This is a genomic window from Duganella sp. Root1480D1 (assembly GCF_001427305.1).
Lineage (GTDB): Bacteria > Pseudomonadota > Gammaproteobacteria > Burkholderiales > Burkholderiaceae_D > Rugamonas.
The window spans coordinates 574,585-684,420 of sequence record NZ_LMFZ01000012.1; the positions used below are offsets into that span (position 1 = coordinate 574,585).

Genomic DNA, 109,836 nt, shown 5'->3' on the forward strand with positions numbered 1-109,836 from the left:
GCCAGCGACAGCTTCATCCACCGCCCCTTCTATTACACCGGCGCCCTGCTCGGCCTGTGTGCCGGTGGCGTGGCCCTGGGCGGCGTGGCGCTGGCCCTGCAGCCGCTCAATCGCGCCATTGCCGACTTTGCAAGACTGTATGCTTCGGAATTCCAGCTGGTTCCGCTCGATCCCGTGGGCACCGCCGGTTTGCTGGCCCTGTCTGCCAGCCTTGGCCTGGTGGGCGCCCTGCTCTGCGTCCAGCGCCATCTCTCGCGCCTGAATTAAGCCCTCCGGCTCCGTGCGTACCCGCACGGAGCCCGCCCCTTCCCCCGCCGTATCCTGACTTTGATCCAACGCAAGAAATCGCGCTGGCCTGATAGTATTTTTACTATCAAAGCCATAAAATCCCAGCGATTGGCACTCACCAAGGGAGAGTGCTAATATATGTTCAGAACGCATGATAGAGGTTAAGAATCATTTAAGTTCTGTCGTGCATGCTGGTAACTCTGTAAAGCATTCCCTTCAAGCGAGGATAGATAAGATGACCGCAACTAACGCACTGGTACCTGCCGGCAGCAACGCGCTGACCCTTGGCTTCAGCGGGAGCTTGGGCAACCTGGACGCTTATATTTCGGCTGTCAATCGCCTGCCTATGCTGACCCACGAGGAAGAAGTGGCGCTTGGCAAGAGCCTGAAGGAAAAGAACGATATCAAGGCTGCGGAAACGCTGGTGACCTCCCACCTGCGCCTGGTGGTATCGATCGCGCGCGGCTACCTGGGCTATGGTCTGCCACATGGCGACCTGATCCAGGAAGGCAATATCGGCCTGATGAAGGCAGTCAAGCGCTTCGACCCCGACCAGGGCGTGCGCCTGGTGTCTTACGCCATGCACTGGATCAAGGCTGAAATCCACGAGTACATCCTGAAGAACTGGCGCCTGGTCAAAGTGGCCACCACCAAGGCCCAGCGCAAGCTGTTCTTCAACCTGCGCAGCCACAAGCAGGGCCTGGACGCCATGTCGCCGGCACAGATCGACGAACTGGCCAAGACCCTGGACGTGAAGCGTGAAGATGTGATCGAAATGGAAACCCGCCTGAGCGGCCGCGACATCGCCCTGGAAGCGCCTTCCGACGATGAAGACGACAAGTTCTCGCCGATCGCCTACCTGTCTTCCGACAATATGGAACCGACCAAGGTGCTGGAAGCGGAACAGGTGGTGCGCCTGCAGTCCGAGGGCCTGGAAACCGCCCTGTCCAAGCTGGACGCCCGTTCGCGCCGCATCGTGGAAGCGCGCTGGCTTGCCAACGACGATGGTTCGGGCGCTACGCTGCACACGCTGGCCGAGGAATTCGGCGTGTCGGCTGAGCGCATCCGCCAGATCGAAGCGGCGGCCCTGAAGAAAATGAAGGTTGCGCTGGCCGCATACATGTAAGCCCTCGCTGCTTCGAAGAAAGCACCGATTCCGAAAGGATCGGTGCTTTTTTATCTTTTGGGCAAGCAATTTAATGTCGGGAATTTTTACATTCCCCTGTGCAACAGTGGCTAAGTCTTTGATATCGATGATTTTTGGTTTCTGGCATAGCGATTGCTAAGTAACTCTTAAGCACATTAACTGAGGAGTTACCCATGTTTAAGAAGCTTGCACTGACCGCAATGTTGGCCCTGGCCGCAGGTTCCGCCCTCGCTGGCCCCACCAAAGACGGCCAGACTTACGCCAAACCGCTGACGTTGACGGTTGATTCGGCGATCAGTGCAGGCTGGAACCCGGATGGGGAGTCGGTCTGGACCTTTGCCGACTGGATCCACATCAAGGACCAGGAAGTCCTGTACGTCAAAGTAAATGTCGACACCACCTTCGACTTTGGCATCACGCCGCCGAACGGCGGCAGCGTGCAGGAATTCGACTTCGACTTCTTCCTCGACAATGCCAGCGTGAGCAAGGTCGTCCCCAAGCCCAGCGGTTACTCGGCGTACTGGGATGACGTCACGCTGACTGCCGGCGTGGTCCATACCTTCAAGCTGAACTCGCTGAACGTCCACGACAACAATACCAACGTCGATTTCAAGGTGATGGCCAGCACCAACAATGCGCCGACCACGCCAACTGATCCAATCGACCCAATCGATCCGCCTGGCTCCCCGCAGGCGGTTCCCGAACCTGCTTCGCTGGCACTGCTTGGCCTCGGGCTGATGGGCTTGGGGGTAGCCCGCCGTCGCCGCTCAGAATAAGTTGTGAAAACCAACTATAAAAACTAGCGCCCCACGGGGCGCTTTTTTTCTGTCGGAAATATTTACACCTTACTGTTGAGTGGACTCAACAGTGCAACACGATAGTTTTCGATTTGCTAAGCTGTTCTCAGGCCAGAGGAGAACATCATGCAAGCTAGACTGATCTGTCTGGGCATGGCGAGCCTGGTCCTCGCCATTGCCGCCGCCTGCGGCTCAACCCGCAGCACTGCCGAGGACAATGCCAGCCGCCCGGCACCACGCACCAGCGCCAGCTACGTCCTGGCACCAGGGGAAGTAGTTACGCTGGCCCCTGCCGTCACGCTCAAGCTTGAGCGCGTCAACGACAGCCGTTGTAAAAAAGGCGCAGTGTGCGTCTGGGCTGGCTACATCAGCTACAGCTTTGTGCTGACCGACCGACAGGGCAACACCAGCTTTGTGCTGGCGGAAGACATGCCGGGCGCCACCAGGTCAGTGACGCGCAATGGACTGACCTTCACGCTGACGGGAATGGAGCCGGCCGAACCGCCTTCGCTGAAGGCACCGGCGCCGGATTATCGGGTAAGCTTGCGGGTAAATATTTCCCAGCCAACATAGCTGCCCATGACGCCAAACACCCTGCCCCAACGACTGACTTCCACCATCATCATTGCGCTGGCGTTCAGTGCGCCGGCCTGGGGCAAGACCCCGGTTGCCAGCGGCACCGGCGGCGCCGTCGCCACCATCAGCGAACCGGCCTCGCAGGCCGCGCTGGCGATCCTGAACAAAGGCGGCAACGCAGTCGATGCCGCGGTGGCGGCGGCCGCCACGCTGGGCGTGACCGACCCGTTCAGTTGCGGCGTCGGCGGCGGCGGCTTCATGGTGATTTACCTGGCCAGGGAAAACCGCGTGATTACGCTCGACCATCGCGAGGTGGCGCCGGCATCCTTCCAGTCCGACGCCTTCGCCTCCGGCGGCAAGGCAATGGATTTCGACAGCGCGGTCGCCAGCGGCATGGCGGTCGGCGTGCCGGGCACGGTGCGCGGCTGGCACGATGCGCTGGACCGCTACGGCACCATGTCCTTCAAGCAGGTGCTGGCGCCGGCCATCAAGGTGGCGCAGGACGGCTTCAAGATCAATGACAACTTCGTCGCGCTGGTCAAAGAGAACGAGAAAAAGTTCGCGCTGTTCCCGGAGACTGCCGCGCGCTATATGCGCGACGGCAAGGCGCTGCCGGCCGGCACGGTGCTGCGCAATGCCGACCTGGCAAAGACTTACCGTCTGCTGTCCAGCGGCGGCGTGAAGGCCTTCTATTCCGGCAAGCTGGCGCAGGCGATCGTCGACTCCGTCAACCGGCCGCCCGTCGCAGCAGGCGTTTCGGTCCGGTCCGGCCAGATGTCGCTGGCCGACCTGGCCAACTACGAAGCGCGCTGGCGGCAGCCGGTGCGCAGCAGCTACCGCGGCTATGAGCTGGTCGGCATGCCGCTGCCGAGCAGCGGCGGCGTGACGATTGCGGAAGCGCTCAATATCCTGGAAGGCTTCGACCTGAAATCCATGCCGCGCGAGAAGGCCGAGCACCTGTACATGGAAGCGGCGCGATTGGCCTTCGCCGACCGCAATGCCTACCTGGCCGATCCCGAATACGTCGATGCACCCGTGGCTGGTCTGGTCAGCAAGGAATACGCGGCGCGGCGCCGTGAGCTGATCGATCCGACACAGGCGCATCACCATGCGCAGCCGGGCGACCCTTACCTGTTCCAGCAAGACCCAAGCGTGCCGCTGCGCCCAGCCAGCGCTGCCAAAGCCAGGCTGCTGTCCGAAAGCGCGCACACCACCCACCTGGCGGTGTCGGACAAGGACGGCAATATCGTGGCCTACACCTTCACCATCGAATCGTGGGGCGGCAGCGGCATCACGGTGCCGGGCTATGGCTTCATCCTGAACAACGAAATGACGGACTTCGATTTCACCGGCCCGCATCCGAACGTGCCGGAAGCTGGCAAGCGTCCGCGCAGCAGCATGTCGCCGACCATCGCTTTCCGCAACGGCAAGCCGGCCTTCACCATCGGCAGCCCGGGCGGCGCCACCATCGTGACCACGGTGCTGCAGACCATTTTCAACCATATCGACCTGGGCATGGAGATGCCGGCGGCACTGAATGCGCCGCGCATTTCGGAGCGCAACGGCCAGGCTACTTCCATCGAGCCTGGATTTGCCGACAGCATGCAAGCCAGGGCACTGGAACGCTTTGGCCAGCGCTGGGACGCCTCTGCCGAGGAAATCGGCGCCGCCAACGCGATCGTCTTCAATCCCGACGGCACTGTGACCGCTGTCAGCGAAGGCAAGCGTCACGGCGTGGGCAGCGCGCTGGTGCAAAAGCGCGGGCACTGATCATCCATGCCGTTCGCGGCTATCGGCTGGCGCCTCCGCGCGTTCATTGAGGCCATAGTCGCGCACCACGCTGGCGATGCGCAGGCGGTAATCCGCAAACAGGCGTTCGCGCCCGGCTTGCTGGGCGGCGCGATGGGCTTCCACGCGGCGCCATTCCTGCACCGCTTCTTCGTCGCGGAAGAACGATAGCGACAGCATTTTTTCCGGATTAGCCAGGCTCTGGAAGCGCTCGACGCTGATGAAGCCATCGATCTGCTCCAGGGTTGGCTTGAGCCGGGCGGCGATGTCCAGGTAAGCCTCCTTGCGGCCTTCGGCCGGCGTCACTTCGAAAATCACTGCAATCATTGATGGAACTCCGGTATGCGCGCATTGACCGATGCGCGGTAAGTCCAGCTTAGCTGCGGCAGCGGCCTGCTGCGCAGCGCCTCGATACAGCCGGCAGCGATTTGCTGCGCAAGCTGCTGGCCGGGGCAGGCATGGCGGCCATGGCCAAAGCCGCGCCTTGCTTCTCCCAGCATGACAAGTATTACCTGCCCTGCTTCGACTGTCACCCCGCCGACCATACAGCGCCCGGCGGCGAAGCGGCGGGTGTTGACGATGGGCGGGTCGCTTTCCATCACCTGCGCCACCAGCGCGTTGACGTCACTGCATTCTGCGCCTTGCTGGATCGCGACCAGGCTGTTGCCTAGCAGGCCGGCGGTGGCCTCATAGGTTTGCGACAGCAGGCCAACCAGGTTGGCGAGGATGGCATGATCGTTCTGCCAGCCGGCTGCAACAGCTTCCTGCGCGACGCTTGCGGCCAGCGATCCTTGCGGCGCCGCTTGCAGCAGCTCGCGCATGGCGGCCAGCAGGCGCAGGCTCGCAGCGTGAGCCTGGTCGATCTGTTCCGCATTGCTCAAAGGCGACAGGCAGGCTACGAATTCCCCCATCCAGCGCGCCACTGCCGGCAACTGCGCGCCGGCAAAGCCAAGCAGGCTCGCCACCGTGCTGACCGGCGCTTCGAATACCCAGGCGCCAACCGGCCGTCCTTCGGCCAGCAGCTGTGCCGCCACCGACTGCCCTCGCTGCTGCGCCAGGCCGCCGTCAGCGGCAGCAGCCAGCGCGCGCTGCAAGGCCAGCTTCGGCGCAGCGTGGCGTTCGCCATCGTTCATGCGCACCAGCGCGCCGAACACCTCGCCCGCACTGCCTCCGGCGATGGCGGCGGGCACCGGTTCGGCCAGCGGACGCACGCGTAGCACGGGGTTGCTGAGTACCTCCTCCACCAACGCGGCACCGGCCGCGACCCACAAACCGCGCCCGGCATCCCATTCCAGGTTCTGCATTTGATTCCTCCGGCAACGTTCAAGAAATTGCAGTATGCTGAAAAAAGCACAACGACAATTCGTCCGACACCGAAATATGGATTCCAAGCTTGCCAACATTGCCGGCGCCATCGCCGAACCTGCCCGCGCGCGCATGCTGTGCTCACTGCTGGACGGCCACGCCCGCACTGCCACGGAGCTGTCGGTGGTGGCCGAAGTCAGCCCGTCGACCGCCAGTGCCCACCTCGCGCGCCTGAAGGATGAGCACTTGCTGGTGCAGCTTGCGCAGGGCAAGCACCGCTACTACCAGCTCGCCAGCCAGGAAGTCGCCAGCGCACTGGAAGCCTTGCTGGTCGTTGCGGGGCTGCCACGCAATGAGTTCAAGCCCAACACGCCTGACCGCCTGCGCAACGCGCGTACCTGCTACGATCACATGGCAGGCACGGTGGCAGTCAGGCTGCACGATCATTTCACCGCGCAAGGCTGGCTGGCCGACGCCAGCGATGGATACGAATTGAGTGCCGCAGGCGAGCAGCAGTTCGCCCAGCTTGGACTGGACTTGCCGGCCCTGCGCAAGCTGCGCCGGCGCTTCGCCTGTCCATGCCTGGACTGGAGCGAACGCAAGCCGCACCTTGGCGGGGCGCTCGGCGCGGCATTGCTGCAATTGGCCCTGAAACGCGGCTGGGTCGAGCAGGATCTGGACAGCCGCGCGCTGCAGGTGCCGCCCAAGGGGCAGCGCCAGATGCTGGCCGCCTTCGGTCTAAGCGGCGCTTAAGGTTTTGATAAGATGATGCAGTTTCCTGAACCAAGACGGAGACTCCGGTCGTGAAAAAACTCATTCGTGAAAACAAGGGCTTTATCGCCTTCCTGCTGATGCTGGGCGTATTCCGCACCGCCATCGCCGACTGGAACCCGATTCCGTCCGCCTCCATGCACCCCAACCTGCTGGAAGGCGACGTGGTCTTCGTCAATCGCATCGCCTACGACCTGAAGGTGCCGCTGACCGACATCTCGGTCAGCCACCTCGGCGAGCCGCAGCGCGGCGACGTCGTCACCTTCTTCTCGCCCGAGGACCGCACCCGCCTGATCAAGCGTATTGCCGCACTGCCGGGCGACCGCGTTGAAATCCGCGGCGAGCACCTGATCATCAACGGCAAGACCTCCGACTATGCGGTCCTGGGCAACGCCACCGAACATATCGACAAGGTCGGCGACCTGCAGGCCCTGCAACTGCAGGAGCACAATGCCAGCGCCAGCTACAGCATCCAGGTGCTGCCGCAAGTGGATGCGAAGCGCGACTTCGGCCCGGTTACCGTGCCGGCCGACAGCTACCTGATGCTGGGCGATAATCGCAACAACAGCCGCGATTCGCGCTTCATCGGCTTCGTGCCGCGCAAGCTGCTGATCGGCCGCGCCGAGCGCGTGCTGGTTTCGGCCGACATCCTGGGCAACTGGGCGCCGCGCACGGAACGCATCGGCATGAGCTTGCGGCCATGATCGAATTCCAGGGACTGGCCAAGCATTACGGCGACTTCCCCGCCCTGCAGCCGCTGACGTTGGCGGTGCGGCGCGGCGAAGTGTTTGGCTTCCTTGGACCGAATGGCGCGGGCAAGACCACCACGATCCGCATGATGATGGGCATCCTGGTGCCCAGCGCTGGCCGCGTGCTGGTCGATGGCCTCGATTGTCAGTCGGATGCGGCGGAAGTGAAGCGCCACGTTGGCTACCTGCCGGACAACCCGATCTTCTACGACTACCTGCGCGGGCGGGAAATCCTGCAATTCGTGGCGGAGATGCACGGCATGCCGCGCAAGGCTGCCATCGAACGCGCGGCGCAGATGCTGCAGGAGTTCGGCCTGCAGGACGTGAGCGAGGAGTTCGCAGTCAACTACTCGATGGGCATGAAGAAGAAGCTGGGCCTGGCCTGCGCGCTGGTGCATGATCCCGCCGTCCTGATCCTGGACGAACCGATCAACGGCCTCGATCCGCGCGCCGCACGCGAAGTGCAGGACCGCCTGATCGCCAGCGCTGCCGCCGGCAAGACCATCTTCGTTTCCACCCACCTGCTCGACATGGCGCAGCGCATGTGCAACCGCGTCGGCATCATCAACCGCGGCGCGCTGGTAGCGACTGGCTCGCTGGAAGAACTGCGCGGCGCCAGCAGCGACAACAGCACGCTGGAAGAGCTGTTCCTCAAATTCACCGACGAAGACAGCCTGGCCGCATGATGGACCTGCCCAGCGCCCCGCGTGCATTCTGGTTGCTTGCACGCCTGCGGCTGTTGCGGCTCCTGAACATCGGCAATGCCCTGCGCTTTCGCAAGGGTTGGCTGGGTCCGAGCCGCGCACCGACGCGCGGCAAGAAGAATGCGCGCTGGGTCGTGACCTTCGTGCTGTCGGCCTTCATGCTGTTCGCCTTCCTGAACACCGCCAGCACCTCGCTGCTGAACATGCAGTGCCGCCTGCCGACCGGCAGCCAATGCATTGCCGCCGAATCGGATTCCGCCCCGCGCGTCGCCATGCGCAAGGCACGCAAGGAATTGCAGGCAGCGCCCTTCCATCCTGTGCTGATGCAGGCAGCAGTGATGCAGGCCAGCCTGTTGTTCGGCATCGCCTTCCTGCTGCCGCTGGGGAGCAAGGAGCTGGCACAACCGGACTGGGACCTGGAATGGCTGGTCACACTGCCGCTGCAGCGCCGCACCTTGCTGTTGGCACGCATCGCGGAACGCACACTGGCAAATCCGTCCGGCATCCTCGCCCTGTGGCCGATGTGCATGGCGGTGGCCTGGTATTCCGGCTATCGCTGGAGCACACCGCTGCTGGCCGCCGCCTGCACCCTGCCCTTGCTTGCCTGTGCCGCCACCCTGCGCACGGTAGCCGATACCGGCCTGCGTTTGCGCCTGGCGCCGTCGCAGCTACGCAACCTGCAGGCCATCGCCTCCGTCGCCAGCATGCCGCTGATGTACCTGGCCATGTCGCTCGCCATGCCGACCGCCACGCTGACGCTGGGCTGGGCCGCGCAATTCCCGGCCTGGACTCTGTGGACGCCACCCGGCCTGGCGCTGCAGGCCCTGAATGCGCGCGACACGCTGCACGGCCTGGGCTACGGCGCCCTGCTGGCAGCGCAAACCGCCTTCCTGCTGTGGCTTGGCCTGCGCCTGCTGCAAGCCTTGCTGGCCGACGGCGTGGTTGCAAGCGGTTCGCGCGAAACAGGTCGCAGCGCCAGTTCGCGTTCCGCCTTCGCAGGCATGGCGCCTGGCACGCCGCTGCAACGGCGCGAACTGCGGCTGCTTAGCCGCGACCGCAACTTCCTGGTACAGAGCCTGTTGATCCCACTGATCATCTTCGGCAGCCAGCTGGTGCTGAATGGCCAGGTGAAGAACATGAACCAGTTCATCAGCGACCCGGCGCTGCTGTCTTCCGTTGCCTTCGGCCTGGGTGCCTATGTGCTGATGCTGTCGGCCTTCCAGACCATCAATACCGAGGGCCATGCCTTATGGCTGCTGTACACCTACCCGAAAAGTATCGGCAGCATGCTGGCCGAGAAGGCGCAGCTATGGTCGGTGCTGGCCTTGATCTATCCGCTGGCCGTATTCGCAATGGGGCTGTGGTTCGGCGTGCCGGCCAATGGGCGCCTGCTCTCGCAGCTGGTGCTGGTCATGGCCGGCATTCCGATTTTCGCGACAATTGCCGTGGCACTGGGCGTATGGGCTTGCGATCCGCTGGCGCAGGACATGCACGCCCGCGTGCGGCCCACTTTCGCCTATGCCTACCTGATCCTGTCGTCGCTCTACACCTACGCGCTGAACACCCGCGAATGGCATGTGCGGCTGGCTGCCATCGTACTGCTGGCGTCCCTTGCGCTGTCGCTGTGGCAGCGCGCCCGCGACGCGCTGCCCTACCTGCTCGACCCTACGGCCTCGCCGCCGCCGCGCGTCTCGGCCTCCGACGGCATCATGGCCGCCATCCTGTTCTTCCTGCTGCAGTTGCTGGTCGCAGGCGCGCTGTACATGGCCGGCAAGTCGGTAACGCTGCCTACGGTGACGCTGTCTTTCGCCGTTTCCGGCGCCCTGGTCTACGGGCTGGCACGCCTGCTGTATTGGCGCAGCGGAACAAGCGGCGTGCCGCGACTGTGGCATGGTCCATGGAGCACCGCCTGGCGCAGCAGCGTGGGATGGGGGTTGCTGATGGCGCTGCCCGCGCTGGCGGGCGGCTTCCTGTGGCTGGTGATCCTGCGCCACCTCGGGCTCATGCCAAACACGCCGCCGCCGGTCGCGCTGGTCTGGCTGGGGCCACTCGCCGTGCTGGCGGCGCCAATCTTTGAAGAATTCATCTTCCGCGGCCAGGTGTTCGGCGGCCTGCGCCGCTTGCTGCCGGCCTGGCAGGCGATGGCCGCCAGCGCTGCGTTATTTGCGGTCATCCATCCGCCGCTGGCGATGGCGCCGGTATTCGTATTGGGCCTTTGCACCGCGGTCGCAGCGGAGCGCAGCAAATCGCTGCTGGCTCCTATGCTGGCGCATGCCTTGTATAACGCAGGCATGCTCGCCATGCAGCGTTGAAGCTGTAGCGCGTAAGCACAGATCTGCGTTGCACACCGTAGCAATCGAATGTTAATTGGCAATGACAGGCGAAAAAAAGCGGTGGCCTGTTTCCAGGACCACCGCAAGGAAGAACGCCATGGGGGGCGTTAACGGAGGTAAATCGTATTAGCGGGACTGGTGCGACATCATCCAGGCCACGAAGGCTTCGCGGTTGCGTGAGCAGATCAGCACCTTGCCGCGGCCGGAGAAGCGCAACACCATGCCTTCTCCGCTGGTCACCGAGTTGACCAGATTGCCAAACAAGCCGCCGCCGGCGCGGGTTGCCACTGCCAGCTCGTAACGCAGGGCGCTGTCCCAGGCCACCACGTGGGCGTTGTCGATCACGACTTCCTTGCCCGGTTCGACGTCGACTTCATGCAGCGCTCCGAAACCCGACACCACCAGTTGGCCCGAACCGGTCGATTCGGTGATGAAAAAGCCGCCGCTCTGGCCGAACAGCGCATTGCCGACGTTCTGGGTGCGCACCCGCAGGTCGATGCCGCTGCTGGCCGCAACAAAGGCGCCGTCGCTGATCAGGTACTGGCGCTCGCCCACTTCCAGCACGCGCATCGCACCGGGCAGGTTCGGCGACAACAGGCAGTTGCCGTCGCCGCCAGTCGCTTCGATGTTCTGCTGGAAGAAGGACTCGCCGTTCGCCAGGGAGCGCATCAGGGCGCCTCCCAGGCCACCGCGCATTTTGCCTTTCAATTCGAGCGTGGCATCCATCATCACCATCGCGTTCGATTCGCAGAAGATACGCTCGCCCTGCTTCATCGACACCTGCAGGAAGGGATCGATATCCCCGGTTACTTTAAATGTCGTCATAGTTTCATGCTCCCTTCAATTCAAGTTTCTTGTGACGGATCGAAGACCACAGCGATGCCACGATAAATGCCACCCCAATCAGGCCGGTAATCACTTCCGGAATATGGAACTTCATGCTCGCCAACATGATCACCGCCAGGATGCCGATCGCGTAGTGCGCGCCGTGCTCCAGGTAGACGTATTCCTCGAGCGTGCCCTTGTGCACCAGGTAGACCGTCATCGAACGCACGAACATCGCGCCAATGGCCAGGCCCAGCATGATGATCACAACATCGCTGGTAATGGCGAAGGCGCCGATCACGCCATCAAAGGAGAACGAAGCATCCAGCACTTCCAGGTAGAGGAAGCCGCCGACACCGCCGCGCTTGACCAGCTCACCGGCATTCACGCCGCCTTCTTCGCCCTTTTCCATCCAGGTCGACAGCGCATCCACGCCAACATAGGTCAGCAAGCCCCACATGCCGGCTACCAGCACGATGAACTTCTGCGATTCATCGACGATGCCAAGGCTACCCAACAGCACGCCCATCGAGATCATGATGGCGATCGAAGACACCTTGCCCAGCGCACCCAGCTTGCGTTCCACATTGCCCAGCCAGTGCATCTGCTTTTCATGGTCGAGGATGAAGTTCAGGAACACCATCAGCAGGAACATGCCGCCAAATGCCGCCACTTCAGCGTGGTGGTTGGTCAGGTGAGTCGAGAAGGCTTTCGGATCGTTCAGCGCCAGCGTCCACACATCGGGGATGCTGAGGTCTGCCGCCACCGCCACGATCACCAGCGGGAATACCAGGCGCATGCCGAATACCGCGATGATGATGCCGACACCCAGGAACAGCTTTTGCCAGAATTCGTCCCAGTTTTTCAGGACGGAGGCATTGACAACCGCGTTGTCGAAGGAGAGCGAGACTTCCATCACGCTCAGGATAAAGGCGATCCACAGGGCCGCCAGGGCGCCACTGACGCCAGTTTGTTGGTACCCCCACCAGCCTGCCACAGCAAGACAGATGAAGGAGACCAGGAATGAGATCCTGAAGTGCTTCATCGGTTGACCCTTTCTCGTTGATAAGTCCGGCCAGTCTAAGGGCGGCACGGCTTTTTAAAAATAGAAGATAATCGAAGTATTACTTCGTAAAAACAGAACCATGAAAACTACCGGCCTGAACTTTCGCCACCTCTACTTCTTCCGCATGGTTGCCGCCGAAGGCAGCGTGACCCGGGCTGCCGACCGGCTGGGATTGGCCATCCAGACGGTCAGCACGCAAATCGCGGCGCTGGAACAATCAATCGGCAAGTCGCTGCTGACCCAGCAGGGACGCCGCCTGGTCCCGACCGAGGCGGGCCGGGTGGCGCTCACTTACGCCGAGCAGATTTTCCAGCTTGGCGACCGGATGCAGGAGGCACTGGAGGAAGTTGATGCCGGCAAAATCCGGCTGACGGTCGGCATTTCGGACTCCATGCCCAAGCTGATCGCGGCGCACTACCTGCAGGCGGCGCTGCCGCCGGATACGCCGGTGCGCCTGGTCTGCACCGAAGGCGAGTTTGACGCCTTGCTGGCGGAACTGGCCTTGCATAAGCTGGACGTGGTGCTCACCGACCGCCCGGTGCGGGCCAGCGCATCGTTAAGGGTGTTCAGCCACCTGCTGGGCGAAAGTGAAATGCAGCTGTTTGGCGTGCGGGCCCTGGCCCGCAAATATGGCAGGGATTTCCCGGCAAGCCTGAACGGCGCCCCGCTCCTGCTGCCAACCCGGAATACCGCGCTGCGCGGCCGCATCGACGCCTGGCTGCTGGAGCAGGGCGTGCGGCCTGACGTGGTGGGGGAATTCGAGGATAGCGCGATGCTGAATACTTTCGGCCGCAGCGGCATGGGCCTGTTCTTCGCGCCGGCGGCGCTGGCAGGCGATATGCTGGAGCAGTTTGGCGCCGTGCCGGTGGGGCCGGCTCCCGAGCTGCAGGAACAGTTCTACGCCATCTCCAGCGAGCGGCGCATCAGCCACCCCGTGGTCGAGGCGATGCTGAATATTTCGCAGCGATAGCGTCCAGGCCGGCGCTGGCGTAAGTCATCATATCGTCGACCAGGCCTTCGGCATCATCGCCCAGCGCGGGAAACAGCTTGCTGCGCATTTCGCGCGGAGCGACCAGCAGCGCCAGGCAGGGCGACATCAGGAAAAACAGGGCGCGTTGCAGGCCCGGCGTGGTCGGCGGCAGGCCGATGATTTCGCACACCAATCCCAGCATGACCGTGGCTTTGGGCGCGATGGCCTTGTGTACCAGCGCCGGCGCATGTTCGGTCGGCGCCATCAGCTCACGGATCACGACGCGCGCCCCCCAGTGGGCATCCGGCCCTGTGGCCCGCAGCACGATGCCGCGCAAGATCATGCGCAACTTGTCGTGCGGCGCCAAGTCGCGCGCCGCGATTTCCTGCATATCCTCAAGCTTGAGCAAATGATGGTGTGCTTCCACCAGCACCGCTTCGTATAGCGCGCCGCGGCTGCCGAAGTGATAATTGACGGCAGCGATATTGGTGCCGGCGCGGGCGCAGATGTCCTTGCTGGTGGCGTCGGCAAAGCCGCGCTCTGCGAACACCTGCCCTGCCACGTCCAACAGGGCTTGGCGGGTGGCGTCGCCGTCCTGGCGGCTGGCACGGGTTGCAGTCTTTTTTTGCATGGCTCGCATTTTACGTCGAAAACAATTTCAAATCCAAATTTGAATTTGATGTAGAATTTCCGCAGGAGGTTCTGCCATGAACAAGAAACTTGTTGGAATTGCCATTGCGGCTGCAGCAGCCATTGCCGCTGGCACCTGGTACTGGAGCCGGCCGGCGCCCAACGACAAGGAGCTGGTTCTGTACGGGAACGTCGACCTGCGGCAGGTGGCCCTCGCCTTCCCTGCCAGCGAACGGCTGGCGCGCGTGCTGGTGGAAGAAGGCCAGAAAGTACATGCCGGCCAGGTGCTGGCGGAACTCGATACCCGGGCCCTGCATTTGCGTCTGGCCGAAGCCGAAGCGCAGGCCGCCGCCCAGCAGCAAGCGCTGGCCCGCCTCAAGGCTGGTACGCGGCCCGAAGAAGTGGCGCAGTCGCGCGCCCACACCAACGCCGCACAGGCGGAAGCGGAACTCGCGCGCCAGCAACTGGATCGGGTGCTGGCCGTGCAGCAGGACAGCAGCGGCCGCGCCGTCAGCCTGCAGGATGTCGATGCGGCCCGCGCCCGGGCCAAGTCCGCGCAAGCGGCGCTGGAACAGGCGCGCCAGGGACAGCAATTGGCCCAGCACGGTCCGCGCCGCGAGGATATAGCGCAGGCCCAGGCACAACTCGATGCGGCCAATGCGGCCATCGCGCTACTGCAATACCAGCTTGGCGAAGCTTCATTGAAGGCGCCTGTCGACGCCGTGGTACGCGCGCGGCTGATGGAAGCTGGCGACATGGCGTCGCCTCAGAGGCCGGTTTATACGCTGGCGATTGCCGATCCAAAATGGGTGCGTACTTACGTGCGCGAGGCCGACCTGGGGCGTATCAAGCCGGGCACCGCCGCCAGCATCGCCATCGACAGCCTGCCGGGCAAGACGCTGGCGGGCAAGATCGGCTACATATCCTCGGTGGCCGAGTTCACGCCAAAAACCGTGCAGACCGAGGAATTGCGCACGGCGCTGGTTTACGAGGTGCGCGTGCTGGCTGACGACAAGGCCGATGTGCTGCGCATGGGGATGCCGGCGACTGTGCGGATCGCGCTCGGGAAATAGCATGGACGCGGCCGTCCTCAGCGGGCGTGGCCTGTCCCGCCATTTCAACGTCAAGGGCGCAGCCGCGCCTGTGGAGGCCGTGCGCGACGTATCGTTGGAGGTCGCTTCCGGTGCGCTGACGGCGCTGGTCGGGCCGGATGGCGCGGGCAAGACTACTTTGCTGCGCATGGCGGCGGGCTTGCTGGCGCCCAGTGGCGGAAACCTGTCGGTACTGGGCATCGATGTTGCGGCCCGCCCCCAGGAGGTGCAGGACCGCATCAGCTATATGCCGCAGCGCTTTGGCTTGTACGAGGATTTGAGCGTGCAGGAGAACATGGACCTGTACGCAGACCTGCATGGCGTGCCGGCGCACGTGCGGCGTAAGCGTTTCGCACGGCTGCTGCATATGACTGACCTGGCGCAATTCACTTCGCGGCCGGCCGGCAAATTGTCCGGCGGGATGAAGCAGAAGCTGGGACTGGCTTGTACGCTGGTGCGATTGCCCGAGTTGTTGCTGCTCGATGAGCCGACAGTTGGCGTCGACCCTTTGTCGCGGCGCGAGCTGTGGGAGATCGTGCAGCAGCTGGTGGATGAGGAACGGCTGTCGGTGATTGTCAGCACCTCCTACATGGACGAAGCGGAGCGCTGCCAGCAGGTGTTTGTGATGCATGAGGGGCGGCTGCTGGCGTCGGGGGCGCCTGGCGAATTACGTTCCCGCGCTGAAGGCTTGTGTTTTACAGCCATGCCGCGCGCCGGCGAGTCTGCGCGCGGCTTGCAGGCGCGTTTGATCGATGCGCGGGAGCTGGTGGTGGATGCGGTGCCGGAAGGCGGGCATGTGCGGTTTATCCGCCGCCCGGATGCTTCGGATGGCGCGGTGGCACGCTTGCTTGACGGCTTGCCGGCCAAGCCCGCGCCGGCGCGGCTGGAAGATGGGTTCATGATGCTGCTGCGTGCCGCCCCGCCATCGCCGGCCGCTGCGGTGGAGCACAGGGCGTTCCAGGAGACCGGCAAGGTTGCGGCAAATGGGGAGCCGATGATCGAGGTGCGCGACCTGGTGCGCAAGTTTGGTGACTTCACGGCCGTGGCGAGCACCAGTTTCAGCGTCGCGCGCGGCGAGATATTCGGCTTGCTGGGCCCTAATGGCGCCGGCAAGACCACCACTTTCCGCATGCTGTGCGGGCTTCTTCCCGCCAGCTCCGGCTTCCTGCAAGTAGCGGGTGTCAACCTGCGCCACGCCCGCGCGCAAGCCCGCGCGAAAGTTGGCTATGTGTCGCAGAAATTCGCCCTGTACGGCAACCTGACGGTGCGGGAAAACCTCGACTTCTTCGGCGGCGCCTATGGCTTGTATGGCAAGCGACTGGAACAACGCACCAGCCAGGTGCTGGACGAATTCCAGCTGCGCGGACAAGAACATATGCCCAGCGGCCAACTGCCCGGCGGCTTCAAGCAGCGCCTCGCCATGGCAACCGGGCTGCTGCACGAACCGGAAGTACTCTTCCTCGACGAACCAACCAGTGGCGCCGATCCGCTGGCAAGGCGCGAGTTCTGGCGCCGCATCACCACGCTCTCGGAGCAAGGCGTCACCATCGTGGTGACCACCCACTTCATGGAAGAAGCCGAGTACTGCGACCGCATCGTGATCCAGGACGCCGGCAAGCTGCTCGCCATCGGCACGCCGCGTGAAGTCCGCGCTCAGGCGGGGAATGCCGGCAACATGGAGAAAGCCTTCATCGCCATCGTCGAAAAAAACCGCAATGGAGGCGCGCCATGAGCAGCGGCTTCCGCTCCCGCCTGACAGCGCTGGTGCGCAAGGAATTCCGCCAGCTCCTGCGCGACGCATCGAATATGGCAATCGGTATCGCCCTGCCCATCGTGCTGATCCTGATTTTCGGCTATGGCCTCTCGCTGGACGTGAAGAACGCGCCCATTGCCATCGTGATGGAAGACAGTTCACCCACCGCCCAGGAAGCCGTGGCAGGATTCAGCCTGTCGCCCGCCTTCGCCCCGCTCCCGGTAGCCTCGATGCACGACGCAGGGGCCCTGATGCGCGAGCGCCGCGTGGACGCCATCGTCCGCATTCCGGCCACGTTCACGCGCGACGTTGCCGCAGGCTCGGCAGCCGTGCAAATCATCGTGCATGGCGCAGAAGCCAACCGCGCCGCCATCATCCTGAACTACGCCAGTGGCGCGCTGCAGCAATGGAGTGCCCGCCGCGCCGAACGCCTTGGCAGCGCAGCCCACGCCGATGCCATGCCTGCCAACGGCGCCGTGCGCATCGAACAACGCATGTGGTACAACAGCGCCAACACCAGTACCTGGTATCTGGTACCTGGACTGATCGTGCTGATCATGACGCTGGTGGGCGCCTTCCTCACTGCCCTGGTGATGGCGCGCGAGTGGGAGCGCGGCACGCTGGAAGCGCTGTTCGTCACGCCGGTGCGGCCGGTCGAGATCCTGCTGGCAAAGGTCATCCCCTACTTCTGCGTCGGCATGATGGGCCTCTTCCTTTGCCTGGCCGCCGCCCGCTTCCTGTTCAAGGTGCCGATGCAGGGATCGCTGCTGGTCATTATCGTCGCCTCCATGCTGTACCTGGTCGTGGCAGTCGGCATGGGGTTGCTGATTTCTTCCGCGACCAGGAACCAGTTCCTGGCCAGCCAGCTCGCCCTGGTCAGCAGCTTCATGCCGTCGCTGATGCTGTCCGGCTTCCTGTTCGACTTGCGAAATGTGCCGTTGGCGGTGCAGGTGGTGGGGCGCATCCTGCCCGCCACCTATTTCATGGAGCTGGTCAAGACCCTGTTCCTGGCCGGGAATGTCTGGCCGCTCATCTTGCGTAATTGCGCCATCCTCGCCGCCTATGCCGTGCTGTTGCTCGGCATCGCCCGCGCGGTCACCCGGAAACGACTGGACTGAGGCCGACATGATCAATTTCTTCCGCCGCATCGCCGTCATCGTCCGCAAGGAATTCCTGGCGGTGCTGAAGGACCCTAAGAGCCGCTTCATCCTGGTGGTGCCGGCTATCGTGCAAAGCCTGCTATTCGGCTACGCTGCCACCTACGACCTGACGTATGTGCCGTATGCGTTGAATGACGCCAGCCGCAGCGCCGCTTCCGCCGAACTGCTGGCCAAGCTGGATGCCAGCGGCACCTTCCGCCGCATGCTCACTTTTGAAACGCAGGAAGCCATGCGTGACGCAATCGACAGCGAAAAAGCGCTGCTCGCCATCAGCATTCCCGCCGACTTCGAACGCCGCCTGTATGCGGGCGATGCGTCACCCCTGCAAATCGTGCTGGATGGACGCAACTCCAATACGGCCGGTTCTGCCGCAGGCTACGTTGGCGCCGTCGTGGCCGACTTCAACCGCCAGTGGCGCGAGCAGCACGGCGGCACGCAGGCGCCGCTACGCATTGAATCGCGAGCCTGGTTCAATCCGAACCTGGAAACACGCTGGTACCTGATGCCCGGCATGATCGCTGCCCTGAGCATGCTGCAAACCCTGCTGCTGACCGCCCTGTCCGTGGCGCGCGAGCGCGAGCAAGGCACCTTCGACCAATTGCTCGTCACGCCGCTGACGCCAATCGACATCATGATCGGCAAGGCCGTGCCTCCCATCATGATCGGCCTGCTGCAATCGACGCTGATCCTGCTCGTCACGCGGCTCTGGTTCGGGGTGCCGATGGCCGGCTCGCTGCTGTCCATTTACGCCGGGCTGACGCTGTTCACGGTTGCCAGCGTTGGCATCGGCCTGTCGATTTCGGCCGTTTCGCTGAATATGCAGCAGGCCATGCTGTACACCTTCGTGCTGGTGATGCCGATGATGCTGCTGTCCGGGCTCACTACGCCGGTGCGGAACATGCCGGAAGTGCTGCAAGTCGTGACCATGGCGAATCCCCTGCGCTTTGCCATCGACATGGTGCAGCGGGTTTATCTGGAAGGCGTCGGCCTCGGCTTGTTGTGGCCGAATATGGTGCCGCTGCTGTTGATTGCGTTGATAACGCTGCCGCTGGCGGCATGGCTGTTCCGCCACCGCCTGGCCTGAACTGGAACCATCATGAAAACGTTCACCATTTTCCCGCTTTGCCTGTCGCTGGCTGCTTGCGCGCTCGGACCAGACTACCACGAGCCGGATGTGCAAGCGCCAGCATCCTACGGCGATTGGCACGGCGGAGCAGCGGCACTGCGCGAGACCGGCTTGGCTACCGGCTCGGCCGAATCGTTTGCCCGCTTCGCCGACCCGGTACTGCGCGATTTGCAGCAACAGGCCGTGGCAGCGAGCTTCGACGTGCGATCGGCAACGCTACGCTTCGCACAAAGCAGGATGGCACGCAATGTGGCGGCCGGCGCCGAGGGGCCGCAGCTTACGGCCCGTGCCGGCGCCACGCGGCAGCGCCAGTCGGAATCCGGCGCCGGCACGCGCATGGTTGATGCAATCGCGCCGGCCAACCGCGATGTGCTGATCGAAAAGCTCAGCGATCCATTCGCGCTGTACCAGGCTGGCTTCGATGCCGTCTGGGAGCTGGACTTGTGGGGACGCGTGCGGCGCAGCGTGGAGGCGGCCGATGCCGGCATGGCCGAAGCCAGCTCGGTCCTGCGTGACGTGCAACTGGCAGTGCAGCTCGAGGTGGCACGCAACTACTATGAAATGCGCGCCGCCCAGCGCCAGCAGGAATTGCTGCTGGCGGATCTGGCCGCAGCGCGCGACATGGCGGCGCTGGTGACGGCACGCCAGCGCGGCGGGCTTGCCAGCGACCTTGAAGCCGAACAGCAGCGCGCAGCCCTGGCCGAACTGGAAGGCCGCATGCCGGCATTGCTGGAGCAGGAAGCCGCCGCCAGCAACAGGCTGACCATGTTGCTCGCCAAGCCGCCCGGCGCGCTGCGGGAGCAACTGACGGCGGCGGGTGGCGCCGCCGCGCCCAGCGGGCCCGACCTGGCACTGGGCGTACCGGGCGAAGTCATGCGGCACAGGCCCGACATCCAGGCAGCGGAAGCGCGCCTGCAAGCTGCCACCGCCAGGATCGGCGTGGCGGTGGCAGACCTCTATCCGCGCATCACGCTTGGCTTGTCGCTCGGCTTCGAATCGCTCGACATTGGGAAGTTTGGCGACTGGGGCAGCCGCCAATGGTCGCTTGGACCCAGCCTGCAATTGCCCGTGTTCGACAATGGCCGCCGCCGCGCGACGGTCGAACTGCGCCGGCTCGAAGAACAGGAAGCCGCCATCAACTTCCAGAAAACCGTCCTGAAAGCCTGGCACGAAATGGATGACGCGCTGTCCGCCTACGCCGCCGCGCGCCAGCGCCAGCAAGCGCTCAGCGCAAGGGAAGCCAGCACCCGCGCCATGCTGGAACTGGCCACCGCACGTGCACGCCGCGGCATGAGCGACCAACTGCCGGTACTGCAAGCGCAGCGCGCCATGCTCGCCGTGCAGCGCGAGCGCGCCGCCAGCGACAGCGAGCTCGCACTGCGCCTGCTGGCCATTTGCAAAGCCAGCGGGCTGGCCCCGCAACCGTAGCTTTCTACCAAGAAATTATCAGAATTGCGCGAGCTTGGCTCCGGGTCGGATAAGATAGAGGTTTTCGACTCCCCGCCTTAGGGCGCTTATGGACAACCTTTTACTCGTAATTTTCGCACTCTTCCTCGTAGCACTGAACGGCTTCTACGTCGCCGCTGAATTCAGCATCGTCACCCTGCGCCGCACCCGCGTGCGTGCCATCGAAAAGACCCAGGGCCTGCGCGGCCGCATCCTGGCCAAGGTCCACGGCCAGCTCGATGCCTACCTGTCCGCCTGCCAATTGGGTATTACCCTTGCCTCGCTCGGCCTGGGCTGGATCGGTGAACCGGCCTTCGCCCGCCTGCTGGAACCCTTGCTCACTCTCCTTGGCATCACTTCGCCGGAGATCGTGCACGGCATTTCCTTCATATTCGCCTTCGTCACCATCTCCTTCCTGCACATCGTGGTGGGCGAGCTGGCGCCGAAATCGCTGGCCATCCGCATTCCTGAAGCGGTCGCGCTGTGGAGCGCCATCCCGCTGTACGCTTTCTACTGGACCATGTACCCGGCCATCTGGTTGCTGAACCAGAGCGCCAACGCAGTGCTGCGCCTGGCCGGCCTGGGCAACGCTGGCGGCCACGAGTCGCACTACTCGACCGACGAACTGAAGCTGATCCTGCGCACCAGCCAGCCCGGCGAATCCTTCAACAAGGATGAACGCAATATCCTGGCCAACTCGCTGGACTTCTCGCAATTGCGCGTGGCCGACCTGATGCGTCCGATCAATGAAGTGATCGCGCTGCACGCCGACCGCTCGATGGACGAAAACCTCGACACCGTGGTGCGCAACCGCTTCAGCCGCTACCCCTACTTCGATGAGGAAGGCGACAGCGTGCTGGGCGTGGTGCACCTGAAGGACCTGTTCTTCGCACTGCAATCGCGCAAGGAGCTGAAAAACCTGTCGGGCTTCCTGCGCCCGGTCGAGACCATTTCCGCCCGCACCCCTGCACTGGAGCTGTTCCGCCGCTTCAAGGACGGCGCGCCGCACTTCGCCCTGATCGGCGAAAAAGGCAAGCGCCCGGTCGGCTTCCTCACGCTGGACAACCTGCTGGGCGCCATGGTGGGCGAAATCCACGACGAGTTCCGGCTCAACGAAAACGACTGGCTCAAGCAGCCGGACGGCTCGCTGATCGGTAAGGCCAGCCTGCCGATCTTCTCGCTGGAGCGCATTCTCGGCGCCGACATCGAGAACGAGGAAATGGGCCTGGGCGAAGTGGAATCGGTCGGTGGCCTGATCATGCTGAAGCTCGGCGACATCCCGAAACAGGGCCAGCGCGTCGAATTCGACGCCTTCGACCTGGTGGTGAAAAAGATGAATGGCCCGCGTATACTGTTGGTAAAGGTAATCCCGCGCAACCTGCCGCCGGATTCCGACGAACAGGATTGATATGCTACTGCGCGGTACCCTGATTGCCATTGCGGCCTGCCTTGCCGGCAGCGCAATGGCAGCAACCTGCGGCCCCTACACCGTCGCCATGTACGAACACGGCGCCCTGTACTACCACAGCGGCGCGCAATGGTCCGGCATCGACAAGGACATCGTCGACGAACTGGCGCGCCGCACCGGCTGCGAGCTGCGCATGACACGCGATTCGCGTATCCGCATCTGGACCATGCTGAAGGAAGGCACGCTGGACATGACCATGTCCGGCATTGCCACGCCCGAGCGCGAAAGCTTTGCACGCTTCACGCCTTACCTGCAGTCGCGCAATATGCTCCTGCTGCGCAACGAGGCGGCAGCGCATGCCGCCACGCTGGAACAATTCGCGGCACGGCCGGAGCTCAAAGTGGCCGTCATCAAGGGTTTCAGGCACGGCACGACTTACGACGCCTGGCTTGACCGCCTGCGCAAGCAGGGCCGCGTGTACGACACACCCGACTACAGCACGCTGCTGCGGCTGTTCCAGTACGGCCGCGTGCACGCCATCCTTCAGTTAAGCAGCAATATCGACGCCCTGCACCGCGATGCCCATCTGCGCGGCCAGTTCCGCGTGTTGGACCTGGTGCCGCGCGAGAACGTCCAGGGATCGCTGGTCATTTCCCGCCTGGTCGCCGATGCGCCGGCCACGAAAATGGAGCAGGCATTGCGTGCCATGCGCGAGGACGGCACCGTCAAAACCATCATGGAACGGCATACCAGTCCCGAACGGGCGCTGGCGATGCTGGTGCGCTAAGCGCTTCGCCGGACGAGTTCAAAGCGCGCGCGATGCAGCGCGCCTTCCTTCGGCAAGTCGGTTCGGGTAACGGCGATGTTTTCGCCGAAGTGCTTGATGCAGCCGGCAATCAAGCCTTCCGCCAGGTCGCCCAAACCGCGTGGGGAGCTGTAGTGCATCAGCAGCCTGTCCGGGGATGGACGTTCGCAAGGCAGCGACGGCAATTCGGCGTCCGGGTACAGCTTGCGCACTTCGACATGGATCACGTCGTCGATGTGGGACAGGAAATCAAAGGCGCTATGGCTATCGGCAAATAGCGGCTGGTAGCTCACGCTGAAGCGCTGGAACAGGTGTTCGCCAAACATATGGATCAACTGCGGCATACTGACGCCGCTGGCGTCGGAAAGCGCTTGCACCAGGCGTACCAGTTCGGCGTGATCGTAGGTACCAACCGAGGTGTAGGCGCCGTCGTTTGGCAACTTGGCTTCGGTGATGATCCGGTCCAGCATTTCCAGGCCCATGCGGCCCTCGACCAACTCCATGAACTCCGTGAACACGATGCCTTTCATGGCGCCCTCCTACACGACAGGTTTGACCTTGGTCCAGTTTCTCAGCAGGCCAAGCGCCACCGCGAGCAGCGTCGGTCCGATGAACAGCCCGACAAAACCGAAGGCCAGCACGCCCCCCATTACCCCAAGCAGTACCAGCGCGAACGGCAGGCTGGAACCGCGCGAGATCAGGATCGGCTTGACCACGTTATCTACGCCGCTGATGACGACTGTGCCGTAGATGAGCATGAAGATGCCCCAGCCAGTCATGCCTTGCGAGAACAGCCAGATCGCCGCGCCGCCCCAGATCAAAGGCGGCCCCACCGGCACCAGGGAGAAGATGAACGTAGCCACCGACAGCAAGGCCACGGCGGGCACGCCCGCGATCAGGAAGCCTACCGCCGCCACGGCAGCTTGCGCCAGCGCAGTGCCCAGCATGCCGTACATCACGCCGGTGACGGTGCGGCTAACGGTTTCCGCCACTTCGACCGCGTGCTCGCCCATGATCTTGTTCATGCCCACTTCCAGCGCAGTCACGATGTTATGGCCGTCGCGATACAGGAAGAAGGAGACAAAGGCGGCCAGGCTGACCTGCGCCACGCCGGCGCCAAGCACGATGCCGCTATTCAGCAGGATATTGCGGGCCGGTTCCACGTATTTCTTGGCCACGGCCAGCAGTTCCTCTTTGCTGCTCAGGATCTGGCGCAGGTAGGATTCGACCGCTTCGCCCACCAGGGGCAACTGGCGCAGCCAGGCCGGCGGCTCAAAGCCGCCTGCATCAAGCGCGTCGCGCGCCCCGCGGTAAAAGTGTGTCACGCTGTCGGCGATATTCCAGGTCACCAGCGTCAAAGGCAAGACGATGATCAGCACCAGCGACACCGTCATCACCGCCGCGGCCAGGTTGCGCCGCCCTTTCAGGCGAGCCAGCAGGCGTTGGTACAGGGGCCAGGAGGAAATTGCGATGGCGGCGGCAAACAGGATGCCGGCCAGGAAGGGGCGCAGGACGTACAGGCAGCCAATGACGAGAAATACAATGGCTGCCAGGCGGCTATAGGGCTGAAATCGTTGTTCCATGCCCTTAGCTTATCAGGAATCAGTTGGCGACGAGAAGCTTCAGGTCGTGCACGATAGGCGCCGCTCCACCGTTGTGGCGCAGGAACAGGCGCAGCTTGCCGCTTTTGTCGAACACATAGCTGCCAGCCGTGTGGTCGATGGTGTAGCTGTCGGGAGTCTTGCCCGGCACCTTCTGGTAAAACACCTTGAACTCCTTGGCGGTAGCGGCAACCTGCTCCGGCGTGCCGTACAGGCCAACAAAACGCGAGTCGAAGCCCGGCACGTACTGCGACAGCAGCTCCTTGGTATCGCGCTCAGGGTCGAGGGTGGCGAACAGCACCTGCACCTTGTCGGCGTCCGGGCCTAGTTCCTTCATCACGGCCGACATTTCAGCCATGGTGGTCGGGCAAACGTCAGGGCAGTGGGTGAAGCCGAAGAACAGCACCACCACCTTGCCCTTGTAGGAATCCAGCGTTACCGGCTTGCCGGTATGGTCGTTCAGCGAAAAACCCTTGCCGTAACCGAGGCCGGTCAGGTCGGTGTTTTCAAACTTGAGCTGCTTCTCGCCGCAAGCGGCCAGCGCGAGCAGCATGAACAGCGCCGCAAACAGTTTTTTCATTGTGTTCAGAACTTGAAGTAGTGGTCGACCAGCAGCGCCGCGAACAGCAGCGACAGGTAGATGATGGACCAGGTGAAAGCCTTGCGCGCAACGATATCGCTGTAATGCTTGTAGATGCGCCAGCCGTAGTACAAGAATACCGCGTTCAGCACAATCGCGCTGGCGAGGTAAATCAGGCCGCTCATCTTCACGGCGAACGGCAGCAGCGTGGTGGCTGCCAGGATGATCGAATACAGCCAGACGTGGAAGGCGGTGAAGCCCATACCGTGCGTGACCGGCAGCATCGGCAGGCCGGAACGCTCATAGTCGGCCTTGCGGTACATGGCCAGCGCCCAGAAGTGCGGCGGAGTCCAGACGAAGATGATCAGCACCAGCAGCCAGGCTTGCATCGGCACATCGTTGGCAATGGCGGCCCAGCCCAGGGCCGGCGGCATGGCGCCGGACAGGCCGCCGATCACGATGTTCTGCGGCGTGGCCGGCTTCAGGATCATGGTGTAGATCACGGCGTAGCCGACGAAGGTGACAAAGGTCAGCCACATGGTCAGCGGATTGACCAGCTGGTGCAGGATCCACATGCCGGCGCCGCCGATCACGGCCGCAAACACCACGGTCTGGGGAACGGTGATGTCGCCCATTGCCATCGGGCGGCGCGCGGTACGCGCCATGCGGGCATCGATTTCGCGCTCGGCCAGGCAGTTGACCGCAAACGCGGCGCCCGACAGCAGCCAGATGCCGGCAGTCGCCGCGATCACCACGCGCCAGTCAGGCATGCCATCGCTCGCCAGGAACATGCCGATCACGGCGCAAAACACGGCGAGCTGCGTCACGCGCGGCTTGGTCAGGGCCCAGTATTGGGCCATGCGGGAGGTGGAGGATTTCATTGTTATTGGTAGGCGGGGGCAGCCAGGTACTTAGCCCTGTAGTTTATCATGGTCAGCAACAGCACCAGGGCTGCCGCGCCTGCGTTATGGACCACGGCAATGGCCAGCGGGAAGTTGAAATAAATGGTCGCCACGCCGGTCAATGCCTGCAGTGCCAGCACGGCCGCCATCCAGCGCGCATGCTTGCCCAGGCCGTCGACGCGCCAGGCCTGCCAGGCGGTCGCGCCCAGCACCACCACCACCACGGCAGCGAAGTTGCGATGCACCCAGTGGATCGCCGTCAGCGCCGCGAATGGCAGGTAGTGGCCGGCGGCAGTCTTGCCCAATTCGCGCCACAGGTGGAAACCATGTTCGAAGTCCATCTGGGGCATCCAGGCGCCGCCGCATTTCGGGAATTCGCTGCAAGCCAGGGTCGCGTAGTTGGAACTGACCCAGGCCCCCAGCGCCAGTTGCGCCAGCAGCACCACGCCGGACAGCGCCGCCAGCAGGCGGATGCGGCGCAGGCGTGCCAGCTGCGAGCCGGCGGCGCGCGGCAGCGGCGCATGCAATTGATCCTCGCTCCCGCCGAACCAGGCCAGCAGCGCCAGCAGCGACATGCCCAGCACCAGGTGGCCGGTGACGAAGATTGGCTGCAGCTTCTGCGTCACGGTCCAGGCGCCAAAGGCGCCTTGCAGCAGGATGAAGAAGAACAGGAAAGTCGGATAGCCCGGCGGAATGCGGCGCGCCATGCCGGCACCGGCCCCGGCACGGCCCCTGCCGGTCGAACGCCACCACGCCACGCCCATCATGGCGACGATCAGCACGCCGATGCCCATGGCCAGGTAGCGGTGGATCATCTCGATCCAGGCCTTCATCATGGTGACCGGGCCGGTCGGCATCAGCGATTCGGCGGCGCGGATCTGTTCATGCGCAATGAAAGGATTGGCCTCGCCATAACACCCCGGCCAGTCCGGGCAACCCAGGCCCGAATCGGTCAGGCGCGTGAAGGCGCCGAATACGATCAGGTCGAAAGTCAGGAAGACCGCGATCCAGACCAGCTTGCGGTATTTATTCGTGTCCCTGGAGATCCAGACGGCCGACAGCGGCAGCGACGCCACCAGCAGGGCCGTAATCGCCATATGGGCAAAGGAGTTATGGTCCATGGCACCCGCCTTAGCCGATGGCCGATGCCTTGAGCACCTTGGCCAGGTCTTTCTTGATCTTGGCAGGATCGGCGTTTTTCGGGAAACGCATCATCAGGTGCCCCATCGGGTCGATCAGGTAGATATGCTCCTCCACCTTGCCGCCCTGCTCCAGCGGCAGCCACTTGGCCACCGCGTCGGCCGGCGCGCGCAGGAAGCGGGTGCCGTCGTTCACGCGCAGCATGAAGGTTTCCAGCGGCTCCTGATCGGTGATCAGCCACACGCGCTCGATGCGGTCGGCTTCCTTGCCTTGCATGGTGCGCAGTTGGCGCATCATGAACAGCATGTCCTGGCATTTCTGGTCGCAGGCGGAACCGCCCACCTTGACCATCAGCCATTTGCCCTTGAAGTCCTGCAGCGTCTGCGGCTTGCCATCGACCGTGGTGCTGGCCATGGCCGGGATCGGGTGCATGCGCGGATCGAGCAGGTCGCCGTAATTGGTGCGGCCTTCCGGCTTGATGAAGAAATACGTGATGTAGGAAGCAAGGATCGGCGCCGCGCAAACCAGCAGCACGGCGAACATGTTCCAGCGGCCACGGCGGCGCTGGTTTTCGTCTTGTTTAGCGTTTTCCACTTTTTCTGAACCCGGTGAATACAAAGAAAAGTACTGCCATTGCCGCCAGTGCATACCACTGGAAGGCGTAAGCTTTATGCTTGTCCGCGCCCATGGCCGGTGCCGGCCAGTCGCGCTGCAGCGCTTCGCCGCCGGCCTGCGCGCCCGCCGCATCCGGCGAAGATTGCTCGACCACCAGCGGCTGGAACTTCCAGCCCGTCGCCGCAGCCATTGCCGCCGCATCCGCATTCTGCACGATGGCGCCTGGCGCCAGCCTGGGCGCCTCGCCCAACTGCATCACATGGCCCGGCGCCAGGCGCGCGATGCCTTCGACCACTACCGGGCCGGCCGCAGTGGCGTAGGACGGCAGCTTGTTGCGGTCTGCCATATCGCGTGGCAGCCAGCCGCGCGCCACCAGAACGTGCATATCGCTGCCGGCCAGGCGCAATGGCATCAGCAGGTAGAAGCCCGGCTTACCGGCATGGGGACGGTTGTCCAGGTAGACCGGCCAGTTGCCGGCCCATTCGCCCTGCAGCCGCACGCGGCGGAATTCCACCTCGGCGGCAACGGCCGGCGTTGCGCCCAGCTCCAGCGGCGCCGCGGCGTTGCCAGCCGCCAGGCGCGCCTCGAGCGCCAGCTTCTGCGCCGCGCGGCCATCCTGCCAGCGGCCGGCGGTAATGCCGATCGCCACCAGCACCAGGGTGGCCAGGAAAGGGATCAAGCGGAAGCGGAATGCCATACAATAAGTGTTCCTCAGAAACCGGCCATTTACCATGAAATACTTCGTCGCCATCGCCTTCGTGCTGATCATCGGCAGCCTGGCTTCGGCTTTCATCAGCATGATGCGCAGCAAATCGGCCAATCCGAAGATGGTGCGTGCCTTTGCACTGCGCGTCGGCTTCTCGATCGCGCTGTTCATCACCATCCTGGTGCTGGCCAAACTGGGCTACATCAAGCCAACCGGTATCCGGTAACAGCCCTAAAAACAAAAAAGCCACATCTGCACAGAGCGCGACCTGGGGCGCGTTCTGGCCGATGCGGCTTTTTTTGCCGGTAAATTATACCTGCGTCTTACATCCAGTACACGACCACGTACAGGCCGAGCCAGACTACGTCAACAAAGTGCCAGTACCATGCCGCGCCTTCGAAGGCGAAGTGGTGTTCGGCGCTCATGTCGCCGCGGATCAGGCGGAACAGCACGACGGACAGCATGATCGCGCCCATGGTCACGTGGAAGCCGTGGAAGCCGGTCAGCATGAAGAAGGTCGAGCCGTAAATGCCCGAGGTCAGCTTCAGGTTCAGTTCGCTGTAAGCGTGCATGTATTCATAAGCCTGGAAACCCATGAAGGTTGCGCCCAGCAGTACGGTAGCAGCCAGCCAGAAGATCGCCTTGGAACGGTTGGCAGCTTGCAGCGCGTGGTGCGAGATGGTCAGGGTCATGCCCGAAGCCAGCAGCAGTGCGGTGTTGATGGTCGGGATCGGGAACGGGCCCATTGGGGTGTAGTTGTCCACGGTGCCGGCAGGACCCACGTTGCCGTTCCAGTTGGCAGCGAAATCAGGCCAGATCAGCTTGTGATCCAGGTCGGCCAGCCAAGGCATGGTGATCGAGCGGGCGTAGTACAGCGCGCCGAAGAAGGCGCCGAAGAACATCACTTCGGAGAAGATGAACCAGCCCATCGACCAGCGATAGGACACGTCGATGCGCTTGGAGTACAGGCCTTTTTCGGACTCGGAAATGGCGTCGCCGAACCAGAAGTACAGCACGGCCAGGGTCATGACGATACCGATGTTATTGACGATCATGCCCCATGGTGCGTCGTTGACCCATGCGGATGCGCCAATCATGGTCACCAGCAGGGAAATACCTGCCAGCATTGGCCACTTGGAAGGACCAGGCACGAAGTAGTACGGTGCCGCAGCGTTGTTAGAGCTCATCTTGTTCTCCCTAAAATCCTGTAATAGTTACTTTGAAACCACGAGTTTTACGATCGAAACCAGCAAGCCAATGAACAGGGCCGCGCCCAGCAATCCGGCGACGATGATGTGGACCGGCTTGATCTTCTCCTGGTCCTGGTCAAAATCGCTTTTGCGGCGCAGGCCGAAGAACGACCAGATCACTGCTTTCATCGAATACAAAAACGATCCCATCTGCCTTCCTTAGTTGGCTGCGGTCTGGTTGCCCAGGCCGCCCGCCTCGATAAAGGTGTACGACAGGGTGACGGTCTTCACACTCTTCGGCACCGCCGGATCGATGAAGAACACCACGGGCATCTGCCGCGCCTCCCTCGGTTTCAGCGTCTGCTCCTTGAAGCAGAAGCACTCCACCTTCTTGAAGTGCGGCGTTACTTCCATCGGCGTGTAGCTCGGCACGGCTTGCGCCTTGACCGTGCGGTCCACGCTGTTGACCACCTCGTACACCACCGTCGTCATTTCGCCAGGGTGCACGGTCACACTATTCTGGGTGGCGCGGAAACGCAAGGTGCCCTGCACATTGCTCACCAGCTCCACCGTGATTTCACGGCTCATGTCGACCTGGCTGTTCCTGGCGACTTCCTGCGGCTTGCCATCGATCAGGTTCAGGCCCAGCACCTCGCACAGGTGCTTGTATACCGGGATCAGCGCATAGCCAAAGCCGAACATCATGACGGCTATGACCAGCAGCTTGCCGAGCAGCTTCTTGTTGTTGCCGCTGTTTTCCTGGCTCATTTCAGTGGTGCCCCAGCATCCATTGCTTGCCGATGACGGAAACAAAGAACACTACGGCGACCGACAATAAGATCAGGGCCAGGCGCAGGTTGCTATTCGGCTTCTTCGGGTCAGACATGGTACTTCCTTCATTGGAGCGGCACTGGCCGCCCCAAAAATACAGCTGTTACTTGACAGTCGGCGGCGTTTCGAAGGTGTGGAACGGTGCCGGCGACGGCACGGTCCACTCCAGGCCTTCAGCGCCATCCCATGGCTTGGCTTCCGCTTGCTTGCCGCCACGGATGGTTGGCAGCACAACGAAGAACAGGAAGAACACCTGGCTCAGGCCGAAACCGAAAGCACCGATCGAAGCGATCGAGTTGAAGTCGGTGAACTGTGCCTGGTAGTCGGCGTAACGGCGCGGCATGCCGGCCAGGCCCAGGAAGTGCATCGGGAAGAAGGTTACGTTGAAGGTGATCAGCGACAGCCAGAAGTGGGCTTTGCCCATGGTCTCGTTGTACATGTGGCCAGTCCACTTCGGCGCCCAGTAGTAGAAGCCGGCGAACAGCGCGAACAGGGAACCTGCCACCAGCACGTAGTGGAAGTGCGCCACCACGTAGTAGGTGTCCTGCAGCTGGATGTCGACCGGGGTCACTGCCAGCATCAGGCCGGTGAAGCCGCCCATGGTGAACACGAAGATGAAGCCAACCGAGAACAGCATCGGGGTTTCAAAGGTCATCGAGCCTTTCCACATGGTCGCGATCCAGTTGAAGACCTTCACGCCGGTCGGCACGGAGATCAGCATGGTGGCGTACATGAAGAACAGCTGCGAGGTCACCGGCATGCCGGTGGTGAACATGTGGTGGGCCCAGACGATGAACGACAGGATCGCGATGGACGCGGTGGCGTACACCATCGAAGCGTAGCCGAACAGTTGCTTGCGGGCGAAGGCCGGGATGATCTGCGACACGATGCCGAAGGCCGGCAGGATCATGATGTACACCTCCGGGTGACCGAAGAACCAGAAGATGTGCTGGTACATCACCGGGTCGCCGCCGCCGGCGGCGTTGAAGAAGGAGGTGCCGAAGTGACGGTCGGTCAGGGTCATGGTGATGGCGCCTGCCAGGACCGGCATCACGGCGATCAGCAGGTAGGCGGTGATCAGCCAGGTCCAGCAGAACATCGGCATCTTCATCAGGGTCATGCCGGGAGCGCGCATGTTCAGGATGGTGACGATGATGTTGATGGAGCCCATGATCGACGATGCGCCCATGATGTGCATGGCGAAGATACCCATGTCCATGCCGATGCCCATCTGGGTCGACAGCGGAGCGTACAGGGTCCAGCCGGCCGCAGTGGCGCCGCCCGGCACGAAGAACGAGCCAGCCAGCAGGATCGCGGCGGGAGGCAGCAGCCAGAACGAGAAGTTGTTCATGCGGGCGAACGCCATGTCGGAGGCGCCGATCTGCAGCGGGATCATCCAGTTGGCGAAGCCGACGAAGGCCGGCATGATGGCGCCGAACACCATCACCAGGCCGTGCATGGTGGTCAGCTGGTTGAAGAACTCAGGCTGGAAGAACTGCAGGCCAGGCTTGAACAGTTCGGTACGGATCATCAGTGCCAGCACGCCGCCGGACAGCAGCATGATGAAGGAGAACCACATGTACAGGGTACCGATGTCCTTGTGGTTGGTCGCGAACAGCCAACGGCTCAGGCCGTGTGGATGATCGTGTGCGTGATCGTGGTCGCCGTGGGCGTGATCGTGTGCGTGATCGATAGTGCTCATGTAATGCTCCTAATTACTTGGCGCGAGCAGCCACAACTTCGGCTGGCTGGACGATGTTTTCCGCTGGCTTATTCGACCAGTTGTTGCGGGTGTAGGTGATGACAGCCGCGATATCGGTATCGGACAGTTGCTTCCATGCCGGCATTTCGGATGGGAACTTGCCCGACTTCTTACCGTGCAGCAGCACGTTGATCTGTTCAGCTTTCGGGCCGTTCACGACTGGCGAACCGTCCAGTGCCGCGAAGGCATTCGGCACGCCCTTGCCGTTCGCCTGGTGGCAGACTGCGCAATTGGCGGTGTAGACTTTTTCGCCCTTGGTCTTCAGTTCATCGATGGTCCAGGTCTTGTTCGGATCGTCTGCCAGGGCAGCCATTTCCTTCTTCTTGCCATTGACCCAGGCGGTGTACTCTTCGGCGCTCACGACTTTGACCACGATCGGCATGAAAGCGTGCTCTTTACCGCACAGCTCGGCGCAGTTGCCGCGGAAGGTGCCGGTGTATTCAGCCTTGAACCAGGTATCGCGCACGAAGCCGGGAATCGCATCCTGCTTGACGCCGAAGGCCGGGATCATCCAGGCGTGGATCACGTCGTTGGCGGTGGTGACGATGCGGACTTTTTTGCCAACTGGCACGACCACTTCGTTATCCACTTCCATCAGGTAGTTTTCGCCGCGCTTCTCGGTCGGCTCTTCACCCGGGTTGCCCACTTGCGCGCGTGGCGTCGACAGGTTGGAGACGAAGGAAATGCCTTCGCCTTCGCCCTTCAGGTAGTCATAGCCCCATTTCCACTGCATGCCGGTGGCTTTGATGGTGATGTCGGCGTTGGAGGTGTCTTTCATTGCAACCACGGTCTTGGTTGCTGGCAGTGCCATGCCGATAACAATCAGGAAAGGCACCACGGTCCATGCGATTTCAACTGCGGTGGATTCGTGGAAGGTGGCGGCTTTGTGGCCGACCGACTTGCGGTGCTTGAAGATCGAGTAGAACATCACGCCGAACACGGCGACGAAGATAACCATAATGATCACCATCATCATGGTGTGCAGGTTATAGATGTTTTCAGCGATCTGTGTTGCAGGAGCCTGCAGGTTCAACTGATGGACCATCGGACCGCCGGTGGCACCGGTCTTTGCCGTGTAGTCGCCGGCCGCTGTCGCCGCAGGCTCGGCCCACGCCGGCATCGCTGCGACGGTAACGGCCAAGCCGAGCATCAACGATTGAAGTCGCTTCGCAAGTTTCATGTTTTCCCCAACCACCCAAAAATAAAGAAGATTTTTGTGCGCCAGGCCGGCTTAGCCGGCATCCCGCCACACGCTAAACACCTAAAGGCTCCGAGCCCAGGCAGCGCGAAAAAATCGCGACCGGACTGTGCTGGAACCTTGAAAAACACTCCCGATGACCACACATCACCAGTAGCTTTGTTGCCATGTTTGCCGTGCCTGGACCGCCTTGTTGCGTTCGGCTGGGCGAAGTGCTGGCAAAATTAGCTAATGATTATACTCAGTGAACATGTCCTGCATCAAGGGCAGCACACCCCTGGCTGTGGTATACGCAAGTAACTCCGCCCTTCCTTGCCTATTTTTTAGGCTTCCTTGGCAGGTCGAACCGGATGATCGCTTCGCCGCTGCTGGTGACCTTCGGGGCCGGGCGGAAGGCATGGCCGTAGATCACTTCGAACGTCAGCGCCAGTTTGCCGTCTGCGCGGCGCTGCTTTTCCAGGCCTTGCAGCATGCGCTGGTAAGCCTGTTTTCCCAGCAGCCCCTTGCGACGCGTCTGCAGCGGATTGCCGCCCAGCGCGCGGGCGTCGGCCAGCAGCTTGTCGGCGCTGTCGTAGGTGACCGTTATCTTTTCCATATCCATGACCGGCTCGGCAAAGCCGGCTTCCACCAGTTGGTCGCCAAAGTCGTGCATGTCGACGAAGGGCAGCGTGTGCGGCGCCAGGTCGACGTCGGCAAAGGCGGTGCGCAATTCCTGCAGCGTGTCCGGTCCGAAGCACGAGAACATCAGCAGGCCGCCCACCTTCAGCACCCGATGCCATTCCGCAAACACGCGGTCCGGCTGCGGGTGCCAGTGCAGCGCAAGGTTAGACCAGACCAGGTCCACGTTGTTGCGCGCCAGCGGCAGGTCGGCCATATCGGCGCACAGGTAGTCAATGCCGGATTTTGCTGGTAACAATTTGCCAATCAATTGGCTCAGGCCAGTCTTGCCGGCCTGGCCGCGCGCCGCCGCAATCATGGCCGGGGAGGTGTCGATACCCAGGATCTGGGCAGCGGGATAGCTCTTTTGCAAGACCGGCAAGTCCGGGCCGGTGCCACAGCCGGCATCTACTACGCGCAGCGGGTTCACTTTGACCAATTGCAGGCGTTCATGCATGCGGCTGGCGATCTCGCGCCGCAGGAAATCGGACTCCGCCACGCGGGCCGGATCGGCAAACAGGGCGCGGACACGATCCAGGTCAATAGGAGCGCTTAATTTCGGCGGTTTTGCTGGGACTTGCATATTTAATACGGTTCTTTAATGGGATAATCCGGGCAGTTTACTCGTTCGCGGGGATTAGCGATGGCTTCTGCAATTGCCTACCGCCTGCTGGCCGCCCTGCTGCCCTGCAATTGCGTGCTGTGCGGCGCCAGCGGACCGGCCTTGCTCTGTCCTGGCTGCCGCCAGCAATTCTTCGCCGCCGCCATCGCCCGCTGTCCGCTCTGCGCCAATCCGCTGCCGCCCACCGCTTCCGCCGCGTTGGCCGGGCCCGGCCAAGGCTTGCTGCACCTCGTGCCATGCGGACGTTGCCAGGCCGAGCGTCCCGCTTTCGACGCCACCGTGGTGGCCGCCGACTACGCCCTTCCGGTCGACCGCCTCGTGCTTCAGTTAAAATTCGCCCGCCAGCTCGCGCTGGCGCGCCTGTTTGCTGGCCTGCTGGCCGATGCGGTGCAGCGGACCGATGCCAGCCGTCATCCGCGCCCCGCCCTGCTCTGCCCCGTGCCGCTTGGCTTGCAGCGCCTGTCCGAGCGCGGCTTCAACCAGGCGCTGGAAATCGCCCGGCCGCTAGGCAAAACCCTTGGCATCGCCGTCCATGCCAAGCTTGCGGTACGCGTGCGCGACACCCCGGCCCAGAGCAGCACGCCGCATGGCGCGCGCCACGCCAACATCGCACACGCCTTCGCGATCCCGGAGCGGGCACTGGTTGAAGGCCGGCATATCGGCGTGGTGGACGATGTAATGAGCAGCGGCCAGACGCTGCAGGAATTAGCCGCAACGCTCAAACGCCACGGCGCCGCGCGCGTAACGAACTATGTGTTCGCCCGCACGCCGCCGAACACGAATTAGGAGAAGAACTTGTTTCATGTAGTGCTGGTCAACCCGGAAATCCCGCCCAACACGGGCAATGTGATCCGCCTGTGCGCGAACACTGGCGCGCAGTTGCACCTGATCGAGCCGCTCGGCTTCCCGCTCGACGACGCCAAGATGCGCCGCGCCGGACTCGATTACCACGAATACGCGCAAATGAAGGTGCACAGGGACTGGGCAGCCTTCCTGGCTGACGTGCAGCCGGACGCCAGCCGCCTGTTCGCCATGACCACCCATGGCTCGCGCCCCTTCGCCGAACTGGCCTTCCAGCCTGGCGACGTGTTCGTGTTCGGCAGCGAAACGCGCGGCCTGGCACCGGAGTTCCGAGAATCTTTCCCGACCGGACAGCGCATCCGCCTCCCGATGATGCCCGGCAATCGCAGCCTCAACCTCTCCAACACCGTGGCGGTGGTGGTATTCGAGGCCTGGCGCCAGCACGGCTACGCCGGCGGCGCATAAGATTTGATCTGCCTCAAACGCCGGGCGTGCTGCAAGCGGAACCCGGCAGCAGGGCAGCGATCAAAACGCGCATGCCCCACAGTCCAACACCAAGCCATTCGCCGGACCAGCTCGATAGCGCATGGAAGTGCGCGATCGATCTCCTGATCGAAGAGTGCCTGGCGACCTGCTTTCCCGCCATCCTGGCCGTCCTGGACCTGTCGCGCCCGATCACGGCCGTCGATACCGAGCTCCACCAGCCTGCCGATGGGGTTTCACCGATGGCGATGGCATGCCATGCCGATCGGGTATTCCTCTGTCATGCCAGCGATGGCCGCCCCGTCTGCCTGCATATCGAGATCCAATGCCAGCGCGAAGAACATTTCGCCGAACGCATGTTTGTCTACCATGCACTCTTGTTTGCCAAGCATAAGCTGCCCGTCATCAGCCTTGCCATACTCGGCGACAGTAGCGAGACCTGGCGTCCCGATCAATTTTCTTATGGTTTCGCCGGCACCGGGCTTAAATTGCATTTCGGCATCGCCAAACTGCTCGACCTTGAACCATCCTTGCCCGCCCTCCTCAAGTCAGGCAACGCCTTTGCCTTGTTCGTAGCTGCGCATCTCGAAATAATGCGAACAAAAGAGGAACCTTTTGCGCGCATGCGTGCCAAATGCAGGCTGACGGAGATTCTTTGCTTGTACGGCAAGAGCAACGAGCAGGTGGCGTTAATGTTCGAGCTCCTGGACCGTCTGATGCAATTGCCGGCAGAGCAGGACAAGTCTTATCGCCAATTTGTCTGGACCTTCAAGGAGAAACACATGCTGACCATTACACAACGGCTCAAGCACGACGCCATCCGCCGCGGCTTGGAGCGCGGCACGTCATTGGGACTGCGCTGGGGCTTCCGCACCGGAAGCCAAGCAGGGTGGGCGCAGGGGCTGGAACAGGGGCTGGAACAGGGGCTGGAACAGGGGCTGGAACAGGGGCTGGAACAAGGGTTGGAACGGGGACGCCAGGAGGGTCGCGGCGAAGGTCGTGACGAAGGTCGTGACGAAGGCCGGCGCATGCTGCTGATGGAGTTGATGGAACAACGATTCGGGCCACTCCCCCAGCAAGCTGTTGCGCGCTTGAACCAGGCGTCCCCTGACGAGGTCGCGCACTGGAGCAGCCGCTTCTGCGAAGCAAGCACACTGGAAGACTTGCTGGGTTGACGCCGGGAACCGTGTGGGCGCACGAGGTTGGAGTGTCGTATAACGCGACTGAAAGGAGATCACGATGTTCGACCTCGACTTACCATGGTGGGAATACGCCGTGCGCGGCGTTGCGATCTATGTAGCGTTGCTGGTCATGATGCGCTTGAGCGGCAAGCGCACCATCGGCCAGTTCACCCCGTTCGACCTCTTGGTCATCATGCTCCTGAGTGAAGCCGTTTCACCCGGGCTGACCGGCGGCGATCACTCGGTAGCAGGTGGACTGATTGTGGTTGTGACGCTGGTAGTGCTCAACTTGGCCATCGCTTTTGTAACCGCGCGCAGCGAGAAAGCTGCCGAGTTTGTCGAGGGCACGGCCGTCCTGATCGGCCGCGACGGCAAGATCTTCCAAGAAGTCTTGAAGCGAAATCACGTGGCCGAGAGTGACATGGAGCAATCGTTGCGCGAAGCCGACTGCCCTTTGGAATCAATGAAATACGCCTTCCTCGAAGCGGACGGCAAGATCACCATCCTGCAGCACTAGCCTAAAACGCCATCACATTCGCAGCCACCAGCACTGCTCGCAAGACAAAGCCCAGGATAAACCACAGGATAAACGAACGCTTGAGCAACTTTGCGGCGATCGCAACGGCCAGCGCGAAGCCCAGCCACTTGAGCATCCGTGTGCGGAAATCCTTCATGACCTGCTTCGATTGGTCCGGGCTGTCCGCTGTGGCTGAGGGGGCATCGGGAACTGCATCAGGTGCATTGGCCTGGTCGAGCGGCACGTATTCCAGGTTCCCGCCAGGCTTGCTGACCATGACGCTGCTCATTTCGGTCTGGTCGGAAGGGCAAGCGTCACGCTGGGCGACGGTTTCGCCATCTGCATGCCGGCACCAATGGAGGGCTTGCAACGGCGCTTGGTGACTAGCTTCAACTTCCTGCACGGCCTCGGCCCGCACCATAAAGCCCAGCAACGCCAGGACTACAGCAATTTTTCTCATATTATCGTTCCTGCAATTTTGGGACAGGAATTCTATATGAGAAAAGTGCCATCAACCCATCTTTGTTGCTTTTAACTCAAAGGAAGCCGATGTGCTTGCGCTCCAGCCCCGACATCACCAGCTTGATATAGCGGTTGGGGATGTACAGCTCCACCTCCACCATCGCCCCCTCGGCATTGCGCGCCTCGGAGATCAGGTGGAAGAAGCTGCGGTCGGGACTGGCCTCCTTGCAAGGCAGGAATTTGCCGGATGGTCCATCCGTCAAGTAATCCTTCAGCGTGTTGCCCAGTTCGGCCACGCCCTCGTCGGTCAGCAACACACCAAAAGCCATGACGGCCTCCTATTGTCCAAACATGCGCACTTTGGCCAGCAGCTTGGTGGTCGAGCGGTCATGCTCGAAATCGATGGCCACCGCCTTGCCGCCGTAAGCCAGCACCGCCTGCCCTTCCGGGATTGCGGTCATATCGTAATCGCCGCCCTTGGCGTAAATCTCGGGCCTGGCCTGCAACACCGCTTCCAGCGCGGTGTCTTCATCGAACGGCACTACCAGGCTGACCGACTCCAGCGCCGCCAGCAGCGCCATGCGGTCTTCGCAATTGTTCAGCGGACGGTCGTCGCCCTTGCCAAGGCGCTTGACCGAGGCATCGGTATTGGCCGCCACCACCAGCGACGCGCCCAGCGAGCGCGCCTGCGCCAGGTAAGTCACATGGCCGCGGTGCAGGATGTCGAACACGCCGTTGGTCATGACCACCGGCTTCGGCAGCGCCGCGACCCGCGCGGCCAGTTCGTCGCGCGAGCACATCTTCTGTTCAAACTCGATCATTCGCCTTCTTCTTCCTCTTCTTCATCCAACTGCATGCTCAGGCCGCCCGACGATTTCGGCGCTGCGGCAGCTTGCGCCGCCGCATCCGGCGGCGGGCGGTTGCCATGCAGCTTGATCTGCAGGCGCAGGCCGTTGGTCGAGTCGGCATTGCGCAGCGCTTCTTCGTAGGCGATGTAGCCCTTATTATAGAGTTCGAACAGGGCCTGGTCGAAGGTGCACATACCCAGCTCGCGCGACTTGGCCATGATCTCCTTGATCGAGTGGAAGTTACCCTTGAAGATCATCTCCGAGATGGTCGGCGTGTTCAGCAGGATCTCGATCGCCGCTTTGCGGCCCTTGCCGTCTTCTGTGCGGATCAGGCGCTGCGACACGATGGCGCGCAGGTTGGACGACAAGTCCATCAGCAACTGGTTGCGGCGCTCTTCCGGGAAGAAGTTGATGATGCGGTCCATGGTCTGGTTCGCATTGTTCGCGTGCAGGGTGCCCAGGCAAAGGTGGCCGGTTTCGGCAAAGGCAATCGCGTGCTCCATGGTTTCGGTGTCTCGGATCTCGCCGATCAGGATCACGTCCGGCGCCTGGCGCAGGGTGTTTTTCAGCGCATGGTGCCAGGACAGGGTATCCACGCCAACTTCGCGGTGGGTAATCAGGCAGTTCTTGTTCTTGTGGACGTACTCGACCGGATCTTCGACGGTGATGATGTGGCCGGCCGAGTTCTGGTTGCGGTAGTCGATCATGGCCGCCAGCGAGGTCGATTTACCGGAGCCGGTACCGCCCACCACCAGCACCAGGCCGCGCTTGGTCATCACGACTTCCTTCAGCACTTCCGGCAGGTCGAGTTTCTCGAAATTCGGGATTTCGGAGGCGATGGTGCGGCACACCATGCCGACCGCCTGCTGCTGCACGAAGACATTCACGCGGAAACGGCAGACATTGGGCAGCGAAATCGCGAAATTGCATTCAAGCTCGGTTTCGAACTCGCGGCGCTGCTTCTCGTTCATGATGGCGTAAGCCAGGGCCCGCGTCACGTCCGCGGTCAGGCGCTGCTGGCTCAGGGCGCGCATCGAGCCCTGCGACTTGATACTGGGCGGGAAATCCGCTGAAATGAACAAGTCGGAACCGCCGACCTGGTGCATGGCCGTCAGCAGTTTGAAGATATACGACTGGGCTTCTTCGTGGCCTAGCGTGGATGACATATTTGCCTCGTTATAGGGTTTTGCAGATCATTATAGCCAGTGCCCTTCCCCATTCATGGCATTGCAACAAGGTATTCAACTGTGTTCAAATGGGTTCATGACACTGACCGAGCTCAAATATATCGTAGCAGTTGCCAGAGCGAAACACTTCGGCCATGCCGCCGAGGCCTGTTTTGTGGCTCAACCTACCTTGTCTGTCGCAATCAAGAAACTGGAAGACGAGCTCGGCGTCGTCCTGTTCGAGCGCGGCGGGGCGGAAATCTCCGTCACCCCGCTGGGCGCCCAGATCGTGGCCCAGGCCGAACGGGTGCTGGAGCAGACGGCAGCAATCAAGGAACTGGCAAAGCAGAACAAGGATCCGCTGGCCGGCCCGTTGCGGCTGGGCGTCATCTACACCATCGGCCCCTACCTGTTGCCGCCTTTAGTCAAGCGGATGATTGAAACCACGCCGCAGATGCCGCTGGTGCTGCAGGAGAATTTCACGGTCAAGCTGCTGGAAATGCTGCGCCAGGGCGAGCTCGATGCCGCCATCATGGCGCTGCCGCTGCCGGAGCACGGCATGGCGGTGCAGCCGCTGTACGACGAGCCTTTCGTGGTGGCGATGCCGAAAAACCATCCCTGGGCCGCGCGCGTCGCCATTCCGGCCGAGAACCTGAAGACCGAAACCATGCTCTTGCTGGGCAATGGCCACTGCTTCCGCGACCAGGTGCTGGAAGTGTGCCCGGAAATGGCGCGTTTCTCCTCGCCGGGCAACGGCATGCAGCGCACCTTCGAGGGCTCCTCGCTGGAGACCATCCGCCACATGGTGGCCAGCGGCATCGGCCTGACCGTGCTGCCGCGCGCCTCGGTGCCGGACATGGAAGGCCGCGACGGCATGTTGGCATTCCGCTATTTCGAGAACCCTGAGCCGAACCGGCGCGTGGTGATCGTCTGGCGCAAGAGCTTTACCCGCAAGGCGGCCATTGACGCGGTGGTAGCCGCGGTGGCCGACTGCCAGCTGCCCGGCGTCCACATGCTGAACGGGCATGCGGAGTAAAATGCCGGGATGCATGCGACGACCCAACCCCTGAGCAAACTCGAACTCTACTTCCGCCTGGTCCGGCTGGACAAGCCGATCGGCACCGTACTGTTGCTGTGGCCGACCCTGGCCGCGCTGTGGCTGGCTTCCGGCGGCGTGCCGGACTGGAAGCTGCTGCTGATTTTCTCGCTAGGCACGTTCCTGATGCGTTCGGCCGGCTGCGCCGTCAACGATTACGCCGACCAGGATTTCGACAAGCACGTCAAGCGCACCGCCGAGCGCCCCATCACCAGCGGCCGCGTCAGCGGCAGGGAAGCGCTGCTGATTGCCGCCGGACTGTCGCTGCTGGCCTTCCTCCTGATCCAGCCGCTGAACGCGCTGGTCAAGCAGCTGAGCGTGGCGGCACTTGTCATAGCCGGCACCTATCCCTACTTCAAGCGCTTCTTCGCCATTCCGCAAGCCTACCTCGGCATTGCCTTCGGCTTCGGCATGCCGATGGCCTTCGCCGCCGTGCAGAACACGGTGCCGCCGGTGGCCTGGCTGCTGCTGCTGGGGAATGTGTTCTGGGCCGTCGCCTATGACACCGAATACGCCATGGTCGACCGCGACGACGACCTGAAAATCGGCATCAAGACTTCCGCCATCACGTTTGGCCGCTTCGACGTGGCCGCCATCATGCTCTGCTATGGCCTGCACCTGGCGATCCTGCTGGTGGTCGGGCAACAGTTCGGCCTGGGCCTGCCCTTCCTGCTGGGCATGGCGGTGGCGGCCGGCTGCGCGATTTACCACTACTTTTTGATCCGCAGTCGCGAGCGTGCGCCTTGTTTTGCCGCCTTCCGTCACAATAACTACCTCGGCGCCGCTGTCTTCGCAGGCATTGCGCTCGACTACGCGCTGCGCTGACCTATACTGGAATTTACTCCGAGTGCTGTTCACTGAGACGAGGCGATCATGGACCAGACACCACAATCTACGACGGCTAAACCAAATGGCGGCGGCGTTGCCAACGGCAAGAGCCATAGCCACAACGAAAGCGCGGAAGCCCGCGAAAAGCTGATGGGCGACCTGAAACAGGCCGTGCAGGATGCCGAAACCTGGCTGCGCAACGCGGCATCGGCCAATTCCGAGGACCTGGGCATGGTCAAGGCCAAGTTCGAAGACACCCTGCGCACCGCCAAGCGCGACTTGCTGAAGCTGGAAGACAGCATGATCGCCCGCGGCAAGATGGCAGCCCAGGCCACCGACCACTATGTGCACGACAATCCCTGGAAGTCAGTCGCCACCGGCGCTGCCATCGGCGTGATTGTCGGCCTGCTGGTCGCGCGCCGTTGATCCTTCGCTTCAGTCGCGCCGCGCAGCCGCCGCTGCGCGGTAGGCTGCCGGCGTGGTATCGAACAACTGGCTGAAGGTCCGCCGCAGCATGGCTTCCGTGCGGAAGCCCGATTGCAGTGCGACCTGCAGCATCGACAGGCCCGGCCGGGCCAGCAACTCTTTCGCGTATTCGCCGCGGCAGCGCGCGATGTAAACGTGCGGCGGCATGCCCACCGCATGCTGGAAGCGGCGCGAGAAATTGCGCACGCTCATGGCCGTGCGCTGCGCCGCGCCTTCCACCGTCAAGTCCTGCTTGAAACAGCGCTCGATGTATTCCTGCGCCTGGCGAATGCGCTGGTCGCCATGCTGCTTCAATCCCGCGTTGCGCAAGGCAATGTGGCCTGCGCTCGGCTGGCTGGGGGGATTGGTGTAACGCGAGAGCTTGTGCGCCACCGCATCGCCGTGGAAATGGCCGACCAGGTAGCTGCAGGCATCCAGGCATGGATTGACCGAGCCGGCGCTGATGATGCTGCCGTCGATCACCAGCGGCACGTCGGGGCTGAAGCGCACGTCGGGATAATGCTGGGCGAAGACGCGCTGGTCGGACAGGTTGCCCGTCACTTCACGGCCATCGAGCAGGCCGGTTTCGGCCAGGATGCGCATGCCGCCAGCCATGCCCACCAGCAGCGCGCCGCCGGCATGGGCTTGCCGCAGCCATTCACGCAGCGCCGGCGGGATCGGCCGGCGCGCGGCCAGCGGCAGGTAGTAAGGCGGCACGATCACGGCATGCGGCGCCGGCATGTCGGCCAGGGACGCCTCCGGCTGCAAGGGCGGGCCGGTGAAGGAACGCACTGGCGCCTTGTCGATTGCAACCAGGCGGGCCCGGAACAGTTCCGCAGCGCGCAAATCGGCGTTGCGCGCGTGCAGCGTACCGGCGATGGCAAATGCTTCCCGCGCCAGCAGGGCAAGGCCTCCCCAGCAGTCGTCCCCCACATAAATGGCGATTGAAACTGGCGCTCTCATCCTGGCCGATACTAGCAGGATATTTGGCCGATCTTGCACATAACATTTCAACAATGGACAGATATACTGGCTTCGCTGCTGCATCCCTACAACAATAAATGGGAGACATGTATGTACAAAGCCATCGGCGCACTCGCGCTGTGCGGCCTGCTATCCGCCTGCTACAAGACTACGCCTTCAATGCCGGCGCCAGCGTCGGCCGCAGACCTCGCGTTCCAGAAGCAACTCCAGGAACAACTGCTCGACGCCAAGCCCGGCTCGGTGATCGAGATCCCGGCCGGCAAACACATGTTTACCAGCGGGCTGCAATTGCGCGCCGACGGCGTGACCATACGCGGGGCCGGGATGGACAAGACCATCCTCTCCTTCAAGCCGCAGATAACGGGCCCTGAGGGCTTGCTGGTCTACGGCAACAACTTCACCATCGAAGGCCTGACCATCGAGGACTCCAAGGGCGATGGGCTGAAGATCAATGACGGCGACCATATTACGATCCGCAACGTGAAGGTGCAGTGGACCGGCGGCTCCAGGGTCACCAATGGCGCTTACGGCATCTATCCGGTCAAGACCAGGAATGTGCTGATCGATAACTGCGTGGCGATCGCCGCATCGGACGCGGGCATCTACGTCGGCCAATCGCAGAACGTGGTGGTGCGCAATTCCCGCGCCGAAGCCAACGTGGCCGGCATCGAAATCGAAAACACCATCAATGCCGACGTCTACGACAACCTGGCCACCCATAATACCGGCGGCATCCTGGTATTCAACATGCCGAACCTGCAGCAGCCTGGCCACAGCACGCGCGTGTTCAGGAACAAGGTCATGGAAAACAACCTGGGCAACTTCGCCGCCAAAGGCACGGCGGTGGCCAGCGTGCCGGCCGGTTCGGGCGTGGTGATCAACTCGAATTCGAAGGTGGAGATCTTCGACAATGAAATCACCGACAACCGGACTGCCAACGTGATCATCTCCAGCTACCACTCGACCGGTTACTTCACCGAGAAAGGCGTGGCCAAGGACTACGACCCGTATCCGAAGGCGATCTACGTCTACGGCAACCGTTTCAAGGGTGGCGGCGATGCGCCCGATGGCCTGGACCTGAAAGCGTTGAAGGTGGCGATGTATGGCCTGTCCGGGCACCTGCCTGATGTGCTGTGGGATGGCTACTCCGACAATGCGCTGGCAAAGAACGGCGTCATGCCTGCCGAAGCGCGAATCTGCGTGCAGGACGGCGTCGAAGTGCTGAACGCCGATGGTCCCAACAAGTACAAGAACCCGAAGGCCGATTCGGCCCCGCACCGCTGCCAGCTCGCCAAGCTGCCGCCGGTCACCATTCCTCAACTCAGCTCGCAATCCTGATGAAGCTTGCCGTCCCTGCTTTCCGCCCGCTGCGGGCGGTCGGCATGGCGGCGTGCGCGCTCGTTCTCGCATCCTGCGCACGCAGCCCTGCCCCGCCTGCCGAACCCGTGAACTTCGTTGCCGAAGGCCGGCCTGAAAAACTGAGCGAATGGCGCCTGATGGCCGCCAGCGAGGGCCGCCTGGTGCTGAACAAGGAAGTGCTGCCCTACACCCTGAACACGCCGCTGTTCAGCGACTACGCCCACAAGCTGCGCACGGTGTGGATGCCAAAGGGCGTGTCGGCCGCCTACAGGCCCGATACCGCTTTCGACTTCCCGGTCGGAACCATCATCAGCAAGACCTTCTACTATCCGCGCGACGGCAGCAGCCCGGCCGTCCTGGCGACCGACGACAACGGGACCGACAGCGCGCTCGACCTGGCCAAGTTGCGGCTGATGGAAACGCGCCTGCTGGTGCGGCGCGAAGCGGGCTGGATCGCCCTGCCCTATGTCTGGAACGAAGCGCAGACCGAGGCCGAATTGAAACGCACCGGCGACCAGATCCCGATGGAACTGGTGTCCGCCCAGGGCCGCCGGAAATTCACCTACGTGGTGCCGAACGTGAACCAGTGCGCGTCCTGCCACGTGGCCGATCTGAAGAGCAGGAAGTTCGAGCCGCTCGGCCTGAAAGCGCGCCACGTCAACCTGGACGGGCAGTTGGAAAAGATGGTGCAGGCTGGCTACCTGCAAGGCGTGCCGGCGCCCGCCGAGGTGCCGCACAACGTTGACTGGCGCGACAAGAGCGCCTCGATCGACGCCCGCGCCCGCGCTTACCTCGACATCAACTGCGCCCACTGCCACAACAACAAGGGCACGGCCAACACCACCGCCCTGCACCTCGAGATCGGTGCCCCGGCCAACCAGCACCTGGGCCTGTGCAAGCCGCCCGTCGCAGCAGGCGCCGGCACCGGCGGCAATGCTTTCGGCATCAATCCAGGCAAACCGGACGATTCGATCTTCGTGTTCCGCCTGAAGTCGACTGAAACCGGCGTAATGATGCCGGAACTGGGTCGCACCACTTCACACCGCGAAGGGGTTGAACTGATACGCGAATGGATCGCATCGATGAAGGAAAGCTGCAACCAACAATAAAAGGGAGACCACATGAAGCTGCGCAAGAAAGTCCTGTCGTCCAGCATTGCCAGCGCCCTGCTCGCCAGCAGCGCCAGCGCCATGGCCGCCGATCCGGCGCCGAAGGAAGAAACCCATGTGGTGGTCGTCACCGCGCAGAACCGCACGCAGCAGGCCCAGGACGTGCCGATTGCGCTGCAGATCATCGGCGCCGACCAGATCGACAAGCTGGCAGCTCCCAGCCTGGCCGAAATGAACGGCTATATTCCCGGCCTGTCGGTCAACGCCGAGCAGGCGACCCAGCCCTCGCTGTCGCTGCGCGGCATCGGCACCGGCGATTTCGGCATCGGCACCGATGCCCCGGTCGGCATGTACATCGATGGCGTCTACGCCGGCAAGACCGGCGGCGCGATCATGAACTTCAACGATGTGCAGCGCATCGAGGTGCTGAAAGGCCCGCAAGGCACCCTGTTCGGCCGCAACAGCGCCGCTGGCGCCATCTCGGTCGTGACGCGCGAGCCGGGCCGCGACAACGAGCTGGAAGCGCGCCTGCGCTACGGCCGCTTCCACACGCGCAATGTGGAGCTGCTGGCCAATACCCCGCTCGGCGACACCACGGCGCTGCGCATCACCGCCGTGCACCACGGCACCGACGGCTGGCTGAAAGATGCGGCCACCGGCGAAAAGCTGCAGCACGGCACCGATAACGGCGTGCGCGCCACCCTGCGCTGGGACGCTCCGGCGCGCGCCAAGGTGCTGCTGTCGGTGGAGGCCGAAAAGCTCGACCACATGGCACGCCCCGCCATCGGCCTGGTGGCCGGCGTGCCGGCGGTGCCGGCCGATCCATCCTCCTACCTCGACCCGCGCACGGCGCCGGTGTACAACGACGCCATGAATAATGGCGAAACGCGCGACTTCCGCGGCAGCACCCTGCGCATCGAAGTGCCGCTGGGCTGGGCCACCTTCAATTCCACCACCGGCTACCGCCGCTTCGATTCGCGCAACCGGCAGGACAACGACGGCACCAACCTGGCCACGCATTACGTCGATACTGAAAACGCGGAACGCAACCGGAGCTGGCAGCAGGAATTCCGCCTGTCCGGCAACACCGGCATGGCGGACTGGGTAACGGGCCTGAGCTTCTTCCACGAGAAAGCGAAGCAGACCAGCCAGGTCAATACCAACACCAATACCCTCGACACCATCTTCGGCAACGTGGCCAGCTTCCCTGTTTTCAGCCTGCTGGAAGGCGCGGCGGCAGCGGTGGACATTCCGGCCGGACTGCTAGGCAACAGCTGGCAGGAGAACATGCATGTTGAGGGCCGCTACAAGGCCAGCGCGATTTACGGCGACGTGATCTGGCACCTGGCGCCAAAGCTGAACCTGACCACCGGCGTGCGCTATACGCGGGACGACAAGCGCTTCAGCTGGTATAGCCCGCCGCGCACGGCGGCCGGCCTGGACGACAGCATCACGCGCCTGCAAAACCTCGGCTTCTTCGATGCACTGGTCGGCATGGGCGCCCTCACCCCGGAACAGTTGATGATGGCGCTGGGCGCCATGACCCAGAACATCGAATTCACCAGCGCCGGCGCGGCCACGGCGCCGCTGTCCAAAAAGAACAAGTGGAACGACACCAGCCCGCGTGCGGTGCTCGACTACAAGCTCAATGACGACATGATGGTCTACGGCTCCATTGCCAAGGGATACCAGGCCGGCGGTTTCAACGCGCTGCAGGTCAACGCCACCTACGATCCGGAAAAGGTCTGGAATGCCGAAATTGGCATGAAAAACTACTACCGCAAGTACAAGCTGCTGGTGAACGCCTCGCTGTACAAATACAAATTCAGCAACCTGCAGTCGCTGGCCCTGGTGAATAACGGTTCCTCCATCCCGACCTACCAGGTCACCAGCAGCGACCAGGAAGCGCACGGCCTGGACTTCGACATGCGCTGGCAGCCGGTGCGCGACCTGCGCCTGAACATGAGCACCGCCTATATCGACCAGACCTACAAGACCTTCACCACCAGCGACGGCATCAATCTCGATGGCCAGCCGGTGGGCACGCCGAAATGGACGACCGCGCTCGGCGCCGATTACTGGGTGCGCGATGTGGCTGGCGGAGACCTGAACTTCACACTGCAGCACGCCTATACCAGCGCCACCCGCTGCAATGCCGATGCGTTGCAGGGGGCCTGCCTGACCACGCCGCGCTTCCGCGTCGGCGGCGCCACCCAGCGCACCGATTTGCGCGCCGGCTACGAGGCGGCCAGCCATAAGTGGGCGGTGGCGCTGTTTGCCAACAACCTGTTCGACAAACGCTATGTGACCAGCATCGGCAACATGACCACCGGCCTGCTTGGCACGCCATATGCCATGGTCAATTCGCCGCGACAGGTCGGCGTCGAACTGCGCGTGAACATGTGACGAATTATAGTAAAATCAACCCCTTAGCCAAAACTTTTATGTTGCAATGTTCGTCCCCGCCAAGAGTTCTCCCGCCAATCCGGAGCGGCCCGCGCAGCATGACGGGCCAGGGGACTTTTTATCCCGGCGGCTCGATGGCCTGAACCAACAGGCGGACAGCCTGCAAACCTGGCGCAACAACCTGCTGAACGGCTTGTGCGCCGTGGCGTTTTTCCTTGGCCTGCTGGTAGCGGTGCCCAGCGTCGTCGGCAGCATGCAGATGAACCAATGGCCGCTGATCGTGAGCGATATCGTCGCCCTGGCTTGCGTGGGCGCGCTGTATTTCTGTCGTTCCGTCTCCTTCCGTTTCCGCGCACTGGCTTTCCTGGCTATCAGCTACCTGCTCGCTGTGGTGCAGCTCTTTTCCGTCGGGCCGCTGGTCCAGCCCTACCTGCTCGCCGTGCCGATCCTGTGCACCGTGCTGCTCGGCATGCGCCCTGCCATGGCAGCCCTGCTCTGGTGCAGCGCGACCCTGTTCACCGTAGGTTATTTTGGCGGCATCGACCCGGGCCTGAACAAGCTCTTTGTCAGCCTGCTGATGCACTGGTCGCTGGTTTCACTGAATTTCACGCTGGTGGCAGCGGTGCTGGTAGTGTCCTGCGCCTACCTGCTGCATGGCCTGGAAGGTGCGCTGGAGCGGCAGCGCGCAGTACAGCAAACGCTGGAAAAGCAGGTCGCCACCTTGCAGGCACGCGAGCTGGAACTGCGCGAATCGACAGCCGCGCGCAAGGCTGCGGAAGAATCGAACGAGCAGAAGTCGGAATTCCTGGCCATGATCAGCCACGAAGTACGCACCCCGCTGGGCGGCGTGATCGGCATGCTGCAGCTTGCCAAGAAAGACAGCGGCTTGTCAGCAGAGACGCGCAACAAGCTGCGCATCGGCCTGGGCAACGCCGAAGTGCTGCTGCACATTATTAACGACATTCTCGATTTCTCGCGCCTGGAAGCGGGCAAGATGCCGTTCGAAAGCATCGACTTCGATTTGCCGGCCCTGTTGCGCGACGTGGTGGCGCTGCTGGCCGATCGTGCCGAAACCAAGGGCATTTCGCTGGTAGCGGAGATTGACCCTGCCCTGCCGCGCTGGTGGCGCGGCGATCCGGTGCGGCTGCGGCAGGTGGTGATGAACCTGGTGGGCAATGGCGTCAAGTTCACCGAACGCGGCGAAGTACGCATGACTGCCGGCGTGGCGCGCAACGGCGGCATTATGCTGGCCGTCAGCGATACCGGCATCGGCATTGAGCCGGATGCGATTTCCCGCCTGTTCCGCAAATTCGAGCAGGCCAATGCCGCAACGTCGCGCAAATACGGGGGCGCCGGCCTGGGCCTGGCAATCTGCAAGAATATTGTCGACGCCATGGCGGGCACGATAGAAGTGCGTAGTGAACGCGGCGCCGGCAGCGTGTTTGAAGTGCGGCTGCCGCTGCAAGCCGGACAGCCCGCAGCAGAGCGGGTACTGGAAAAACGCGCGCCGCACGCGATGCGCCTGCAGGTCCTGTGCGCGGAAGATGGCAGCACCAACCAGATCATCCTGCGCGAGCTGCTGGACGAAATGGGCCACGCGGTGACCATCGCGGAAGACGGCGCCGCGGCACTTGCGCGCCTGGCGGAGCGCGACTTCGACCTGGTGATCATGGACAGCCGCATGCCGCGCATGGACGGTATCGCTGCCCTGCGCCTGCTGCGTGCCGGCGCGGCCGGCGTGCGCCAGCCTGCAATTCCGGTGATTGCATTGACCGCCAATGCGGCAGCCGAGGAACGCGAGCGCTTCATGGAAGCCGGGGCAAATGGCTTCCTGCCCAAGCCGATCGATGAAACCAACCTGCACGCCGAAATCGGCCGCCATGCCGGCTTGCTGCTGCAGTCGCCGCGCCGGGCCGAACTTGACGCCATGTTCGGAACCGGGGATAGCGCCGTGCCGCCAGCGGCCACCCGCGCCTTGAGCCCTGCTGCTTGCGCTGCCTTCATGCAGGAAGGCCCGCGTCAGCTTGCCGCTATCCGGCAAGGCATCCAATGTGCGGACATGCAGGCCATCAGCCTGAACGCCCATAGCCTGCAAGGCAGTGCCGGCCTGTTCGGCGCACGCGAACTCAGTGCCCTGTGCGGCTTGGTCGAAACGCTGGCCGAAACCGGCATGATCGAACGCATCCCGCCGCTGCTTACCGAAGTGGAATGCGAGCTGTCGGCGCTGCTGGCCGAACTGGCACTGCTCAAAAGCTGTAAAAATTCAGCAGCAACCGCTCCTGCGGCACATAGTCGCGCATCTTGAAGCGCAAAGTGCGGTCGCCAATGCGCTCCGGCTTGCCGGGGAAGCATAGCGAGACCACGTCCTGCGGGTTTTCCTTGATGATATCGAGCGTGAAGTCGCCAATGCTGCCTTTCCAGTTGCGCCCCGTGCCCAGGATGTATTCGACGTCGTTGAGGTAGATGTAGCCTGATTCGGCGCCTTCCTTCGCCTTCTGGCGCGCCTTGTTCACCACCGTTTTCATGCCCTCGTCCAGGCAGGCACGGTCCAGCTCACCCTTGGACGAGACCGGCACGCTTTCCGCCGAAGGCGGCCTGCTGTTGTCGTAGGTGCCGATAATGCGGCCGGCAAAGGGGCGGTAGGAATGCGTGACGACGACTTCCTTCCCCGGCGGGAAGACCTGGTTCCAGTATGCCGTTTCCGCTACCCTCCATCGCGGCATCCTTTCATAGCTGGCGCCCATCGCGTGCAAGCGCGCCACGATCGGCTCCGGCAGCGTCATGCCTTCGGTACCAAGGGCTGCGCCGAAAGTGCGGAAAATCTGGTCTTCACCCAAGCCGGCCTGGCGCAACAGGGCAGTGATGTCGCGCCCATCCAGCAAGGCCTTGCGCTCCGCGCGCACCACGGCCGGCTTGCCATCGACGTGCGCCAGGAAGCTCTCGACCGGACCGATATTGCGCCAGGTCGCATCCTGCTCTGGATCCCAATGGAATTCGGGCATGGGGAAGGCAACCACGGTTTCGATGGTGTGCGAACTCTCGTTGCGGAAGCGGTATTCCACCTCGATGCGCTTGACGGAAATGCTCAGGTGCTCGCTGACCATGCGGATATCGCCGCTCTTTTGCAGCACCAGGCCACCCGCCCCGACACGGGCCGTCGAGTCGTTGGCTTGTGCCAGCGGCACAGCCACGGCCAGCGCGGCCACCACGGCCAAGATTGTCCTGCGCATATCCTGCTCCATTCCAGTATCAAAGAAGCAAGGATGATATGTCTTGTGCCACGCCGGGTCCACTGGCCCGGCGAGCCAAGCACATGGCCTGGCAAGCCAGATGCGCGCCCGGCGCTTCAGCCGGCGGCCCCGAGTTGCTCACCGAGTTCCTTGCCGCGCGCGGCGGCAGCCTTGACGGCGCCGATGATGGCAGCCTTGACGCCGCTCGCTTCCATGCTGGTCAGCGCCGCATAGGTGGTGCCGCCTTTCGACGTCACCTTGTCGCGCAACACCGGCACCGGGTCGGTGGACTGAACAGCCAGTTGTGCCGCGCCAGTGAAGGTGGCCATGGCCAGGGCCTTGCCCTGCTCCGCAGTCAGGCCCAGCTCCTCGGCCGCCTGCTGCATCGCCTCGATGAAATAGAACACATAGGCCGGGCCGCTGCCGGACACCGCGGTCACGGCATCGATCTTTGCCTCATCGTCCAGCCACACCGTGGCGCCCACCGCGCGCATGATCTGGTCGGCCGCCTCGCGCTGCTGGGCGCTGACGCCGGACGAAGCCACCATGCCGGTCACGCCCATGCCGATCAGGGCCGGCGTGTTCGGCATGGTGCGCACGATGGCATGGTAGCCGTCCAGCCAGCGCGACAGGTCGGCGGCGCGGATGCCGGCCGCAATCGACAGCAGCAGCGGCGACCGGCCGGCCGCCTGTGCCGCCTGCAGCAGCGGCAGCAGTTGCCGCGTCACTTCGTGCATGACCTGCGGCTTTACCGCCAGCACCAGCACTTCGGCCGCCGCCACCGGCTCGCCTGCTGCCGCGGCCACGGTCACGCCGAAATCCTGGCGCAGCTTTTCCAGCGAGGCCGGATTCGGGTCGACCACGTGGATATTCGCGCCAGGCGTCAGCTTGCCGGCCAGGCCGGCGATCAGCGCGGCAGCCATATTGCCGCCGCCGATAAATGCAATCTTCATCACGTCATCCTTTGTTGTAGTCGCGGGCGCCGAAAATGGCGCTGCCGACGCGCACGATGGTCGCGCCCTCATGAATGGCAGCGCGCATGTCGGCCGACATGCCCATCGACAGCGTGTCGAGCGCAATGCCCTCGGCACGCAATTGATCGTAGAGTTCACGCAGCACGCGGAAGGCTGCGCACTGCTTGTCGAAATCGTCTTCCGGCTCGGGGATGGACATCAGGCCGCGCAAGACAAGACGCGGCAAGGCGGCCACGGTACGGGCCAGCGCTGCTGCGTCGGCGGGCAGGATGCCACTTTTGCTGGCCTCCCCGCTGGTATTGACCTGGATGCACACCTGCATCGGATGCAGGCCTTCGGGGCGCTGCTCGCTCAGGCGCTGCGCGATCTTCTCGCGTTCAATCGTGTGCACCCAATCGAAATTTTCGGCTATAAGACGCGTCTTATTGCTCTGGATTGGTCCAATAAAATGCCATTCCAACGGCGTGCAGCCGCGCATTTTCGCCAATTCGTGGATTTTGTCCACGCCTTCCTGCACATAGTTTTCACCAAAAGCGCGCTGCCCCGCCAGCACCGCCTCGAAAACTGCCTGTGCCGGGAAGGTCTTGGAGACGGCCAGGAGCTGCACTTCGTTGGGCGCGCGCCGCGCTTCGCGTGCGGCAACGTTAATTGCTTCAGTAACAACTTGCAAGTTGTGGGCTATTGTGGACATAATCGAATGAGACAGGGCCAAGCTTTTTTGGCTATTGAAAAAGCACAGGGATTATAAATGGACATTTCCGAACTTCTCGCATTCTCCGTCAAGAACAAGGCATCCGACTTGCACCTGTCAGCAGGCTTGCCGCCGATGATCCGCGTGCACGGCGACGTGCGCCGCATCAACCTGCCGCCGCTGGAGCACAAGGACGTGCACGGCATGATCTATGACATCATGAACGACGGCCAGCGCAAGGCATACGAAGAGATGCTGGAATGCGACTTCTCGTTCGCCATTCCGGGCCTGGCGCGTTTCCGCGTCAACGCCTACAACCAGGAGCGCGGCGCCGCAGCCGTGCTGCGTACCATTCCTTCCAAGATCCTGTCTCTGGAAGAACTGAATGCACCGCGCATCTTCGCCGAATTCGCACTGAAGCCGCGCGGCCTGGTGCTGGTGACCGGTCCGACCGGCTCCGGCAAATCGACCACGCTGGCCGCGATGATCAACCACCTCAACGAAAACGAGTATGGCCACATCCTGACCATCGAGGACCCGATCGAATTCGTGCACGAATCGAAAAAGTGCCTGATCAACCAGCGCGAAGTGGGCCCGCACACGCTGTCGTTCAACAACGCGCTGCGCTCGGCGCTGCGGGAAGACCCGGACGCGATCCTGGTGGGTGAGCTGCGTGACCTGGAAACCATCCGCCTGGCGCTGTCGGCGGCGGAAACCGGCCACCTGGTGTTCGGCACCCTGCACACCTCCTCGGCCGCGAAAACCATCGACCGTATCATCGACGTGTTCCCGGCGGAAGAAAAGGAAATGGTGCGCGCCATGTTGTCCGAATCGCTGCAGGCCGTCATTTCCCAGACCCTGCTGAAGACCAAGGACGGTTCCGGCCGCGTTGCCGCGCACGAGATCATGATCGGCACCCCGGCAATCCGTAACCTGATCCGCGAAGCCAAGATCGCCCAGATGTACTCGTCGATCCAGACCGGCAACAACGTCGGCATGCAGACGCTGGACCAGAACCTGACGGACCTGATCCGTCGCAACATGATCTCCCCGGCCGCAGCGCGCGCGGCGGCCAAGATCCCAGACAACTTCCCAGGCTAATCATGGAACGCGACCAGGCTTCAAAATTCATGTTCGACTTGCTGCGCCTGATGGTCAGCAAGAAGGGCTCCGACTTATTCATCACTTCCGGCTTCCCGCCGGCCATCAAGATCGACGGCAAAATGACGCCGGTGTCGGCGCAGGCGCTGACGCCGGCCCACACCGCCGACCTGGCCCGTTCGATCATGAACGACAAGCAGACCGCTTCCTTCGAACAGACCAAGGAAGCCAACTTCGCGATCAGCCCCGGCGACCTGGGGCGTTTCCGTGTCTCGGCCTTCGTGCAAATGAGCTCCGTGGGCATGGTGCTGCGTACCATTAACAGCACCATCCCCGAGTTTGACGACCTGGGCCTGCCGCCGGTGCTGAAGGAAGTGATCATGTCCAAGCGCGGCCTGGTGATCATGGTGGGCGCAACCGGTTCCGGTAAATCGACTTCGCTGGCGGCCATGGTCGGCCATCGCAACGAAAACAGCCACGGCCACATCATCACGATTGAAGACCCGGTCGAATTCGTGCATCCGCACCGCAACTGCATCATCACCCAGCGTGAAGTCGGCGTCGATACCGAAGACTGGGAAGTAGCGCTGAAGAACACCCTGCGCCAGGCGCCGGACGTGATCCAGATCGGCGAGATCCGCGACCGCCAGACCATGGACCACGCGATTGCCTTCGCAGAAACCGGCCACCTGTGCCTGGCCACCCTGCACGCCAACAGCTCCAACCAGGCGCTGGACCGTATCATCAACTTCTTCCCCGAAGAACGCCGCCAGCAGTTGCTGATGGACTTGTCGCTCAACCTGAAGGGCATGATCTCGCAGCGCCTGATCCCGAAAAAGGATGCCAAGGGCCGCGCCGTGGCGGTGGAAATCATGCTGAATTCCCCGCTGATCGCAGACCTGATCTTCAAGGGCCAGGTGCACGAGATCAAGGACCTGATGAAACGCTCGCGCGAGCTGGGCATGCAAACCTTCGACCAGGCGCTGTTCGACCTGTACGAAGCCGGCCAGATCACCTATGAAGATGCGCTGCGCAACGCGGACTCCGTCAACGACCTGCGCCTGGCCATCAAGCTGGAATCGAAGGACGCGCGCACGCGCGACCTGGCGGCCGGTACCGAGCACCTGGGGATCATCTGATGACCACGGTTTACGACTTCAGCGCCGACAGCCTGTCGGGCGAACAGGTGGACCTGCAGCAGTACCGGGGCAAGGTGCTGCTGATCGTAAACACCGCCAGCAAATGCGGCTTCACGCCGCAGTACGAGGGGCTGGAGCAGCTGCACAAGGAGTTCGCCGGCCAGCCCTTCGAGGTGCTGAGCTTCCCCTGCAACCAGTTCGGCCAGCAGGAGCCCGGCAACGCGCAGGAAATCGGCGCCTTCTGCGAAAAGAACTACGGTGTCACCTTCCCGGTGTTCGCCAAGATCGAAGTCAATGGCGACAATGCGCATCCGCTATACCAGCATTTGAAAAAGAATGCACCGGGCATCCTCGGCACGGAAGGCATCAAGTGGAACTTCACCAAATTCCTGATCCGCAAGGACGGCAGCATCCACGACCGCTATGCGCCGACCACCAAACCTGCCGACCTGGCAGACGAAATCAGGAAGCTGATAGCGCAATAAGAGGGGAGCGCCGTCATGGGCGAGATCAAGCACTACTTGATCCAGCTATTCTCACCGCCTGCTGACCCGGCGCTACTCACTTACGGGATTTATTCTCCTTCGCTGGTTATCCTGTCGGTCCTGGTGGCGAGTTTTTCGTCCGCCATGGGCTTGCAGATGGCCGGCCAGGCGGCGCGCAGCAGCAAGCGCATGCTGCGCCTGGCTGCGCTGGTGACCGGCAGCCTGGCCCTGGGCAGCGGCGTGTGGGCCATGCATTTCATCGGCATGCTGGCTTTTAACCTGTGCACGCCGGTTTCCTACGATCCCTCCGTCACCCTGGCGTCGATGTTGCCCAGCATCGCAGCATCCACCGTCGCCCTGTCGCTGCTTAGCCGCCATCGCATCGGCTTGCGCAGCCTGCTGGTGGGCGGGGTGCTGGTCGGCGCGGGCATCGGCGCCATGCACTACACCGGCATGGCTGCCATGCGCTCGGCGCTGCAGTTGCGCTATGACCCATGGATGTTCGGCCTGTCGATCGTGGTCGCCATTGCGCTGGCCACCCTGGCGCTGTGGGTGCGCTTCGGCTTGCAGGGACTGCAGGGCGTGCGCAGCCGGCTGGGCGAGACCGGCACCGTGGCCCTGGCTGGGCTGATCATGGGCTGCGCCATCTCCGGCATGCACTACACCGGCATGGCCGCGGCACGCTTTGTCGGGCGGGTACCGGTCGACCCGGCCAGCGGCATTGCCAATGCCGGCTTCCTGGCACTGGCCGTGACCCTGACCACGGCGCTGCTGACGGCATTGGTGGTGTTCGCCAACGGCATGCTGCGCTACCGCGCGCTGTTCCACCATGTGAGCGACCTGGAACAAGCCCTGCGCGCCAGCGAAGAGCAATTGCGATCGCTGGTCGCCAATATCCCGGGCATTACCTTCCGCTGCCGCAACGCGCCCGGTTGGCCGCTGGTGTTCGTCAGCGATGCCATCGAAACCATGACCGGCTATCCCGCCGCCGATTTCCTCGGCGATCCGCCCAAACGCCTGTTTGGGGAGCTGGTGCACCCGGACGACTTGCCGGCCGTCCAGCAAGGCGGCCGCAGTGCAATCGAACAGCGCCGCGCCTTCACGCTGGAATACCGCATCATCCATCGCGACGGCAGCATCCACTGGTTCTGGGGCAACGGCAACGTGGTGCTGGGCCCCACCGGCGAAGTCGAACTGCTGGACGGGGTGGTGCTCGACATCAGCAACCGCCGCCTGATGGAGCAGGACCTGCGCATCGCCAAGGAGCGTGCCGAGGGCGCGGCCGCGGCCCGCGCCGCCTTCCTGGCCAATATGAGCCACGAGATCCGCACGCCGATGAATTCCATCCTCGGCTTCACCGACGTGCTGCTGCATGGCGAACTGACTGCCGTGCAGCGGCGCCACCTCGACACTGTGCGCAACGCCGGCCGTTCCCTGCTGCGCCTGCTGAACGCCATCCTCGACACAGCCAAGCTGGATAAGGGCGCGGTGGAACTCGAACTGCACGATTTCAGCCTGCTGGCACTGAGCGATGAATTGTCCTCGACCATGGGCAACGCGGCCAAGGCCAAGGGCTTGTCGATGTCGCTGCACTACGACCCTGCCCTGCCGAACTGGATCCACGGCGACGAACTGCGCGTGCGGCAAGTGCTGACCAACCTGCTGGACAATGCGATCAAGTTCACCAGCCAGGGGGGCGTAGCGCTGGCGGCCAGCGCCGAGCGTGAGGGCGAGCGGCGCATGGTGCATTTCGCCGTCAGCGATAGCGGCATCGGTATTGCGTCCGACCGCATGGCAGCCATCTTCGAGCCCTTCGTGCAGGCCGACGCGTCGATGAACCGCCGTTTTGGCGGCACCGGCCTGGGCACCACCATCTGCAAGCAGTTGGTGGAGCTGATGGGCGGCCGCCTGTGGGCAGAGAGCACGCCTGGCCAGGGCAGCACCTTCCACGTCATGCTGCCGCTGCTGGCGGCACGCGACGAAGCCGTGCGCAGCGCCGTCGCACCAACCTTGCTGCCGCCGATGCATATCCTGGCGGCCGACGACGTGCCGCAGAACCTGGAAGTACTGATGCTGTTGCTGGCCAAGCTAGGCCATACCGTGACCGGCGCCAGCGACGGCGCCATGGCGGCGCAACTGGCGTCGGAGGCGCAATTCGACGCCATCCTGATGGACGTGCAGATGCCGGGCATGGACGGGCTGGAAGCCACGCGCCGCATCCGCGCCGACGAGGCGGCCACCGGCCGCAAGCGCACACCGGTCATCGCCATGACCGCCAGCGTGCTGGAACGCGACCGCGACGCCACGCGCGAGGCGGGCATGGACGGTTTCACCACCAAGCCGGTCGATATAGCGGTGCTGACGCAGGAGCTGGCGCGGGTGCTGGGCATGCCGGCCGGCGCGCCGCAACTGGCGCCGGCCGCCGTTACGGCGCGTGGCCTGGTGTTGAATGCGGAAAAAGGCCTGTCACGCTGGGCCGGCCAGCGCGAAGCCTACCAGCGCGCGTTGCGCCGCTTTGCCCAGGACTATGAAAATGCCGAGAGTGAGCTCCGGTTCGCGGCCTCGGCCGGCCAGCATGCTGCCTGCGCAGCCCTGGCCCACCGGCTGCGTGGCGCCGCCGCCAACCTCGGCATGGAACAATTGGCCGATGCGCTGTGGCGCCTGGAGAGCGGACTGCAGGCGCAGGACGCGCGGCCAGCGCTGCCGGAATTACTGGAACAGGCAGCGCAGCGCCTGGCGGACGCGCTTGCGGCAGTGTGGGCGCAGGATGACTTCCCCACCGACACCGCCAGCCAGGCCGCGGCCGTCCCGGCGGCGCCGCCTGACCTGGAGCGCATTCAGGCGGTGGCTAACGCCATGCTGCATTCGCTGGAGCGCGGCAGCTTCGAGCAGCAGGAACTGGCCGCGCTGTCAGGCGTACTGCGCGGCTGCGTCGCCGATAACCGGCTGCAGGAATTGCAGCGCGCACTCGACGACTTTGACTTCGCGGCCGCACGCGACGCCCTGCAAACGCTGCTCGACGAATGCCTGGACATGCAAAGGAAAACGCCATGACCCGACAAGCCACCGTGCTTGCCGTCGACGACGAATCGACCAACCTGCAGCTCTTGCGCCAGATCCTGCAGGACCAGTACCGCCTGCTGTTTGCCAAGGATGGCGCGCGGGCGATCGAACTGGCGGTCAACGAAAAGCCGGACCTGATCCTGCTTGACGTGATGATGCCCGAGATGACGGGCCTGGACGTTTGCCGGGTGCTGAAAGCCAACCCCGCCACCAGCAGCATTCCCGTGATTTTCGTAACCGCCCTGACCGATTCGACCGACGAAGTGGACGGCTTCGAAGCAGGCGCCGTGGACTTCATCAGCAAGCCGGTCAGCCCGGCCGTGGTCAAGGCCCGCGTCAAGCTGCACCTGTCCATGGTGCGCATGGAAGAACTGCGCGCCAGCCGCCTGGCCATCGTGCAGCGGCTTGGCCTGGCGGCCGAATACAAGGACAACGAAACCGGCCTGCACGTGATCCGCATGAGCCATTATGCCCGCCTGCTTGGCAGCGCTGCCGGCTTCGACGAGCAGGAAGCCGACGACTTGTTCATTGCGGCGCCGATGCACGATATCGGCAAGATCGGCATCCCGGACAGCATCCTGCAGAAGCCGGGCCGCCTGACGCCGGAAGAATACGTGATCATGCAGTCCCACCCCGGCATTGGCGCCCACATCATCGGCCAGCACGAAGGCGGCATGCTGGCGATGGCGCACGACGTGGCGCTGTCGCACCATGAAAAATGGGACGGCAGCGGCTACCCCAACCGCCTGGCCGGCGAAGACATCCCGCTGGCAGGCCGAATAGTCGCCGTGGCCGACGTCTTCGATGCACTCACGTCCGTGCGGCCCTACAAGGCGGCATGGCAGCTGGGCGATGCCTGCGCCTGGATGAAGGACCAGCGCGGCCGGCACTTCGAACCGCGCCTGGTGGACCTGTTTCTCGACCAGTTGCCCGAAGTGACGCGCATCATGGACAAGTGGGCCGAGCGCTGACGCTAGCCAAGCAAGGCGCGGTCGACCAGTTCGATCCAGTGTTCGACCGGGGTTTGCGTGCCGGACTGCAGGTGGCCGATGCAGCCGATATTGGCCGATACGATGCGCTCGGCGCCGGTATCGGCCAGGTTGGCAAGCTTGCGGTCGCGCAGTTGTTGCGCCAATTCCGGCTGCAGCAGCGAATAGGTGCCCGCGGAACCGCAGCACAGGTGGGCGTCGCGGCACAGCTTCACTTGCACGCCGATCGCGCGCAGCAGGCCTTCGACCTTGCCGCGAATCTGTTGGCCATGCTGCAGCGTGCACGGCGGATGCCAGGCGATTGCCGCCCCGCCGCCGCTCTCGCCGCCAGCCCGGCGCGCGCCGGCGCGCTGCGCCAGTTCAGCCTCGAATGCCGGCAGGATTTCACTCAAGTCGCGCGTCATGCCGGAAATGCGCGCGGCCTTGGCAGCGTAGGCGCTGTCGTGCGCCAGCAAATGGCCGTACTCCTTGACCGTTACGCCGCAGCCGGATGCAGTCATCACGATCGCCTCCGCCTGCTCCACATACGGCCACCAGGCATCGATATTGCGCCGCATGTCGTCAAGCGCCGCATCCTGGTCATTCAAGTGGAAGCGCAGGGCGCCGCAGCAGCCCGCGCCGGGCGCGGCAAACAACTGCACGCCCAGGGCATCGAGCACGCGCGCCGTGGCCGCGTTGATATTGGGCGCCAGGCCGGGCTGCACGCAGCCATCCAGCACCAGCATCTTGCGCGCGTGCTCGCGCGTTGGCCACGCCGTTGCGGAACCACGCAGCGGCAGCTTGTCCTGCAAAGGCTTACTGAGCAAAGGCTTGAGCAACTGCCCCGCGCGCAAGGCAGGCTCGAACAGCCAGCGGCGCGGCAAGGCTTCCTTCAGCACATAGCGCTTGATGCGCTCCGGCAGCTTGCGCGGCACCCGTTGCTCCACCACCTTGCGGCCGATGTCGGCCAGCCGTCCATACCTGACGCCGGACGGACAGGTGCTTTCGCAGTTGCGGCAAGACAGGCAGCGGTCCAGGTGAAGCTGGGTGCTGGCCGTCACCGGCGCACCTTCCAGTACCTGCTTGATCAGGTAGATGCGGCCGCGCGGACCATCCAGTTCGTCGCCCAACAACTGGTATGTCGGGCACGTCGCAGTGCAAAAGCCGCAATGTACGCAGGCGCGCAGGATCGCTTCTGCTTCGTCGCCGTCGGACGTGCCCTTGATGAAATCTGCCAGGTTCGTTTGCATGTCAGTACATGCGGCCGCGGTTGAAAATGCCCGCCGGGTCGAAGGCGGCTTTCAGGCGTTCGTGGATGCGTGCGACAGCCGGCGCCAAGGGATGGAACGCCCCTGCGCCTGCGCCAAGGTCTTCGCTCTCCACGCGGTAGCGCGTGGCGTGTCCACCTGCCGCCGCCGTAACGCGCCGGATATCGCCGGCGACGCCGCTGTCAACGCGCAGCCAGCGCTGCGCACCACCCCACTCGATCAACTGCTCGCCGCGCATGACCAGGGCACTGGCGGTGGCCGGTACGGACAGGCGCCACAACTCCGCCGCTCCCGCCTCCGCACTCGCGAAGAAGTCGCAGCGCTGGTCGCGCAAGGCGGCCCAGAAAGCCTCTCCATCGGCCAGCGCATCGCCGCCCATGCCGCCTTGTGCCGCCCGGACTGCCGCCTGGGCGCCGGACAGCCGCACAGTCAGCACCCCGGCGTGCCAGCAGGTGCCCGACACCGGCAGCGGCCGCCCCGCCCACTCGTTCATCATGCGCAAGGCCTTGACTTCGTCCACTTCGAAACGGATGCTGGCCTCGCAGAAAGGCACCGGCAGCACTTTCAGCGACACCCGGGTAATCAGGCCCAGCGTTCCCAGTGAGCCGGCCAGCAGCCGGGACACGTCATAACCCGCCACATTCTTCATCACCTGGCCACCGAAGGACAACAACTCGCCACGCCCGTCCATCAGTTGCGCCCCCAGCACGAAGTCGCGCAATGCCCCTGCCGTCGCACGGCGCGGGCCGGACAAGCCGCTGGCCACCACGCCGCCGATGGTCGACCCGGCGCCAAAGCGCGGCGGCTCGAACGCCAGCATCTGCCCATGCTGCGCCAGCAGGGCCTCGATTTGCGCCAGCGGCGTGCCGCAGCGTGCCGTTACGACCAGCTCCGTCGGCTCATAATCGACCACGCCCGCATAAGCGCGCGTATCGAATACATCGCCGACCACATTCTGGCCATACCAGTCCTTGGTGCCCCCGCCGCGCAGCAGCAACCGCGTGCCGTCGGCACTGGCCGTTTGAATGCGGGTTTGGAATTGTTCGAGGATGGCATCCATGTCAGAACCTCGGCAAGCCGGCATGCGGCAAGCGCCCCGCGCGCACATGCATCTTGCCGAATTCCGCGCAGCGGTTCAGCGTTGGAATGGCCTTGTTCGGGTTCAGCAGCGACAAGGGATCGAACGCCTGTTTCACCGCAAGGAATGCCGCCAGTTCGGCATCGCTGAACTGCGCGCACATGGAGTCGATCTTTTCGATGCCCACGCCATGCTCGCCGGTGATGGTGCCTCCCACTTCCACGCACAAAGCCAGGATCTCGGCGCCGAAAGCTTCCGCGCGCTGTAGTTCGTCCGGCTGGTTGGCATCGAACAGGATCAGCGGATGCAGGTTGCCGTCGCCGGCATGGAACACGTTGGCGCAGCGCAGGCCATACTTCGCCGCCATCTGCTCGATGCCCATCAGCACCCGCGCCAGTTGCTTGCGCGGGATGGTGCCGTCCATGCAATAGTAGTCGGGCGAAATGCGCCCCGCTGCCGGGAAGGCATTCTTGCGGCCGGACCAGAACTTCAGCCGCTCCGCTTCGCTGCTCGAAACCAGCACAGCGCTGGCGCCGGCCGCTTGCAGCACGGCGGTCATGCGGGCAATCTCTTCTTCGACTTCGTCGACCGTACCGTCAGCCTCGCACAACAGGATAGCCGCCGCATCGGTGTCGTAGCCGGCCCGCACAAAAGGCTCCACCATGCGCGAGGACGTGCGGTCCATCATCTCCAGCCCCGCCGGGATGATGCCGGCCGCGATCACGTCGGCCACAGCGCTGCAGCTCGCAGACACTTCGTTGAAGGACGCCATGATGACGCGCGCACTGGCGGGCTTGGGCACCAGCTTGACCGTGACCTCGGTGACGATACCCAGCATGCCTTCGGAGCCTACAAAGGCGGCCAGCAGGTCCAGGCCTGGCGCATCGAGCGCTTCGCTGCCCAGTTCCACCACGTCGCCTTCGATGGTTGCCATGCGCACGCGCAGCACGTTGTGCACGGTCAGGCCGTACTTCAGGCAATGCACGCCGCCAGAATTCTCCGCTACATTGCCGCCGATGGTGCAGGCGATCTGCGACGAAGGATCGGGGGCGTAATACAGGCCATGGGGTTCGGCTGCTTCAGAGATGGCAAGGTTGCGCACCCCCGGCTGCACCACCGCCGTGCGCGAACAGGCATCCATGCGCACGATCTGGTTCATGCGTGCGGTGGACAGCACCAGTCCTTCAGCCATCGGCATGGCGCCGCCGGACAGGCCAGTGCCCGCGCCGCGCGGCACGACCGGCACATTGAATTCGCGGCAGATTTTCAGCACCGCCACCACCTGCGCCTCGTCAGCCGGCAAGGCAACGGCCATGGGAAGCTGGCGATAGGCCGACAGGCCGTCGCATTCGTAAGGACGGGTGTCCTCCTGTTCGGACAGCACGCTCGATGGCGGCAGTGCCGCGCGCAGAGCGGCAACGAAGGCTGTGCTGTTTTTCATTGATCCATTGTAAGTTCAAATCCTGCAACGGCGCGGAAATCCCCTCCCAACCATTGGTAATTTGTCGTATCCTGCCACCGTTAACGACAAATTGAGGCTGCAATGGGTAATCGACTCTCGAAAATCGCCACCCGCACCGGCGACAAAGGCACCACGGGCCTGGGCGACGGCTCGCGCGTGGACAAGGACAATGTGCGCATCCAGGCCATCGGCGAAGTGGATGAGCTGAATTCCAACCTGGGCGTGCTGCTGGCAGAAACGCTGCCGGACGAGATGCGCGAAGAACTGGTCTCGATCCAGCACGACCTGTTCGACCTGGGCGGGGAGCTGTGCATTCCCGGCTACCAGATGATCAAGGAAGAACACGTTGAGCGCCTGGATGCGCTGCTGGCCAAATACAACGCCACACTGCCGGCGCTGACGGAATTCATCCTGCCTGCCGGTTCACGCGCGGCGGCGGTGTCGCATGTCTGCCGCACCGTGTGCCGCCGCGCCGAGCGCGCCATCGTCACCCTGGGCAAGACGGAAACCATCAACGACTTCCCGCGCCAGTATGTGAACCGCCTGTCGGACCTGATGTTCGTGCTGGCGCGCGTGCTGAACCGCTTTGCCGGCGGCAGCGACGTGCTGTGGCATCACGACCGCAAGCGCGGTTAAAAACCTGCCTGCGCGGCGAAGCGCTGCTGCAGGTAATCGAGCATGAGCCGCACCCGGTGCGGCAGGTAGCGGCGGCTGGGGTACAGCAGGTTCAATTCCTGCCCGGGCCCTTGCCAGCCGCGCAGTACCCGGCGCAGCTTGCGCCTGGCCAGCAGGTCGTGCACCAGCCATTCCGGGCACAGGCCGATGCCGCCGCCTGCAGCCAGCGTGTCGCGGATTGCCAGCGCGTTGTTGACGCGATAACGGCCATGCGTGGCGACTGTCACGCTTTCCTTCCCATCCGATAGTTCAAGCTTGTCGCCGGTGCTCAGCCAGGCGAAGCGGATATATTCGTGTTCAGCCAGTTGCGCCGGCGCCTGCGGCGCGCCATGCGCTTTCAGGTATGCCGGGGACGCGACCAGGATGCGTGGCGAGACGCCGACCCGGCGCGCGATCACATTTGGCGGCAGCTCGCTGCCCAGGCGGACCGCGATGTCGACGCCCTCCTCCACCAGGTCCGCCATGCGGTCGTTCAGGATCAGTTCCACTTCGATGCCGGGGTATTGCTGCAGGAAGTCCTGCACGTAGGCGTTCAGGCAGAACTGCCCCAATGCCACCGGCGCGTTGATGCGCAGCAGGCCGCTGGCGGCGGCCGTTTCGCCGCGCACGTCGGCGACGGCGTCGGCATATTCTTCGAGCACGCCACGGGCGCGTTCATAAAAGCGGCGGCCCGGCATGGTGGGCGACAGGCTGGCGGTGCTGCGTTCGAGCAGGCGCACGCCCAGGTCATCTTCCAGCGCCGCAACGATCTTGCTGACGTTGGACTGCGTGGTGTGCTGCTCGCGGGCGACGGCCGACAGGCTGCCCAGCTCGACAGCGCGCACGAAGCATTGGAGGGAGCGTAAGGTATCCATTGTCATTCCATTTTGGACTTAACTATAGTCCATTTTCGTGACTACCAGTCGCGCAGGGAATCACCGAGCATATCTCCACCCGAATCAACACTGGAGAAACCTCATGAAACGTCTTGCCCTTTCCCTGGCATCCCTGCTGGCCGCGGCCTCGGTCCATGCTGCCGAATGGCGCACCAGCTGGTACGCCGCGCCGATGCCCTCCTGGGGTACAGAATTTGCCTTGCCCACCTTGATGCCGCAGGCATTGGAGGCCCAGACCGTGCGCGAGGTTGTACGCACCAGCATAGGCGGCGAGCAGGTGCGCGTCGTTTATTCCAACCGCTATGGCAGCGCGCCGCTGGTGATCGGCGAAGCGCGACTGGCGCCGACCCGCGACGAGGAATCGCGCGCCGCCTCGTCGCAGCAACAGAATGCAGGTGTACAACTGACCTTCGGCGGCCAGCGCAGCGTGACCATCGCACCGGGACAGGCGGCCATCAGCGATGCGGCCGCGCTGACGGTGGCCGACCGGCAGCGCCTGTCGATATCGACCTGGCTGCCGCAGCGCGCCCCATTGACAACTTTCCATTGGGGCGCGCAACAGACAGCATTTGCCGCGCCAGGCAATGTCACCGCCGCCATCACGCTGCCGAACGCGCAAACGCTCAGCGGCCGTACTTTCCTGAGCGCCGTGCAAGTCTCGGGCTCCGCGCAGCGTACCGTCGTGGCATTCGGCGATTCGATCACCGACGGCAACGGCTCCACGCCGGACCGCAACCTGCGCTGGCCCGACCAGTTGGCCGGACGTGCCGCCGGCGTGGCCGTGGTCAACGCCGGCATTTCCGGCGCGCGCCTGCTGTCCGATGGCATGGGCGAAAAGGCGGTGACGCGCTTCGAGCAGGACGTGCCGGCGCAGCCAGGCGTGGACACGGTGATCGTCCTGCTAGGCATCAACGACATCGGCTGGCCCGGCAGCGCCTTCGCCCCAAAAGAGGCACCGGCTACGGCCGGCGCCATGATCGCCGGCTACCGCAAGCTGGTCGCCGCCGCACGCGCACGGCAGGTCCGCATCATCGGCGGCACGCTGCTGCCCTTCGAAGGCGCACTGCAAGGCACGCCATTTGCCGGACACTACTCGCCAGAGAAGGACCGTGTGCGCCGCGAAGTGAACGACTGGATCCTGCGCAGCGGCGAATTCGACGCCACCATCGACTTCGACCAACGGCTGCGCGATCCCGCCCACCCATCGCGCCTGCGTGCCGAATTCGATTCCGGTGACCACCTGCATCCAAGCGACGCCGGCTACGCCGAAATGGCGCGCGCCGCCGCTTCAATCGCCAAGGAGGCGCGACATACCCTTGGCGAGGCTAAGGCGCGCGTTGCCGCTGGGGTGGCTGGCGAATAATGCCGTGCCGCTGGAGCCGGCGGCGAGCTTGCCGTAGAAAGCCAGCATGGCCGAGCAAGGCCAGCCAGCACGATAGGCGATCAACATGCCCAGTTGGTCGGCCTCGCGCTCCTGGATCGCGGACAGTTTTGACAAGCGAAATTGCAGGGGGACGTCGGAAGCCAGCCTTTCCTCAACCACATCAAGCGGCAAGTCGCGCCGGCTGTCGAGGAGCGCTTCCGACAAGGTTTCGCGCCCGTGCTCCGCAACCACGTGCGCGATTTCATGTGCCAGCAAGATCGCCAGCTCGCCATCGTCCAGCCTGAGGCGCTCGACAAACAGGCTGCCGACCAGCAGTTTGCCGCCTGCCTGGCTTTCAGCTTCAAAGGAAGGATCTTCGGTGACGTGCACCTCCCACGACCACCCGGCAACTTCGGGCTTGAGCGATGCAGCGGCGCGCACAAGCCCGTCAGCGATGCGCCTCGCGCGGCGCAGCAGGACCTTGTCGCGATCAAGCCGGCCAGCCGCAGCGAGCGCCACCGTTTGCTCGATGTATTGGTCTTCCGCCCGCTGCCCCACTTCTTCGGCGGGAAAGCGCAGTTCCTGCCAGCGGCCCGAATCTGGAACTTGCGCAAACGCCTGGGAGGCGAGCAGCGGCAATGCAAGCAAGATCCGGCGCATTCGCCACCCCTCCATTTGGAATAAACTGTTTATACCAATCTAGGCGACGCCCTGCGCGAGCACAAGAAATTTGCTAGACTCCGTAGATGCGAAAAATTCAACAATGTGTCTTTGCCATTGCGCTAGTGTCAGCGGCCAGCGGTGCGGCAGCCCAGTCCCAGGACACCACGCCCAGCGTCGAGGTGCAGGGCGTAAAGAATCCGGACATGAAATCCTACCGCGCCGTAGTGGCCGGGCTGGATGCTTTCGAGGAGCACCGTGCGCTCGCACCAATGGTGCCGGAGCTGCGCTTCCGGCTAGTGGCACGCGAGGGCCAGGAACAGCAAGCCGGCGACGCGCTCTATCTGCGCATCGTAGGCAACGGCGATCCAATCCCGGTCCCCATCGCGCAGGATGGCACATTCTCCGTGCCGCGCGTTCAATCGGCAATCAACGACGATGCCGACCTGATATTGAACCGCAAGAAGGGCGTGCTGAAAGGCTATCCCGATATCCGCACACCTGGCCTGCCGGAAAACGTTCGTCGCCTGGGCGATCTGCGCCTGGAGTGCCAGGTGATGATCGCCATCGCCAAGAAGGAAATGGGCCTGATGATGAAGTTGTTCGTCAACACGGTGACGATGACGACCAACTGGTGCGATATGAGCTTCGATAAGAAGAAGGTCAGGTTCCCTTTCCGCAGCCAGCGCCCGCTGGAAAGCGCGGAAATTGTAGATGGCGGGCGCCGTGAAATACTGGACACCGGCGACTTCAGTTTCCGCTCCCCGATCGGCGAAAGCGATTGGTCGAACGAGGCGCGCATCGAGCTGCACTACGCGCGCGAACTGACGCCAGAAGAGAAATCCAATCCATGGCTGCAAACGCTTTTCGTGACCGGCTCGATGAGCGACTGGGCGTCACGCAACCCTCTGCACAAGGTTGAGGAAGGCATCTATGCTGCGGAACTGGACCTGGACAAAGGCTCGCATTCGTTCAAGATCGGCAGCCGCGGGCTGAGCGCAATCAGTCTTGGCGCGCCGGCGCCGGAGCAGCAAGTTGCGGACGGCATAACCATGCCACTGGCAAAACAAGGCAAGCGCCTGCGGCTCAAGGTGGAAAGCGCGGGCCGCTACGCCTTCACACTGGATGCCCGAGACAAGGAAGCGCCAACGCTGCGTGTAGCCCGCCTGCCCTAAGGCGCAGCGCCGCAAGCGCACCGCGTCTGGGGCCGTCGAAGGCCCCTGGCGCTGTGGCGCTTGGATAGCTTAATGCCCTCCGCGCAGTTCGCGCTCGCGCAGCCGGATGCTTTCCAGCACCGGCTGAATCACCTTCCGTTGCTGCAGGGTTTGCAGCAAGGTCGATTGGGCATCGGCAGCTTCATCCTGCCGTCCCTGCGCTTCCAGCGCATCGCTGAAGCGGTCGACATAATAGTGGTAGTCGAAATGCGACAGTGTTTCCGCGGCCAGTTGCGGCTTGGCCAGCAGCGCTTCATTGAACAAGCGCGCACCGGTGCCAAAGTCGGCACGCTGCACCAGCAAGGTGGCCTGGGCGTCGCGCGCCGACAGTAGCTGGCCGTCCGGCAGCCTGGACATGTCGAGCGATTTTCCTTCGTGTACCAGCGGCGATGCCAGCGCGACTTTCGCATGCAGCGCCGCGCGAGAATCGGGCAAGCGCTCGACCAGGTCATTCAGGGTATCCAGGCCGGAATCCAGCACGCGGCTGCCATCGAAGCTGAGGATGCGTCCCACCTCGTCGGAGAACAAGTCCTGGGCCAGATATTCCTCCTCATAGCTGCGTGGCGGCGAGATGCGCAGTTGCAGCGGCGGCGAGACAATGTCTTCCGCCTCCAGGTGCAGGCAGAGCTGGACCGTATAGCGGCCTGGTTCGGAAATGTCCCAGCCATTGCGGCCAGCCGAAATGAACAGCGACTGGTAGGTGGCCTGTCCAGCTTGCAGCACGCGCTTTTTCTCTTCCCAGCAGCGGTTGGCGAAAGGATGGAAGCTGCGCGCTTCCTTGCCCTCCTTCTTGATGATCACGGTCATGTGCTCCAGCTCTTCCAGGATCTTGTCATCGATGAGCTGGGGCTGGCTGCTGGTGTTTGTCAATTTCAAGTCCAGCGTGATCGGTTCCAGGAATTCGAAGCGGGCCTCGGCACGGTTGACGCGCGCCTCCAGCTTGAAACTGGGCTCCGGCAGCACGCGGGCCTGTTCGAAGCCATGGTGGTCGAACCAGGCCGCATTGCCCATCTGGACCAGGCGCGCCGGCGCATGGCGCAGGAACAGCAATTCCTGATCGCTGAATCGGAACTGGAAGTTACTGAAGAAGGCAGTCTGGCCACCGGACACGCTGTACGGATAGTTCATGAAGCTGCGCGCTTCCGGCTCGTTCGCCAGGCCGGGAATCCAGGGCACGCCCAGCGCCTTCTGCCAGGAATGCGCCAGGTTGAAGGCATGGCCCATTTCGTGGGCGGCAGTCCAGAACACCATGCGGTTGATCCACGCCGCGGGATTGGGGTCGCCGGCCGGCGGCACCGTGATGAAGGAATTGGTGAAGATGGCCGTGCCCTGCCGGTGGTTGGGACCGATATCATCGAACATGATGCCGCCCAGGCTGCTGCCCTGTTCGTGTTGGGCAGCGAAGAAGGTCCACAAGGCCCACTGCGCCTTGTTGGCGAACTTCGACCAGTAGACTTGCATGGCATCGTGCATTTCCTGGTCGCTCCACAGGCCGTTGCCGCCGGCGCCTGCCAGGGGCACGATGCTGGGAGCCGGCGACGTGCTAACGTCGAAGCCGGCGCGCTGGTAGACCTTTTGCAAGGTCAGCGTTTCATTCGGCAGGCTGGCTGGCCGGTTGGGGTGGGCGTGCGTCTGGATCGCAAACACCGGCTTGGCATCGGCGGTGCAGTCAAACTCGAACTGCACCGGGTGGAAGTATGGCGATTCGTACTGGAAGCCGCGTACACGCTTGACCGCGCCACCGCCGGTAAAGATGGCTACGGCTTTGCGCAAGCCGGGGAAAATGCTGGTGGTAACCAGGATTTCGACGTTGGTGTAAGGGAAAGCGGCTGCATTGCCATCCTTGTACCAGATCGAGCCCAGGTACTGGTGCGGATTGGGACCGGGCTTCAGTTTGGCGATCCAGTGCGACTGCTGGCTTAACAGGCGCGTGATGGTGCCGCTGGCCGTCATTTGCGGATAGCGCCCATCGATGTCGAGGCAGAGCCGTTCGGAAGTCAGCGGGAACACAATGTCCAGTTGGTCCGTCGGCCCGCTGTCGTCCAGCGCCAGCTTGCTGGCAATGGCCGGCAACGGCACCGAGGTATTCCACAAGTACAGGCCGCTCGCGGTCACCAGCAAAGGCGGGATCGGCAAGATGGGCAAATCCAGCGCTTCGATACTATCCTGCTCGACCGGCTCCGCCAAGTTGGCGGGCACTTGCTGCATGACGCCGGCCGGTGTGTCTTGAACACGCATGATGTCTCCTTTCAGAAAATGCTGGCCGCCGCGGACCAGCGCGCGCTCTACACGTAACCGAACGGTGCTTGCGAAATCCTGAATTGGAGAGCCTTGCCGGGACCGACATTGATGCCGGCCCACAAGGTTTGTATAAGGTTGATTTCGGTGCTCGCCTGTTGCCCTGACGCGGGCAGCGCGACTTCCAGCACGGCTTTGCCTTCGGTGGCCTGCGTTGAGCCAGCGGCAGCAAAGCCTGTCTGCATGCGTGTGGTCACGTGTTCCAGGTTCAGGATTTCCACACCATTCAAGCGCGCGACGACGCGATCATCATCGAAGCCTTCCTGCAGTTCAAGGTGCAAGGTTTGCATGGCTTGGCTCTGTCGTTCAACCTGGAACTTGACCAGTATAGGCAAGCGCCAAGTCCAGAAATACGCGCATTGTCACATGATGCGCGCAAGCGACTGAGCAGCGCCGCAGGGTGTGCCGGTCGCAAATGAAAACGGCGCCTTGCCGGGCGCCGTCGTGTGTCAGCCGCTGATGTGTCAGCCGTTGTTGACGACCAGCCTTGGTTCGTCGCCGAAGCGGGCCTTGATCGAGGCCGCGATGCCGGCCGCGTCCAGCCCCACCAGCGCCAGCAGCTTGGCCGGGTCGCCATGGTCGATGAACTTGTCCGGCAATCCAAGCATCTGGATCGGCTTGGTGATACCTTCCGCAGCCAGGGCTTCGGCCACGGCAGCGCCGGCGCCGCCCATGATGCAGCCCTCTTCCACCGTCACCAGGAAATCGTGGTCGGCAGCGAGTTGCTTGACCAGTTCCACGTCCAGCGGCTTGACGAAGCGCATATTGGCCACGGTGGCGTTGAGCAGGTCGGCCGCGCCCATGGCCGGCGCCACCATCGAACCAAAGGCCAGGATCGCGATCTTCTGGCCCTTGCGTCGGATTTCGCCTTTGCCGATCGGCAGCGTGGTCAGTTCCTGTGCGATGGCCGCGCCAATGCCGGCGCCGCGCGGATAACGCACCGCCGCAGGGCCAGGGTACTGGTAAGCGGTCGACAGCATCTGGCGGCATTCGTTCTCGTCGGACGGCGCCATCACCACCATGTTTGGGATGCAACGCAGGTAAGCCAGGTCGTAATTGCCGGCGTGGGTTGCGCCGTCGGCGCCCACCAGGCCTGCACGGTCCAGCGCAAAGGTCACGTCCAGGTCTTGTAGCGCCACGTCGTGGATCAACTGGTCGTAGCCGCGCTGCAGGAAGGTCGAGTAGATCGCCACGACGGGCTTCAGGCCCTCGCAGGCCAGGCCGGCACCAAAGGTTACCGCATGCTGCTCGGCGATGCCGACGTCGAAATAGCGGTCCGGGTATTCCTTATCGAAGCGCACCATGCCCGAACCTTCGCGCATGGCCGGCGTGATGCCGACCAGGCGCTTGTCGGCCTTGGCCATGTCGCACAGCCAGTCGCCGAATATTTCGGTATATGATTTCTTGGAAGGAGCCAGCGGCGGCTTGATGCCTTCGGCCGGATTAAACTTAGGCGTGCCGTGGTACAGGACCGGCTCGGCCTCGGCCAGTTTGTAGCCCTGGCCCTTCTTGGTCACTACGTGCAGGAACTGCGGACCTTTCAGCTGCTTGATGTTCTGCAGCGTCGGGATCAGCGAATCGAGGTCATGGCCGTCGATCGGGCCGATGTAGTTGAAGCCCAGTTCTTCGAACATGGTGGCAGGAACCACCATGCCTTTCGCGTGTTCTTCCAGGCGCTTGGCCACTTCCAGCAGCGGGCCTGGCAGCACGGACTTGCCGACGTTCTTGGCGGCGGCGTAGAACTGTCCCGACATCAGGCGCGCCAGGTAGCGGTTCAGCGCACCGACCGGCGGCGAGATCGACATGTCGTTGTCGTTCAGGATCACCAGCAGGTTGCAGTCCTTTTCCACGCCGGCGTTGTTCAGCGCTTCAAACGCCATGCCGGCGGTCATCGAGCCGTCGCCGATCACGGCGATAGCGTGGCGGTGCTCGCCCTTGATCTTGGCGCCCAGCGCCATGCCCAGCGCGGCGGAAATCGAGGTCGAGGAATGCGCGGTACCGAAGGTGTCGTACTCCGATTCCGCGCGGCGCGGGAAACCGGAAATGCCGTTCAACTGGCGCAGCGTGTGGAACTGGTCGCGGCGGCCGGTCAGGATCTTGTGCGAGTAGGTCTGGTGGCCCACGTCCCACACGATGCGGTCTTGCGGCGTGTTGAACACATAATGCAGCGCGACGGTCAGTTCCACCGTGCCCAGGTTGGACGACAGGTGGCCGCCGGTCTTGGACACGGAGTCGAGCAGGAAGCTGCGCAGTTCTTCGGCCAGTGGCGTGAGCTGGTGGCGGCCCAGCTTGCGCAGGTCGGCCGGGTTATTGATGGTTTCAAGCAGTTTCATTCTTAAGCCTTCCTCTGCACGATCAGGTCTGCGAGTTCACGCAGGCGCAGAGCATGTTCTCCGAACGGCGCCAGCGCAGCGTGCGCATCCTGCCGCAATTTTTCCGCCAGGGCGATCGATGACTCCAGTCCCAGGATGGATACGTAAGTCGGCTTGTTGTCCGCCGCATCCTTGCCTGCCGTCTTGCCCAGCGTAGCCGAATCGGCCGTCGCGTCGAGCACATCGTCCACCACCTGGAAAGCCAAACCGATGGCGCGCGAATAATCGTGCAGCGCCGCCAGCTCGGCCTCCGTCAAATCTTTGCCTGCCATGGCACCCAGCACGACGGAGGCGCGCAGCAAAGCGCCGGTCTTCAGCTGGTGCATGCGCTCCAGTTGTTCCAGCGTCAGGCTGATGCCCACGCTATCCAGGTCGATGGCCTGGCCGCCGCACATGCCGGCCGAGCCGGCAGCATCGGCCAGCAGGCGCAGCATGCCGACCAGGCGTTGCGGCGGCACCGAATCGACGCCGGCCAGCACGCCAAAGGCTTGCGCCTGCAGCGCATCGCCTACCAGCAGCGCGGTGGCTTCGTCATAGGCCACGTGCACGGTCGGCTTGCCGCGGCGCAGCGCGTCGTCATCCATGCAGGGCATGTCGTCATGCACCAGCGAATATGCGTGAATCATTTCCAACGCGGCGGCAGCGCGGCTCAGGGCTTGCGCATCGGCGCCGAACAGCGCACCGGCGGCATGCACCAGCAGCGGGCGCACGCGCTTGCCGCCATCGAGCACGGCGTAACGCATGGCGGCGTGCAATTTGGTTGGCACGACGTCGTCGGCCGGCAGGTAGGACGACAGGTTCTGCTCCATGCCGGCCTGGATGGTCTTCATCCAATCCTGGAACGATGCGGTCATTGGGCAGCCTCCTCGCCTTCGGCGAAAGGCTTGAGCATATCGCCTTCCAGCACCTTGACCTGGGCTTCGACCTTGTCGAGCTGCCCGGCACAGAATTTCACCAGTTCGGAACCGCGGGCATAGGCTGCCACCGAGGCTTCCAGCGGCAGTTGGCCGGCTTCCATCTGGCTGACCAACTGGGCCAGTTCGGCCATCGCTTCCTCGAAGGTGGCGGGCGCATTCATTTTCTTGGACATGGCATATAACTTTAGTGTAGCCCGCTATTTTAGAACAAACTCCTGTATTCGGTCTAAAAAGCGGGCTCTAATCTGGCGGAAACGTTGCAGTTCTCATCATGCAGCCTGGCGGGCGCCCAGGCCCAGAAAGTTCAGCGAAGATAGCCTATTCCGCGCTATAATCTCCGGTTCTGTCCGAAATACCGTTTTTATTATCTGAATTCAGGTCTTTACGGATCTTTCTCTTCTTGGTTTGATATTTAATTAAGGGGGGTTTGGATGTCCGATCTGGGTAGCCACGCCAAGCTGGCGCGTTCGAACGCGCAACTTCCGGTCAACGTCTATTTTGACGAAACGCTACTGCAGCGTGAAATGCAGGAACTGTTCAAGAAAGGTCCACGCTACGTCGGCCATGAGCTGATGGTGCCAAACGTCGGCGACTTTGCCACGCTGGCGGCTGAAAATGAAGGCCGCATGCTGGTTCGCAACGCGAACGGTATCGAACTGCTGTCCAATGTTTGCCGCCACCGCCAGGCGTTGATGTTCAATGGCCGCGGCAATGCAGACACCATCGTCTGCCCGCTGCACCGCTGGACCTACGACCTGAAGGGCGAGCTGATTGGCGCGCCGCACTTCCCGGATACGCCGTGCCTGAACCTGCCGAAGGCCAGGCTGCAAAACTGGAATGGCCTGCTGTTCGAGCAAAACGGCTACAACGTGATGGAAAAGCTGGGCACCCTGTCCGTGACCAAGGACCTGGATTTCAGCGGCTACATGTTGGACCACGTGGAAGTGCACCATTGCGACTACAACTGGAAGACCTTCATCGAGGTCTACCTGGAGGACTATCACGTCGAGCCATTCCATCCCGGCCTGGGCAGCTTCGTCACCTGCGACGACCTGCGCTGGGAATTCGGCCAGGACTACAGCGTGCAGACGGTGGGGGTAAACCGCGGCCTGAAGAAGTCCGGCTCCGACACTTACCAGAAATGGCACGAGCAGCTCTTGAAGTTCCGCAACGGCGAACCGCCCAAGCACGGCGCGATCTGGCTCACCCTGTACCCGAACATCATGGTCGAGTGGTACCCGCACGTGCTGGTGGTCTCCACCCTGTGGCCGGAAGGCCCGAACCGCACCCGCAACGTGGTGGAGTTCTACTATCCGGAAGAAATCGTGCTGTTCGAGCGCGAATTCATCGAAGCCGAACGCGCAGCCTATATGGAAACCTGCGTCGAGGACGATGAAATCGGCGCCCGTATGGATGCAGGGCGCAAGATCCTGCTCGATCGTGGCGAGAACGATGCCGGGCCTTATCAATCGCCAATGGAAGACGGCATGCAGCACTTCCATGAGTGGTACCGGAGCAAACTGGACTTTTGATGCAATCACTCTGGATGCTAGTTGCCAGTTTCCTGTTCGCCGCCATGGGGGTGTGCGTGAAACTGGCGTCCGATGAGTTCAGTGTTTCCGAAATGGTGATGTACCGCGGGATCATCGGCATGGTGATCCTGTTCACCATGCTGCGCCTGCAAGGCGGCACCCTCAAGACCACCATGCCGCTGGCCCACTTGTGGCGCGGCGCGGTCGGCGTACTCTCGCTCTGGATCTGGTACTACACCATCGCCAAGCTCCCCCTGGCCACCGCCATGACACTCAATTACATGGCGCCGATCTGGATCGCCGTGTGGCTGTTCGGCCATGGCTGGTGGCACCAGAAGAACCGCGTTGAATGGCCGCTGATAGTGGCGGTCGGCATGAGCTTTGTCGGCGTCACCTGCCTGCTGCAGCCTGCCTTCGACGCCAACCAACTCGGCCCGGCCCTGATGGCGCTCGGCTCCTCGGTGCTGTCGGCCATGGCCTATATGCAAGTGCGCAAACTGGGCCTGGCGGGCGAACCCGAATCGCGCGTGGTGTTCTTTTTCAGCGTCACCAATTTCTTCGCCGGCTTCAGCGGACATTTGCTGGAAAGCGGCTGGCATTGGCACGCGCTGGACAACTCGCGCAGCGTCCTGCTGATACTGGGCGTGGGCCTGTGCGCCACCGCCGCGCAAGTGGCGATGACGCGCGCCTACCGCCTCGGCAAGACGCTGGTGGTAGCCAACCTGCAGTACAGCGGGATTGTGTTCTCCAGCATCTGGGGTGTGCTGCTGTTCAGCGACAGCTTCGGCTGGTTAAGCTGGGTGGGGATGGCGATCATCCTGCTGTCCGGCGTAGCCGCCACGTTCTACAATACACGCAGCACGGAACGTGGCAAGGCCATTTCCGAAACCGACCCGATTGCCAGCGAAGTATAAGGACCACGCATGTTCACTACCCTGATCGACGCACATACCCTTTCGCAGCACCTGAACGACCCGCAATGGGTCATCCTCGATTGCCGTCACGACTTGATGAACCCCGACTTCGGCCGCAGCGCCTTTGCCGAAGGCCACATCCAGAACGCGCAATTCGCCAATATCGACACCGACCTGTCGGGCCAGAAAGTGGGCGCCGACGGCGTATTCCGCGGCCGCCACCCGCTACCGGACCGCGCAGCGCTGCTTGAAACGCTGCGCCGCTGGGGCATCAACGAGAACACGCAAGTCGTCGCCTACGATGCGCACGGCGGCATGTACGCAGCGCGCCTGTGGTGGCTGCTGCGCTGGGTTGGTCATGGCGCGGTAGCTGTGCTGGATGGCGGGCTGGCTGCATGGAGCGCCGCAGGCATGCCCCTGGTGACTGAGGTCGCCGAGCGCCCGCGCGGCAATCTCGCCGACAAGGCTACGCTGGTACGCACAGTATCGGTAGGCGAACTGCTTGAAAACGTCGAAACGAAGCGCCTGCAAGTGGTGGACGCCCGCGCCAACGACCGTTTCCGCGGCGAGAACGAAACCATTGACCCGGTTGGCGGCCATATCCCCGGCGCGCGCAACCGCTTCTTCAAGGACAACCTGCAGGCCGACGGCCGCTTCAAGGATGCCGCCACGCTGAAGCAGGAACTGGCACCGGTAGTCGGCACGCCAGCCAGCGCCGTGATGCAATGCGGCTCCGGCGTGACCGCCTGCCACAACCTGCTCGCCTTGGAAGTCGCCGGCCTGCCAGGTGCCGCGCTGTACCCCGGCTCCTGGTCCGAATGGTGCGCCGACAGCACCCGCCCCGTCGCCACCGGCCCCGCCTGATCTATCCCACAGCCCAGCCCGTGTCACACCATGGGGTCACACCCCAAGTGTGACACGAGCCCAGCCTTTACTACGGATCAGTGCGTGTCACAGTTAGGGTGTGACCCCAGGGTGTGACACGGGCTCTGCCATTCGATTAGTCGCCGCCTCCACCGCAACTGCTGCCGCAGCTACTTCCGCAGCTGCTGCCTCCGCTGTCGCAACTGGAACTGGAGGAGTCACTGCTGCAGTCGACCGAGCTGCCGCAACCGGAGCCGCAACTGCTGCCGCTGCTATCGCTGCTGCTTGATGCTTGCTGGCGGGCGCGTTGTTCGAAGTCGTTGAATTGGGCGGTCGTGATCAGGCCTGCTGTCAACAAGCCTGCGGCGGCCATCTGCGGCGGGCAGTGGATGTCCGAGTCGAAACGACCCAGCGCATCTAGCGAACTGTAGCCTGGCTGGCCGCGCTTGACCGCGTATCCAAAGCCAAACGGCATTTTCAGCTTCTTATCCAGCAGGAACAGCGACGGCAGCCGCGGCCCTTCGCGGTTCAGGCCCTCGGCGTGGCGCGCCCGTACCAGGCAAACCGCCAGCGCTTCATCCAGGTTGCCGCCCATGGCGCTGCCCTCCACATGCGGCACCACCCGTCCGAAGTGCTTGCGGCAGAAAGCTTCCAGCTTGAGCGGGGATAAGCGCAGCCAGGCATGCCACACCGAATCGGCGGCTTTGGATGGCAAGGCGCATGGCTTGCTGTCCTGTGCAGCGCACGCGAAGAAATCGAGCAGGCCAATCGTGGCGCGGGCAAAAAAAACGGCATCTGTCGGGATGCCGTGGTATTCGATGCGCGCACTGCTTTTCCAGTAGTTGTAAAGGCCGGGCGGTAAGTCCTTGAGGGCTTTGCCATGCCGCGAGCGCTGCATCAGGCGCTGCGCGTACCAGGTGTTCAACATTGTCCAAATCATGAGGCCAGCCTAAGAAAAGATTGTGACAAGTGTATTACAACGTGGCGCGCTTGCCGCATCAGTTCGCTTTTCGTTGGAAATTTGGGTGAGAAAGTGTGACTATGGTCTTGGGAGTTCGTCGGGGATAACGGACTTGTCGCGAGAGCAAACATATGAAAATCAGAACAGAACTGGCGGCCGCGGAATTCGAAACGCAGGACATCGTCCAGATTGCCATGCGCATCAATGTGGAGGCCGGCAGCATTCACGCCTGGATCTTCCTGAAGCAGAATGGCTTCCGCGATGACGAGATCATGAATTTACTGCGTCACACCCCGTCATTGCGCGTCGTTCACTAGCAGTTACTTTTTTTTTGCGGCTTCCTTGCGCGCCCGCTCAAAAGACGGCGTCCACAGCGGATGCCCTTTTTCGCCCGGGCTCAGGTCGAAGGACTTGTCCAGCTTGAAGGCCTTGACGAACTGCTGGCGGCACAGCGTAGCGCGGTTGGTGACGCAGTAGCTGAAGGCCGTGTATTTAATCGCTTCCAACTGCACCGGCTTCTCGGCATTGGCCAGTTCCGGCGCCGTGAGCTGCTTGATCGCACCGTTGAAATTACCCGCTTTGTACATCTCGATACCGGCGTTCAGTGCCTTGCGCGCGTCCGGCACTTCAGGTTCCGCTGGCGGAGGCGGCGGGGGAGCTTTCTTGACCGGTGCCGGCGGGGCTTCCTTGGCAGCCGCGGGAGCGTGTGCCGGCTTGTCGTGCAGCGGGCCGAAGGATTCGCAGCCGGCCAGCAACAGCGCGGCGGCGATCAGGAAAATCTTATTCTTCATTGTCCAAAGTCATGCTTGATGGTGACCGGCTTCCTGGCGTCCACAGTGATTTTCTGGACATAGGCCGGGAAGTTGGGGTTTTCGAGGCGCACTTCATGCTCGCCCAATGGCAGCGTCAGTTTTTTCAAAGGCGGGGTAATGCCTTTCTGGACGCCGTCGACGTAAATTGTAGCCCACGGCTGCACAGCAATGCTAAGCGTACCCGAGGTTGGCACGGGAGCTTCGCTGCTTGCAGCAGCGGTGCCTGGCGCTGCGCTGGCCGAAGCGGCCGACGTGGCCGCAGGTGCTTCGGCGCCGCCATTGGCAGAAACATTGGCACTGCTGCCGGCAACGGCAACTTGCGGCTCGGCGTCCGGCGTGCTGGCGGCAGCCACCGCACTGGCCGATGCTTCGCTGCTCGCAGCCTGTACTTGTGCACTTGCCACCTCGGGCGCGGCCGGCTTGACCGGGCTGCCGTCGGCAAACCAGGAAATGCCAACGACCAGCAAGGCCAGTGCGCAAAGGCCGCCGGCGATCATGTTAGTCGACGGGCGCGAGGTGCGTGCGGCAGGCATGGCTTGCTTGCTCGATTTGCTGCTTGTCTTGTTGCGGCTGGAGCGCTTGCCGGAGTCGAATGGAGAGCTTGCGCTCGGGCTCGAACTGGCGCTGGCTTCTGCGGCGCCTGGCGCGCCCTTCTCCGCGTTGCGTGCGGAACGCGAGCGGCTGCGGCGCGGGGCGCTGTCTGGCGCTGCGCCGGCAGCGCTGGCGGCATTGGCATTCGCGGCATCGGCCTCGCCTTCGGCTGCGGCGGGTGCGCTGCTGCTCTCGGCTGCCGGCGCGGCTGCAGCAGGCGCAGTGGCGTCGAAGCCCAGCAGCGCGGAAAACTCTGCGATCGATTGCGGGCGGATTTCCGGACGCACTGCCATGCCGCGGTCGATCGCTTCCAGGAACTGGTTGCTGTAGCCTTCGCGGCCGCTGATCGCCAACGGTTCGATCGGATCGTTCAGCATGCGCGCCACCGCTGCCGGCGGTGCCTTGCCGGTGATCGCCGCATACATCACGGCCGACAGCGAATAGATGTCGGTCCACGGTCCCTGGCGCATCGACTCATCGTCGGCATATTGTTCGACCGGCGCAAAGCCCGGCTTCAGGATCACGGTCAGCGACTGCGCCATGTCCTGCACGATCTGGCGTGCCGCGCCGAAGTCCAGCAGCACCGGTTGGCCGTCCGGCTGGATCATGATGTTTTCAGGCGAAACGTCGCGGTGCAGGATCTTGGCCGCATACAGCACGTCCAGTGCGCCCAGCACCGGTTGCAGCAGGCGCTTGAGCCACGCCTCGTTCACCAGCTCCGGATTGTCGCGCACCACCGACTTGAAGGTACGGCCTTCGTAATAGCGCATGGCCATGTATGCCGTGCCATGCGATTCCCAGAATCGGTACACCTTGACCAGCGCCGGGTGATCGAATTGTGCCAGCAGGCGCGCTTCGTTGATGAAGCTGCGCAGGCCAGCGCCAAAGGCTTCCGCGTGGCGCTTGGAGCGCACGGTCACCGTATTGTCGGTAGCGCGTGCGGCCAGGGCCGACGGCATGTATTCCTTGATTGCCACCGTGCGTTGCAGCGAGTGGTCGAAGGCGAGGTAGACGATGCCGAAACCGCCCTCCCCGACCACTTCGCGGATCTCGAATTCCGCGACGCGGGTGCCGATTGGCAGGCTGTTAGGCAGTTCGACTGCTTTGTTCATGGAGCATCACCAATAAAGATAGCCTGCGCGCTGTAGTTATCGCGGGCCTTGTGCATCAGGCCCGCGCGTTCGTCGGCCAGGGCGCAGATGGCGGTCAGCCATTCTTGCGCACTGCCTGCTTTTGCCAGCAGCAATTCCATCTGTGGCTCGGCCACCCATTCCCACAGTCCGTCGGTACAGATCAGGATCGCGTCGCCGGCGCGCAGTGACATCGGCGGCATGACGGACGGCAGTACTTCATTGTCGGTGCCAATGGCAGCATACAACACATTGCGCTTGGGATGGCTGCGCGGATCGGCGCCGGCGGCCAGGCCGGCATCGATCATCTGCTGCACCATGCTGTGGTCGCGCGTTGCATGCAGCAAGCGCCCACGGCGGAACAGGTAGATGCGGGTATCGCCCATATGCGCCCAAGTTGCCTGGGCTCCGGCGCGGTCCACCAGCGCCAGCGCCACGGTGGCGCTCATTCCCTGCAGCGACGGGCGTTGCTTCTTGCTGCGCGCTACGGCGATTGCCGCTTCCGCCACCATGGCTGGCGTGGCGTCGGCGCTGAAGTCGGGATGCTCGGCAAAATTGGACAAGACCGCTTGCACCACGGTCTGGGACGCGACTTCACCGCCCTCGTGGCCGCCCGCGCCGTCGGATACAACGAAGCACGCCAGTTCACCGCGCTCGGCACGGCCAATGGCATCCTGGTTGGATGCACGTCCGCCGACGGAGGAAACCTCCGCGACGCTGAGCGCAATGCGCTGGGGCATATCGGCCATGGCTGACTCCCTTATTCCATCTCGTCCTGGCGACGCTCATAGGCGCTCAGGAAAGCGTCGCCCAAGGTAGCGTTGAAGTCGGAAGCAGTCGCCGTGAGCAGTGCCGCATGGCTGGCGCGGTAGCTGTCCCACAAGGCCGCCTTGCGCGCCATCGGCAACGCCGTGCCCAGCACCCCGCGCTTCTGCTTGTCTTCGATGGCCTGTGGCGAAATGCGCGCCAGCGCTTCCGCGACGGCGCCTTCCATGCCGGCCTTCACGCATTTCTGGTGGGTGGACAAGTCGGCAAAGGCGTCTTCCAACGCTTCCACCGGCCCCATGAAGCCAGGCATTTTCTTGCGCAGCATCTGGGTCTTGGCCGCCTGGCTGTCAGGCAGGAATTTCAGGGGATTGTTGTTGCGCACGACGACCACGGTGGCGTCGGCGTGGATATTGCGCTTGAGCTCAGCGCGATTCAGCAGCAGGCTATGCGCGCCGCTGATCGAGGTGCCGACCAGTTTTCCCAGCATTTCCATGAATTCTGGCGTGAGTTGCCAGTTCGGTTGCACCCCGGCGCCGCGCTGGAAGGCGGCCATCAGAGCTTCTGCAGTGTGGTGTTCGGTCGAAGTTTCGAGCATGAGGGATCTCCTATCCCCCTAAGCGTAGCAAAAATGATGCCAATGCGTAATAGTTCAATGCGTATCGTGCGCGCTGGAAGTGAGGAATAGCACAATTACAACACCCAATGCAATTAAGAAAACTTGCGGAATGGTTTCGCGCATGGTGGCGCGGCGCTGCATTTGCGGCATCAGGTCGCTGACGGCAATGTAGATGAAGCCCGAGGAGGCAAACACCAGCACGAAGGGAATCAGGTTGGTGGCCTTGTCCAGCGTGTAATAGCCCAGCACGCCCCCGGCTACCGACAGCAGGCTGCACAGCAGGTTGTAGACATAGGCGCGGGTGCGCGAGAACCCGGCATTCAGCAGCACGATAAAGTCGCCGATTTCCTGCGGGATTTCGTGGGCGATGATGGCTACGCCGGTGACGATGCCGAGCTGCGGATTGGCCAGGAAGGCCGCCGCGATCAGGATGCCGTCGGTGAAATTGTGCATGCCATCGCCCAGCAGGATCATCCAGCCGGCGCGGCCGGCCTCCGCCTTGTCGTGGCCATGGTGGTGGTGGTGCCCGTCGTGCTCGTGATGGTGCGAGTGGCGCAGGATTGCGAGTTTTTCAAGCAGGAAGAAGGCCAGCAGGCCGGCCAGCAGCGCGCCAAACAGGTGGCGCGGGTCGGTGCCCGACTCGAAGGCTTCCGGCAACGCGTGCAGCAGCGAAGTGGACAGCATGATACCGACCGACAGGCTGACCATCTTCTCCACCACCTTGGACAGCAGGGCGAACGAAAACACCGCCGCTGCCGTGATACTGGCAACGCCGGCAATCGTGGTGGCCAGCAGGATGGAGGTCAGGACGGGGTCGATGGTGCTTCCTTCGCGTGCAAACCGGGCATTTTACCGTCCTGCCGCATTTTTCGCTAACTTAGGCCACGCCATGGGCTTCGAACCAGGCCAGGGCCCGCTGCCAGCCGTCTTTTGCGTCGTCCGCCCGGTATTCGGGACGGTAGTCGGCATGGAAGCCATGGCCGGCATCGGGGTAGACGTGGATCTGCGATTTGCTGCTGCCCGAGTCCAGGGCGGCACGCATCTGCTGCACCGTGTCGAGCGGGATCAGGTCGTCCTTGCCGCCATACAGGCCCAGCACCGGCACTTCCAGGACCGGCGCGATATCGACCGGCAGCGTGGGCCAGTTGGCAGTGCGCCCGGTGACCAGCCGGCCATACCAGGCCACGCCGGCTTTGACTTTCGGGTTGTGGTGGCTATACAGCCAAGTGATGCGGCCGCCATAGCAAAAACCTGTGACACCCAGCCTGCCAACGTCTGCGCCGTAAGTGCGCGCCCACTCCAGCACCGCATCCAGGTCGCGCATCACCTGCGCATCCGGTGTCTTGCGGACGATATTTGCCATCAGGCCGGGAAGCGCTTGCTCGCGGCTGGCGCCGCCCTGGCGCACGAACAGGTCGGGCGCCAGGGCCAGGTAACCGGCCCGGGCAAAGCGGCGCACGACATCGGCAATGTATTCGTGCACGCCAAAGATTTCAGAAATGACAAGAATGACCGGCAGGCGGGTCTTGCCTTCCGGATGGGCGAGGAAGACCGGCACCGCCTGGCCGTCCACTTCGACATCGATCGCAGCCCCTACTTGCGGATTTTTTATTGTTGTCATTTCAAGTAAGTTGACAAGGTTTGTCGGAGTCGACTGCCAAAATTTGTCAGTGCTGACAAATTTTGGCTATCCGCAGGCATCTTTAGTGAGCCTCTTCCCAATTGCAGCCAACTCCGACTTCCGCCACCAGCGGCACCTTGAGTTCCGCCACACCCGACATCAGCTTCGGCAGCATGTCCCTGACCAGCGCCAGCTCGGCATCCGGCACTTCCAGCACCAGTTCATCATGCACCTGCATGATCATCTTGCTTGCCAGGCCTTCGCGCTCGAGCCAGTCCTGCACCGCGATCATGGCCAGCTTGATCAGGTCGGCCGCCGTACCCTGCATCGGCGCATTGATCGCCGCGCGCTCGGCACCCTGGCGGCGCGGGCCGTTCGGCGAATTGATCTCCGGCAGCCACAGGCGGCGGCCGAACACGGTCTGCACAAAGCCCTGCGCCTTGGCTTCGGCACGGGTTTCATCCATATAGCGCTTGACGCCGGAGAAGCGGGCGAAATAGCGGTCGATATAGTTCTGTGCTGCAGTGCGGTCGATGCCCAGGTTGGCTGCCAGGCCAAAGGCGCTCATGCCGTAGATCAGGCCGAAATTGATTACCTTTGCGTAGCGGCGCTGCTCCGGCTGCACGTCGGCCGGCGCCACGCCGAATATTTCGGCGGCGGTAGCGCGGTGGATGTCCTCCCCTTCCGCGAAGGCGCGCAGCATCGCCTCGTCACCCGAGATATGCGCCATGATGCGCAGCTCGATCTGCGAGTAGTCGGCCGACACGATGTGGGCGCCCGGCGGAGCGATGAACGCTTCGCGGATGCGGCGGCCTTCGGCGGTGCGCACCGGGATGTTCTGCAGGTTCGGATCGTTCGACGCCAGGCGGCCCGTGATCGCCACCGCTTGCGCATAGTTGGTATGCACGCGGCCGGTGGCCCTGTTGATCATCTTCGGCAGCTTGTCGGTGTAAGTCGACTTGAGCTTGGCCATGCCGCGGTATTCCAGCAGCACTTTCGGCAGCGGATAGTCTTCGGCCAGCTTTTGCAGCACTTCCTCGTCGGTGGAAGGGGCGCCGCTCGGGGTCTTTTTCACCACCGGCAGTTCCAGCTTGGTGAAGAAGATCTCGCCGATCTGCTTCGGCGAGCCGAGGTTGAACGGCTGGCCTGCCAGTTCATAGGCTTTCTGTTCCAGTTCCAGGATGCGCGCGCCCAGTTCGTTGGACTGGGTCGCCAGCAGGCCGGCGTCGATCAGCACGCCGTTGCGTTCGATCTTTTGCAGCACGACCGCGGTCGGCAGTTCGATCGTGTTGTAGATGCGGGTCAGGCCTTCGTCGCCCGAGACCTGGCCATGCATCGCCAGGTGCAGGCGCAGCGTGATGTCGGCATCTTCCGCCGCGTAGTCAGTGGCGCGGCCGATTTCAACCTGGTCGAAACCGATCTGGCTGGCGCCCTTGCCGCACACTTCTTCGTATGCGATGGTCTTGTGGTTCAGGTGGCGCAGCGCCAGGCTGTCCATGTCGTGGGTGCGGTGCGATTCGAATACGTACGATTGCAGCAGGGTGTCGTGCACGACGCCGCGCAGGGTCACGCCATGGTTGGCGAAGATGTGCGCGTCGTACTTCAGGTTCTGGCCCAGCTTCGGCTTGGTCCCGTCTTCCAGCCACGGCTTCAGCTTGGACAGCACCCAGTCGCGCTGCAGCTGCTGCGGCGCGTCCGGGTAGCTGTGCGCCAGCGGGATATAGCAAGCGATGCCCGGCTCGGTGGACAGCGAGATGCCCACCATCTCGGCCAGCATCGGCTCCAGCGACGTGGTTTCGGTATCGATCGCCGTCAGCTCGGCGGCATCGATGCGCGCCATCCACGCTGCCAGTTGTTCCTCGGTCAGCACGGTCTCGTAGCTGATGGTGGCCGGCGGCGCGGCAAACAGGTCAGCCGTGGCGCCCGGTGCCGGCGCAGCGGCAGCCGCACTGCCCGGCGCCGGAGCGGCCGGGGTCAGGCCGGACAGCTCGCGCAGCAGGGTCTTGAAGCCGTACTTGGTGAAGAAGGCAACCAGCTGCTCGCGGTCTTCATCCTTGGCGCCCAGCGATTCGGAAATCGACATCATGTGCGCCGACAGGTCGCAATCGGTCTTCACGGTAATCAGCTCGCGGCCCTTCGGCAGCCACTCCAGCGCCGAGCGCAGGTTGCCGCCCACTACGCCACCGATCTTGTCGGCGTTTGCCATGATGCCAGCCAGGCTATCGTATTCCTGCAGCCATTTCAGTGCAGTTTTCGGGCCGCACTTGGCCACGCCCGGCACGTTGTCGACGGTATCGCCGATCAGGGTCAGGTAATCGATGATGCGGTTCGGCGGCACGCCAAATTTGGCCAGCACGCCCGCCTCGTCCAGCTTTTCATTGGTCATGGTATTGATCAGCATGACTTTCGGCGTGACCAGCTGCGCCAGGTCCTTGTCGCCGGTGGAGATCACCACGTCCAGGCCGGCCTGTTCGGCCTGCACCGACAGCGTGCCGATCACGTCGTCGGCCTCCACCCCTTCTACCATCAGGATCGGCCAGCCCATGGCGCGCACCGCCTCATGGATCGGCTCGATCTGCAGGCGCAGGTCATCCGGCATCGGCGCGCGGGTCGCCTTATAGTCGGGATACATATCGTCGCGGAAGGTCTTGCCCTTGGCGTCGAACACGCAAGCGATGTAGGCAGCCGGGAAGTCGGCGCGCAGGCGGCGTAGCATATTGACCATGCCGTGCATGGCGCCGGTGGGATGGCCTTCGGCGCTGCGCAGGTCAGGCAGGGCGTGGAAGGCACGGTACAGGTAGCTGGAACCATCGACCAGCAACAGGGTCTTTTGCATAGCGGGAGAGTGGTGTAAATCTCAATATTCCATTATCGCAGAGTTTTACAACGGGACAGGAGGGCATTTGATACAATGGTTAAACCAATAAATTGAACGAAATCCCATCATGCGCGCCCAAACTTCCTGGCTTGCCCTTCCCTTCGTCCTGCTGGCCACCGGCGCCGTGGCGCAGTCTGCCCCGCCCCAGCCGCAGCAACTGGAACGCATCGAGGAAGTCGACAATCCGGTAACCGTCTCGGCCAAGCCGAGCACGCAAACCAGGATTGTGGAAAAGCGCGAAGGTGGCCGCGTGACCGAAGCCAAGGTCAAGAGCGGCGGAAGCACGTATACCGTCAAGCCGAATACCCCGGCTGGCAGCGCACTGCCCGGCGATGCAGCCGGCTCGGCCAACCGTGGCCCGCAGTGGACCGTGCTGGAGTTCGACCTCCTCGCCAAGAAGAAGAAACGCTCTGCCGAGGAAGCGGACAAGGAGGACGGCCCGCCGCCTCCACCGCCAGCCCAGCCGGCCGCGTCAACTAAATAAGCGCGCGCCCCGTACGAACACTTAACCTGGTTTCTCATGGCAGTTTTTACCCCGGTCTCACTGGAAGATGTCGGCCATTGGATCAAGCAATTCCCCCTTGGCAAAGCCGTCGCGCTGAAAGGCATCGCGTCCGGCATCGAGAACAGCAATTTTTTCCTGACAACCGAGCGCGGCGAGTTCGTGCTCACGATTTTTGAAAACCTCACCTTCGAGCAGCTGCCGTTCTACCTGCAGTTGATGCGCCACCTGGCCGAACACGGCGTGCTGGTGCCAGCGCCCGTCCCCAACGACCAGGGTGAACTCTGCGTGCCGCTGCACGGCAAGCCGGCCGCCATCGTCTCCAAGCTGGAAGGCAAGCCGCAGATGGCACCGCAGCCGGTGCACTGCGCCGCTGTCGGCGCCATGCTGGCGCGCCTGCACCTGGCCGGCCAGGACTTCGCCCTGCAGCAGCCCAACCTGCGCGGCCTGCCGTGGTGGCGCGAAGCTACCGCCGCCGTGCTGCCGCACCTGGCGCTGGAACAAGCCCACCTGCTGCACGACGAGATGAAATTCCAGGAAGCGCTGCATGCTTCCGCCGACTACCACACGCTGCAGCGCGGCCCGGTGCACGCCGACCTGTTCCGCGACAACGTGATGTTCGACGGCGAGCGCCTGACCGGCTTCTTCGACTTCTACTTCGCAGGCTGCGATAGCTGGCTGTTCGATGTCGCCGTGACCGTCAACGACTGGTGCATCGACCTCGCCACCGGCGCGCTCGACGAAGCACGCGTGCGCGCCATGCTGGACGCCTACCACGCCGTGCGGCCATTCACGGCCGCCGAGCACTCGCTGTGGCCTGCCCTGCTGCGCGCCGGAGCATTGCGCTTCTGGATATCGAGACTGTACGATTTTTATTTGCCGCGCGCCGCCGAAATGCTGACGCCGCACGACCCTACCCACTTTGAGCGCATCCTGCGCACACGCATTGCCGTACCGGCCCCGGAGTTGTATTAAATGAGTCATTTACCCGCCAGCGCAGGCATCGCCTGGATCCGCGAAGGCTTCGCCATCTTCCGCAAGCAGCCCGGCGGGCTGATGCTGCTGATGCTGGCCTATCTGGTGGCGGGGATGATAATGGGGATTATTCCCCTGCTGGGACAGTTGCTGCCGATGATTCTCGCTCCGGTGTTCACAGCCGTGTTCGTGCAAGCCTGCGCAGCAGCTGACCGCCAGCAGAAACTGACGCCGGAAATGCTGCACCCTATCTTCCAGAAACCGGTCTTTCCGCGCCTTGCTGGATTGGGCACGCTGTTTGTGATTGTGCTGATCTTGCTCACCTTCGTGTTTGCGAGCATTGTCGGTCTCGATACCATGCGCCAGTTAGTGGAGCAGAAGATGAAGGCCAGCGCGGTGGCAGCCAATGGCAATGTAAACTTTGCCATTTTGGTTGTCTTCCTGGTTTCCCTGCCAGTCAGCATGGCCATGCTGTTTGCGGCACTGCTGATCTTCTGGCAGCAGATGGGCGTCGGCAAAGCACTTTTCTTCAGCTTCTTCGGGGTATGGCGTGCCTTGCGTCCCTTCCTGCTGTACTTCCTGTCGTGGGTAGTGATTGTGATGCTGTTGTCGAGTATGGTGATAATACTGTTCGGCGAAACACTACTTGGCGCAGCAGTGCAGCAGTCAGTCCTGATGGTCATCGCAATGATCATTCAATGCTCGGTGTACGCGGCCTACAAAGGCATATTCGGCGAGCCGAATTTGCCTGGCGCAGGGCCGACGCAAACGCCGACATAGTCTGCCGCCGGGCTCCCGTATCAGGGTGATTCGCTTACGCATTGGCTTAGATTCGCTGCAGAAGCCGAGGGACAGCGACCGAATGAAACCACTCGACCTGAGACTGCGTATCAGGGACCGGCAGGCGGCGAGCTCGCGACAGAATCGCAAATGCCTCCGCTGCGGGAATTCCAAGCTTCAGTAGTACGCAAGCAGCAGTGAGGCCGGAACGACCAATGCCAGCGCGACAATGCACCGCAACGCCGTGATAGTTTTGCACCAGCGAAGTCAACTCGTGTACCAGCGCGAAGAAGTCCGCTGAAGAAGCGGGCGTACTTCGATCTTGAATCGGCAATGACTTGTACTCGATCCCGCTAACCTTGCAAAGTGCCGCCTCATTTGAAATGGACAGTTCTTCGATTTCATATCGATGCAGCAGGCTGACGACATGGGTGACCCCTGACCGTTTCCAGCCTGCGATTTCATCTTCAAGCCAATCACCACCTCGAGGACGAGGCATGATTGCTAGCCTTAGAGGTTCGATATCACGAACCCAGTAAACTTCCGCTGACATAGGAATATATTCCTCGCTATTCGACGTATGCGAAGCGGTACATTGCTCTCAGCATACGGGTGAACTCTACTATCTATAATTTGGCCAGACAACGTTCCAGGTTGTCGGCCCCTTCTATCCTGGACGCACGAGAAGCTGAATTATAAGGCCGACAGCACGTAACACGGACTCACATGAACGCAGATCTCACTATTGCCAACGACGCGAACGAGGTCGTGAGATTGAATCTGCATCAGTTCACATGGATTCAAGCGGAGGAGCCGGTCAGCCTCTAGATCCACCACAGCCTGGATATCCCGGTCATTCAATGTAGGCACATGTTCCTCAATAGTCGATGACGGTCTACTTTGGCCGATAGCACATCAGACGTGCCATGATTCAACTGGGCTGGCGCCACAGGCGGTGAGAATTTTGCAGGATTTGAAAATCGCGAGAAGCTTCATGTAGGCTCTAGGGCGAACGCATTCTTGGCAAATTCCGTGCGCGCGGCCAGCGGTATTCGACCGCCCCTCATACAAGAATGCACTCATCCGAATAGCCCCCTACGGCGGTACCACCTAATGCATGCAGCCTCAAGAAGGAAGAAGCCCACCAACGAAAACATGAAAAGCCAAGGTATAAGTATTCCCCCCGCAAACATCGGCATGACGACGAACCAGCAACAAAATTTGTAGTACCGGGGAAGTGCATTGTACCGCTCCCGCTTTTCAGGGCTTTGTTTGAAGTCGCGCTTATTCAATAAGGCATGCGTGCACAATAGAAACGCATAGCAAATGGCGAAGAGCATAATTTAGTGCAGCGGTGACAAGGAATTCATGCTTCTTTTTCCAACGTACGCCAATCAGGGGGCGCGCGTCCTGCTGACTGAATTGTTGGACTATTTACTTGCCATGGCTAATGCGACGAACGGTGGCATCATCTCTGGAGATTTCTGCAACTGCGACGCCACCGCAGTTGCGGCGTCCGGCACATAACCAGCGGCTGGCTTGTAGTTGTGAGGCTCCGAGCTCTGGGCAAGCGCGTTCGCTGAAAGGAAGGCTACAAAGAAGAGCATCAAGAGATTATTCATATGGGACAACGTGCTTGCTCAGCGGCGCCCTTAGGCGTCCAACGGAACCTATGATTAGCGATGGGGCTCATGTTCTGGCTACCAGACGTTCGAGAGATAGGATACCTGCGATCATCTTATCCCTTGCCGAAGAGTTGGCGGAATGAACTGCGATCTTAGGTGGTTTGAAACCACGAAGCGCAACGGCCTCCTCAATCCAAAGCACAACGTCGTACCCGGTCCCACGTTCGTCGTCGCCGAGGTCGTGGTCCAAGCTCAATTCTTCCACGGCTCCAGATTCAAGAAGCTCGATGGCTTCATCGGGCCAATAGACTCGCACCCATCCCTCTGGGGTAGTGCGTTCATCGTCAAGAAAAACTCGCATGCGTACGGAAGATGGAATCGCTAAGTTTCAAAGTAACTGGCTGCCGGAAGGCGCAGCGTGGAGGCTGTACAGTTGCCCCTCCCCAGGTTCGCAAAAATTGTATTAAATCCCGCCAAGATAATAGCTGAGCAGCCCATCTGAACTTTCGATGCCGAGAATGTCCATGATCTCTTCTATTTCCATTCCAAAATGATCTCGGGCTTCAGTGTCTTCGTCTTCGACTAATCGAAGCGAACTTTGAATTTGAGTAAGCACCCAGCGCTTGCTCGGGTTTTCACCAACGCCAACAATAAGCTTGTCGACCAATGCGTTCAGGATGTCAGAGAGGAGTTCGCGTTCAGGTTCGGCGCCTAGGCCAGGCAGTTCTTCGAGCTTTGGGGCGCTGCGGAATGCGACAAGATCAGCGATCACGGCGTCGTCAACGATGAGCGCTTCGTCTTCTACTTCGGTAATAGGATCGTACGTCATTGATCAATAGTCCAATGTACTAATTCAGCCGCGCCGAAGGCGTCGGCTGGAATGCTTGGTTGGGCCCATTACGCCGCATAGCAATAACGTCTTGGCCCCGAGCCAAATATGAGTATAGCCGCTTGGCCAAAAAGTCCGGCAGCTCTTCGGCACTGACGGCTTCAAACGACGCGGCACCGTAGAACTCCGCGAGGTGTGAATATGGCAGGCAAAACGCTTGGCCAATGTCCATATGCCCGGCACAAGCCTTCAGCAACTGCGAACCGATTCCTTGCCTTTGGAACGTTTCGCTGACCTGCATGCCTCGAAGCACTGTGACGCCATCTTCAGAACATAAGCGTACCGCACCAACAATTTTCTCGCTCGCGGTGGCAACAATTACTGTGTCGTTTTCATCGATCCCACCACCGTATCCAGCCTCGACGTAAAGCGCGCCAACTTGAGGTACGTCAGCATTCTTAGCAAGCCTGACCTTAACCATGTGAGACCCAACGTTGAACGTAAGCGGCCATAGCAACGAGCAGCGTTGCGGAGGCCCGGTTGACGGAATGGTTGGGCAAAAGCGCTTTCATAACAAGCGTTCGCTCACTCGTTGATCGAGCAAGCGATCAATTGCCTCGATTTTTTTGGTAGCGCCAGCCAAGTCAAAGGTGTCTCCGTCACAAACTGCTAAAGCCTCATTATGGAGAGCATACGCGATGTGCGCCGCGATGCGCACCGACATGTCTGCGTCCACGGAACTGCCAAGATAGCCAGAAAGAAGCAGCCGAATTTCGTAGAGCGCCTTCGCAAGAAGCTTGGTTTGATCTGATGTGTCCATTGTCATGTCCGGGCCCAACGTAAATTCGGCATCATATTAACGTTTTAACAAACCTAATTATGACGCCAAACTCCGGGCCTATCAATCACCAATGACGAGACCAGCCAGCCGCCACGCCCCGTCTCCCGGCCTCCCAAGCGCTGCGCCGGTATAATGGAGGGATGCAAAATCTCCTCCACAACCTCAATCCCGAACAACTCGCAGCAGTCACCCTGCCACCGCAAAATGCCCTGATTCTGGCCGGTGCCGGATCGGGCAAGACGCGCGTGCTGACCACCCGTATCGCGTGGCTGATCCAGACTGGCCAGGTATCCCCGTCCGGCGTGCTGGCGGTGACCTTTACCAACAAAGCGGCAAAGGAAATGCTCACCCGTCTGAGCGCCATGTTGCCGATCAATACACGCGGCATGTGGATCGGCACCTTCCACGGCCTGTGCAACCGCTTGCTGCGCACCCACTACAAGGATGCGGCCCTGCCGCAGACTTTCCAGATCCTCGATTCGCAAGACCAGCTATCGATGATCAAGCGCCTGCTGAAGGCGAACAATATCGACGATGAAAAGTTCCCGCCGAAGCAGGTGGTGTACTTCATCAATAACAACAAAGACCAGGGCTTGCGCGCCTCGCAGGTGGAGGCCTACGACGCGCTGGAGCGCAAACTGGTCGAGTTGTACCAGCTCTATGACGACCAGTGCCAGCGCGAAGGCGTGGTGGATTTCGCCGAACTGCTGCTGCGCACCTACGAACTGTTGTCGCGCAACGAACCGCTGCGCCAGCACTACCAGCAACGCTTCCGCCACATCCTGGTCGACGAGTTCCAGGATACGAACAACCTGCAGTACGCCTGGCTGAAACTGATGGCTGGCCATGCCTCGCCATTCGGCGGCGCGCTGTTCGCCGTGGGCGACGATGACCAGAGCATCTACGCTTTCCGCGGCGCCAACGTAGGCAATATGCAGGCCTTCGAAAGCGAGTTCCAGGTCAAGAACCTGATCAAGCTGGAACAGAACTACCGCTCGCACGGCCACATCCTGGATTCGGCCAACCTGCTGATCGCCAACAACAGCCGCCGCCTGGGCAAGAACCTGCGCACCGACGCCGGCCATGGCGAGCAGGTACGCGTGTACGAAGCCAGCTCGGACCTGCAGGAAGCGCAGTGGATCATTGAAGAAGCCAAGTCGCTGATCGCCGAGGGAGCCCTGCGCCGCGAAGTCGCGATCCTGTACCGCTCGAATGCGCAGTCGCGCGTGATCGAACATGCCCTGTTCTCGGCCGGCATGCCTTACCACGTGTACGGCGGCCTGCGCTACTTCCAGCGCGCTGAGGTCAAGCATGCCATCGCTTACCTGCAGTTGATGGACAACCCGCATAACGATTCGGCCTTCCTGCGCGTGGTGAATTTCCCGGCGCGCGGCATCGGTGCGCGCTCGATTGAGCAACTGCAGAACGCAGCAGCCACCTACAACTGCTCGCTGTACGCCGCAGTGCCGTACATGGTCGGCAAGGCCGGCACCTCGCTGGCCGCCTTTACCAAGCTGATTGAGGGGGTGCGCTTCGAGACCCAGCAACTGGCACTGCCGGAACTGGTGAAGATCACGCTGGATTCCTCCGGCCTGCTGCTGCATTACCAGAATGAGAAGGAAGGCGCCGACCGCGTCGAGAACTTGGAGCAGATGGTCAGCGCTGCTACGCAGTTCGTGTCCGAAGAAGGCTTCGGACAGGGGGCGCCTGCGCACCTCGGTCCGCAGGCTTCGGCCTCCGCCGGCGCGCAAGTGGTGGTAGCAGACGGCGTGGAGATCATCGACGCCGATGCTCCGCTGGCGACCGTGATGTCGCCTCTGTCCGCATTCCTGTCCCACGCTTCGCTGGAAGCCGGCGACAACCAGGCCCAGGAAGGCCAGGATGCGCTGCAGCTGATGACGGTGCACTCGGCCAAGGGCCTGGAGTTCGACAATGTCTTCATCACCGGCCTGGAAGAAGGCCTGTTCCCGCACGAGAGCAGCTCGAAAGAAGAAGGCGGCGTGGAGGAAGAGCGTCGCCTGATGTATGTTGCGATCACACGTGCGCGCAAGCGCTTGTACATGTCGTTCTGCCAGACCCGCATGCTGCACGGCCAGACGCGCTACAACATGAAGTCGCGCTTCTTCGACGAACTGCCGGAGGAATCGCTGAAGTGGCTGACGGCGCGGGTGCAGAACAACTGGTTCTCCACTGGCTCACGCAAATCGGCGTGGGATGAAATGCCGTCCGTACCAAGCGCCGACAATCGCCTGGCAGCACGCATGAACGAGCGCTCCGGCGCCTCCGGCGGCTGGCGCATTGGCGAATCCGTCGCTCACGCCAAGTTCGGAGAAGGCGTCATCGTCAATCTCGAAGGCAGCGGTGCCAACTGCCGCGCGCAAATCAACTTCGGCTCCTTCGGCATGAAGGTGCTCGACCTGTCAGTAGCCAAACTGGAACGGATCTGATGCCATCCCGGGTGGAAATGTTCGCATTTCCGCCGATCGTTGAGCCAGATCGAAGCGCAACTTCAACTATTTGCCGGTCGCGCGTACTCCTGGCTCTGCGTTTTTGCATAGCTTAAACGCGATTATTGGGAATATTCATGCATTGAAGCATAGCCTACAGTGGGCGCCATCGTCATCCGAATTCTCACTGGAGGCTGCACATGGAAACCCTTCTGATCCCTGCTTCGCTATTCGCCGGCGGCCTGCTCGCCGTACAGGCGGGCGCCAATGCGCAATTATCGAAAGCAACCGGCAGCCCATTTGCTGCGACCACGCTGCAACTGTCGGTCGGCACCCTTGCACTGCTGGTGCTTGCCCTGCTGACTGGAACGCTGACTGCAGTTGCCGCCCTGCCCCATGTGCCTTGGTGGCATGCAGTCGGCGGCGTGGCGAGCGCATTCTATGTCGTCTCCACCATCCTCCTGTTTCCGCGGCTCGGCGCAATCGTATCGGTAGGCCTGTTCATTGCCGGCCAGATGCTGGCTTCATTTGCGCTCGACGTCACTGGCCTGGCGGGTGGCATGCCGCGCACGGTCGATACGCCGCTCGCAGCCGGCATGCTGGCGATCCTGGCGGGCGCCGCGATCATCGTGAAGGGGCAGTCCCGCCAGCAATCGCAGCCAGTCGCGGGCAAGGCTGGCTGGATCGTCCTCGCATTGCTTGCCGGTGCAGTATTACCGGTACAGGGTGTGGTGAATGGCTTGTTGCGGCATGATCTCGGAGCGCCGTTTGTGGTTGGCGCAGTGAGCTTCCTGGTCGCCACCCTGGCGATGGCTTTGGCTCTGCTGTTCTCGGCTACATTCCTGCGCGCTCCAGCGCCTTCGCTGCAGGGCCTACCGTCCATGCCTTGGTGGGGTTGGCTGGGCGGCTTCGCTGGCGCGATCTATGTCACTACGGTGTTCACTGCGATTCCGGTCATCGGCGCGTCGGCGGCAGTCGGGCTGACGGTCGCCGGGCAGCAAGTGGCTTCTGTCTTCGTCGACCGGCATGGCTGGTTCCGGCTGCCGAAGCGAGACGTCTCAGCGCTGCGCCTGGCCGGCGTCGTGCTGCTGCTCTCCGGCGTGGCCGTCATCAAGTTGCTGTGACACGCATCAGGCGTTGTGGGCAGCATTCCCCGCAACGCCTGCCTTCAAGCTAACGAACTGTTTCCCGAGGTCGTTGTCGCCGACGGCCCCTACAAATCTTTCCAGGATTTGCATGTATTCATCGCAGTGGGGATGCACAGTCATTTCTGCGGCAAAGCCGGCGAAGAAGTCCTGCCGGCATGCCTCATTGAGAAGTATGATGGTCACAAATCCCCAGAACTTCAGATTGATCCAGTAATTTGCCGTCGATGCGCGTGAAGGGTAATCGCTTGGGTCGTAGTTGAGGGCACGAAGCAAGCCGAGTGCTCGTCGCGCCGTCTTTCCATCTTCAGCAAATGGACGGAATTTTTCAATCTTGTCGAGCATCCCGGGGATGTGGATGTACTTGTCGCACTGCTTCAGGACGGCCATGCGATGTTTGAACTCGTCATGGTTCGGCATTGCTTCCTGGTCAAAATTGCAGTCTCCATGGTGTCCAAAGAGATGCACCCCGTCCAAGCGGGGGAAGCGGATGGACGGATAGCCGCGGTGCGATTCTGCCATGATGTCGTGGTAGGAAAGGAGCAAGGTGTCCATGTCGCCCTTGCCATATTTTTTCGGCACCTGGCTTTGCCTCAGGATATGAAAATAGACCTTTCGATGCAAAGAGCCGGTAAGCAGCGATTCCTTTTTCGCGGCGATCAGCAATTTCTCCAGAGCGTCAGGAGAGGCGCCGTTCTTCCGGTCAGCGAAGGCTGCGTCTTCGATATCGATGATGTCGTCGATAAACTCCTGGGTCAGTTTGATGGACTTGAGCAGCGATCCAAGGTCGGGCGTGCCGCCCATACTCGGATAGAAGGTGTCGGTTCTTTTTAGTCTGAAAGCCTTGAACGGCATGTGTTGTCCAATATGGATATGTGATTCGAAGCCCTGGTCAGCTCACCAGCCGCCAGCCCCACCAAGTGTAGTGGTATTCCCGCTCCTGCACTTCGAAGGCTGATCCGCAAGTAGTGCATGAACACCGGTAGAAGTCGATCCAGTGACCGTCAACGTAGGTGATCTTGTCGATGCTTACATTCCCTGCAGCTTGTTCCTCGTTGGGGTCGAACATCAAGTACTCGGGATAAAGGCGGCACAGGCACCCTGCGCCGTCCCGGCGATAGCGCAGCTTGCGAAGCGCGAACTGCAAATGTTTGTCGTTGGGGATCAACATGCCCCCAAGCTTCAAATTTTTCGTACTGGATGTGATCTCGTCGAGGACCGATACGAGTGCGTCCAGTTCGCCCGCATCGCGAAGCTTGATGATCGCACAAGCACTCGACCAGACCCTGGTCGGGTCGCCAGAAAGGATATCGTCAATCAGTTTGCTCATTCTGCACACTTCTTATTCGCGAGTAGTTTTGCCTTCGCCGCATCGTCATCTGGAATGAGACCCATGACATCCGGCAGTTTTACAGGTGTGGATCCATTCGTGATGGTTACGTACTCGGTTCGAGAACTTTCGTCATCGGGATCTCGTCGTAGGTCACGCCATCGACGATCAGTGCGGCGGGCTCGTAGCCCCAGGCCTTGAAGCCCAGTGATTCATACAGCTTCTGCGCCGGCTCGTTGCCTGCGGTGACGGCCAGGCTGACGTGGGTCACGCCTTGCATCGAGGCGGCACATTCCAGTGCATGCTCCATCAGCTTGCGCGCGGCTCCTTTGCCTCGATGGGTGCTGGCGACATACACCGCGCGAATATGTGCGCGGTGGCGCTGCTTAGGGCCGCTGTCGCGATCCACGCGCGCGATGGCAATCAACGTCCCGCCATCGAACGCGCCGAGATAGTCGCGCCCCGAACCTGGCGACAGGCGCCGCGCGATCTCGCTGAGCGGCGTGGTGGACTCTTCTTCAAAGCTGGCCGTGAATGCGGAAGGCGCTTCGCGCAAGCCTTCAAGGCGCAAGGAATGGTAGGCGGCGGCATCGCCGGGTGTCAGAAGTCTTGTATTCATGGTGCCAGCATTGTACTGAATGATGGGTTTTCGCCAGATGTTGTCGCGAAACCGCCAAGCTGGCGGTCAGGGCCTTGAAGGCGCGGCTGAAGGTGCGAATATGCACTCCATACAAGCCAAAGGAGCAATGATGAGCGCCCAGAACGATCTCGCCGCTATCAACCAGAAGATACTCGCCGACGGCGAATCCCTGCCACTGGTGCAGCTAAAGGACGGCAGCAAGGTTCAAACCGGCACTGTCGCCACCATGTTGCGCAATATCGCGCTGTATAACGCCGGCGAACGCGGCGACATCGAAAGACAATTGGAAGCTGCCATCCCTACCGTCGCTAAGGTGGGCCTGTTCGACCTGTTCCCGCCGGAGGAGTGGATATCAGGCAGCAATCAGGGCCGCCGCCTCGTCGGGACGTTGGCGGCCCAGTACCTTGCCTTGCCAGTGGCCGAGGAACCGCTAGTCGACGCCTGAAAAAATGGGGTACGTCCCCATTTTTTTACTGCACGCCGGCTGACGGGCCGCTGATGCGCACCGGTGCCTGGTAGCCGTCGGGCTTGTCGCCCAGCGGGGCTGCGCCCGACAGCATGGTTTGCATGCCAGGGGTGAAGAAGGTGTACGGGTAGCCTGTCGCTTTCGCACTGACCGCATCCAGGCGGGCACGCAATTCGGATGGCAGCTCGAAGTCCAGCGCGCCAAGGTTGTCCTGCAACTGCGCCAGCTTGGTCGCACCCACCATCACGGTGGCCACGCCGGGGCGGTTGGCCACCCAGTTCACTGCCACCTGCGCCATGCTGCGCCCCACTTCGTTCGCTACCTTTTCCAGCTCCGCCACGATGGCGAAATTGCGCTCGCTGAATTTGGCGAAGGCCGGGTTGTTGGAGCCGCTCATGGTTTGCAAGCGCCCTTCGCCGAACTGGCCGCCGCTGCCTGGCTTGTACTTGCCGGACAACAGGCCGCTGGCCAGCGGGCTCCAGACCATCACGCCCATGCCGTGCTGCGTGCCAAGAGGGATGTATTCGTCTTCGATGGCGCGTTCGGCCAGCGAGTACTCCATCTGCAGTGTGGTCAACGGCTCGTAGCCGCGCAGTTCGGCAATAGTTTGCATGCGGCTGGCGTACCAGGCCGGCACGTTCGACAGGCCGATATGGCGCACCTTGCCGGCGCGTACCGCATCATCGAGCGTGCGCAAGACTTCCTCCGGCTGCGTCACCATGTCCCACGCGTGCACCAGGTACAGGTCGACGTGGTCGGTGGCGAGGCGCTGCAGCGAGCCTTCCAGCGCGCGCATCAGGTGCTTGCGGCCGTTGCCGCCTGCGTTGGGATTGGAAGGGTCGCTGCTGTAGGACGCCTTGGTGGCCAGCACGATCTTGTCGCGCAAGCCGCTGTCGCGCACGAACTCGCCGACCCAGCGCTCCGACTCGCCATTGGTGTACAGGTCGGCCGTGTCGACCAGGTTGCCGCCCGCCTCGGTGTAAGTCATGAACTGCTCGCGGGCGCTGGCCTTGTCCGCGCCCCAACCCCAATCGGTGCCGAAGGTCATGGTGCCGAGCGCCAGGCGCGACACGCGCAGGCCGGAATTGCCGAGGGTGTAATACTGTTTAAGGGACATGCTTTCTCCATGGTGGTTTGTTGACAATGAGGAAATGCCATTTCAACAATACCATGGATATGAAAGTCGGGGTCAGCTCCGGCAATCGGACATTTTGCGCAGCAAAATGTCCGATTGCCGGAGCTGACCCCNAGTAGCAAAACGCCCCGTGCGCGCAAGCGCCGGGGCGTTTTTTTTCGAAAGTCGGGGTCAGCTCCGGCAATCGGACATTTTGCGCAGCAAAATGTCCGATTGCCGGAGCTGACCCCGACTTTTATTGCATTAGCGGCTTGGCGCTGCCGTTGCTGATCGCTTCGTCGATCAGGGCGCGCGAGGCCTTGTCTGCCTCGCGTGACAGGCGGCCTTGCTCGCGTCCCAGTTCACCCATCTTGCGGCCCATTTCGGCCAGCGGCCTGGACGCTTCGGCGATGCGGGCATGCATGGCGGCCGTCGGCGCCTGGCGTGCTGCCAGTGCTGCGTGGCGGGCGGCGATCTCGCTGCCCTGGCGCGCCATTTCCGCCGACAGTGGCTCCAGCTGCTTGCGCAAATCTTCCAGGTCGATTTCGATCCGGGCGCGGGTCTTGTCGTCGGCCATTTCCATCTTGCGGCTGGCTTTTTCCATGGCGCGGCCGATGCGTTCCTGCTGGCGTGCGGACAGTTCCATCTTGCGCTCGATGTCGCGCTCGATGGCTTGCTGCTCCTTGCTGCCCATGGCGGCTTCGACTTCTTTCGCAATCTGGTCGCTCATGGCTTCCACTTGCTTGCCTTGGATGTCCATCAGCTTGCCCTGCTCTTCCATGATCTTGCCGTGGGCTTCAGCCGGCTTCCACAGTTCACGCACCTTGCCCAGCAGGACCGGGTCCCGGATCACGTAGGACTTGCCGTCTTTGCGAACGTAGATGAACTCACCTTTGGTGTCCTGGCGCAAGCGCTTCAGCGTCGTCAGGTCGCCAGGCGCGCCGTGGAAGCCGTTGACCGACAGGTGCTTGTCGTTGTCGCGCACAAAGGCGTAGGCGCTGCGGCTGTTGTCGTCGATCGAGATGTAGCTGCTGCTTTCGATCTCCCTCAGTTCCTTCGGCAGTTTTGGTGGCTTTGGCGGTTTGGGCGGGGCCGGGATTGCGGCCATCGGTGCAGGAGGGGCTGGCGGCGCCAGTTCAGCCATGGATGCAGGAGGCGCCGGCGGAGCTGGTGGTGCGGCGACTGCCAGCGGTGCCGGCGGGGCCGGTGGTGCAGGCTCCACGTCGTGCTGGTCGTCGGCATCGCTGACGTGCATGATCACGGCGGGCGCCGGTGCGGCTTCAGGCGCTGCGGCGCCATCTGGGGACGGCGCGGCCAGCGCCGCAGGTGCGGCAACAGCACTGGCGGCTGGAAGCGAGATCGCTTGCGGCATGGCGTGGGCATACAGCGCGGCGCAGGCGGCGAAAATTCCTAACAACGGGGTCGCCATCTTCCAGCTCAGAGGCTGTGCATCTGGACGGATCAGGCGTTTGATTCGGGACATGAGGTCTCCTCCGTTTGCCGCGGGGGCAGCAAAATGAATGGTGGTGAACTGGAACTTGTCCAGCTCGGAAAGTGCAAGTGCCAGGCGCCGCGGTTCGCCGAGCGTGCTTGCGGCTAAGTCGTCTGCTATCTGTTCGCGTTCGCGGCGGATGCATTGCGACAGCATCCACACGCTGGGGTGGTAGAACAGGAAAATCTCGATGCCGCTCTGGACCAGGTTGACCAGGTAGTCGTGGCGGCGCACATGGGCCAGCTCGTGGGCCAGCAGCGCTTCCAGCAAGTCGGGCGGCAGGCCGCTGACCAGCGAGGCAGGCAGCAGCACGATCGGGCGCAGGATGCCGGCCGTGATCGGCCCTTCCAGCGCATCCTCCGACACGCCAAGGCGCACCGGGCGGCGGATGCCCATGCGCCGGGCCAGCGCGGTGGCGCGGGCTTGCCAGCTTGGGTCGGCGTGGTAGTGGTTGGGCAAGGTGCGGGTACGCACCCATTGCAGGCCGAGCGACAGGCGCAGCGTCATCAGCGCGGCGCCGGCGGCCCACAGCAGCACCAGCCAGGACATCTGGCGGCGCAGCAGGTATTCCCAGGATGCCATGGCGTCGATGTCGACCAGGGCTGTCCCGGCGCCCATGCCATCGGCGGCACCGGGGATGGCGGCGATGGCGCTGGTTTCCAGCGGCGCTGGCAGCACGTAGCCGGTATCGGCGGCGTCGGCCAGGCGCCAGGCGAAGTTGGCCAGGGGGAGCGCGGCGCACAGCAGCAAGGCGATGCAGGCCACCAGGTAGCGGGCTTGCGGCCTGGCGTTGCGCAGGGCGTGCAGGAGTAGTGCCGCGACGCAGCCGATCAGCAGGCCTTGCCACAGGAAGTGCAGCAGGGACCAGCCCAAGGCGGGGATGACGGCGTTCAGCAGGTTGCTCATGGCAGGCGGCTCCGGTTTGATGGTGTCCTTGCAAACTAGATTAAATGATCTAGAACTTTGTGTCTAGAACTTTTTGTCTAGTTCTGGTTGCGAGTGCTCAGGAGCCAATGTAGCGGAGTGCGGCGGCGGCGGATCGGGATTTGCGATGAACGGCGATTTTCGCCGCCTGGGGCGTGGAAAACCGGTAAAAGCGGGGTCGGACCCACAGGGCCAGACCCCGGCGGCGCGGCGGCCGCGGGCTTAGTAGACGACTACGGAGCGGATCGATTCGCCGCGTTCCATCAGGTCGAAGCCTTCATTGATGCGTTCCAGCGGGAGGGTGTGGGTGATCAGCTCATCGATTTTGAGCTTGCCTTCCATATACCAGTCTACGATCTTCGGCACGTCGGTGCGGCCGCGCGCGCCGCCGAAGGCTGAGCCCAGCCAGTGGCGGCCGGTCACCAGCTGGAATGGACGAGTGGAGATCTCCTGCCCTGCCGCCGCCACGCCGATCACGATCGACTTGCCCCAGCCTTTATGGCAGCACTCGAGCGCCTGGCGCATCAGCTGGGTATTGCCGACGCACTCGAAGCTGTAGTCGGCGCCGCCATCGGTTAGTTGCACAATGGCGTCCACCACGTTCTCCACGTCGCGCGGATTGATGAAGTGGGTCATGCCGAACTGGCGCGCCATCGCTTCGCGCGCCGGGTTGATGTCGATGCCGATGATCTTGTCGGCGCCCACCATCCTGGCCGCCTGGATCACGTTCAGGCCAATGCCGCCAAGGCCGAACACCACCACATTGGCGCCCGCTTCCACCTTGGCGGTGAACAGCACGGCGCCCACGCCGGTGGTCACGCCGCAGCCGATGTAGCATACCTTGTCGAATGGCGCGTCGGAACGGATCCTGGCCAGTGCGATCTCCGGCACTACGATATAGTTGGAGAAGGTCGAAGTGCCCATGTAGTGGAACAGCGGCTTGCCGTCCAGCGAGAAGCGGCTCGATCCATCCGGCATCAGGCCCTTGCCCTGGGTGGAGCGGATCGCCTGGCACAGGTTGGTCTTGCGCGACAGGCAGAACTTGCACTGCCGGCATTCCGGCGTGTACAGCGGGATCACATGGTCGTCTTTTTTGAGCGAAGTGACGCCCGGCCCGACGTCGACCACCACGCCAGCACCTTCGTGGCCGAGAATGGCCGGGAACAGCCCTTCCGGATCGGCGCCGGACAGGGTGTAGTGGTCGGTATGGCAAATGCCGGTGGCTTTGATCTCCACCAGCACTTCGCCCGCGCGCGGGCCGTCCAGGTCCACTTCTTCAATGGTCAGCGGCGCTCCGGCCTTCCATGCTACTGCTGCTCTCGTCTTCATCCCGGTACTCCGAATGTGATAAAGACGACAGCATAGCTTAACTCCTGACAGCCAGCATGGACTCCAGCCCCAGCATATGCGAGACGGTACGCCAGAGTTGGCGCGGCGAAGTCCAGGGCTTGGGCAGGAAAGCGTGGGCCTGGTGATGCAGCATCGGCTGGCTGGCGGAATACAGCAGGACCGGGGTGTCCTGGTCGGCCTGGCGCAGGGAATGGATCAGGGTGTGGCCGTCGCCATCCGGCAGGTCGGGATCGATCACCACCATCGCAAACTCACCGTGCTGCAATTGGCTTTGCGCCTGGCTGTAGCTGGACGCGTGCACCACATGGATTTCCGGCGCCAGCAAGGTCGCCAGGACCACGGCGCTGTCTTCGTCGTGATCGACGTGCAGCACCCGTGGCGCCGGATGCAAATCAAATGACATGTTCATGAAGCGGTTCTCCGCACTGCAGGGGATGGTCGGCGGAGCTGGGCCGAAGGATGTTGCCGGGCCGCGAAGGAGGGGCGGCCGCTGAGGGTGTTGCGGTGGGCAAGTTGGGGCCCACCGCATTAGTCTACTTTAAGTGTATGGCACGCGGAAAGCTTTATTTCTTCAGGCGTGAGTTAAACGCTGCATGCAAGCTGTTCAACATTTCTTCCGCAGCCAGCAACTGGTCGGCCACTTCGTTGATCTTGCGCCGGCTGGAACGGGCATGGTCGCGCAGCACTTCGAAGGCGGTGTTGCGGTCGGTCTGGTACTTGCACATCAACAGGCCCACGGCCAGGCTGGTCTCGCGGCCGGCAGCCAGCGCTGCGTTCAGGTTGATCTCGGTGCGGCGCAACTGGCGGATTTCATCGGCGCGCGCCAGGCCGGCTTCGAAGGCTGGCATCAGGTGGTGCTCGTCGACCGGTTTCACGACAAAGCCCACCGCGCCGTAGGCGGCGGCCTGCTTGCCGGCGTCGGCATCGCCGCGGCCGGACAGGAACATGAAAGGCACCGTGGTGTTGCGGTTCAATTGCTTGGCCAGTTCCAGGCCCGACATGCCGGGCATGTGGATGTCGAGCAGGGCCAGGTCGGGCTCGCGCTCGGCGATCAGGGACAGGGCCTGGTCCGAAGAGTGCGCCAGCATGGTGTCGTAGCCGGCACGGGCTAGCAATTCGCCCAGGAACTCGGTCAGGATCTTGTCATCATCGACGATCAGGATCAGGCGCTTCGGCGGAGTCTGGGCGTTCATCGGCGTCAACCTTATGGTTATGCTAATGGGGAAATTATAGACTGAAATTCCCGCACTGCAGCCCCTACATCTTCGGCCAGGTAGACGCTGGTGATCGCCGCTACCAGTTGCGCTCCCTCGGCCACCAGCGGCGCCGCATTGAGCGGCGTCATGCCGCCGATCACACACAGCGGCACACTGATCGCTTCGCGCGCATGGCGCAGGATGGCTGGCTGGGTGGTGACGGCGTACTGCTTCACCTTCGATGGATAAAAACCGCCGAACGCCACGTAGCTGGCGCCGGCCGCCTGCGCAGCCTGCGCGCGTGCCAGCTCGCCGTAGCACGAGGCGCCAATCAGCTTGTTGGGGCCGAGCGAGGCGCGCACTTCGGCCAGCGGCGCATCGGTGCCGCCGAGATGCACGCCATCGGCGCCCAGCTCGCGGCACAGCGCCACATGGTCGTTGACCAGGAAGGGCACGCTGTATTGATGGCATAGCTCGCGCAGCGCCCCGCCCTGCTCGCGGCGCAGCGCCGGGCTGGCGTCCTTGTGGCGGTACTGCAGCAGCGCGACGCCGGCGCGCAGCGCCTGCTCGGTCACATCGAGCAATTTATCGGTGTCGTCCCAGTTCGGGGTGACCAGGTAAAGTCCTTGCATCATTTCTCCTTATCGCTGCGGGATGCGCTGGCCGGGCGCGATGGCGTATGAAGCGGCCAGTGCGCGCTGGGTATAGCCTTGCGCCTTGGTCAACGCTTGCGCCATGGTGTTACCCAGCGCCAGCAGGGCCGCCGTGGCTGCGGCCAGCGTGCATCCGCTGCCGTGGAAACCACCCGGCAGGCGCGGCCAGCTCCAGTTCTGCTGGCGGTCGGGGCCCAGCCAGCGGTTGATCACCACGTCGCTGCCTTCATCATGGCCGCCGGTGACCAGCACATGGGTACAGCCCAGCGCACGCAGCGCGCGCGCGTGAGCCAATGCGTCGCCGTGCGCAGTGCCGCGCCAGGCCGGCGGCACGCCGGGCGCCGCCAGCGCCACCATCGGTGCCGCGTCCGCGAGGGCAACGTCCCCCGCCGCGACGGCGTTGGCGACCGCCGGCGTGGTTGCTGCGGCGGTTGCCATGGAGCGCGCCAGCGCGCCGATACCGGAAGCTGCAGCAGCGCCTGCCCGCAGCGGCGCGCGATAACGCGCCGCATTGCCAGCCAGGGCCGCCGCTTCCGGCCCATTCGGCGTGATCAGCGTGGCCAGCGGCAGCAACGGCGCCAGCGCCTGCACCGCATCGTCGCGGCCCAGCGCATCGCCATGGCCGCTGCGCAGCACGGGGTCCAGTACCACCGGCGGGTCGCTATACAGCCGCTGCGCCCAGCCTGGCGCCGCCCCGGCCGCCGCGCGATGGGTGGCGCGTAGCTCGCCAATCAGCGTCGCGATAGCCTGGGCATTTTCCGCACTGCCCGGAATGCCGATCTTCACCGCCGCAACCGGCACTTGCGCCAGCAGCGCACGCGCCTGTTGCAGCACGATTTCCGGCGCCAGCGGCAGCACCGCATGCACGCGGTTATTGTCCTGCACCGTAATGGCGGTCAGCACCGGCAGCGCATGCGCCCCCATCGCCGTGATGGCCTGGATGTCGGCCGCCATGCCGGCGCCGCCCGATGGATCGGCGCCGGAAAACACCAGCACACAAGGCCGGTCGCTCATGCCAGCCTCCCCGCCATCGGCGACGACGGCGAGGCGGCAAAGCGGCGCGGCATGCGGCCGGCCAGGAACGCTTCGCGGCCAGCCTGCACGCCCAGCTTCATGGCGCGCGCCATGCGGACCGGATCGCCGGCAGCCGCGATGGCGGTGTTCATCAGCACGCCGTCGCAGCCCAGCTCCATGGCGATGGCCGCATCGGACGCGGTGCCGACGCCGGCGTCAACCAGCACCGGCACATTGGACTGCTCGATGATCAGCGACAGGTTCCAAGGATTCAGGATGCCCATGCCGGAGCCGATCAGCGACGCCAGCGGCATCACCGCGCAGCACCCGATGTCTTCCAGCATGCGTGCCTGGATCGGATCGTCGCTGCAGTAGACCATCACGTCGAAGCCGTCCTGCACCAGTTCGCGCGCGGCGACCAGCGTTTCCGGCATGTTCGGGAACAGGGTCTTCTCGTCGCCCAGCACTTCCAGCTTGACCAGCTTGTGGCCATTCAGCAGTTCGCGCGCCATCTGCAGGGTGTACACCGCATCCTTCGCCGTATAGCAGCCGGCCGTATTGGGCAGGATGGTGAATTCATGCGGCGGCACATAGTCCAGCAGGCTTGGCGCGTGCGGGTCCTGGCCGATGTTGACGCGGCGGATCGCCACCGTGATGATGTCGGCCCCCGCTGCCAGCGTTGCCTCGCGGGTCTGCGGCAGGTCCTTGTACTTGCCGCTGCCGACCAGCAGGCGCGAGTTGTACTCCTTGCCCGCGATGACCAATGGTTTGTCTTGCATTTGCAGTCTCCCCTTTTCAGCCGCCGCCGATGGCGCGGACGATGTCTACTTTGTCGTTATGATTCAGCGCGACCTGCGGCCAGCGCTGGCGCGGCACCACCTGGCGGTTGACCGCCAGCGCCAGCGCCTGGCCGGTCAGCTCGAGCCCATCGATCAGCGCCTCCAGCGTCTGCTGCGGCGGCACCGCATGCGGCGCGCCGTTCAGTTCAATCTCGATCATGCTTGCTCGCGGTAGATGCTGGCGCCGCCCTTGACGAACTCGATCGACTTCTCCTGCATGCCCTTGGCGGCGAACTCGCGCACCTCCTGCGTGATCTTCATCGAGCAGAAATGCGGGCCGCACATGGAGCAGAAGTGCGCCACCTTGGCCGAGTCCTTCGGCAGGGTCTCGTCGTGGAATTCGCGCGCGCGGTCCGGATCCAGGCCCAGGTTGAACTGGTCTTCCCAGCGGAATTCGAAGCGCGCCAGCGACAGCGCGTTGTCGCGGATCTGCGCGCCGGGATGGCCTTTCGCCAGGTCGGCAGCATGGGCCGCGATCTTGTAGGTGATGATGCCCTCCTTGACGTCGGCCTTGTTCGGCAGGCCCAGGTGCTCCTTCGGCGTCACGTAGCACAGCATGGCGGTACCATACCAGCCGATCTGCGCCGCGCCGATGCCGGAGGTGATGTGGTCGTAGCCGGGCGCGATATCGGTGGTCAGCGGGCCAAGGGTGTAGAACGGCGCTTCGCTGCACTGCTCCAGTTGCAGGTCCATATTCTCTTTAATGAGCTGCATCGGCACGTGGCCCGGGCCTTCGATCATCACCTGCACGTCGTGCTTCCAGGCGACCTGGGTCAGTTCGCCCAGGGTTTTCAGTTCGCCCAGTTGCGCCGCGTCGTTGGCATCCCACACCGAGCCAGGGCGCAGGCCGTCGCCCAGCGAGAAGCTCACGTCGTAGGCCTTCATGATTTCGCAGATCTCTTCGAAGTGCGTGTACAGGAAGTTTTCCTTGTGATGCGCCAGGCACCATTTGGCCATGATCGATCCGCCGCGCGACACGATGCCGGTCATGCGGTTGGCCGTCAGCGGCACGTAGCGCAGCAGCACGCCGGCGTGGATGGTGAAGTAGTCGACGCCCTGCTCCGCCTGTTCGATCAAGGTGTCGCGGAAGATTTCCCAGGTCAGGTCTTCGGCCTTGCCGTTGACTTTTTCCAGCGCCTGGTAGATCGGCACGGTGCCGATCGGCACTGGCGAATTACGCACAATCCATTCGCGCGTTTCGTGGATATGCTTGCCGGTGGAGAGGTCCATCACGGTGTCGCCGCCCCAGCGGATGGCCCAGGTCATCTTCTCCACTTCCTCGCCGATGGAGGAAGTCACGGCGGAGTTGCCGATATTGGCGTTCACCTTCACCAGGAAATTGCGGCCGATGATCATCGGCTCCAGTTCCGGATGGTTGATGTTGGCCGGGATGATGGCGCGGCCGCGGGCGACTTCCTGGCGCACGAATTCCGGCGTGATTTCTTCAGGAATGGCGGCGCCGAACGACTCGCCGCGGTGCTGGCGGCCCAGCAGGTCGGCCATGCGCTGGCCTTTCTCGCCCTGGGCGCGCAGGCCGGCCAGGTATTCCTTGCGGCGCAGGTTTTCGCGGATCGCCACATATTCCATTTCCGGCGTGACGATGCCCTGGCGCGCGTAGTGCATTTGGGTGACGTTGCGGCCAGCTTGCGCGCGGCGCGGCTGGCGGTGCAGCTCGAAACGCAGGGCGTCGAGTTTTTCGTCAGCCAGGCGCTGGCGGCCATAGTCGGAAGTCGGGCCGTCCAGCATTTCGGTGTCGTTGCGCTCGGCAATCCAGGCGGCGCGCGGCGTGCCGAGGCCTTTGCGGATGTCGACCGTTTCGGCCGGGTCGCTGTACGGGCCGGAACAGTCGTACACGGTGACCGGCGCATTGTCGCCGGACAGGCTGATCTCGCGCATTGGCACGCGCAGGTCGGCACGGCTGCCGGTCACGTAGATCTTGCGGGAGTTCGGCAGCGGGGTAACTGCTGCGGAGTCGACCTCGGCCTGGGCGGCGAGGAAAGTTGGATTGGCGTTCATTTTGGCTCCTTTGTTGGCGCAGGAGCCAGCAAAGGAGGTTAGGCTGCGCGTGCAGTTGCGCCGTATGGCGCAGCCGCTGCGTATCCTGAAGCTTCCCTTCGCTGGCATTATCCAGATCAGGTTCGGAGGGTATTTCTCACCCGCGCGGCTCAATTTGAAACTGAGCGCACAGGACCCCTAGCGTGTGCCACCTTTCGGCAGCGAGCGGATTATATCTATAATCGATGCGCATTGAAAGGAGACCGGATGCGATATGTAGTATTCGCGGCAGCGATGGCCGCAGTGGCCACCACCGCGCAGGCGGCCGCGCCAGGCGCCGACGCGCGCGCGCCCACGCTGGCCGAACAACGCTCGTTCGAGCAATTCATGCAGCGCACGGCGCCGGGCGCCCCGTTGCCGCCGCTGCATGCCGAACGGGCCCCCGATGGAAAGAAATGGATCGCCAGCGCGACTGCCGACGCGCCGCCGGTGCGCCTGGTGCTGCCGCTGTGCCGCGTCACACGCTCGCGCTACACGCAGCAGGCCGACGATAGCTGGCGCGCCGACAGCAGCCAGCATGTCTGGGTCCACCACACCACCAATTGCGGCACGCCGCCGGCGGCCATGGTCGAACTGCGCGCGCCGCTGGCTGAAATCGACATGCTGCGCCTGATCCAGGCCCAGGGCGAACTGCTGCAGCGCGCACGCCTGCTCATGGCCGGCAACACCAGCTGCGCGCCGACCCGCTCGCGCAACTTCCAGTTGCGGTCTTTGGGCCGCAGCGCCGACGGCATGTTCGTGCTGGGCTACGAAAGCGATATCGGCAGCAAGGTAGACATCACGGTGCGGCCGTCACGCGCCGAACTCACCGCCTGGAACGTCAACTGCCCGTGACAGCGGCCAGCGAAAATG

At 62.8% G+C, this 109,836-nt stretch carries 112 protein-coding genes and 1 riboswitch (1 of these 113 only partly in view); of the genes, 48 read left to right on the forward strand and 64 right to left on the reverse strand.

Annotated features, from left to right (window positions below; all coding sequences use genetic code 11):
* The 5 genes from ftsX to ggt form a co-directional block, all read left to right on the forward strand.
* Positions 1-267 carry the end of a permease-like cell division protein FtsX gene (gene ftsX, locus ASD58_RS14965; RefSeq protein WP_057261942.1) on the forward strand. 648 nt of this gene lie to the left of the window's left edge, so the window shows 267 of its 915 coding nt (coding positions 649-915); its start codon lies beyond the left edge, outside the window; the stop codon is at positions 265-267.
* A gap of 256 nt (positions 268-523) precedes the next feature.
* A complete protein-coding gene (gene rpoH, locus ASD58_RS14970; RefSeq protein ID WP_057261943.1) occupies positions 524-1,414 on the forward strand; it encodes an RNA polymerase sigma factor RpoH in 891 nt (296 codons plus the stop codon).
* Between the two features lie 194 nt (positions 1,415-1,608).
* Positions 1,609-2,211, forward strand: a complete 603-nt coding sequence (locus tag ASD58_RS31835; RefSeq protein ID WP_057261944.1) for a PEP-CTERM sorting domain-containing protein — start codon at positions 1,609-1,611, stop codon at positions 2,209-2,211.
* Positions 2,212-2,358: 147 nt separating this feature from the next.
* A complete protein-coding gene (locus tag ASD58_RS14980; protein ID WP_057261945.1) occupies positions 2,359-2,805 on the forward strand; it encodes a hypothetical protein in 447 nt (148 codons plus the stop codon).
* Positions 2,806-2,811: 6 nt separating this feature from the next.
* Positions 2,812-4,578, forward strand: a complete 1,767-nt coding sequence (gene ggt, locus ASD58_RS14985) for a gamma-glutamyltransferase (protein WP_057261946.1) — start codon at positions 2,812-2,814, stop codon at positions 4,576-4,578.
* Here ggt and ASD58_RS14990 read toward each other — a convergent pair whose 3' ends face one another.
* Positions 4,579-4,923 (reverse strand): antibiotic biosynthesis monooxygenase, encoded by a 345-nt coding sequence (locus ASD58_RS14990; RefSeq protein WP_057261947.1) that lies wholly within the window; start codon positions 4,921-4,923, stop codon positions 4,579-4,581.
* Positions 4,920-5,900 (reverse strand): cytochrome P450, encoded by a 981-nt coding sequence (locus ASD58_RS14995; protein WP_057261948.1) that lies wholly within the window; start codon positions 5,898-5,900, stop codon positions 4,920-4,922. The genes ASD58_RS14990 and ASD58_RS14995 overlap by 4 nt, the downstream gene beginning before the upstream one ends.
* Positions 5,901-5,976: 76 nt before the next feature.
* On the opposite strand from ASD58_RS14995, the gene ASD58_RS15000 reads away from it, so the two are divergent.
* The 4 genes from ASD58_RS15000 to ASD58_RS15015 are packed head-to-tail and all read left to right on the forward strand — an operon-like array spanning position 5,977 to position 10,437.
* The gene (locus tag ASD58_RS15000) at positions 5,977-6,654 is read left to right on the forward strand and encodes a helix-turn-helix transcriptional regulator (protein WP_057261949.1); all 678 of its coding nucleotides are present in this window, start codon (positions 5,977-5,979) and stop codon (positions 6,652-6,654) included.
* A gap of 50 nt (positions 6,655-6,704) precedes the next feature.
* Positions 6,705-7,376: a signal peptidase I gene (gene lepB / locus ASD58_RS15005; RefSeq protein ID WP_057261950.1), complete on the forward strand. Its 672-nt coding sequence runs from the start codon at positions 6,705-6,707 to the stop codon at positions 7,374-7,376.
* Positions 7,373-8,107 (forward strand): ABC transporter ATP-binding protein, encoded by a 735-nt coding sequence (locus tag ASD58_RS15010; protein WP_057261951.1) that lies wholly within the window; start codon positions 7,373-7,375, stop codon positions 8,105-8,107. Before lepB ends, ASD58_RS15010 begins: the two co-directional genes overlap by 4 nt.
* Positions 8,104-10,437 carry a CPBP family intramembrane glutamic endopeptidase gene (locus ASD58_RS15015; protein ID WP_057261952.1) on the forward strand — a complete coding sequence of 778 codons (2,334 nt, stop codon included), beginning with the start codon at positions 8,104-8,106 and terminating at the stop codon, positions 10,435-10,437. The genes ASD58_RS15010 and ASD58_RS15015 overlap by 4 nt, the downstream gene beginning before the upstream one ends.
* Positions 10,438-10,584: 147 nt before the next feature.
* Here the strand turns inward: ASD58_RS15015 and ASD58_RS15020 are convergent, their stop codons facing one another.
* Positions 10,585-11,283 (reverse strand): TIGR00266 family protein, encoded by a 699-nt coding sequence (locus ASD58_RS15020; RefSeq protein WP_057261953.1) that lies wholly within the window; start codon positions 11,281-11,283, stop codon positions 10,585-10,587.
* 4 nt (positions 11,284-11,287) lie between these two features.
* Complete coding sequence (locus ASD58_RS15025; protein WP_057261954.1) at positions 11,288-12,328, reverse strand: DUF475 domain-containing protein; 1,041 nt, start codon at positions 12,326-12,328, stop codon at positions 11,288-11,290.
* A 100-nt stretch (positions 12,329-12,428) separates the two neighbouring features.
* On the opposite strand from ASD58_RS15025, the gene nhaR reads away from it, so the two are divergent.
* The gene (gene nhaR / locus ASD58_RS15030; RefSeq protein ID WP_057261955.1) at positions 12,429-13,319 is read left to right on the forward strand and encodes a transcriptional activator NhaR; all 891 of its coding nucleotides are present in this window, start codon (positions 12,429-12,431) and stop codon (positions 13,317-13,319) included.
* Here the strand turns inward: nhaR and ASD58_RS15035 are convergent.
* The gene (locus tag ASD58_RS15035) at positions 13,273-13,950 is read right to left on the reverse strand and encodes a CerR family C-terminal domain-containing protein (RefSeq protein ID WP_229209987.1); all 678 of its coding nucleotides are present in this window, start codon (positions 13,948-13,950) and stop codon (positions 13,273-13,275) included. The two genes, nhaR and ASD58_RS15035, sit on opposite strands and share 47 nt — an antisense overlap.
* Before the next feature lie 76 nt (positions 13,951-14,026).
* Between ASD58_RS15035 and ASD58_RS15040 the strand changes: the two genes are divergently transcribed.
* From ASD58_RS15040 to ASD58_RS15070, 7 genes are all read left to right on the forward strand, one after another.
* Entirely contained in the window at positions 14,027-15,022 is a 996-nt protein-coding gene (locus tag ASD58_RS15040; protein ID WP_057261957.1) for an HlyD family efflux transporter periplasmic adaptor subunit, read from the forward strand.
* Position 15,023: 1 nt separating this feature from the next.
* Positions 15,024-16,772, forward strand: coding sequence for an ATP-binding cassette domain-containing protein (locus ASD58_RS15045; protein WP_057261958.1), 1,749 nt, complete (start codon positions 15,024-15,026; stop codon positions 16,770-16,772).
* Positions 16,769-17,911, forward strand: a complete 1,143-nt coding sequence (locus ASD58_RS15050) for an ABC transporter permease (RefSeq protein WP_057261959.1) — start codon at positions 16,769-16,771, stop codon at positions 17,909-17,911. The genes ASD58_RS15045 and ASD58_RS15050 overlap by 4 nt, the downstream gene beginning before the upstream one ends.
* Positions 17,912-17,918: 7 nt before the next feature.
* A complete protein-coding gene (locus tag ASD58_RS15055) occupies positions 17,919-19,037 on the forward strand; it encodes an ABC transporter permease (protein ID WP_057261960.1) in 1,119 nt (372 codons plus the stop codon).
* Positions 19,038-19,049: 12 nt separating this feature from the next.
* Positions 19,050-20,507, forward strand: a complete 1,458-nt coding sequence (locus ASD58_RS15060) for an efflux transporter outer membrane subunit (protein WP_057261961.1) — start codon at positions 19,050-19,052, stop codon at positions 20,505-20,507.
* Positions 20,508-20,595: 88 nt separating this feature from the next.
* Positions 20,596-21,933 carry a hemolysin family protein gene (locus ASD58_RS15065; protein ID WP_057261962.1) on the forward strand — a complete coding sequence of 446 codons (1,338 nt, stop codon included), beginning with the start codon at positions 20,596-20,598 and terminating at the stop codon, positions 21,931-21,933.
* Between the two features lies 1 nt (position 21,934).
* Positions 21,935-22,720 (forward strand): ABC transporter substrate-binding protein, encoded by a 786-nt coding sequence (locus ASD58_RS15070; RefSeq protein ID WP_057261963.1) that lies wholly within the window; start codon positions 21,935-21,937, stop codon positions 22,718-22,720.
* Here the strand turns inward: ASD58_RS15070 and ASD58_RS15075 are convergent.
* From ASD58_RS15075 to ASD58_RS15105, 7 genes are read right to left on the reverse strand one after another with little or no spacing between them, the layout of a single operon-like run.
* Positions 22,717-23,268: a heme NO-binding domain-containing protein gene (locus ASD58_RS15075; RefSeq protein WP_057261964.1), complete on the reverse strand. Its 552-nt coding sequence runs from the start codon at positions 23,266-23,268 to the stop codon at positions 22,717-22,719. The genes ASD58_RS15070 and ASD58_RS15075 overlap by 4 nt on opposite strands.
* A gap of 9 nt (positions 23,269-23,277) precedes the next feature.
* Entirely contained in the window at positions 23,278-24,321 is a 1,044-nt protein-coding gene (locus ASD58_RS15080) for an AI-2E family transporter (RefSeq protein WP_057261965.1), read from the reverse strand.
* 19 nt (positions 24,322-24,340) lie between these two features.
* Complete coding sequence (locus ASD58_RS15085; protein WP_057261966.1) at positions 24,341-24,919, reverse strand: SCO family protein; 579 nt, start codon at positions 24,917-24,919, stop codon at positions 24,341-24,343.
* A 5-nt stretch (positions 24,920-24,924) separates the two neighbouring features.
* Positions 24,925-25,800 (reverse strand): heme o synthase, encoded by an 876-nt coding sequence (gene cyoE / locus ASD58_RS15090; protein WP_057261967.1) that lies wholly within the window; start codon positions 25,798-25,800, stop codon positions 24,925-24,927.
* Between the two features lie 2 nt (positions 25,801-25,802).
* Positions 25,803-26,942 (reverse strand): heme A synthase, encoded by a 1,140-nt coding sequence (locus tag ASD58_RS15095; RefSeq protein ID WP_229209988.1) that lies wholly within the window; start codon positions 26,940-26,942, stop codon positions 25,803-25,805.
* 10 nt (positions 26,943-26,952) lie between these two features.
* Positions 26,953-27,555, reverse strand: a complete 603-nt coding sequence (locus tag ASD58_RS15100; RefSeq protein WP_057261968.1) for an SCO family protein — start codon at positions 27,553-27,555, stop codon at positions 26,953-26,955.
* Positions 27,542-28,273 (reverse strand): SURF1 family protein, encoded by a 732-nt coding sequence (locus tag ASD58_RS15105; protein ID WP_057261969.1) that lies wholly within the window; start codon positions 28,271-28,273, stop codon positions 27,542-27,544. Before ASD58_RS15105 ends, ASD58_RS15100 begins: the two co-directional genes overlap by 14 nt.
* A gap of 34 nt (positions 28,274-28,307) precedes the next feature.
* Here ASD58_RS15105 and ASD58_RS15110 point away from each other — a divergent pair, with 34 nt between their 5' ends.
* The gene (locus tag ASD58_RS15110; protein ID WP_057261970.1) at positions 28,308-28,508 is read left to right on the forward strand and encodes a DUF2909 domain-containing protein; all 201 of its coding nucleotides are present in this window, start codon (positions 28,308-28,310) and stop codon (positions 28,506-28,508) included.
* A 97-nt stretch (positions 28,509-28,605) separates the two neighbouring features.
* Here the strand turns inward: ASD58_RS15110 and ASD58_RS15115 are convergent, their stop codons facing one another.
* The 7 genes from ASD58_RS15115 to ASD58_RS15140 all read right to left on the reverse strand — a co-directional run bounded on the left by ASD58_RS15115 (position 28,606) and on the right by ASD58_RS15140 (position 34,503).
* Positions 28,606-29,469 carry a cytochrome c oxidase subunit 3 gene (locus ASD58_RS15115; protein ID WP_057261971.1) on the reverse strand — a complete coding sequence of 288 codons (864 nt, stop codon included), beginning with the start codon at positions 29,467-29,469 and terminating at the stop codon, positions 28,606-28,608.
* 27 nt (positions 29,470-29,496) lie between these two features.
* Complete coding sequence (locus ASD58_RS15120; protein WP_057261972.1) at positions 29,497-29,682, reverse strand: DUF2970 domain-containing protein; 186 nt, start codon at positions 29,680-29,682, stop codon at positions 29,497-29,499.
* A gap of 9 nt (positions 29,683-29,691) precedes the next feature.
* A complete protein-coding gene (locus tag ASD58_RS15125; protein ID WP_057261973.1) occupies positions 29,692-30,240 on the reverse strand; it encodes a cytochrome c oxidase assembly protein in 549 nt (182 codons plus the stop codon).
* Position 30,241: 1 nt separating this feature from the next.
* Positions 30,242-30,358 (reverse strand): cytochrome oxidase small assembly protein, encoded by a 117-nt coding sequence (locus ASD58_RS32215; protein ID WP_229209989.1) that lies wholly within the window; start codon positions 30,356-30,358, stop codon positions 30,242-30,244.
* Positions 30,359-30,406: 48 nt separating this feature from the next.
* Positions 30,407-32,005: a cytochrome c oxidase subunit I gene (gene ctaD, locus ASD58_RS15130; RefSeq protein WP_057261974.1), complete on the reverse strand. Its 1,599-nt coding sequence runs from the start codon at positions 32,003-32,005 to the stop codon at positions 30,407-30,409.
* A gap of 13 nt (positions 32,006-32,018) precedes the next feature.
* Positions 32,019-33,245, reverse strand: coding sequence for a cytochrome c oxidase subunit II (gene coxB, locus ASD58_RS15135; RefSeq protein WP_057261975.1), 1,227 nt, complete (start codon positions 33,243-33,245; stop codon positions 32,019-32,021).
* Between the two features lie 334 nt (positions 33,246-33,579).
* Positions 33,580-34,503, reverse strand: a complete 924-nt coding sequence (locus ASD58_RS15140; RefSeq protein WP_057261976.1) for a methyltransferase domain-containing protein — start codon at positions 34,501-34,503, stop codon at positions 33,580-33,582.
* A 60-nt stretch (positions 34,504-34,563) separates the two neighbouring features.
* Between ASD58_RS15140 and ASD58_RS15145 the strand changes: the two genes are divergently transcribed.
* From ASD58_RS15145 to ASD58_RS15160, 4 genes are all read left to right on the forward strand, one after another.
* On the forward strand, positions 34,564-35,328 hold the full coding sequence (locus ASD58_RS15145; protein WP_057261977.1) for a ComF family protein: 765 nt from the start codon (positions 34,564-34,566) through the stop codon (positions 35,326-35,328).
* Positions 35,329-35,337: 9 nt separating this feature from the next.
* Entirely contained in the window at positions 35,338-35,808 is a 471-nt protein-coding gene (trmL, locus tag ASD58_RS15150) for a tRNA (uridine(34)/cytosine(34)/5-carboxymethylaminomethyluridine(34)-2'-O)-methyltransferase TrmL (RefSeq protein ID WP_057261978.1), read from the forward strand.
* A 71-nt stretch (positions 35,809-35,879) separates the two neighbouring features.
* Entirely contained in the window at positions 35,880-37,001 is a 1,122-nt protein-coding gene (locus ASD58_RS31255) for a hypothetical protein (RefSeq protein WP_057261979.1), read from the forward strand.
* 64 nt (positions 37,002-37,065) lie between these two features.
* The gene (locus tag ASD58_RS15160; protein WP_057261980.1) at positions 37,066-37,524 is read left to right on the forward strand and encodes a DUF421 domain-containing protein; all 459 of its coding nucleotides are present in this window, start codon (positions 37,066-37,068) and stop codon (positions 37,522-37,524) included.
* Between the two features lies 1 nt (position 37,525).
* Here ASD58_RS15160 and ASD58_RS15165 read toward each other — a convergent pair whose 3' ends face one another.
* From ASD58_RS15165 to ASD58_RS15180, 4 genes are all read right to left on the reverse strand, one after another.
* Positions 37,526-37,984 carry a hypothetical protein gene (locus ASD58_RS15165; protein WP_156401287.1) on the reverse strand — a complete coding sequence of 153 codons (459 nt, stop codon included), beginning with the start codon at positions 37,982-37,984 and terminating at the stop codon, positions 37,526-37,528.
* 76 nt (positions 37,985-38,060) lie between these two features.
* A complete protein-coding gene (locus tag ASD58_RS15170; RefSeq protein WP_057261982.1) occupies positions 38,061-38,315 on the reverse strand; it encodes a hypothetical protein in 255 nt (84 codons plus the stop codon).
* 9 nt (positions 38,316-38,324) lie between these two features.
* Positions 38,325-38,807, reverse strand: coding sequence for an adenylyltransferase/cytidyltransferase family protein (locus ASD58_RS15175; RefSeq protein WP_057261983.1), 483 nt, complete (start codon positions 38,805-38,807; stop codon positions 38,325-38,327).
* On the reverse strand, positions 38,804-40,000 hold the full coding sequence (locus ASD58_RS15180) for a PilT/PilU family type 4a pilus ATPase (protein WP_057261984.1): 1,197 nt from the start codon (positions 39,998-40,000) through the stop codon (positions 38,804-38,806). Before ASD58_RS15180 ends, ASD58_RS15175 begins: the two co-directional genes overlap by 4 nt.
* Before the next feature lie 97 nt (positions 40,001-40,097).
* On the opposite strand from ASD58_RS15180, the gene ASD58_RS15185 reads away from it, so the two are divergent.
* Genes ASD58_RS15185 through ASD58_RS15195 form a run of 3 tightly spaced genes read left to right on the forward strand, consistent with a single transcriptional unit; the run spans position 40,098 to position 42,350 of the window.
* Positions 40,098-41,036: a hydrogen peroxide-inducible genes activator gene (locus tag ASD58_RS15185; protein ID WP_057261985.1), complete on the forward strand. Its 939-nt coding sequence runs from the start codon at positions 40,098-40,100 to the stop codon at positions 41,034-41,036.
* A gap of 30 nt (positions 41,037-41,066) precedes the next feature.
* Positions 41,067-41,921, forward strand: coding sequence for a 4-hydroxybenzoate octaprenyltransferase (gene ubiA / locus ASD58_RS15190; protein WP_057262114.1), 855 nt, complete (start codon positions 41,067-41,069; stop codon positions 41,919-41,921).
* 48 nt (positions 41,922-41,969) lie between these two features.
* The gene (locus tag ASD58_RS15195; RefSeq protein WP_057261986.1) at positions 41,970-42,350 is read left to right on the forward strand and encodes a YqjD family protein; all 381 of its coding nucleotides are present in this window, start codon (positions 41,970-41,972) and stop codon (positions 42,348-42,350) included.
* Between the two features lie 9 nt (positions 42,351-42,359).
* On the opposite strand, the gene ASD58_RS15200 is transcribed toward ASD58_RS15195, so the two are convergent.
* A complete protein-coding gene (locus tag ASD58_RS15200) occupies positions 42,360-43,352 on the reverse strand; it encodes a GlxA family transcriptional regulator (RefSeq protein ID WP_162253017.1) in 993 nt (330 codons plus the stop codon).
* Between the two features lie 111 nt (positions 43,353-43,463).
* On the opposite strand from ASD58_RS15200, the gene ASD58_RS15205 reads away from it, so the two are divergent.
* From ASD58_RS15205 to ASD58_RS15220, 4 genes are read left to right on the forward strand one after another with little or no spacing between them, the layout of a single operon-like run.
* Positions 43,464-44,711: a parallel beta-helix domain-containing protein gene (locus ASD58_RS15205; protein ID WP_057261988.1), complete on the forward strand. Its 1,248-nt coding sequence runs from the start codon at positions 43,464-43,466 to the stop codon at positions 44,709-44,711.
* Positions 44,711-45,841: an SO2930 family diheme c-type cytochrome gene (locus ASD58_RS15210; RefSeq protein ID WP_229209990.1), complete on the forward strand. Its 1,131-nt coding sequence runs from the start codon at positions 44,711-44,713 to the stop codon at positions 45,839-45,841. The genes ASD58_RS15205 and ASD58_RS15210 overlap by 1 nt, the downstream gene beginning before the upstream one ends.
* 12 nt (positions 45,842-45,853) lie before the next feature.
* On the forward strand, positions 45,854-48,247 hold the full coding sequence (locus ASD58_RS15215) for a TonB-dependent receptor (protein WP_057261989.1): 2,394 nt from the start codon (positions 45,854-45,856) through the stop codon (positions 48,245-48,247).
* A gap of 46 nt (positions 48,248-48,293) precedes the next feature.
* Positions 48,294-50,552 carry an ATP-binding protein gene (locus tag ASD58_RS15220; RefSeq protein ID WP_057261990.1) on the forward strand — a complete coding sequence of 753 codons (2,259 nt, stop codon included), beginning with the start codon at positions 48,294-48,296 and terminating at the stop codon, positions 50,550-50,552.
* On the opposite strand, the gene ASD58_RS15225 is transcribed toward ASD58_RS15220, so the two are convergent.
* The 3 genes from ASD58_RS15225 to ASD58_RS15235 all read right to left on the reverse strand — a co-directional run bounded on the left by ASD58_RS15225 (position 50,494) and on the right by ASD58_RS15235 (position 53,142).
* On the reverse strand, positions 50,494-51,477 hold the full coding sequence (locus ASD58_RS15225) for a DUF4424 family protein (RefSeq protein ID WP_162253018.1): 984 nt from the start codon (positions 51,475-51,477) through the stop codon (positions 50,494-50,496). The genes ASD58_RS15220 and ASD58_RS15225 overlap by 59 nt on opposite strands.
* A gap of 116 nt (positions 51,478-51,593) precedes the next feature.
* On the reverse strand, positions 51,594-52,430 hold the full coding sequence (proC, locus tag ASD58_RS15230; protein WP_057261992.1) for a pyrroline-5-carboxylate reductase: 837 nt from the start codon (positions 52,428-52,430) through the stop codon (positions 51,594-51,596).
* Positions 52,431-52,434: 4 nt separating this feature from the next.
* Positions 52,435-53,142: a YggS family pyridoxal phosphate-dependent enzyme gene (locus ASD58_RS15235; RefSeq protein ID WP_057261993.1), complete on the reverse strand. Its 708-nt coding sequence runs from the start codon at positions 53,140-53,142 to the stop codon at positions 52,435-52,437.
* A gap of 57 nt (positions 53,143-53,199) precedes the next feature.
* On the opposite strand from ASD58_RS15235, the gene ASD58_RS15240 reads away from it, so the two are divergent.
* From ASD58_RS15240 to ASD58_RS15260, 5 genes are read left to right on the forward strand one after another with little or no spacing between them, the layout of a single operon-like run.
* Complete coding sequence (locus tag ASD58_RS15240; RefSeq protein ID WP_057261994.1) at positions 53,200-54,243, forward strand: type IV pilus twitching motility protein PilT; 1,044 nt, start codon at positions 53,200-53,202, stop codon at positions 54,241-54,243.
* A gap of 2 nt (positions 54,244-54,245) precedes the next feature.
* On the forward strand, positions 54,246-55,382 hold the full coding sequence (locus ASD58_RS15245) for a PilT/PilU family type 4a pilus ATPase (RefSeq protein WP_057261995.1): 1,137 nt from the start codon (positions 54,246-54,248) through the stop codon (positions 55,380-55,382).
* Complete coding sequence (locus ASD58_RS15250) at positions 55,382-55,867, forward strand: glutathione peroxidase (RefSeq protein ID WP_057261996.1); 486 nt, start codon at positions 55,382-55,384, stop codon at positions 55,865-55,867. Before ASD58_RS15245 ends, ASD58_RS15250 begins: the two co-directional genes overlap by 1 nt.
* Positions 55,868-55,882: 15 nt before the next feature.
* Positions 55,883-58,921, forward strand: a complete 3,039-nt coding sequence (locus ASD58_RS15255; protein WP_057261997.1) for an MHYT domain-containing protein — start codon at positions 55,883-55,885, stop codon at positions 58,919-58,921.
* Positions 58,918-59,901 (forward strand): HD domain-containing phosphohydrolase, encoded by a 984-nt coding sequence (locus ASD58_RS15260; protein ID WP_057261998.1) that lies wholly within the window; start codon positions 58,918-58,920, stop codon positions 59,899-59,901. The genes ASD58_RS15255 and ASD58_RS15260 overlap by 4 nt, the downstream gene beginning before the upstream one ends.
* A 2-nt stretch (positions 59,902-59,903) precedes the next feature.
* Here the strand turns inward: ASD58_RS15260 and glcF are convergent, their stop codons facing one another.
* From glcF to ASD58_RS15275, 3 genes are read right to left on the reverse strand one after another with little or no spacing between them, the layout of a single operon-like run.
* Complete coding sequence (glcF, locus tag ASD58_RS15265) at positions 59,904-61,148, reverse strand: glycolate oxidase subunit GlcF (protein WP_057261999.1); 1,245 nt, start codon at positions 61,146-61,148, stop codon at positions 59,904-59,906.
* Between the two features lies 1 nt (position 61,149).
* Entirely contained in the window at positions 61,150-62,226 is a 1,077-nt protein-coding gene (gene glcE / locus ASD58_RS15270) for a glycolate oxidase subunit GlcE (protein ID WP_057262000.1), read from the reverse strand.
* A 1-nt stretch (position 62,227) separates the two neighbouring features.
* The gene (locus ASD58_RS15275) at positions 62,228-63,685 is read right to left on the reverse strand and encodes an FAD-linked oxidase C-terminal domain-containing protein (RefSeq protein ID WP_057262001.1); all 1,458 of its coding nucleotides are present in this window, start codon (positions 63,683-63,685) and stop codon (positions 62,228-62,230) included.
* A 102-nt stretch (positions 63,686-63,787) separates the two neighbouring features.
* Between ASD58_RS15275 and ASD58_RS15280 the strand changes: the two genes are divergently transcribed.
* Complete coding sequence (locus ASD58_RS15280; protein WP_057262002.1) at positions 63,788-64,342, forward strand: cob(I)yrinic acid a,c-diamide adenosyltransferase; 555 nt, start codon at positions 63,788-63,790, stop codon at positions 64,340-64,342.
* Here ASD58_RS15280 and ASD58_RS15285 read toward each other — a convergent pair.
* Positions 64,339-65,235: a LysR family transcriptional regulator gene (locus ASD58_RS15285; protein WP_057262003.1), complete on the reverse strand. Its 897-nt coding sequence runs from the start codon at positions 65,233-65,235 to the stop codon at positions 64,339-64,341. The genes ASD58_RS15280 and ASD58_RS15285 overlap by 4 nt on opposite strands.
* A gap of 103 nt (positions 65,236-65,338) precedes the next feature.
* On the opposite strand from ASD58_RS15285, the gene ASD58_RS15290 reads away from it, so the two are divergent.
* Positions 65,339-66,619: an SGNH/GDSL hydrolase family protein gene (locus tag ASD58_RS15290; protein WP_156401288.1), complete on the forward strand. Its 1,281-nt coding sequence runs from the start codon at positions 65,339-65,341 to the stop codon at positions 66,617-66,619.
* Here the strand turns inward: ASD58_RS15290 and ASD58_RS15295 are convergent.
* A complete protein-coding gene (locus tag ASD58_RS15295; protein WP_057262004.1) occupies positions 66,545-67,279 on the reverse strand; it encodes a M48 family metalloprotease in 735 nt (244 codons plus the stop codon). The genes ASD58_RS15290 and ASD58_RS15295 overlap by 75 nt on opposite strands.
* Before the next feature lie 86 nt (positions 67,280-67,365).
* Between ASD58_RS15295 and ASD58_RS15300 the strand changes: the two genes are divergently transcribed.
* The gene (locus ASD58_RS15300) at positions 67,366-68,454 is read left to right on the forward strand and encodes a hypothetical protein (protein ID WP_156401289.1); all 1,089 of its coding nucleotides are present in this window, start codon (positions 67,366-67,368) and stop codon (positions 68,452-68,454) included.
* Between the two features lie 69 nt (positions 68,455-68,523).
* Here the strand turns inward: ASD58_RS15300 and ASD58_RS15305 are convergent, their stop codons facing one another.
* The 5 genes from ASD58_RS15305 to ASD58_RS15325 form a co-directional block, all read right to left on the reverse strand.
* Positions 68,524-70,731 carry a hypothetical protein gene (locus ASD58_RS15305; RefSeq protein ID WP_057262006.1) on the reverse strand — a complete coding sequence of 736 codons (2,208 nt, stop codon included), beginning with the start codon at positions 70,729-70,731 and terminating at the stop codon, positions 68,524-68,526.
* Positions 70,732-70,778: 47 nt separating this feature from the next.
* Positions 70,779-71,081, reverse strand: coding sequence for a hypothetical protein (locus ASD58_RS15310; protein ID WP_057262007.1), 303 nt, complete (start codon positions 71,079-71,081; stop codon positions 70,779-70,781).
* A gap of 174 nt (positions 71,082-71,255) precedes the next feature.
* Positions 71,256-73,124, reverse strand: a complete 1,869-nt coding sequence (gene dxs / locus ASD58_RS15315) for a 1-deoxy-D-xylulose-5-phosphate synthase (protein ID WP_057262008.1) — start codon at positions 73,122-73,124, stop codon at positions 71,256-71,258.
* A 2-nt stretch (positions 73,125-73,126) separates the two neighbouring features.
* Positions 73,127-74,017 (reverse strand): polyprenyl synthetase family protein, encoded by an 891-nt coding sequence (locus ASD58_RS15320; RefSeq protein ID WP_057262009.1) that lies wholly within the window; start codon positions 74,015-74,017, stop codon positions 73,127-73,129.
* Entirely contained in the window at positions 74,014-74,253 is a 240-nt protein-coding gene (locus ASD58_RS15325; RefSeq protein WP_057262010.1) for an exodeoxyribonuclease VII small subunit, read from the reverse strand. Before ASD58_RS15325 ends, ASD58_RS15320 begins: the two co-directional genes overlap by 4 nt.
* A 258-nt stretch (positions 74,254-74,511) precedes the next feature.
* On the opposite strand from ASD58_RS15325, the gene ASD58_RS15330 reads away from it, so the two are divergent.
* The 3 genes from ASD58_RS15330 to ASD58_RS15340 are packed head-to-tail and all read left to right on the forward strand — an operon-like array spanning position 74,512 to position 77,390.
* Entirely contained in the window at positions 74,512-75,612 is a 1,101-nt protein-coding gene (locus ASD58_RS15330; RefSeq protein WP_057262011.1) for an aromatic ring-hydroxylating dioxygenase subunit alpha, read from the forward strand.
* Positions 75,612-76,526 carry a DMT family transporter gene (locus ASD58_RS15335; protein ID WP_057262012.1) on the forward strand — a complete coding sequence of 305 codons (915 nt, stop codon included), beginning with the start codon at positions 75,612-75,614 and terminating at the stop codon, positions 76,524-76,526. The genes ASD58_RS15330 and ASD58_RS15335 overlap by 1 nt, the downstream gene beginning before the upstream one ends.
* 9 nt (positions 76,527-76,535) lie before the next feature.
* Entirely contained in the window at positions 76,536-77,390 is an 855-nt protein-coding gene (locus ASD58_RS15340; RefSeq protein WP_057262013.1) for a sulfurtransferase, read from the forward strand.
* 136 nt (positions 77,391-77,526) lie between these two features.
* Here the strand turns inward: ASD58_RS15340 and ASD58_RS15345 are convergent, their stop codons facing one another.
* A complete protein-coding gene (locus ASD58_RS15345) occupies positions 77,527-78,318 on the reverse strand; it encodes a hypothetical protein (RefSeq protein ID WP_057262014.1) in 792 nt (263 codons plus the stop codon).
* Between the two features lie 164 nt (positions 78,319-78,482).
* Here ASD58_RS15345 and ASD58_RS15350 point away from each other — a divergent pair, with 164 nt between their 5' ends.
* Complete coding sequence (locus tag ASD58_RS15350) at positions 78,483-78,668, forward strand: hypothetical protein (RefSeq protein ID WP_055932420.1); 186 nt, start codon at positions 78,483-78,485, stop codon at positions 78,666-78,668.
* 3 nt (positions 78,669-78,671) lie between these two features.
* Here ASD58_RS15350 and ASD58_RS15355 read toward each other — a convergent pair whose 3' ends face one another.
* From ASD58_RS15355 to polA, 7 genes are all read right to left on the reverse strand, one after another.
* Positions 78,672-79,142 carry a TssQ family T6SS-associated lipoprotein gene (locus ASD58_RS15355; RefSeq protein ID WP_057262015.1) on the reverse strand — a complete coding sequence of 157 codons (471 nt, stop codon included), beginning with the start codon at positions 79,140-79,142 and terminating at the stop codon, positions 78,672-78,674.
* Entirely contained in the window at positions 79,139-80,866 is a 1,728-nt protein-coding gene (locus ASD58_RS15360) for a serine/threonine-protein kinase (protein WP_057262016.1), read from the reverse strand. The genes ASD58_RS15355 and ASD58_RS15360 overlap by 4 nt, the downstream gene beginning before the upstream one ends.
* Positions 80,863-81,633: a PP2C family serine/threonine-protein phosphatase gene (locus ASD58_RS15365; protein ID WP_057262017.1), complete on the reverse strand. Its 771-nt coding sequence runs from the start codon at positions 81,631-81,633 to the stop codon at positions 80,863-80,865. The genes ASD58_RS15360 and ASD58_RS15365 overlap by 4 nt, the downstream gene beginning before the upstream one ends.
* A gap of 11 nt (positions 81,634-81,644) precedes the next feature.
* The gene (tagH, locus tag ASD58_RS15370) at positions 81,645-82,247 is read right to left on the reverse strand and encodes a type VI secretion system-associated FHA domain protein TagH (RefSeq protein WP_057262018.1); all 603 of its coding nucleotides are present in this window, start codon (positions 82,245-82,247) and stop codon (positions 81,645-81,647) included.
* 54 nt (positions 82,248-82,301) lie between these two features.
* On the reverse strand, positions 82,302-83,015 hold the full coding sequence (locus ASD58_RS15375) for a ZIP family metal transporter (RefSeq protein ID WP_057262019.1): 714 nt from the start codon (positions 83,013-83,015) through the stop codon (positions 82,302-82,304).
* 130 nt (positions 83,016-83,145) lie between these two features.
* Positions 83,146-83,889: a dienelactone hydrolase family protein gene (locus ASD58_RS15380; RefSeq protein ID WP_057262020.1), complete on the reverse strand. Its 744-nt coding sequence runs from the start codon at positions 83,887-83,889 to the stop codon at positions 83,146-83,148.
* Positions 83,890-83,971: 82 nt separating this feature from the next.
* Positions 83,972-86,725, reverse strand: a complete 2,754-nt coding sequence (gene polA, locus ASD58_RS15385) for a DNA polymerase I (protein ID WP_055932401.1) — start codon at positions 86,723-86,725, stop codon at positions 83,972-83,974.
* Positions 86,726-86,834: 109 nt separating this feature from the next.
* Here polA and ASD58_RS15390 point away from each other — a divergent pair, with 109 nt between their 5' ends.
* From ASD58_RS15390 to ASD58_RS15400, 3 genes are read left to right on the forward strand one after another with little or no spacing between them, the layout of a single operon-like run.
* The gene (locus ASD58_RS15390; RefSeq protein WP_055932398.1) at positions 86,835-87,251 is read left to right on the forward strand and encodes a hypothetical protein; all 417 of its coding nucleotides are present in this window, start codon (positions 86,835-86,837) and stop codon (positions 87,249-87,251) included.
* A gap of 36 nt (positions 87,252-87,287) precedes the next feature.
* The gene (locus ASD58_RS15395) at positions 87,288-88,244 is read left to right on the forward strand and encodes a homoserine kinase (RefSeq protein WP_057262021.1); all 957 of its coding nucleotides are present in this window, start codon (positions 87,288-87,290) and stop codon (positions 88,242-88,244) included.
* Positions 88,245-89,024, forward strand: coding sequence for a BPSS1780 family membrane protein (locus ASD58_RS15400; RefSeq protein ID WP_055932392.1), 780 nt, complete (start codon positions 88,245-88,247; stop codon positions 89,022-89,024).
* 46 nt (positions 89,025-89,070) lie between these two features.
* Here ASD58_RS15400 and ASD58_RS30550 read toward each other — a convergent pair whose 3' ends face one another.
* The 6 genes from ASD58_RS30550 to ASD58_RS15425 form a co-directional block, all read right to left on the reverse strand.
* Entirely contained in the window at positions 89,071-89,577 is a 507-nt protein-coding gene (locus ASD58_RS30550) for a dual specificity protein phosphatase family protein (RefSeq protein WP_082565424.1), read from the reverse strand.
* Between the two features lie 877 nt (positions 89,578-90,454).
* Positions 90,455-90,646 carry a hypothetical protein gene (locus ASD58_RS31260; RefSeq protein ID WP_055932389.1) on the reverse strand — a complete coding sequence of 64 codons (192 nt, stop codon included), beginning with the start codon at positions 90,644-90,646 and terminating at the stop codon, positions 90,455-90,457.
* Between the two features lie 67 nt (positions 90,647-90,713).
* Positions 90,714-91,010: a cyclic-phosphate processing receiver domain-containing protein gene (locus ASD58_RS32220; RefSeq protein WP_057262022.1), complete on the reverse strand. Its 297-nt coding sequence runs from the start codon at positions 91,008-91,010 to the stop codon at positions 90,714-90,716.
* 102 nt (positions 91,011-91,112) lie between these two features.
* Positions 91,113-91,478 carry a DUF4844 domain-containing protein gene (locus ASD58_RS15415; protein WP_057246156.1) on the reverse strand — a complete coding sequence of 122 codons (366 nt, stop codon included), beginning with the start codon at positions 91,476-91,478 and terminating at the stop codon, positions 91,113-91,115.
* A 19-nt stretch (positions 91,479-91,497) separates the two neighbouring features.
* Positions 91,498-91,959: a GNAT family N-acetyltransferase gene (locus tag ASD58_RS15420; RefSeq protein ID WP_057246154.1), complete on the reverse strand. Its 462-nt coding sequence runs from the start codon at positions 91,957-91,959 to the stop codon at positions 91,498-91,500.
* Between the two features lie 87 nt (positions 91,960-92,046).
* Positions 92,047-92,298, reverse strand: a complete 252-nt coding sequence (locus ASD58_RS15425; RefSeq protein WP_200951608.1) for a hypothetical protein — start codon at positions 92,296-92,298, stop codon at positions 92,047-92,049.
* A 161-nt stretch (positions 92,299-92,459) separates the two neighbouring features.
* Here ASD58_RS15425 and ASD58_RS15430 point away from each other — a divergent pair, with 161 nt between their 5' ends.
* Positions 92,460-94,766, forward strand: coding sequence for a UvrD-helicase domain-containing protein (locus ASD58_RS15430; RefSeq protein ID WP_055932381.1), 2,307 nt, complete (start codon positions 92,460-92,462; stop codon positions 94,764-94,766).
* Positions 94,767-94,966: 200 nt separating this feature from the next.
* Positions 94,967-95,890, forward strand: coding sequence for a DMT family transporter (locus ASD58_RS15435; protein ID WP_057262023.1), 924 nt, complete (start codon positions 94,967-94,969; stop codon positions 95,888-95,890).
* Between the two features lie 6 nt (positions 95,891-95,896).
* Here the strand turns inward: ASD58_RS15435 and ASD58_RS15440 are convergent, their stop codons facing one another.
* From ASD58_RS15440 to ASD58_RS15450, 3 genes are all read right to left on the reverse strand, one after another.
* Positions 95,897-96,766, reverse strand: a complete 870-nt coding sequence (locus tag ASD58_RS15440) for a hypothetical protein (protein WP_057262024.1) — start codon at positions 96,764-96,766, stop codon at positions 95,897-95,899.
* Positions 96,767-96,803: 37 nt separating this feature from the next.
* A complete protein-coding gene (locus ASD58_RS15445) occupies positions 96,804-97,241 on the reverse strand; it encodes a hypothetical protein (RefSeq protein WP_057262025.1) in 438 nt (145 codons plus the stop codon).
* A gap of 106 nt (positions 97,242-97,347) precedes the next feature.
* Entirely contained in the window at positions 97,348-97,860 is a 513-nt protein-coding gene (locus ASD58_RS15450) for a GNAT family N-acetyltransferase (protein WP_057262026.1), read from the reverse strand.
* Positions 97,861-97,960: 100 nt separating this feature from the next.
* Between ASD58_RS15450 and ASD58_RS15455 the strand changes: the two genes are divergently transcribed.
* Positions 97,961-98,326, forward strand: coding sequence for a hypothetical protein (locus ASD58_RS15455; protein ID WP_200951609.1), 366 nt, complete (start codon positions 97,961-97,963; stop codon positions 98,324-98,326).
* A gap of 25 nt (positions 98,327-98,351) precedes the next feature.
* On the opposite strand, the gene ASD58_RS15460 is transcribed toward ASD58_RS15455, so the two are convergent.
* The 10 genes from ASD58_RS15460 to thiC form a co-directional block, all read right to left on the reverse strand.
* Positions 98,352-99,464: an aldo/keto reductase gene (locus tag ASD58_RS15460; protein ID WP_057262027.1), complete on the reverse strand. Its 1,113-nt coding sequence runs from the start codon at positions 99,462-99,464 to the stop codon at positions 98,352-98,354.
* A 253-nt stretch (positions 99,465-99,717) separates the two neighbouring features.
* Positions 99,718-101,859: a M56 family metallopeptidase gene (locus ASD58_RS15465; protein WP_057262028.1), complete on the reverse strand. Its 2,142-nt coding sequence runs from the start codon at positions 101,857-101,859 to the stop codon at positions 99,718-99,720.
* A gap of 240 nt (positions 101,860-102,099) precedes the next feature.
* Positions 102,100-103,206 carry an S-(hydroxymethyl)glutathione dehydrogenase/class III alcohol dehydrogenase gene (locus ASD58_RS15470; protein WP_057262029.1) on the reverse strand — a complete coding sequence of 369 codons (1,107 nt, stop codon included), beginning with the start codon at positions 103,204-103,206 and terminating at the stop codon, positions 102,100-102,102.
* A 37-nt stretch (positions 103,207-103,243) separates the two neighbouring features.
* Entirely contained in the window at positions 103,244-103,636 is a 393-nt protein-coding gene (locus ASD58_RS15475) for a response regulator (protein WP_057262030.1), read from the reverse strand.
* A 154-nt stretch (positions 103,637-103,790) separates the two neighbouring features.
* A complete protein-coding gene (locus ASD58_RS15480) occupies positions 103,791-104,420 on the reverse strand; it encodes an ANTAR domain-containing response regulator (RefSeq protein ID WP_057262031.1) in 630 nt (209 codons plus the stop codon).
* Positions 104,421-104,437: 17 nt separating this feature from the next.
* Positions 104,438-105,055 carry a thiamine phosphate synthase gene (gene thiE, locus ASD58_RS15485; protein WP_057262117.1) on the reverse strand — a complete coding sequence of 206 codons (618 nt, stop codon included), beginning with the start codon at positions 105,053-105,055 and terminating at the stop codon, positions 104,438-104,440.
* 9 nt (positions 105,056-105,064) lie between these two features.
* On the reverse strand, positions 105,065-106,090 hold the full coding sequence (locus ASD58_RS15490; protein ID WP_057262032.1) for a bifunctional hydroxymethylpyrimidine kinase/phosphomethylpyrimidine kinase: 1,026 nt from the start codon (positions 106,088-106,090) through the stop codon (positions 105,065-105,067).
* On the reverse strand, positions 106,087-106,869 hold the full coding sequence (locus ASD58_RS15495) for a thiazole synthase (RefSeq protein WP_057262033.1): 783 nt from the start codon (positions 106,867-106,869) through the stop codon (positions 106,087-106,089). The genes ASD58_RS15490 and ASD58_RS15495 overlap by 4 nt, the downstream gene beginning before the upstream one ends.
* A gap of 16 nt (positions 106,870-106,885) precedes the next feature.
* Entirely contained in the window at positions 106,886-107,089 is a 204-nt protein-coding gene (thiS, locus tag ASD58_RS15500) for a sulfur carrier protein ThiS (protein ID WP_057262034.1), read from the reverse strand.
* The gene (gene thiC, locus ASD58_RS15505) at positions 107,086-108,945 is read right to left on the reverse strand and encodes a phosphomethylpyrimidine synthase ThiC (protein WP_057262035.1); all 1,860 of its coding nucleotides are present in this window, start codon (positions 108,943-108,945) and stop codon (positions 107,086-107,088) included. Before thiC ends, thiS begins: the two co-directional genes overlap by 4 nt.
* 76 nt (positions 108,946-109,021) lie before the next feature.
* Positions 109,022-109,134, reverse strand: a riboswitch (TPP riboswitch).
* 57 nt (positions 109,135-109,191) lie between these two features.
* Between thiC and ASD58_RS15515 the strand changes: the two genes are divergently transcribed.
* Complete coding sequence (locus tag ASD58_RS15515) at positions 109,192-109,818, forward strand: hypothetical protein (RefSeq protein ID WP_156401290.1); 627 nt, start codon at positions 109,192-109,194, stop codon at positions 109,816-109,818.
* Positions 109,819-109,836 lie beyond the last annotated feature (18 nt).

What these genes read in the sequence shown, in the direction of transcription:
- rpoH (WP_057261943.1), top strand. Translation starts at nt 524, where the DNA reads ATGACCGCAACTAACGCACTGGTACCTGCCGGCAGCAACGCGCTGACC.
- ASD58_RS31835 (WP_057261944.1), top strand. Translation starts at nt 1,609, where the DNA reads ATGTTTAAGAAGCTTGCACTGACCGCAATGTTGGCCCTGGCCGCAGGT.
- ASD58_RS14980 (WP_057261945.1), top strand. Translation starts at nt 2,359, where the DNA reads ATGCAAGCTAGACTGATCTGTCTGGGCATGGCGAGCCTGGTCCTCGCC.
- ggt (WP_057261946.1), top strand. Translation starts at nt 2,812, where the DNA reads ATGACGCCAAACACCCTGCCCCAACGACTGACTTCCACCATCATCATT.
- ASD58_RS14990 (WP_057261947.1), bottom strand. Translation starts at nt 4,923, where the DNA reads ATGATTGCAGTGATTTTCGAAGTGACGCCGGCCGAAGGCCGCAAGGAG.
- ASD58_RS14995 (WP_057261948.1), bottom strand. Translation starts at nt 5,900, where the DNA reads ATGCAGAACCTGGAATGGGATGCCGGGCGCGGTTTGTGGGTCGCGGCC.
- ASD58_RS15000 (WP_057261949.1), top strand. Translation starts at nt 5,977, where the DNA reads ATGGATTCCAAGCTTGCCAACATTGCCGGCGCCATCGCCGAACCTGCC.
- ASD58_RS15010 (WP_057261951.1), top strand. Translation starts at nt 7,373, where the DNA reads ATGATCGAATTCCAGGGACTGGCCAAGCATTACGGCGACTTCCCCGCC.
- ASD58_RS15015 (WP_057261952.1), top strand. Translation starts at nt 8,104, where the DNA reads ATGATGGACCTGCCCAGCGCCCCGCGTGCATTCTGGTTGCTTGCACGC.
- ASD58_RS15020 (WP_057261953.1), bottom strand. Translation starts at nt 11,283, where the DNA reads ATGACGACATTTAAAGTAACCGGGGATATCGATCCCTTCCTGCAGGTG.
- ASD58_RS15025 (WP_057261954.1), bottom strand. Translation starts at nt 12,328, where the DNA reads ATGAAGCACTTCAGGATCTCATTCCTGGTCTCCTTCATCTGTCTTGCT.
- nhaR (WP_057261955.1), top strand. Translation starts at nt 12,429, where the DNA reads ATGAAAACTACCGGCCTGAACTTTCGCCACCTCTACTTCTTCCGCATG.
- ASD58_RS15035 (WP_229209987.1), bottom strand. Translation starts at nt 13,950, where the DNA reads ATGCAAAAAAAGACTGCAACCCGTGCCAGCCGCCAGGACGGCGACGCC.
- ASD58_RS15040 (WP_057261957.1), top strand. Translation starts at nt 14,027, where the DNA reads ATGAACAAGAAACTTGTTGGAATTGCCATTGCGGCTGCAGCAGCCATT.
- ASD58_RS15045 (WP_057261958.1), top strand. Translation starts at nt 15,024, where the DNA reads ATGGACGCGGCCGTCCTCAGCGGGCGTGGCCTGTCCCGCCATTTCAAC.
- ASD58_RS15050 (WP_057261959.1), top strand. Translation starts at nt 16,769, where the DNA reads ATGAGCAGCGGCTTCCGCTCCCGCCTGACAGCGCTGGTGCGCAAGGAA.
- ASD58_RS15055 (WP_057261960.1), top strand. Translation starts at nt 17,919, where the DNA reads ATGATCAATTTCTTCCGCCGCATCGCCGTCATCGTCCGCAAGGAATTC.
- ASD58_RS15060 (WP_057261961.1), top strand. Translation starts at nt 19,050, where the DNA reads ATGAAAACGTTCACCATTTTCCCGCTTTGCCTGTCGCTGGCTGCTTGC.
- ASD58_RS15065 (WP_057261962.1), top strand. Translation starts at nt 20,596, where the DNA reads ATGGACAACCTTTTACTCGTAATTTTCGCACTCTTCCTCGTAGCACTG.
- ASD58_RS15070 (WP_057261963.1), top strand. Translation starts at nt 21,935, where the DNA reads ATGCTACTGCGCGGTACCCTGATTGCCATTGCGGCCTGCCTTGCCGGC.
- ASD58_RS15075 (WP_057261964.1), bottom strand. Translation starts at nt 23,268, where the DNA reads ATGAAAGGCATCGTGTTCACGGAGTTCATGGAGTTGGTCGAGGGCCGC.
- ASD58_RS15080 (WP_057261965.1), bottom strand. Translation starts at nt 24,321, where the DNA reads ATGGAACAACGATTTCAGCCCTATAGCCGCCTGGCAGCCATTGTATTT.
- ASD58_RS15085 (WP_057261966.1), bottom strand. Translation starts at nt 24,919, where the DNA reads ATGAAAAAACTGTTTGCGGCGCTGTTCATGCTGCTCGCGCTGGCCGCT.
- cyoE (WP_057261967.1), bottom strand. Translation starts at nt 25,800, where the DNA reads ATGAAATCCTCCACCTCCCGCATGGCCCAATACTGGGCCCTGACCAAG.
- ASD58_RS15095 (WP_229209988.1), bottom strand. Translation starts at nt 26,942, where the DNA reads ATGGACCATAACTCCTTTGCCCATATGGCGATTACGGCCCTGCTGGTG.
- ASD58_RS15105 (WP_057261969.1), bottom strand. Translation starts at nt 28,273, where the DNA reads ATGGCATTCCGCTTCCGCTTGATCCCTTTCCTGGCCACCCTGGTGCTG.
- ASD58_RS15110 (WP_057261970.1), top strand. Translation starts at nt 28,308, where the DNA reads ATGAAATACTTCGTCGCCATCGCCTTCGTGCTGATCATCGGCAGCCTG.
- ASD58_RS15115 (WP_057261971.1), bottom strand. Translation starts at nt 29,469, where the DNA reads ATGAGCTCTAACAACGCTGCGGCACCGTACTACTTCGTGCCTGGTCCT.
- ASD58_RS15120 (WP_057261972.1), bottom strand. Translation starts at nt 29,682, where the DNA reads ATGGGATCGTTTTTGTATTCGATGAAAGCAGTGATCTGGTCGTTCTTC.
- ASD58_RS15125 (WP_057261973.1), bottom strand. Translation starts at nt 30,240, where the DNA reads ATGAGCCAGGAAAACAGCGGCAACAACAAGAAGCTGCTCGGCAAGCTG.
- ASD58_RS32215 (WP_229209989.1), bottom strand. Translation starts at nt 30,358, where the DNA reads ATGTCTGACCCGAAGAAGCCGAATAGCAACCTGCGCCTGGCCCTGATC.
- ctaD (WP_057261974.1), bottom strand. Translation starts at nt 32,005, where the DNA reads ATGAGCACTATCGATCACGCACACGATCACGCCCACGGCGACCACGAT.
- coxB (WP_057261975.1), bottom strand. Translation starts at nt 33,245, where the DNA reads ATGAAACTTGCGAAGCGACTTCAATCGTTGATGCTCGGCTTGGCCGTT.
- ASD58_RS15140 (WP_057261976.1), bottom strand. Translation starts at nt 34,503, where the DNA reads ATGCAAGTCCCAGCAAAACCGCCGAAATTAAGCGCTCCTATTGACCTG.
- ASD58_RS15145 (WP_057261977.1), top strand. Translation starts at nt 34,564, where the DNA reads ATGGCTTCTGCAATTGCCTACCGCCTGCTGGCCGCCCTGCTGCCCTGC.
- ASD58_RS31255 (WP_057261979.1), top strand. Translation starts at nt 35,880, where the DNA reads ATGCCCCACAGTCCAACACCAAGCCATTCGCCGGACCAGCTCGATAGC.
- ASD58_RS15160 (WP_057261980.1), top strand. Translation starts at nt 37,066, where the DNA reads ATGTTCGACCTCGACTTACCATGGTGGGAATACGCCGTGCGCGGCGTT.
- ASD58_RS15165 (WP_156401287.1), bottom strand. Translation starts at nt 37,984, where the DNA reads ATGAGAAAAATTGCTGTAGTCCTGGCGTTGCTGGGCTTTATGGTGCGG.
- ASD58_RS15170 (WP_057261982.1), bottom strand. Translation starts at nt 38,315, where the DNA reads ATGGCTTTTGGTGTGTTGCTGACCGACGAGGGCGTGGCCGAACTGGGC.
- ASD58_RS15175 (WP_057261983.1), bottom strand. Translation starts at nt 38,807, where the DNA reads ATGATCGAGTTTGAACAGAAGATGTGCTCGCGCGACGAACTGGCCGCG.
- ASD58_RS15180 (WP_057261984.1), bottom strand. Translation starts at nt 40,000, where the DNA reads ATGTCATCCACGCTAGGCCACGAAGAAGCCCAGTCGTATATCTTCAAA.
- ASD58_RS15185 (WP_057261985.1), top strand. Translation starts at nt 40,098, where the DNA reads ATGACACTGACCGAGCTCAAATATATCGTAGCAGTTGCCAGAGCGAAA.
- ASD58_RS15195 (WP_057261986.1), top strand. Translation starts at nt 41,970, where the DNA reads ATGGACCAGACACCACAATCTACGACGGCTAAACCAAATGGCGGCGGC.
- ASD58_RS15200 (WP_162253017.1), bottom strand. Translation starts at nt 43,352, where the DNA reads ATGAGAGCGCCAGTTTCAATCGCCATTTATGTGGGGGACGACTGCTGG.
- ASD58_RS15205 (WP_057261988.1), top strand. Translation starts at nt 43,464, where the DNA reads ATGTACAAAGCCATCGGCGCACTCGCGCTGTGCGGCCTGCTATCCGCC.
- ASD58_RS15210 (WP_229209990.1), top strand. Translation starts at nt 44,711, where the DNA reads ATGAAGCTTGCCGTCCCTGCTTTCCGCCCGCTGCGGGCGGTCGGCATG.
- ASD58_RS15215 (WP_057261989.1), top strand. Translation starts at nt 45,854, where the DNA reads ATGAAGCTGCGCAAGAAAGTCCTGTCGTCCAGCATTGCCAGCGCCCTG.
- ASD58_RS15220 (WP_057261990.1), top strand. Translation starts at nt 48,294, where the DNA reads ATGTTCGTCCCCGCCAAGAGTTCTCCCGCCAATCCGGAGCGGCCCGCG.
- ASD58_RS15225 (WP_162253018.1), bottom strand. Translation starts at nt 51,477, where the DNA reads ATGCGCAGGACAATCTTGGCCGTGGTGGCCGCGCTGGCCGTGGCTGTG.
- proC (WP_057261992.1), bottom strand. Translation starts at nt 52,430, where the DNA reads ATGAAGATTGCATTTATCGGCGGCGGCAATATGGCTGCCGCGCTGATC.
- ASD58_RS15235 (WP_057261993.1), bottom strand. Translation starts at nt 53,142, where the DNA reads ATGTCCACAATAGCCCACAACTTGCAAGTTGTTACTGAAGCAATTAAC.
- ASD58_RS15240 (WP_057261994.1), top strand. Translation starts at nt 53,200, where the DNA reads ATGGACATTTCCGAACTTCTCGCATTCTCCGTCAAGAACAAGGCATCC.
- ASD58_RS15245 (WP_057261995.1), top strand. Translation starts at nt 54,246, where the DNA reads ATGGAACGCGACCAGGCTTCAAAATTCATGTTCGACTTGCTGCGCCTG.
- ASD58_RS15250 (WP_057261996.1), top strand. Translation starts at nt 55,382, where the DNA reads ATGACCACGGTTTACGACTTCAGCGCCGACAGCCTGTCGGGCGAACAG.
- ASD58_RS15255 (WP_057261997.1), top strand. Translation starts at nt 55,883, where the DNA reads ATGGGCGAGATCAAGCACTACTTGATCCAGCTATTCTCACCGCCTGCT.
- ASD58_RS15260 (WP_057261998.1), top strand. Translation starts at nt 58,918, where the DNA reads ATGACCCGACAAGCCACCGTGCTTGCCGTCGACGACGAATCGACCAAC.
- glcF (WP_057261999.1), bottom strand. Translation starts at nt 61,148, where the DNA reads ATGCAAACGAACCTGGCAGATTTCATCAAGGGCACGTCCGACGGCGAC.
- glcE (WP_057262000.1), bottom strand. Translation starts at nt 62,226, where the DNA reads ATGGATGCCATCCTCGAACAATTCCAAACCCGCATTCAAACGGCCAGT.
- ASD58_RS15275 (WP_057262001.1), bottom strand. Translation starts at nt 63,685, where the DNA reads ATGAAAAACAGCACAGCCTTCGTTGCCGCTCTGCGCGCGGCACTGCCG.
- ASD58_RS15280 (WP_057262002.1), top strand. Translation starts at nt 63,788, where the DNA reads ATGGGTAATCGACTCTCGAAAATCGCCACCCGCACCGGCGACAAAGGC.
- ASD58_RS15285 (WP_057262003.1), bottom strand. Translation starts at nt 65,235, where the DNA reads ATGGATACCTTACGCTCCCTCCAATGCTTCGTGCGCGCTGTCGAGCTG.
- ASD58_RS15290 (WP_156401288.1), top strand. Translation starts at nt 65,339, where the DNA reads ATGAAACGTCTTGCCCTTTCCCTGGCATCCCTGCTGGCCGCGGCCTCG.
- ASD58_RS15295 (WP_057262004.1), bottom strand. Translation starts at nt 67,279, where the DNA reads ATGCGCCGGATCTTGCTTGCATTGCCGCTGCTCGCCTCCCAGGCGTTT.
- ASD58_RS15300 (WP_156401289.1), top strand. Translation starts at nt 67,366, where the DNA reads ATGCGAAAAATTCAACAATGTGTCTTTGCCATTGCGCTAGTGTCAGCG.
- ASD58_RS15305 (WP_057262006.1), bottom strand. Translation starts at nt 70,731, where the DNA reads ATGCGTGTTCAAGACACACCGGCCGGCGTCATGCAGCAAGTGCCCGCC.
- ASD58_RS15310 (WP_057262007.1), bottom strand. Translation starts at nt 71,081, where the DNA reads ATGCAAACCTTGCACCTTGAACTGCAGGAAGGCTTCGATGATGATCGC.
- dxs (WP_057262008.1), bottom strand. Translation starts at nt 73,124, where the DNA reads ATGAAACTGCTTGAAACCATCAATAACCCGGCCGACCTGCGCAAGCTG.
- ASD58_RS15320 (WP_057262009.1), bottom strand. Translation starts at nt 74,017, where the DNA reads ATGACCGCATCGTTCCAGGATTGGATGAAGACCATCCAGGCCGGCATG.
- ASD58_RS15325 (WP_057262010.1), bottom strand. Translation starts at nt 74,253, where the DNA reads ATGTCCAAGAAAATGAATGCGCCCGCCACCTTCGAGGAAGCGATGGCC.
- ASD58_RS15330 (WP_057262011.1), top strand. Translation starts at nt 74,512, where the DNA reads ATGTCCGATCTGGGTAGCCACGCCAAGCTGGCGCGTTCGAACGCGCAA.
- ASD58_RS15335 (WP_057262012.1), top strand. Translation starts at nt 75,612, where the DNA reads ATGCAATCACTCTGGATGCTAGTTGCCAGTTTCCTGTTCGCCGCCATG.
- ASD58_RS15340 (WP_057262013.1), top strand. Translation starts at nt 76,536, where the DNA reads ATGTTCACTACCCTGATCGACGCACATACCCTTTCGCAGCACCTGAAC.
- ASD58_RS15345 (WP_057262014.1), bottom strand. Translation starts at nt 78,318, where the DNA reads ATGTTGAACACCTGGTACGCGCAGCGCCTGATGCAGCGCTCGCGGCAT.
- ASD58_RS15350 (WP_055932420.1), top strand. Translation starts at nt 78,483, where the DNA reads ATGAAAATCAGAACAGAACTGGCGGCCGCGGAATTCGAAACGCAGGAC.
- ASD58_RS15355 (WP_057262015.1), bottom strand. Translation starts at nt 79,142, where the DNA reads ATGAAGAATAAGATTTTCCTGATCGCCGCCGCGCTGTTGCTGGCCGGC.
- ASD58_RS15360 (WP_057262016.1), bottom strand. Translation starts at nt 80,866, where the DNA reads ATGAACAAAGCAGTCGAACTGCCTAACAGCCTGCCAATCGGCACCCGC.
- ASD58_RS15365 (WP_057262017.1), bottom strand. Translation starts at nt 81,633, where the DNA reads ATGGCCGATATGCCCCAGCGCATTGCGCTCAGCGTCGCGGAGGTTTCC.
- tagH (WP_057262018.1), bottom strand. Translation starts at nt 82,247, where the DNA reads ATGCTCGAAACTTCGACCGAACACCACACTGCAGAAGCTCTGATGGCC.
- ASD58_RS15380 (WP_057262020.1), bottom strand. Translation starts at nt 83,889, where the DNA reads ATGACAACAATAAAAAATCCGCAAGTAGGGGCTGCGATCGATGTCGAA.
- polA (WP_055932401.1), bottom strand. Translation starts at nt 86,725, where the DNA reads ATGCAAAAGACCCTGTTGCTGGTCGATGGTTCCAGCTACCTGTACCGT.
- ASD58_RS15390 (WP_055932398.1), top strand. Translation starts at nt 86,835, where the DNA reads ATGCGCGCCCAAACTTCCTGGCTTGCCCTTCCCTTCGTCCTGCTGGCC.
- ASD58_RS15395 (WP_057262021.1), top strand. Translation starts at nt 87,288, where the DNA reads ATGGCAGTTTTTACCCCGGTCTCACTGGAAGATGTCGGCCATTGGATC.
- ASD58_RS15400 (WP_055932392.1), top strand. Translation starts at nt 88,245, where the DNA reads ATGAGTCATTTACCCGCCAGCGCAGGCATCGCCTGGATCCGCGAAGGC.
- ASD58_RS30550 (WP_082565424.1), bottom strand. Translation starts at nt 89,577, where the DNA reads ATGTCAGCGGAAGTTTACTGGGTTCGTGATATCGAACCTCTAAGGCTA.
- ASD58_RS31260 (WP_055932389.1), bottom strand. Translation starts at nt 90,646, where the DNA reads ATGAATAATCTCTTGATGCTCTTCTTTGTAGCCTTCCTTTCAGCGAAC.
- ASD58_RS32220 (WP_057262022.1), bottom strand. Translation starts at nt 91,010, where the DNA reads ATGCGAGTTTTTCTTGACGATGAACGCACTACCCCAGAGGGATGGGTG.
- ASD58_RS15415 (WP_057246156.1), bottom strand. Translation starts at nt 91,478, where the DNA reads ATGACGTACGATCCTATTACCGAAGTAGAAGACGAAGCGCTCATCGTT.
- ASD58_RS15420 (WP_057246154.1), bottom strand. Translation starts at nt 91,959, where the DNA reads ATGGTTAAGGTCAGGCTTGCTAAGAATGCTGACGTACCTCAAGTTGGC.
- ASD58_RS15425 (WP_200951608.1), bottom strand. Translation starts at nt 92,298, where the DNA reads ATGGACACATCAGATCAAACCAAGCTTCTTGCGAAGGCGCTCTACGAA.
- ASD58_RS15430 (WP_055932381.1), top strand. Translation starts at nt 92,460, where the DNA reads ATGCAAAATCTCCTCCACAACCTCAATCCCGAACAACTCGCAGCAGTC.
- ASD58_RS15435 (WP_057262023.1), top strand. Translation starts at nt 94,967, where the DNA reads ATGGAAACCCTTCTGATCCCTGCTTCGCTATTCGCCGGCGGCCTGCTC.
- ASD58_RS15440 (WP_057262024.1), bottom strand. Translation starts at nt 96,766, where the DNA reads ATGCCGTTCAAGGCTTTCAGACTAAAAAGAACCGACACCTTCTATCCG.
- ASD58_RS15445 (WP_057262025.1), bottom strand. Translation starts at nt 97,241, where the DNA reads ATGAGCAAACTGATTGACGATATCCTTTCTGGCGACCCGACCAGGGTC.
- ASD58_RS15450 (WP_057262026.1), bottom strand. Translation starts at nt 97,860, where the DNA reads ATGAATACAAGACTTCTGACACCCGGCGATGCCGCCGCCTACCATTCC.
- ASD58_RS15455 (WP_200951609.1), top strand. Translation starts at nt 97,961, where the DNA reads ATGCACTCCATACAAGCCAAAGGAGCAATGATGAGCGCCCAGAACGAT.
- ASD58_RS15460 (WP_057262027.1), bottom strand. Translation starts at nt 99,464, where the DNA reads ATGTCCCTTAAACAGTATTACACCCTCGGCAATTCCGGCCTGCGCGTG.
- ASD58_RS15465 (WP_057262028.1), bottom strand. Translation starts at nt 101,859, where the DNA reads ATGAGCAACCTGCTGAACGCCGTCATCCCCGCCTTGGGCTGGTCCCTG.
- ASD58_RS15470 (WP_057262029.1), bottom strand. Translation starts at nt 103,206, where the DNA reads ATGAAGACGAGAGCAGCAGTAGCATGGAAGGCCGGAGCGCCGCTGACC.
- ASD58_RS15475 (WP_057262030.1), bottom strand. Translation starts at nt 103,636, where the DNA reads ATGAACATGTCATTTGATTTGCATCCGGCGCCACGGGTGCTGCACGTC.
- ASD58_RS15480 (WP_057262031.1), bottom strand. Translation starts at nt 104,420, where the DNA reads ATGAACGCCCAGACTCCGCCGAAGCGCCTGATCCTGATCGTCGATGAT.
- thiE (WP_057262117.1), bottom strand. Translation starts at nt 105,055, where the DNA reads ATGCAAGGACTTTACCTGGTCACCCCGAACTGGGACGACACCGATAAA.
- ASD58_RS15490 (WP_057262032.1), bottom strand. Translation starts at nt 106,090, where the DNA reads ATGAGCGACCGGCCTTGTGTGCTGGTGTTTTCCGGCGCCGATCCATCG.
- ASD58_RS15495 (WP_057262033.1), bottom strand. Translation starts at nt 106,869, where the DNA reads ATGCAAGACAAACCATTGGTCATCGCGGGCAAGGAGTACAACTCGCGC.
- thiS (WP_057262034.1), bottom strand. Translation starts at nt 107,089, where the DNA reads ATGATCGAGATTGAACTGAACGGCGCGCCGCATGCGGTGCCGCCGCAG.
- thiC (WP_057262035.1), bottom strand. Translation starts at nt 108,945, where the DNA reads ATGAACGCCAATCCAACTTTCCTCGCCGCCCAGGCCGAGGTCGACTCC.
- ASD58_RS15515 (WP_156401290.1), top strand. Translation starts at nt 109,192, where the DNA reads ATGCGATATGTAGTATTCGCGGCAGCGATGGCCGCAGTGGCCACCACC.